Consider the following 115,343-nt stretch of genomic DNA (forward strand, 5'->3'; position numbering starts at 1 on the left):
TGTCTTGCTCCTAGCGAGTAAACCAATTTTTATTTCATTTCAGCCAATTATTGAGACGAAGGCAACTGAATTAAAGAACCTAACGGGAAAGCCGGGTTAGACAACCCGGCTTTTATCTGCGCAAACAAAGAATTTTAATAAAGCAGCCCGAGCTCGAGTAGCTGGTTCAAATTAAATGTGCGCTGTCAGCGCGACTGCAGGCGTCTAACACAGGTGACTTCCTTGTCACATGTGTATCCGTATATTAATATAGCTTAAGCATGGAATAAAATAATCTTTAGTTTTGACGTCAGTTGATCTGTACTAAAGGGTCAGGACACTATACAGCTTGATAAGCAGCAAGCTATAATAGGAAGGAAGGGGGAGAAGGAAATGTTTATTAGCCAGGATAAGATTCTTAAGAAAATTGCAAATGAGCTAGCATTAGCTCAACAGACTCGGGATGAGCAGCGGATGAAAGAGCATGTTCGAGCTATAAAGCTACTAACGGATTTAATTTTAGATGAAGAGGTGCACCGCATTGACCCTCAACCGAAAACAGCTCCTCAGCTCACCACAGCGGAACAACTTGAGTTACAGAAGATGATGGGAAGTTATGAGCAATCAAATAAGCCAAAAGATATTCAAAAGGAGTATCGTAACAATGGCTCACTTCTGGATTTTTAGGCAAATACTATTGTGATAATGATCAAGCACTCTGGAATAAGGATGCTTGATTTTTTTTGAGAACAGAAAACGTTGTTAACAAATGGGATATTTTGTAGTAAGCTAGTATAAAGTTGCAGTGCATCTCTTATAAAAAGGAAGGGTTTACGAAATGAAACATAATCAAGCTGATCATCATTCAGATCACGATGAAGTTGAATTAGTAGAGGAAGAGCTTGTTGAGCATGAGGAGACTGAGCTTGCTAGTGCGGAAAGAAGCTATGCTTCAAGATTGCTAAATAGAAAAACGCTAGTCATAATCGTTGGCATTGCCGCAGTCATACTTGTATGTGTCTCTTTGTTTAGTCCAAGTCATCCGCTCCATGGTGACTGGCGCATGGTAGAAATTAATGATGATTCTTGGTCAAGTGGTTTTTCTGTTCAAATTAATCGGCGCGGTCGAGCGACAATAAGGTATACTAGCCCTGAAGAATATATGCCAAATGGTATGATGACGTTCTCATTAATTGAGGACGAGCAATTTGCTGAGGATGGGAGTACATCGTACATAATTGAATCACTAGGAGAATTACAATTAAGTATGGATAGTGGCGAATCCGTAAGCATAACGGGAGATTTGGCTCATGAAGAACTTCGACAATACGTATACTTTATGCCATTTAATTTAGTTTTTAGAGAGATTGAAGACAATGCGGGTAATTACATGGAAATGATTATGGATAATGAAATTATTGAATTTTATAAAGAGTAACCGAGAACCAGACAATGCCCTGACATAGGTTGTCAAGGCATTGTCTGGTTATGCTAACTAAATGGATAGTCATATTCAATGGGTTCGTCGAAGGTAATGTAATCTAAGTAGATGGTAAGCAATAAGTAGCGCTTCTCTGTTTCAGGATCACTAAGAATAATGTGATCGCGTCCAGCAGCCTCAATTATCCCTTTGAAAATCTTTGCATTCCAGCGTTCATTATTGTCAAAAGTCATGTAGACAGTGGCAACCTTGCCCCGATTTAAGCGCAAAATATTTTCAACGTATGATTCTTCCAGTGGCAGCAACCCCTCTTGTTGTGGTGGTTGCGGCGCTTGAGGGGGGAATCCTTGAAAACCTGGTGGTCCCGGCTGAAATTGCCCTGCTGGTAAAGGTTGAGCGGGCATTGGTTGCATGGGTGGCATCGGTTGAAAACCTGGCATTGGCATAGGTGGATAGGGTTGAAACGGTGGCATACCAGTCATTGGCGCCTTTTGACGATGATTTTTCTCTTCGCTCATTCTGTTCTCACTCCTTATTTTTATAAACGTGGACATTCAGATGCTAATGGTGAAAAGAAGCAGTGTGATTTGTAGCGTCCTGTGTTCCATTGACCATACCATTGAGCGGGGCAGGGTCCATCTGGCCTGAAAAACCACAATGAACGCGTTGCTGGGTGAAATCTTTCACCACTAATGATGCGCCGTGCCAAAGCCTTATCGCGCTCACGAGCACGTTGGTAGAAATAGCCCTTTTGTGTCGCTTCAAAGCCTCCTGGTGATTGGTAAACCATTTGTTCGATGTTGCGAATATTAGGAAAATCTAAGCAGTCTTCAATAACACGATTTACCCCTACGTTCCCAACCATGAGCATACCAAGATCGCCATCGCCCTCTGCTTCAGCTCGCATTAATCGTGCTAATAAAGCAATATCCCTCTCGTTGTGTGCAACTACGGCCATCTAACTTCACCTCATTTCAACATCACTTTCTTTAGACATGTTTATGCATCACAGTAGGCTAATATGTTTTTTGCTGCTTATTTAGGGTAAATTAATACAGTGAGTTCGTTATTAAAGATAAAAGCTAGTATGGCAGGTCGGGGAAAAAAGTTTATCTGGTGTAGGAAAACAATTAAGGAGCGGGCGTTATTAGATAAATCTGCAGAAATGTGAACGTTTTAGTGTCATTTTGAAAAGTTTTTTTAAAAGTTTTGCTAAAGGCTTTTCAATATAACAAAAAAAGCGTATTATATATAACAGAATAGAATTTGGAGGGCGTATAAATGAGTAACTTATTTGATACTTTAAGAGGTAGATTAGCTGGAAATGCTAAGCGTATTGTATTACCTGAAGGGTCTGATGAACGTATTTTACAAGCTGCAAGCAAGCTTGCTGCTGAAGGTCTAGTTCAACCTGTATTAGTCGGAGAACGGAGTGAACTAGAACAGAAGGCTGAACAATTGAATATTACTTTAAACAAAGTAGAGATTATTAATCCGAATGGTTATCCAGAATTTGATGAAATGGTCGCTAGCTTTGTTGCGCGTCGTAAAGGGAAAGCAACGGAAGAAAAAGCACGTCAGCTATTGTTAGATGAGAACTATTTTGGCACGATGCTTGTTTATATGGGCAAAGCTGATGGTCTTGTAAGCGGAGCAGCGCATTCAACTGCGGATACAGTGCGTCCTGCTTTACAAATTATTAAAACAAAACCAGGTATTAAAAAAACCTCAGGTGTGTTTATTATGGTGCGTGAGGACGAGAAGTATGTGTTTGCCGATTGTGCAATTAATATTGCTCCAGACAGTCAAGATTTAGCTGAAATTGCGTTAGCTTCTGCTGAAACAGCAGCATTATTTGACATTGACCCACGTGTCGCAATGCTTAGCTTCTCAACTAAGGGCTCAGCAAAATCTGAGGAAACGGAAAAAGTAGCTGAAGCTGTTAAAATTGCAAAAGAATTAAAGCCAGAACTAACGTTAGATGGCGAGTTTCAATTTGATGCGGCGTTTGTTCCAAGTGTAGCTAAAGCAAAAGCTCCAGGAGCAGATATTCAAGGTGACGCTAATGTCTTTGTTTTTCCTGGTCTTGAAGCAGGAAATATTGGGTATAAGATTGCCCAACGACTTGGAAACTTTGATGCAGTTGGCCCAATTCTTCAAGGGTTAAATCAGCCGGTAAATGATTTATCAAGAGGCTGTGATACGGACGATGTATACAAGCTAGCTATTATTACAGCAGCACAAGCACTAGCATAATAGGAACGAGCACTTGGCGCTATTCAGTGAATAACGCTCCAAGTGCTTTTTTGTTGCGCTCAATCATTTGCTGACGCCTTATTTGGTAGCTTGCCAGTTCATCTTTCTGTAAAGCTGTTTTATCTAATGTAAGCTCATGGGTCGTCAAATGTCTGTTAATCTCATTAATAACATCCTCAACTGTTAACTGCACATTAAGCAAAGTAGCTAGGGCTGCCATCGTGTCTGGATCAACATTTGGATAAATAAAGCGTGTTGATTTCCCTTGAATGCCGATTTGATAGAATTCTTTAATAAGCTTAGCGCGTTGTTGTTGATCTTCTTCAATGGCTAAGTATATTTGAACGGCAATGCCGTTTCGAACGCGGCGTTGGGAAATACCTGCGAATTTCTGGCCACCAATACTTAAATCATAATCCCCTGGACAATAAGAGCCAACCACTTCAAATGCCTCAATTTGGTCAGTCCAGTTTGCGAACAATGCTCGGACAAAAGTAACCATATCGGCATAGCCTTGATGAATACTTGTCTTCTGCCCATCCCTAAGCAGTAATGAAATATTTAGTACGCCTTGGTCAGCAACAACGGCTAACCCTCCTGAGTTTCTAACTACTGGTTGGTAGCCTTGGTCTAAGAGCCACTTGGCTGCTTCAGCAAGATAAGGTAGTCGGGTATCTGCAATGCCGAGAACAACGGTATCTTGATGGCGCCATAGCCGAATTATTTCTGCTGAATGCCCAGCGTTGACCGATTCAGCAAGGGCATCGTCAATTGCGAACGATTCCCAGGCTGAGAAGTTATTCTCGGTATGGTTAAGATAGCGAAGCTTATCGCTCGTTAAAATCGTTTGCCAATTTGTCATCATCTGTCACCTTCTCTTTATGAATTACCGAATCTATTATATAATGAATGAAGATGATAAGCGAATCTTAATGATAAAGATAAAAAGTAGTTAGGAGGGAAGTAAATGGCCTATCGAGATCAACAACTCAAAGAGGAGAAGGTATTTAAAGACCCTGTTCACCGTTACATTCATGTTCGTGATCAAGTAATCTGGGATTTAATCGGAACAAGAGAGTTTCAGCGTCTGCGCAGAATTAAACAGCTCGGTACGACTTTTTTAACGTTCCATGGAGCAGAGCATAGTCGATTTAGTCATTCATTAGGCGTCTATGAAATTGTCAGGCGGATTCTGACCAATTTCCAAGGTCGAGAGCATTGGAATCCTGATCAACGGTTATTATGCTTGGCGGCAGCTTTATTACATGACTTAGGGCACGGCCCCTTTTCGCATTCTTTTGAAAAGGTGTTTAAACTGGATCATGAGGACTACACAAAGGCAATTATTTTAGGGGGGACAGAAATTAACGCTGTTTTACGTAGGGTTGAGCAAGGTTTTCCAGAAAAGGTTGCTGAAGTTATTAATAAAACCTATGAGGATAAACTTGTTGTAAGTCTAATTTCAAGTCAGATAGATGCCGACCGCATGGATTATTTGCTAAGAGATGCCTATTTTACTGGGGTTAGCTATGGGCATTTTGATATGGAACGCATTCTCCGCGTTATGCGACCGCTCGAGGATCAAATGGTTGTTAAGCAATCAGGCATGCATGCTGTTGAGGATTACATTATGAGTCGTTACCAGATGTATTGGCAGGTTTACTTCCACCCCGTCAGCAGAAGTGCCGAGGTAATCTTAACCAAAATCCTTCATCGTGTTAAAGAACTACATGAAGCAGGTTACTTATTTAAGCATGAGCCTAAGCATTTCTTATCCTTTTTCGCTGGGAAGGTAAGTCTTGTTGATTACATAAATTTAGATGAGAATATTGTCATGTATTATTTTCAGGCATGGATTAACGAAGAGGATGAGATATTGGCTGATTTGTGTGATCGTTTTACCAATCGGCGTCTGTTCCAATATGTTGAATTTAGTCCAGATCGACAAATTAAAGAATCAATAGAGCTTTATCAATTGTTTGAGCAGATTGGTTTAAACCCTGAATATTACCTAGTTGATGATTCATCCTCAGATCTTCCCTACGATTTTTACCGACCGGGTGAGGAAGGAGAACGCTTGCCAATTCATCTGCTAACGCCAAAGGGCGATTTGTTAGAGCTGTCACGAGCTTCAGATATTGTTGAATCAATTTCAGGAAAGAAAAGAACGGATCATAAACTGTACTACCCAGCTGATTTAATTGAGCGACTACCTGATCATCAGCCTGAGAAAGTAAGGATAAAAGAATTGTTAGGCATAGGATAGGAGATGACATTATGTTACGTAATCATGCGAGGTTAATGCGTTTTTTTGTTGATGCGCATGACATTATCGGGCGGAAGAAGCTGCAGAAAATGATTTATATTTTAAAGAAAATTGACGTTCCTTTTGATGAAAAATTTGCTTTTCATTTTTATGGTCCTTATTCAGAGGAGCTAACGCTTCGGGTAGAGGAGCTGTGTAATTTAGGTTTTATTGCTGAAGAAAAGCAGGACAAGGGTCATTACTTTCAATATCATTATACTGTTACAGATGCGGGCACTGCGTTTTTAGAACAGGCTCCTGATGATTTGCCAGTCTGCTATGATAAAGTTAATTTATTAAAATTACAGAGCTCAAGGTTTTTAGAACTTGTCGCAACCTTATTGTTCTTTGATGATCTAACGAAGGATGAGGCAGAGGACAAGGTAAAGCACGTTAAAGCGAGTGCCAATTTTATTAAAGAAGAGTTCATGTCTGCTTGGCGTTTCATAGCCGAATTACGTGATAAAGGAGCGAACGCTTAGAAATAGGCGCTCGCTTGTTCGTACTTAATTAAGGTCGCTTAACAGCTGTCCACCTACTGCATAGTGCTCCGGTTTCATGTCTTCGATAAAGACAACAACTTTTTCTTTGCTTGCACCTGTTGTTTCAACAACAGCGTCTGTTACCTTCTCAACCAATGCCTGTTTCTGAGCAGTTGTGCGTCCTTCTAATAATTTCACGGTAATATAGGGCATAATGATCAAACTCCTTTTTTACCAATAAGCATACCAAGTTGATTAGCTGAAAAGCAAGTATTAGATGTGCTACAATAGCAGTGCCAAGGAGGTTATTTAAATGACTGAAAAGAAACCAAGACAACAATTTACCATTATGAAGGATGACTCAACTGATGGGCATGGTGGCTACGGGGTGGGCTCAATTAGTTTAGAAAACATTTCTCCTGTCATTATCGATCCCAATGAATCGCGGGCATTTATTGATATGAGCGCGATGCATGCTCGAAGTGAAGTAGAGCGTCGTGTTAAATTTATTCCACACAAGGAACAGGTTCCCAATGGTTTATTATACTGGATTGTTTGGGTTACTGTTGAGCGTGGCGAGCAAGGGCCGTATTATCATGGGGTAGCGGCTAGTGAGATACGTGTCGATCGTCCGAATCGTATCGCCTATAAATCAATGCCTGAGCATGTTACACATATGGAGAAATCACTAAAAGGCGAGATTGTTGTGGAGCATATGGATGCTAAATCACTTCAGCTATTACGTGATTTTCTAAAAAACTTTAATTCAGAGATGTGGGAAAACGCTGATCCGGCAGTGCGCAGTGCATTAACAAGCTAACAAAAAATTAATAGCCCAAGTTAGACAATTGTCTAGCTTGGACTATAGTAATTAAGGCAGTCACAATGTTAACCAGCCAAAGTTAGCTATCAGCTAAGTAAATGCGTTATCCTACTTGGACTGTTGATCAGTTACGCTACTATACTGTCTAGGTTCAGTCCCTTCAATAAAGAACATTAATCGGCTAAGTTTACTTCGCTCTGTGCTTAAGCTTCCTGTAGTTGGATCAACATATGCAGCGACAATCCCTGGTGGTGTAATAAAGCTATGACCCTGAATTCGGTCAGGTGCTGCTTCCATTGCATCACGCCAAATCAGCTTTGCAGCATTACTTTGATGAACGGGTTTATTATCGTCATAACCCGTCCAGACACCAGTAATACGTTCGGGGTTATATCCCACCATCCAACTGTCAACGTGTGTTGAACCGCTTTTTCCGGCATAATCTCCACTCAACTGATCACTAATAGATCCGCCTGTAACCGATAAGTAGCTAGACAAATTACGATCAAACATCCCTGTCATTAATTGGTTTAGAATAAATGTTACCTGTTCATCAAGAATCTGTTCCCCTAAGGAAATTGTCCGCTCATATAGGAGATCACCCTCAACTGTTGCTACTGTTTTAACGAGATAAGGACTGACCTTATGGCCACCATTTGCAAAATGACTATAAGCAGTAACAAGCTCGCTTACACTTAACGAAGCAGTTCCTAGGGCTAGTGATGGCACAGCAGGAAGCTCGCTGGTAATACCAAGTTCCCGACTCTGTTCAATGACACGTTCGGGTGTTAGGAACAGCTGTGTCTTAATGGCATAAATATTATCACTAACCGCCAATGCTTGAGCCAACGTAACCGAATTATGTGCGTATTGATTATTAAAGTTTTGTGGCGCATATTGCGAGCCATCATTTAGATGAAATTGTGTAGGTTCGCTCTGCAATGTTGTCGCGGCGGTATAACCATTATTTAAAGCTGTGTAATAAAGGATAGGTTTAAAGGTAGAGCCAATCATTCGCTTTGCTTGAGTAGCACGATTATATGGGCTGGAAAAATAATCAACCCCACCAATTAAGGCTTGAATCGCACCTGTTGCCGGTACTGCGACGATCGCTCCAACCTGTAAGTCTCCACTATGCGTTAAAGTCGCTTGACTCAAAGCTTCCTGCTGTTCGGGAACAATCTCTGTATAGATGGCAGCACCGGCAGGAATCGGATAACCAAGCAAATTACTCGCCTCTGTGATGGCGAGATCAGCAATGTAACCAAAATGTTGATTGACAATGGGCTCACCAACAATATCAAGGACCTGTTGATGCGCTAAATAAGCCTCAGTCTCAGTTAGAAGCTCCTTTTGCTCAAGCGTTGCAATAATTCTTTCTTGTTGTTGCTTAGCTCTTGTAAAATGTTTAATTGGTGAATTTGCATTAGGGCTGTTTGGAATGGCAACAAGTAAGGCGATTTCAGCATGACTAAGCTCGGTACTTGATTTCGCAAAATAGAATTGGCTAGCAGTCTCAACTCCATATATGCCATGACCATAATAAATGGTATTTAAATAACCTTCTAAAATGGTTTCTTTATCATAAAACGTTTCAAGCCGTAACGCATAAAACGCTTCACGTCCCTTTCTGAGCCAACTTTTTTCAGCGTTTAGATATAGATTACGTGCATATTGTTGCGTAATCGTACTTGCCCCTTCAGCTAAGCTACCTGCTCTGATGTTTGTCAGCACAGCTCCACCAATTCTGCGTAAATCAAAGCCACGGTGCTGATAAAAGTTTTGATCCTCTATTGCTAGTGTTGCTTCAATCAAGTCTGGATTAATATCTGCAATTGCTTGCCAAACGCGCTGTCCATCTGAGTAGACAGAACCGAGTCGTTCACCATTTTGAGCATAGATGGTAATTGGCCGTTGATTTAATGAAGGTGGCCCTAGGAGATAGACCGTCGTATACAATGAAATAAGGATGGTAACTAAAAATAGGGCTATCCATAATCCTAGCCGTTTGCGCATTGCTCTCTACCCCTTTCTTGTTTAAATACATAACAGGACATAGCGAAAGCCCTCGATAAAAGATAATAGGAATGATTTGTTATTCAGTATCGGGTATTTTAATAAATTTAATCAAAAAGGCTTGCTTTTTCTAAAAAAAACTCTAAAATTAATGTGTTTCTAAATTGAAAAAAAGTACATGTTAAAATAAAGTTACTAAAAATGAAGCGAAGGAGACGATCGAAATGGATTTATGGTATACAGAAAAGCAAACAGATAGCTTTGGCATTACTGCTAAAGTAAAACGAACGCTTGCTACAGAACAAACTGATTTTCAAAAATTAGATATGATTGAAACGGCTGAATGGGGCAACATGCTTGTCCTTGATGGTATGGTGATGACAACGGAGAAAGATGAGTTTGTCTATCATGAAATGATTAGTCATGTCCCTTTGTTTACACATCCTAACCCAAGGCATGTTCTTGTTGTTGGTGGTGGCGATGGAGGTGTCATTCGAGAAGTATTAAAGCACCCATCTGTTGAACAAGCTGTCCTTGTTGAAATTGATGGTCGAGTTATTGAAGAATCAAAAAAATATTTACCATCAATTGCAGGTCAGTTGGATGATCCGCGTGTTGAAGTGAAGGTCGGTGACGGCTTTATGCATATTGCAGAAAGTGAGAATGCTTACGATGTTATTCTAGTAGATTCAACTGAGCCGGTTGGTCCTGCAGTCAATTTATTTACCAAAGGCTTCTATGCTGGAATCAGCAAAGCTTTAAAGGAAGATGGTATCTTCGTTGCGCAATCCGACAACCCTTGGTTTAAGGCAGAATTAATTGAACAAGTCATCAAGGATGTTAAAGAGATTTTTCCAATTACACGATTGTATACGGCTAACATTCCCACATATCCAAGTGGTTTATGGACATTTACGTTAGGTAGCAAAAAGCATGATCCATTGCAGCAACAACGCTCAGCGGAGCTAGATTCAAAATATTATACCGAAGCGATCCACAAAGCGAGCTTTGCTTTGCCTAAGTTCGTTGACGATTTAACAAAGTAAGGGGTAATGGGCATGCGATTTGATGATGCATATTCAGGGAAAGTATTTATTATGGCACAACCAGATTATCAACAGGCGCGAGCAGTTCTATATGGAATGCCAATGGATTGGACTGTTAGTTTCCGTCCGGGTTCGAGATTTGGCCCCAACCGTATTCGCGAGGCTTCAATTGGCTTGGAGGAGTACAGCCCATATTTAGACAAGCATCTTGAGGAAGTGGCCTATTTTGATGCTGGCGATATCCCGTTACCGTTTGGTAATGCGGAACGAAGCTTAGCTGAAATTAAGCAATACATCGACAAGCTCCTTGAGGATAATAAATTTCCACTTGGCCTAGGTGGCGAGCATCTGGTAACATGGCCAGTCATTCAGGCAATCTATCAAAAGTATTCAGACCTTAAAGTTATTCATATTGACGCTCATGCGGATTTACGTGAAGAGTATGAAGGTGAGGTCTTATCACATTCAACGCCGGTTAGAAAGATTTGCAACCTAATTGGGGCTGAGAATGTCTATTCCTTTGGTATTCGCTCAGGCATGCGCGAAGAATTTGCTTTTGCCAAGGAGAGTGGCATGCACATGTCACGCTATCAAGTGGCCAAGCCATTAGCTGAGTGCTTACCAAGCTTAACAGGTGCCAATGTTTATATTACGATTGATATCGATGTTCTTGACCCTGCTTATGCACCAGGGACAGGTACAGCAGAGGCTGGTGGAATTAGCTCAACGGAACTGCTTGAGGCAATTCACACATTAGCTAAGGCAGATTTAAATATTGTCGGGGCTGATTTGGTTGAAGTTGCACCAGCATATGACCCAACTGAACAAACTGCCATTGCCGCCAGTAAATTTATTCGTGAAATGCTACTTGGTTGGATTAAATAATGATTAAGTTAAAGGGCAATCATTTGGTTGTCCTTTAACTATCGTTATCAACAAGCAAATTAGTATTTTTTTTGCAAATAGACTTGAGTTTGTCGACAAACATTTCTATACTTAGACATACTGATATTTAATGAAGGATGATCTCATGCAAGTAACGAAGAATTCTGTTAAAATAACGCTACATACCGAAATTGCTGATCAAAATGATCAACAAGTGACTGATGTTAAAGCAATTGCTGACTTGTTTGAAAGAGATCAGCAAACGATTCTAACCTTTAAAGAGCAAATTGCTGATCAGCCTGATGTAAGAACAATGATTACGATTACCAATCAGCGAGTTACAATTAAACGCTCTGGTGGGGTCGAGATGAATCAACAATTTAAAGTTAATCAAACGACTGAGACTGTTTATCGCCATGCTTATGGAGCAATTCGAATTGAAACTGCTACGGAATCTGTTCAGTATACACCTTTATCAACTACAAACGTAGGGCGATTAAAAATAAACTATACAACTAAATTGGACGGTGAAGCATTAAGGAACCATAAGCTTGCACTTACGATTGAGGAGGATTTAACATGAACATTGTACAGGATATGCAGGAGTGCTTAAAGACTGAGTTGAAGAAAGCTGTCTTAGCTGCTGAGTTAGCAACAGAAGAGCAAATGCCAACGATTATTTTAGAAAAACCGAAAGATAAAGAACATGGTGATTATGCAACCAACCTTGCGATGCAACTTGCTAAAGTGGCAAAAAAAGCACCACGTCAAATTGCTGAACAGCTGGTAGAGCAGCTTGATAAAAAACGGGCGTCTATTAATAAAGTTGAGATTGCTGGTCCAGGGTTTATTAATTTCTTTATTGATAACAGCTATTTAACACGCTTAATACCAACGATTTTAACAGAGGGTAAGAATTATGGCCGCTCTAATACTGGTCAAGGTGAACGAGTACAGGTGGAGTTTGTTTCTGCCAATCCAACTGGTGATCTTCACCTAGGCCATGCTAGAGGAGCTGCTGTAGGTGACACGTTATGTCACCTGCTTGATGCAGCTGGATATAAGGTTGAACGTGAGTATTATATTAACGATGCTGGAAATCAAATCAATAATTTAGCTTTGTCTGTAGAAGCACGCTACATGCAGGCACTTGGACTGGACTTTCCAATGCCTGAGGATGGCTATAATGGCAAGGATATTATTGAGATTGGGCAACAACTGGTAGAGCAGGATCAAGATACGTGGGTAAGCAAGACAGAAGCAGAGCGTCGTACTTATTTTAAAGAGTATGGTTTGAAATTTGAGATAGATAAGTTAGCCCGTGATTTGGAAGATTTCCGAGTGAAATTTAATCACTGGTTTTCTGAAACATCGCTTTATGAAAATGACAAGATTACCCCTGCGCTTGACCTCCTTAAGGAGAAGGGGCATACTTATGAGCTGGACGGTGCCACGTGGTTTAGAACGACTGCTTTTGGTGACGATAAAGATCGTGTGTTAATTAAAAACGATGGTTCATTTACTTATTTAACACCAGACATTGCCTATCATAAGAACAAGTTAGATCGAGGCTTCAATAAACTTATTAACATTTGGGGTGCTGATCATCACGGCTATATTCCTAGAATGAAAGCCGCCATTCAAGCGATTGGTTATCAAGAAGATACGTTAGAGGTGCAAATTATTCAAATGGTTAATCTGTTTGAAAATGGTGAGAAGGTAAAAATGAGTAAGCGTACTGGTAAAGCAGTAACTCTAAGAGAGCTAATGGATGAAGTCGGAATAGATGCTATGCGCTACTTCTTTGTTATGCGTTCTAGTGATGCTCATTTGGATTTTGATATGGATTTGGCAAGATCTCAGTCAAATGACAATCCAGTTTATTATGTTCAATATGCTCATGCGCGCATTTGTACACTTCTTAAGCAAGCAAAAAGTAAGGGCTTTGACATTAACTTGGACCATCTAGCTGCTCACCTGATGACTGAAAAGGCGGAGGACCTACTTAAGCAATTGGGTGACTTCCCGCAAGTGGTTGCCGATGCTGCGGTTAATCGCACACCACACCGTCTGCCACAGTACGCGTTTGATCTTGCTGCTAAACTGCACAGCTATTACAATGCTGAGAAGGTACTTGATCAAGAGCAACCTGAGAAAACAAAAGCACGGCTCGCTCTGATGGAGGCAGTTAGAATTACAATTACAAATGCATTACAACTAATGGGTGTTACTGCACCTGACAGTATGTAGTTATACATGACAAAACCTTTCTACCAATAGTAGAGAGGTTTTTTAGTCATTCTTTTTTATGAGCGATCGCTCGTAAATGCGTGCGATCGCACTTATTTAGTTAATTTCGCACTTATTCGCTCCTGTTCGCTCTTAATGTGGAAGTTTTGCACACAAACTAAGTTTAAGTGCGATTAATAAGATTTATGTGCGAAAACTTACTTTTTATGAGCGTTTGCTCCTAAATACGTGCGAACGCACACACTTGGCCAATTTCACACTTATTTGCTTTCAATAAAGAGCCTAACTGTGAACTTAGTCCTTGCTAGAACGTATTGGTAAGCATGCACGCTAACAATTTTAGAAAATAGTAAAAAAGCAATGCAAAATGTTGCTGTATACGTTACCATAGAGGGAACTATAATTAGATACAGAAGAGGTGCTGAAGTTGCAAAAACTTGTTTTTTTTGTTGGTGTTGCCGGAACTGGTAAGACAACTGTAGCCGAAAAGATTGTTGAGCAGATTCCTGCTGCGTTTTTGGATCGTGATACAGTTGGTGGACGATTTGTTGAAAGATTTCTAGAATTACAAGGATTTGATAAGGACGATCGTGACTCGAAGTTTTACAAAGAGAACTTGCGTGATTTAGAGTATGATACAACTAAAGATATTTGTATTGAGAATTTACGAGTTGGACAAAATGTCTTTATGATATCACCATTTACTGCTGAGTTGAAAAATGAGCATTGGCTTGAAGGTGTGCTAGCAGCTGCTGGAAAGACAAAGGATCAAGTTGCTGTGAAGGTTATTGTGGTGACCTTGGATAATATTGAGCAACAGCGATTACGGATTGAGAATAGAGGGACAGTTAGAGATACGTGGAAGCTAGAGAATTGGTCAAACTACGAGACAAGGGTGCAATTCATTCCGGCTGTTAATTGGGCTATTCCTGAAGAAAATACATTAGTGTTTGATAATGCAGGCGAGCTGACAGATGACAAAGTAGCGCAATTGGTTAAGTTTATTCAGGCTTAGCTAATAACGAGCACATGTAACTGGCGTTGGTTAAGCATTGCTTTTTAAATAGCATACCCATATAATGTACAGGAGACAAATTGAAAGTAACGTTTTCGATCCTTACATATGTAAAAATAGGTTATATGTGACAGTATTTAAACCAAGGCTCTGCATAAGGTTGACAACTGGCATTATGCGTGCTTATAATTCAATTTATCTGTGTGGATAGAAAGCGATCCTCTGACAGATTAATAAAAGGTAAGCTAACGTCATATGTATGGATAATAAATTTTTTAGATAAAGGGAGTGCTCGACGGTGAGTATAGCAAACTTAAGCCGCGATGAATTGCGCGAACAATCAATGATTGAATTAGCTACGATGGTATTAGAACGAGAAAAAAAGGCAATGAATTATCTAGATATCTTTAATAAAGTTGCTGAAATAAAGGGTTTTTCTGAAGAAGAAAAAGAAGCTTTTATTGCACAGTTTTATACAGATTTAAATTTAGATGGCCGTTTTCTTACATTAGGAGCTGGACAATGGGGTATGAAGGTGTGGTATCCTGTTGAGCAAATTGATGAAGAGATTACTGCTGAACCTAAGAAAAAGAAGAAGAAAAAGAAAAAAGTAACAAAAGCAGCAGTGGAGAAGGCAATTGAAGAAGAGGATTTAACTGAGGTACCGCTTGATTTTGCAGAGGAAGATTATGACGACGAGGACATTGACTTAGGTGATGATGACATAGCAGATGATGAATTTGATGATGAAGGCTTTGATGAAGAAGACGATTTAAGTGATGATGATTACGAAGATGACGAAGATGATTACGAAGAAGATGACGAGGAATCAAAATAAAAAGACGCTTGACTTTTTCTCCAGCAATGCGTAATATTTTATTTGGGCTCTATAAGTTAATTTATATTGATGCGTCCCCCTATTTGAATAGGGGGGCGCTTTTATAATTACACAAACTATTTGCGAAAGCCAGCTTACATTTCATGTTGAGCAAACTTGCATGGAGCGAAGCATAAAAAATCTAAAAAAAGGAGCAAATTTTAATTATGACAAAGTACATTTTTGTAACAGGTGGCGTGGTGTCATCAATAGGAAAAGGAATTGCAGCAGCATCACTTGGTCGGCTGCTAAAAAATAGAGGCTTAAATGTAACGATTCAGAAATTTGATCCTTACATTAACGTTGATCCAGGAACAATGAGCCCATATCAGCATGGTGAGGTATTTGTAACGGATGACGGTGCAGAGACCGACCTAGACTTAGGGCACTATGAGCGCTTTATTGATATCAACTTATCAAAGTACTCAAATATCACAACTGGAAAAATATATTCAACTGTAATAAAGAAGGAACGTCGTGGTGATTATCTAGGTGGAACGGTTCAGGTAATTCCACATATCACAAATGAAATTAAGGAAAAAGTTTTTCAGTCAGGTGAGCAGAGTAACGCTGATGTCGTTATTACCGAAATTGGTGGGACGGTCGGAGATATTGAATCACTTCCTTTCCTAGAGGCAATTCGTCAAATTAAGAGTGACATTGGTAAAGAAAATGTTATGTATATTCATACAACACTTGTTCCTTATATTAAAGCTGCTGGAGAGCTTAAAACAAAGCCAACCCAGCACAGTGTTAAAGAATTGCGTTCATTAGGGATCCAGCCAGATGTTATTATTCTTAGATCTGAGATGTCGGTAAGTAAGGACATGAAAGAAAAAATTGCCCTTTTCTGTGATATTAAAGAACGAAATGTTATTGAATCAACAGATGCAGCGACACTGTATCACATTCCATTATCATTACAAGCACAAGAGCTTGATCAGATTACTTGTGAACATTTTGGCTTGACTTGTCCAGAGCCAGATATGACAGAATGGGAAGCACTAACCAAGCAAGTGCAAAGCCTTTCGCAGAAAAGAACAATTGGTTTAGTTGGTAAATATGTTGAACTTCCAGATGCATACATTTCTGTTGTCGAAGCTTTAAAGCATGCTGGTTATCCACATGATACTGACGTAGAGGTGAAGTGGATTAACGCCGAAGAGGTAACAAAGGACAACGTTAAGGATCACCTTGCCGATGTTGATGGGATTTTGGTCCCTGGCGGCTTCGGGGACCGTGGGATTGAAGGGAAAATAGAAGCGATAAAATTTGCGCGTGAGCAAAGAGTACCATTCTTAGGGATTTGTTTAGGTATGCAGCTTGCTACCGTTGAATTTGCTCGTCATGTGTTAGGGCTGAAAGGTGCTCATTCAGCTGAGATTGATCCTGCATCACCACATCCAATAATCGATCTCTTGCCAGAGCAAAAGGATGTTGAAGATCTTGGTGGTACGTTACGTTTAGGTATTTATCCATGTCGATTAAAACCGGGTACAAAAACAAAAGAAGCCTATAACGACGAAGATTTAGTATACGAACGCCATCGCCATCGCTATGAATTTAATAATGAATATCGTGAGGCAATGGAAGCAGAGGGCTTCGTTTTCTCTGGTACAAGCCCAGATGGTAAGCTTGTTGAGACGATTGAACTGACTGATCACCCTTGGTTTGTTGCTTCACAATTCCACCCAGAGTTTAAGTCACGTCCAACAAGACCACAGGAGTTGTTTTTAGGTTTCATTGGTGCCGTTGTAAAAGCGTAAAAAAGATCAAAAAAAGTCGATAAATCATTTTTTTTATGGTTTATCGTTTTTTTTGTTTATTCTCGCAGTATATTAGCAGGATAAATCCAATTTTATCTAGAAAGTAAACCTAAGGGCAAAAAAAGAATGATGAGGTGGAAAGATGGATAAAAATATATTAATTGTGGATGACCAAAGAGGAATTCGCTTTTTGCTTGAGGAGATTGTTAAAAGTGAAGGCTATCAAGTTAAGAGTTGTGAGAATGGTATAATTGCAATTAAAGAAATTGAGACTAAACCGCCAGATTTATTAATTATTGATTATCGGCTCCCTTTAATGAACGGCGCAAAGGTGATTGCTTTGCTTGAAGAAAAAGGTTACTATATCCCGACAATTGTAATGAGTGGATTGGTAGAAGAAATTAAACCAACCACTGATCAATACAGCTCAGTGAAAAACTATTTTTCAAAACCTTTTAATATTTTGGAAGCAAAAGAGACAATTAATTATATTTTGCGTGAATAATGCCAGCCACCTAACCATGTTAATTTGCCATTAACCATAAAGAATTTGATCATTTTGTTAAAAAAAATTACAGAAACCGCTTTCATACGACAAGTTTTGTTGCACCAAGTTGATGAAATTGGTATGCTATTAGAGTATCCAATCAACGGTTTAATTGACTGGCTATATGAGCATGTTCAAAATCCTATTTGAACCGGCTTTATACTTAAACACACTTTTTCAAATTCTTAAGGAGGAACATTTCATGCCATTAGTATCAATGACAAAAATGCTGCAAGACGCGAAAGCTGGTAGCTATGCTGTTGGACAATTCAATATTAACAACCTTGAGTACATCCAAGCAATTTTACAAGCTGCTGAGGAAGAGCAATCTCCAGTAATTCTTGGTGTATCAGAGGGTGCAGGACGCTATATGGGCGGTTACGGCGTTGTCGTAGCAATGGTTAAAGCTGTTATGGAAGCGCAAGGTACAACTATACCAGTAGCGATTCACTTAGATCATGGTTCAAGCTTCGAACAATGTGCGAAAGCAATTCACGCTGGTTTTACATCAGTTATGATAGATGCTTCACACGATCCATTCGAGGAAAACGTTGCAACAACCTCTAAAGTAGTTGAACTTGCACATTTCCACGGTGTATCAGTTGAAGCTGAATTAGGTACGGTAGGTGGACAGGAGGATGATGTTGTTGGTGATATCATTTATGCTGATCCAAAAGAGTGTCAAGAGCTTGTAACGCGTACAGGTATTGATACGTTAGCTCCAGCACTTGGTTCTGTACACGGTCCTTACAAAGGGGAGCCAAACTTAGGCTTTAAAGAAATGGAAGAGATCGGTGCTGCAACAGGTGTGCCACTTGTTCTTCATGGTGGTACTGGTATCCCGACTAAGGATATTCAAAAAGCAATTTCTTTCGGTACATCAAAAATTAATGTAAACACTGAAAATCAAATTCAACAAGCAAAAGTTGTCCGTGAAGTACTTAATGCTAATCCAGACATGATTGATCCTCGTAAATACCTAGGACCTTCACGTGATGCGATTAAAGAAACTGTTATTGGCAAAATGCGCGAATTTGGTTCTGCAAACAAAGCATAATTTTTAAGAGAAGAAAGGCTGCCACTGGTAGCCTTCTTTTTTTACCCTACAAAGTGCTACATAAATTGTCATACTACTCATCAATTTGTTATTATTTTTTAACAAAACCTGCTTCTATAGCCTTAATTCATGAAATAAAGCATAAAAGGTAGATACTAACTGCAAATCTTTGTATAATAAAGAGAGTATGGCTTAAAATGCATTTTTCTAACTGAAAAGTATAAACTATAGATAGTAGAAATGATGAGACGAATTTATAAGAAGTGGGGCTATAAAGATGCAAAAGTTATTTGTAGAAGGTGGCAAGCCTTTAAAAGGAAGTGTGCGAATTGGTGGCGCAAAGAATAGTGCAGTTGCGTTATTACCTGCAACGATCTTAGCAGATTCTGAAGTTGTGATTGAAGGCTTACCTGATATATCTGATGTAGAAACATTAAGTGCATTACTAGAAGAGATTGGTGGCAAGGTTAAGCGGAATGGTGAATCCGTACATATTAATCCTGCTCAGATGACAGCAATGCCGCTGCCGAATGGTAAAGTGAAAAAATTACGTGCTTCCTATTATTTTATGGGCGCAATGTTAGGGCGTTTTAAACGAGCCGTAATTGGCTTGCCAGGTGGGTGTCATCTTGGGCCAAGACCAATTGATCAGCATATTAAAGGCTTCGAAGCATTAGGTGCGACAGTAACAAATGAACAAGGTGCTATCTATTTACGTGCTGAAAAATTAGTAGGTGCTCGTATTTATCTAGATGTTGTAAGTGTTGGCGCTACGATCAATATAATGCTGGCAGCCGTTAAGGCTGAAGGTAAGACAGTTATTGAAAATGCAGCTAGAGAACCTGAAATTATTGATGTTGCGACGTTACTGACAAGCATGGGAGCAAATATTAAAGGTGCCGGGACAGATGTTATTCGAATCGAAGGTGTTGAAAAGCTATCTGGTTGTATGCACACGATTATTCCTGATCGAATTGAAGCAGGAACCTATACCATTATGGCAGCTGCAATAGGAGAGGATGTCCTAATTGATAATGTCATTCCTCAACACTTAGAGCCATTATTGGCCAAGTTACGCGAAATGGGTGTTGAGATTGAAGAAGGTGAGGAGCAATTAAGAATTCGCTCATCTAGCCATCTAAGTGCAGTAGATATTAAGACACTCGTTCACCCTGGTTTTCCAACTGACCTACAGCAACCATTCACTTCACTTTTAACAAAAGCAGAAGGAACAGCGATTGTAACAGATACCATTTACTCTGCGCGATTTAAGCATATTGACGAACTAAGAAGAATGAGCGCGCAAATTAAAGTAGAGGGTGCTTCAGCAATTGTCACTGGTCCAACTAAACTGCAAGGCGCGAAGGTGCGAGCTAGTGACCTACGAGCTGGTGCAGCACTTATCATTGCCGGGTTAATTGCTGATGGTATTACAGAAATAACGGGTCTAGAGCACATTGACCGAGGCTATGAGTGCTTAACTGACAAGCTATCAAACTTAGGAGCAGTGATCTGGCGAGAAGAAATGTCTGAGCAAGAAATAGAACAGTTTCAAAGCTAAGCTAACCAAATTTGGTTAGCTTTTTATATTTGCGTAATGAATTGAATAATGTAAAGTAACGGATAAACGAGCGAAGTCGTGGAAAAAGAGAGCAAAGTAGCAGTTAACCGAGCGGAGTAGCGGATAAAAATAGAGAAGATACCAGCCATTCATACTTTATCTGCTTAGCACTGTGCGAAAGGTGTTGGATTAAGTTGAGAAAAGGTAAGATATATACAATTTTCACAAAGTGGTTGAATAATTCTGTGAAAAGGAGTACGATAAAAACAACTGCAAAGTGCTTCGCTTTTCATCACTGCAATTTGACTTCTGATTTACAATAAAAAAACCCAATGGTTATAAGAATAAACTAATTAAAAAATAAGATAGGTGTGATTACTACGTGTCCGAAGTAACAATTTCACAATTGGAAGAAATGACTTTAAAAGATCTTTATTCTCAAGCAAGGGAATTTAAGGTATCTTATTACGCGAAATTAACAAAACGAGAATTGATATTTGCCATATTAAAAGCTCAAGCAGAAAAAAGCGGCTACTTATTTATGGATGGTATTTTAGAAATTATCCCATCTGAAGGATTTGGCTTCCTTAGGCCGATAAACTACTCACCAAGTGCAGAAGATATCTACATCTCAGCCTCGCAAATTCGCCGATTTGACCTTAGAAATGGGGACAAGGTTTCTGGTAAGGTAAGACCACCAAAAGAGAATGAGCGCTACTACGGCCTGTTACATGTTGATGCTGTAAACGGAGAAGACCCAGAACTGGCAAAGGAGCGCGTTCACTTTCCTGCATTAACACCTCTCTATCCAAATCGAATGATGGCTCTTGAAACAGAACCTAAGGGAACGTCTACCCGAATTATGGATTTAATTACACCGGTTGGTTTTGGTCAACGTGGTTTAATTGTGGCACCACCTAAAGCGGGTAAGACGATGCTTTTGACGGAAATTGCTAATAGTATTACTGAGAATCATCCCAATGTAAAGCTAATTATTTTACTTGTTGACGAACGACCAGAAGAGGTTACTGATATTGAGCGGTCTGTTCATCCGGATGTTGATGTCGTTAGTTCGACCTTTGATGAAGTTCCAGAGAATCATATTAAAGTTTCTGAACTTGTGTTAGAGCGGGCCATGCGCCTTGTTGAGCACAAAAAAGATGTGGTTGTGCTGATGGATAGCATTACAAGACTTGCGCGTGCCTATAATCTTGTTATCCCGCCAAGTGGTCGAACGCTTTCAGGTGGTATTGATCCAGCTGCATTCCACCGTCCTAAGCGATTCTTTGGAGCAGCGCGTAATATTGAAGAGGGTGGTAGTTTTACCATTTTAGCAACGGCCCTTGTTGAGACAGGTTCACGGATGGACGATGTTATTTACGAAGAATTTAAAGGAACGGGAAACATGGAATTACACCTAGATCGTGGGTTAGCGCAACGACGAATCTTCCCAGCCATTGATTTACTTCGCTCAAGCACGAGAAAAGAAGAATTACTATTGCCACAGGACAAGCTTGATGTCATTTGGTCGATCCGTAAAGGTATGCAGGATTCACCAGACTTTTTAGAACGATTCTTACGCAAGCTGCGCTCGACAAAATCAAACGAAGATTTTTATGGACAGCTTTCTGAAGAAATGAAACGAAAAGTCAATGGACGGAAAAATCAAGCTTAAACATGAAGTAATTTCTTATTTATAGCTCTTGCATTGTCAGAGTGACACTGTTATAATCTTTACGTGTGTAAAATGCTTCTTGGAGCAGTAATAAACTGTTGTAAGATTGCGAAAATTTAACTCTGTCTCCAAGGGATTCAGGGCAGAAGGAGATGTTACAATATGAGAGAAGGCATTCATCCAGAATACCGTAAAGTTGTATTTCTAGATACTAGCTCTGACTACAAATTTCTAACGGGCTCAACGAAATCATCTAGTGAAACAATTGAGTGGGAAGATGGAAACACTTACCCATTAATCCGTGTTGAGATTAGTTCAGACTCACATCCATTCTACACTGGTAAGCAAAAAGCTGACAAAGCTGGCGGCCGTGTGGATCGCTTTAAGAAAAAATATAACCTTAACTAAGCAATTAGTTATGAAAGACAGCCATCCCGATCGATGTTGGGGTGGCTTGTCTTAATCTAACCCTATGCAAAGAAAATCAACAGGCGAATGAGAAGATACGTGCCTGTTTTTTATTTTAAAATGAACGTTTACGTTAGCGTAATAATAAAATTTAGTTATCGTGTGACATGAGGGGGATTATACAGCATGTATGTTATGAAACAGAGCGGTTGGGTAGAACTCATCTGCGGGAGTATGTTTTCGGGAAAGTCTGAAGAGCTTATCCGCCGTGTCAGACGAGCTACATATGGTCATCTGAATGTCCGTGTCTTTAAACCAGCTATAGATGATCGTTATCATGAGGATTCGGTTGTGTCACATAATGGCAATTCAGTTCTTGCCCGACCGGTTAGCTATGCCGCAGAAATTATTGAACAAGTAACGAGCGACATTGATGTTATTGGGATAGATGAGGTGCAATTCTTTGATGAAGACATTGTTCAAATTATTGATCAGCTTGCCAATGCAGGATACCGCGTTATCGTGGCCGGACTTGACACTGATTTTCGCGGTGAGCCCTTCGGATTTATGCCACAGCTAATGGCTTTAAGTGAAACGGTTACCAAGCTCAATGCAATCTGTCCACAATGTGGTTCACCAGCAAGTCGAACCCAACGACTTATTGATGGAAACCCTGCTTCATATGATGATCCAATTATACTGGTAGGTGCAGCTGAGTCTTATGAGCCGCGCTGTCGTCATTGTCACGAAGTACCTAATAAACCCGAGCTATCATTTGATTTGCAAATTAATACTGAAAAAGCGAGAAAACACTGAGAATTGTGCAGATCCCTCAAAGGTTAGGCTCTTAGCTAACTTTTGAGGGCTGTCATTGACTCAGTGTTTTTAATTGTGTTGATGATATGTAAAAGATTTAGCCGCTTGTTAAGATCTCAACTTTCGCACACTTACATAAAGCCAACATAGCTTCACTAAGGATTAATATCGATCGCTTTATAATAAGAAAGGACGCATTCATCAAACGTGCTACTCGTCCTGTCAATCCGTAGACATAATCCTTTAGCCAGCTTAGCTGAACCTGAACATGTTGATGCGAAGGTTGAGTTAAAATCATTAACCAAGAGATTTTGCTAAACATAGTTTTGACGCGGGATTGGCACTGTTATATAATGAAAGATAGGACTGATTAAAAAGAGGTGAACCCTGTGCTTGATAAATTACAAGCGTTAGAAGCGCGCTATGAGAAATTAAATGAATTACTAAGTGATCCAGAGGTCATAAGTGATACCAATAAATTACGCGATTATTCGAAGGAACAATCAGACTTATCAGATGTCGTACAAGTTTATCGTGACTATAGAGAGATAGCTAATCAAGTAAATGATGCAAAGGAAATGTTAGCAGAGGAAAAAGATCCCGAAATGAAGGAGATGGCTCAATCAGAAATAGACGAGCTTGAGCCGCAGCTTCCTGAGCTAGAAGAAAAACTTAGAATATTATTGCTACCTAAGGACCCGAATGATGATAAAAACGTTATTATGGAGGTTCGTGGTGCCGCTGGTGGAGATGAAGCGGCTTTATTTGCGGGTGATTTATTCAGAATGTATAATCGATTTGCTGAAGCACAAGGGTGGAAGATGGATGTTATGGAATCGAACTCTACTGGTGTAGGTGGCTATAAAGAGATTATTTTTATGATAAACGGTAAAGGTGCTTATTCTAAATTAAAATATGAAAATGGTGCACACCGCGTTCAGCGAGTGCCTGAAACAGAATCGGGTGGACGTATTCATACGTCAACTGCAACTGTTGTTGCCTTGCCTGAGGCGGAAGAGGTAGAGGTGGATATTCACGAAAAGGATATTCGAGTAGATACCTTTACATCTAGTGGTCCGGGTGGTCAAAGTGTGAATACAACCATGTCAGCCGTTCGTTTAACCCATGAGCCAACTGGAATTGTTGTCTCTATGCAGGATGAAAAGTCACAGATTAAGAATAGAGAAAAAGCAATGAAAATCTTGCGTGCCCGTATTTATGATAAATATCAGCAAGAAGCACAAGCTGAATATGATCAAAACCGTAAATCAGCAGTTGGAACTGGCGATCGATCAGAACGTATTCGTACCTATAACTTTCCGCAAAATCGGGTAACTGATCATCGAATTGGTTTGACGATCCAGAAGCTTGACCAAATTCTAGAAGGTAAGCTTGATGAGATAGTTGATGCCCTTATTTTAGAGGAGCAAACCAATAAAATGGATCAGCTAGGTGAATAACATGAAACTTACCTTTCAAGAAGTCCTTCAGCGGGCTTCTCTTTTTTTAAAAGAACATAATCGAGAAGAAAAGGTAGCGGAACTACTATTAATGTACCATGCTGGCTTTACCAAGCTTGATCTAATTATGCATGAACGTGATGTCGTTACTGAATCAATCTACCAAGCATTCCATGCCGATCTGAACCAGCATGTAAAAACAGGTATTCCAATTCAGCATTTAACAGGAAAGGAATTTTTCTATGGTCGTTCCTACACAGTCAACAGCCATGTTCTTATTCCGCGTCCTGAAACAGAGGAGCTTGTGCAAGCGATACTACAAACCGCACCAACTACGCATACACCAATGCATCTGATTGATGTTGGAACTGGGAGTGGCGTGATTGCGATTACCTTAAAACTTGAGAATCCTAGCCTTGACGTAGCAGCGTGTGATATTTCTCCCGAGGCTTTAACAGTAGCAGAGCAAAATGCAGTAAACTTAGGTGCTGATGTTCAATTCTTTTCAAGTGATTTTCTTGACCGATGGGTTTATCAACGTGAGCAAGTTGAGATAATTGTAGCTAACCCACCTTATATTTCATGGGCAGATGAGCCAAGCTTATCTGATACGGTTAAGAATTTTGATCCCCAGCTTGCGCTTTTTGCTAAAGAAAACGGACTAGCAGCATATATGAAAATTGTGGAGCAAGCGAAGGTCGTTCTAAAACCAGGGGGACTACTTTTTTTTGAAATTGGTTATCAACAAGCTGATGCGGTATCAAACCTGATTAAGCAGCATTTTCCTAATAGTAAGATTGAAGTAAAACAAGACCTAAACAAAAAAGATCGCATTATAATTGCAAAATGCTAGTTTAAAAGATTCCTGTCTTGGTGATAATGTGATTATCATATAAGACAGGGAGTGATTTCCATGATTAAAGCCATTCCAGCTATTATTATTTTATTCATGACATTTACCAACCCATCAACCGAACCGATAACTGTGGATAACTATCAAGTAATTCCTGATGAGGCGATTCGGCTCCGGATTCTTGCTGAAAGTGATGAAGACGATGATCAAGTAATGAAACGCAAGGTACGTGATCAAGTTAATGCTCAGATTACCGATTGGGTTAAAGAGATTGATAATATTGAGCAAGCAAGAAATTTAATTCAGCAAAATATTGATCAAATAGAAGCTGTTGTGGCTAACACGATTAAGCAATTTGATTCTGAGTTAAGCTATCAGGTTGAATACAATAAAAATGTTTCATTTCCGGCAAAACTCTACGATACTTATGTATATCCTGCTGGTGAATATGAAGCTATCCTGATTACTCTGGGCTCAGGACAGGGCTCGAACTGGTGGTGTGTTTTATTTCCACCACTCTGCTTTTTAGATTTTTCTGCGGGTGCAACCGTTGAGGATCATAACGATGAGGAATCTGAGAATGAGGAACAACCAGTAAAGGTATCGTTTTTTTTCTTCGAGTGGTTTAAGTAATCTAGCATATTCTATACTAACCTTTCATAGATTGAGATATAGAGTGAAAGGGGCGATGGAAATGGAATTAGTCCATGTTAGTCTAATAGAGCGAAGTGAAGAGGATCAACAATTAGTAAATCTAATTGAGCAGCTTAATGATTGTGAGCATGCTTTTGTGATTAGAGATTCAGGTAAAATAGTTGGATTCTTTAATCTTCAGCCGATTGTAAAAGAGATCTACCAACTTGAGAAAATGACACTATTAATAACCAAACAACCGGAAAAAGTAATTGAGATTTTTTATCATGCCCTTGAGAAAGCTGAATGTCTAGGTGCAAAGCATGTTCAGGTCTATTCGGATCATCAACATGTTCGTGAGCTACTAGATTGGATTGGTTTTACAAAGGATAGCACGCAATTAAATACGTGGATTTATCAATGTGGATAAACTTAAAATTTATCCACATTTTTATTTTGAATGTGGACAATATCTGGTTTAAGTTGAATGAGCTTCCAAAAAGAGACTTGTCAATTTAATAAAACATGCTAAAATAGTTGAGTAGTTAAAGTGGAATATCTAAATTATGAAGATATTGAAACTGTGGGTAATATGTGAACAGATTGTTAATAACCCGTGCATAAAAGCATTCCCACTTAGAAGGGGGTACATTTACCCGTGACGCAAAAAACAAATTTTTATATATGGAATGATGATAGTGTTGCTTCATGTGCAGAATTACTGAAAGCTGGAGAAGTTGTCGCTTTTCCAACCGAGACAGTGTATGGCTTAGGTGCGGATGCCTCAAATCCTAATGCAGTTACTAAAATTTTTACTGCAAAGGGTCGTCCAGCAGATAACCCGCTAATTGTTCACGTTTCTTCTCTAGCACAGATGGAGGAGTATGTGACTGATATTCCAGCACAAGCAAGGAAGATTATCAATACCTTTATGCCAGGTCCCATTACGGTCATTCTGCCAAGTAATGGCGTTATCGCAGATAATGTCACTGCTGGACTTGCAACGGTAGGTATTCGCATTCCAGATCACCCTGTGGCTCAAGCACTGATTGAAGCAACCAATCGACCAATTGCAGCTCCTAGTGCAAATTTATCGGGAAAGCCCAGTCCGACAAGTGCAATACACGTATACCAAGACTTGCATGGGAAGATTAGTGCTATTTTAGATGGAGGCTCAACAGGAATCGGTGTGGAGTCAACTGTAGTCGATTGCACTGGAGGGGTGCCAACCATTTTAAGACCAGGTGGTATTACGCGTGAACAATTAGAGATAGCGTTAGGCATTGATATTCATGTCGCAAAACCTGATGTAGCAGAGTTACCAAGTGCACCGGGGATGAAATATAAGCATTATGAACCAGATGTACCTTTAGTTTTGATAAATGGTGATGAGCATTTTTTTCAGGAAAAAATTAATACGTATCGTAGCGAAGGACGAAAAGTCGGGATATTAATTAGTGAGCAACTTGCAAATGCGTTAGCGGCAGACCTTGTGCAGGTATGTGGTTCTAGAGACGAACTTGCAACGGTTGCAGCCCACCTGTATCAAGCATTAAGAAACTTTAAAACAGAGGATGTTGATATTATCCTTGCAGAGGTCTATCCAGAGACCGGAGTCGGTGAGGCAATTATGAACCGTTTAAGGAAAGCAGCGAGTTTTATTGAAATACAGTAACAAATAATTTGTGATTAAGCTCCCCTGCTTATGCTGATGGGGAGATTTTTTTATCTACCAGTGTTAGAACTAAATGATTAGTCGCTCCAAATGTTTTTATTTCTTGATCGAGCTGTTAAGTACAGCCACCAGTTACGCTCTGTTTTTCGCCATTCAATTCCCATACTTCCTGTTATTGGTCTAGTAAACAATTATAAAGCATAGAATGAATTAGCCTGTCCTGTTAAGGAGGAAATCGATGCTACATTCTATGCTCGCTCAATTATTCATTGCTTTTGCGCTAGGTCTAGATGCTTTTTCAGTCTGTTTAGGAATTGGCTTACAGCCAATTCGGTTGAAAAAAATTGCGGCAATTGGCTTGTGGATTGGTGGTTTTCATATTATCATGCCATTGCTGGGCTTGCTAATTGGCTCGTTTTTATTTGACTGGATTTCTGATTTTACTGAATTGATAAGTGGATTATTGCTAGTCGGACTGGGCATGCATATTATCTTTAATACATTTGCTGAAAATTATCACCAAGCAGCTCAGAAAAAACAAAGCTTCCATACATCGGCAATGTTGGTTTTGGCGTTTTCAGTAAGTTTAGATAGTCTACCAGTTGGCATTAGCCTTGGTGTCTCTGGATTTGCAACGACCTTAACGCTGCTCATATTTGGCATAGTTACAACTATTTTGACTTGGATTAGTTTACTAATTGCCAAGAAAATTCAACATAACTTTGATCGATCCTTTGATTGGATTGGGGGACTAACCCTCTGTATTATCGGACTTACTGTTATATTCTAATTGTTAATCCACAATTCATCCACAAAAAGCGCCATTGGCTTGGTCGATTCTTGCAAGTTATGTTATCATTTAGCTAAGTGATAACATGAGGAGAGAGAAGATGAACATCTTATTTGTATGTACGGGCAATACGTGCCGTAGTCCAATGGCAGAAGCTTTACTTCGAAACAAAAGTGACCATCAAGTTAAATCGGCAGGGATATCAGCGACTAAAGCCTCTCCTGCAAGTGATGGTGCTATTCATGCCCTCAAGCAAGCTAATTTACCAAGTGATCATCAATCACAGGCTATTAATCATGAATTAATTAATTGGGCAGACCTCGTTTTAACAATGACGACACAGCATAAACAAATCCTAGCTACCCACTATTCCAATGCCTATGAAAAGATTTTTACACTAAAAGAGTATACGTGTGAGAAGGTTGATGAAAAGTGGCGTCAGCTTAAGCAAGCGTATTTGAATCTTGAAGAAAAAAAAATGGTCGTGATCGAAGAGCACGGTCTTAAACAAACAGAGCAACAACGTCGCGCCTATTTCCGAGCGGAGCAGGACGAAATTGAGCGGTTAGAAAAAAGTATGCCTAATTTTGATATTTCTGATCCATATGGCATGCCGCAGACGGTTTACCAGCAAACCTTTGCCGAACTGGAGCAGGCCATTGAACTGTTAATAAAAAAGTTAGAAAATTAACAAAATAAACAGAAAGCAACTATTCTTTCATGTGAAAAATGCGTACAATAGAGTTATCAATAAGAGTTGAGGAGTGTGTGTGATGAAAGTTGTAATGGCATCAGACCATGGTGGTTATCAATTAGCAAATGAAATAGAAGCCTTTCTTCAAGATTTAGGTGCAACAGTGACGCATTTAGGTAGTAAAGGAGCCGATTCAGTTGATTACTCAGACTACGGTATCCCTGCTGCTGAGAAAGTGGCAAACGGTGAGTTTGATCGTGGTATTGTCATTTGTGGGACAGGTATTGGGATGTCCATTGCGGCTAATAAAGTAAAAGGTATTCGCTGTGCGCTTGTCCATGATGTCTATACCGCCCGTGTAACCAGAGAGCATAACAATTCAAATATGCTCGCAATGGGTGCGCGGGTAATTGGCGTTGATTTAGCGAAGGAAATTGTGAAGACATGGATTAAATCTGACTTTGAAGGTGGTCGTCATCAAAGACGGATTGAAAAAGTAGCCAACTATGAATCCCAATGATAAATTAACTGACCAGTTAGATATTCTCATAAATGAATGGTCAGAGAGTGACCTACTGAAGGAAGGTATGAGCTTTATTGTTGGTTGCTCAACTAGTGAAATAATTGGTGAGCGCATTGGTACGATGGGTAACGTGGACATAGCTTCGTTAATTTTTTCTGCCTTAATGAATTTGAAGGAGATGACAGGTATTTCCATAGTTTTTCAATGCTGTGAGCATTTAAATCGGGCCCTAGTAATGGAACGTAAGCTTGCAGCACAACAGGGTTACGATCCTGTTCATGTGGTACCGGCGAAAAATGCTGGTGGATCAATGGCTAGCTATGCTTATCAGCATCTCTCTGATCCTGTTGTCGTCGAGCACATGCGTGCAGACGCAGGTATTGATATTGGTGATACGATGATTGGCATGCACATCAAGCATGTTGCCGTGCCGTTAAGGTTGAAGCAAAACAAGTTAGGACAGGCTCGGGTTAATGCAGCCTATCATCGGCCGAAGTTAATCGGTGGGGAACGAGCACTGTATAAGTAACAAAGACAAATCTGGGCGTGGCGGCTCAGTATTTTTCTTATAAAAAAAATGAACAACAAATTAAGGGGGATGATTTGGATGGAACATGTAAAGGCAAATGACTTGGAGCTGTATCAGGCAATTGAGCTAGAGCGTGGTCGTCAAAATGACAAAATAGAATTAATTGCTTCAGAAAACTTTGTCACCAAAACGATTATGGAAGCTCAGGGCTCAGTTTTAACAAATAAATATGCAGAAGGTTACCCGGAGAAGCGTTATTATGGAGGCTGTGAATTTGTCGATATTACTGAAAATTTAGCACGTGATCGCGCCAAACAACTATTTGGTGCTGAACATGCCAATGTTCAACCACATTCAGGTGCGCAAGCAAATATGGCTGTTTATCACGCTTTTTTAGAGCCAGGCGATACAGTGCTTGGCATGAATCTATCACATGGTGGTCATTTAACCCATGGTAGCCCAGTCAATTTTAGTGGTAAGCTCTATAACTTTGAGGAGTATGGTGTCGATCAAGAAACAGAGATACTTGATTATGAAGTTGTTCGTCAAAAAGCATTACAGGTCAAACCTAAATTAATTGTTGCTGGTGCTAGTGCCTATCCGAGAACCATCGACTTTAAGAAGTTCCGTGAAATAGCCGATGAGGTTGATGCTTATTTAATGGTTGATATGGCACATATTGCCGGCTTAGTTGCTACTGGCGAGCATCCAGATCCAATCCCTTATGCTGATTTCGTCACAACAACTACGCACAAGACTTTACGTGGTCCTCGGGGCGGTATGATTCTTACCAAAGAGAAATACGCTAAGCAAATTGATAAAGCTGTTTTTCCAGGCATCCAAGGCGGTCCACTCATGCATGTCATTGCAGCAAAAGCCGCCGCATTTAAAGAAGCGCTTGAACCGAGCTTTACGGAATATGCCAAGCAAATTGTCAAGAATGCCAAGAGCTTTGCCACCGCACTTGAAGCAGAGGGGATTCGGTTAATTTCAGGTGGCACAGATAACCATTTATTGTTACTCGATGTTCGTAGCTTGAATCTAACTGGTAAAGATGCTGAGAAGGCATTAGATGATATTGGGATTACAACGAACAAAAATACGATCCCATATGATCCAGAAAGCCCATTCGTTACAAGTGGTGTGCGTGTTGGAACTGCCGCTGTTACGACACGAGGATTTAAGGAACAAGAATTAACAGAAGTCGGAAAAATTATTGCCTTTACCTTAAGAAACCATCAGGATGAGGTAAAGCTTGAGGAAGCTAAGCAGCGGGTCAAAGCATTAACAGACCGCTTTCCACTTTATAAATAATTGTCAAGGAAGAACCGTAGCAAATCACGCTAGGGTTTTTCTTTGTGACCCCTGCTGTCGCTTTTCAGCAAAAAACTACAAAAATTATCAGACAGTACTTGAAAGCAAGCGCAAAGTTCAGTACACTTTTAGAGATATATAATCTTAGTGAGGAGCGATCATAGATGGGTAATGTATTTGTATTGGATCATCCACTAATACAACACAAATTAACACATATTAGAAAAACAGAAACAGGTACAAAGGAGTTTCGTGAGCTGGTAGATGAAGTAGCTGGATTAATGGCCTACGAAATTACGCGTGACCTCCCGGTAATGGAGGTAGAGATCGAAACCCCGGTTGCGAAAACGAAATCGAACGTTCTTTCGGGAAGAAAAGTAGGAATCATCCCAATTCTAAGAGCAGGATTAGGTATGGTTGATGGCGTGCTCCGCCATATTCCCACAGCAAAGGTAGGTCACGTTGGTCTTTATCGCGACCCAGAGACGTTAAAGCCTGTTGAATATTATATAAAAATGCCTAACGACATTGAAGAGCGTGAATTAATTGTTGTTGATCCAATGCTTGCCACGGGTGGCTCCGCCGAAGATGCAATTACTTCGCTGAAAAAGCGTGGTGCAAAAAACATTAAACTTATGTGCTTAATTGCTGCACCAGAAGGTGTGGAGCAAATTAAACAAGCACATCCTGACGTTGACATTTATCTTGCCGCAATTGACGAGAAGCTAAATGAAAAAGGGTATATTGTTCCTGGTTTGGGTGATGCTGGTGATCGCCTGTACGGTACAAAATAGCATAGATAAAGGCGCTTACTAATGGGTAGGCGCTTTTTCTAAAGGGAAGGTGATAAAACATGCGTAAAATTACTGTTATGCCAATTTTTGGCACGCGTCCTGAAGCAATTAAAATGGCACCACTTGTTATTGAGTTGAAAAAACGAAAGCAGCAATTTGAAACCATCGTTGCTGTAACAGCCCAGCATCGCGAAATGCTTGACCAGGTTCTTACTATTTTCAATATTACGCCAGATTATGATTTAAATATCATGAAGAAAAATCAAACACTTGCGGATATAACCACCCGTGTTCTACAGGGACTAGAACCAATTATTAGTGAAGTTAAACCGGATATTATTCTTGTGCATGGTGATACAACGACAACATTTGCCGCATCACTTGTTGCTTACTATCATCAAATAGCAGTTGGTCATGTTGAAGCTGGTTTACGCACTTGGAACAAGCTTTCACCATTTCCAGAAGAAATCAATCGCCAATTAACAGGGGTCCTGTCTGACTTACACTTTGCTCCAACCGAGAAGTCAGCAGCGAATTTACTCGCTGAAAACAAGTCCAAGGATCGCATCTTCATAACCGGAAATACGGCAATAGATGCTCTTCAGACAACTGTTACACAAGATTATCAGCATCCAATTCTAGATCGTGTGAAAGGAAAGAGACTTGTGTTGGTAACCGCACACCGACGTGAAAATTTGGGTGAGAATATGAGTAAAATGTTTCGTGCAATTAGAAGATTAGTTGACACGCATACTAATATCCACGTTGTTTATCCTGTTCATTTAAATCCAGTTGTTCAAGAAGCTGCCCTAACAATTTTAGGTAATCATGATCGAATTGATTTAATTAAACCACTCGATGTTATGGATTTTCATAATTTTGCAGCTCAAGCCGATTTAATTCTAACTGATTCTGGTGGTGTGCAGGAGGAAGCTCCTTCCCTTGGTGTTCCCGTTCTTGTATTAAGAGATACTACGGAACGACCAGAGGGAATTGAAGCGGGAACATTAAAACTTGCAGGTACTGAGGAAGAGCAGATTTATAAATTAGCGAATCATTTATTAATTGATCAGGAAGCCTATCAACAAATGGCACACGCATCTAATCCATATGGAGACGGAAAAGCAAGCGTCCGGATTTCTGATGCTATTCACAATTATTTTAGCGAAAAACTGTCGTGAAATTACGACAGTTTTTTTGAATAGAAGAGAGATATTTCATTTGCTTAAAATGTCCTTTATGGTAAAAGCAATCAAGGCACAGAAGTAAGCCACCCTATCGCCAAAATGAAATTCACTTCCTAAAAGCTTCAAATCTCAATTCAACCAATAAAAAAAACGCCAAGTAACCTTATTAAAAAGTGCATGTTTCTTACGTGGTAATCACAAACTATCTCAAAAAGGAGTTTACAACTTTGAGAAAATTACTTATGATTACCCTGCTTTTTTTAATATTATTTCCTGCAAAAACTAATGCCACTCTTGAAAAGAGTAAAATTTTAATTGAGCTTAATACCCATGTTGCAAACTTCGAACAAGATTTGGAGCGCCACTTTCCGCATGTGAAAGTGATTGAACGTTTCACAACACTGTTAAATGCTATTGTTGTGGAGGGGACAGGGTATCAGCTGAACCGAATTTTAAGTGATAAAGCGGTCAAGGGTGCGTATCCCATTACAACCTATCAAGTCAATCCTATATATAGCGATGAGGAAATTCCTACACATGAGGTTAGTCAAATAAATCAGCTGCAACACACCGGAAAAGGGGTAAAGATTGGCGTTATTGACACTGGGATTGATTATACTCATCCTGATTTAGCAGCTAATTATTTTGGTGGCTATGATGTCATTGATTTCGATGGAGACCCGATGGAAACTCTACCAGAGCAGGGAATGCCAACCTTACACGGTACTCATGTTGCGGGTATTATTGCAGCTAATGGAGAGCACAAAGGTATTGCGCCTGACGCTGAATTGTACAGTTATCGTGCCCTTGGGCCAGGAGGAATGGGGACGACAATTCAAGTGATTGCCGCACTTGAAAAGGCTGTGGACGATGGCATGGATATTATAAATCTCTCGCTTGGTAATAGTATTAATGGACCAGATTGGCCGACAAGTATTGCTGTTAATCGCGCAATTGATAAAGGGATTTCTGTTGTCATTGCAAATGGTAACACTGGTCCTGCCCCATGGACAGTAGGCTCTCCGGCAACTGCGACCAAGGCAATCTCAGTTGGTGCTTCTACACAAACATACACACAAGCAACCATAGTCGAACCTATTCAAAATCGAACACTAGCTTACACCGCAATTCAGGGTACTCCAGCTTGGCGATTGACAAAAGACTACCCCGTTATTTATGGCGGAATTGGTTCTGATACACTTCCGAATGCGAGCGGAAAAATTGTCTTGTTTAAACGAGGGGAGCTAACTTTTTCTGAGAAAGTTGAGCAGGCACAGTTGGCTGAGGCAGAAGCGGTTATTATCTATAATGATAGTAACGAGCAAATTCAAGCAGGAGTTGAGTTTGAAGCCGAAATCCCTGCTATCCTAATATCAGAGGCGGACGGTGAATGGTTAATTAGTCAAGCAAATAAAGAAGGGTCAGTATGGCTTGATACAATGTATCAAACACACGAAAACGAGGTGGCCTCATTTAGTTCAAGAGGTCCTGTGACCGCAAGCTGGCAAATTAAGCCGGAAATTGTGGCACCAGGTGTCAATATTACCAGTACAGTTCCAGATGGCTATGCGAGTCTGCAAGGAACGAGTATGGCAGCACCTTATATAGCTGGTGCTTTAGCTGTCCTTAAAGAAGCTCAGCCGGATTGGACACCATATCAGTTAAAAGCGGCCTTGCTAACCCAAGCAAAGCCACTTGCTGGGCAACTTCCAACTGAACAGGGCATGGGCGAAGTTGATTTATTAGCAGCCATTAATACCCCTGTAATTATTGAAAATTCTCTTCTTAATCTTGGCTTAATTAGTCAGTTTAAGGAAATAAAAACGCATAAGCTAGAAGTAACAAATACGTCTAATGATCCCTTGCTTATTCAATTTGATCGTCCTAATCTTGCACAAGGAATTAAGTGGGAGCTCCCAGCAACAATAACCATACAACCAAATCAAACAGAAACCATTCCACTTACTATCACGATCCGATCAGAGCAATTAGCAGAAGGTATGCATCAGGGTTATCTATCTGTCCAAATAAATAAGCAGACCTATCAACTCCCTTACTTATTTATTAATCAAACGGCAGCCTTTCCAAAGTTAGCAGGCTTTGAACTCGATCCTGTCCTGAATGAAATAGGGAGTTATACACTCAAGCTCCAGCTTGCAGAAGAGAATGACAAAATTATGTTAGACCTATATGATCCAGTAACCTATGACTATTTAGGAACGATCTTAAATGAAGATGAAGTTGCTGCAGGCTTATATGAAGAAAGGATTGATTTAACTAATATTGAAGTAAAACCAGCGTATTTAATCAACATTATTCTAATAAAAGAGGACCGAATTGACCATATTCAGCAGCTTTTTACGCCATAAAGCGACCTATTTAGAATGAAAGCGGTTTTATTTGTGAATTTTTTTAGTCTATAGGTTTTTTTTGACTTCGAGTGTTATAATGGGATTATTCGGTTTTAAAAGCATCTGTGTAGAGTTAAGTACTTACCTAGGAATGCACCTATTTTGTGGAGGTAACGCCATGTGGGATTATCAAACTGCTGTTAAGCAACAACTTAGATGGTTGAGATATATCGTACTGGTGCTAGCAGGCTGTACACTTATTACTTTAGGACACCGAATCTGGCTCGGTTTGTTAATAGGCAGTGTGACAAGCTATACAAATTTATGGTTACTGCAAAGAAACATGAATAATATCGTCGAGGTAGCGATTGGCAATAGAAGATATGCATCAGCTGGAACAATTAGTCGAATTGGTTCAGCTCTGCTTGTCGTTGCGCTCGCAAGGTACTTCGATCAATTTATTAGTTTTTTTGCAGTAGTTATGGGGCTGATGCTTAAGTACGTTGTGATTTTGCTCGAGTCCTGTTACCGTGTCCGAACCGAAAATATTAAATAGAAAAAAGGGGTGAGAACATGGATCATGGTGCACCGATTATTGAGAATTTATGGGGGATACCTTGGTTAAGTGTAAATTTATCAACGGTTGCAATGGTGATCATATCGTGCGCTGTTACGTTTATTCTGGCAGTATTGGCCACAAGAAACCTAGAGCGTAAGCCAGCCGGTGTGCAGAACTTTATGGAATATCTGGTTGACTTCGTTAAAAGAATAATTAACGATTCAATGGACTGGCGAACCGGGAAGAAATTTCTTCCACTTGCGTTAACCCTAATTACGTTTATTTTTGTTAGTAATATTTTAGGGTTAATTACAATTGGGATATATAACGGTGATGTTTGGTGGAAATCACCAACAGCAGATGCAGGTGTAACCTTATCTTTAGCCGCATTTGTCATTATTTTATCGAATTATTACGGTGTTAAGATGCGTAGCACCAAGAAATATGCTAAGAACTTCATAAAACCAGTAGTCATTATGCTACCGTTTAAGCTAATTGAGGAATTTACCAACACGATGACGCTTGGTTTTCGACTTTACGGAAATATCTTTGCTGGAGAAATTTTGTTAGGATTACTGGCAAATATGGCTTCTGTTACTGTCATTGGCGCACTAATTCCAATGATTTTATGGCAAGGATTTAGCTTGTTTGTAGGTGCCATCCAAGCCTTTATTTTTACAACACTTTCAATGGTGTATATGTCACACAAAGTTTTAGAAGATCATTAATTAACAGGATAGATTTGAGGAGGAAAATGATATGGAAGCAATTGCAGCAGCATTAGCTGTCGGTTTGGCAGCACTTGGAGCTAGTTTTGCAAATAGTATTATTGTTAAAAGTACAATTGAGGGGATTTCTCGTCAGCCCGAGCTACGTGGTCCTCTACAGCTTGTCATGTTAATCGGGATCGCACTTGTAGAAGCTATTCCTATTCTAGCAGTAGTTGTTGCTTTTATGATTTTATAGTCAAACGAATAGGAAGGAAGTGTACGCGATGTTAAGCACATCACAATCCTTTGTTGTCGGTGCCACAGTAGGAGGCCTACATGTTGGTGATATTGTCGTCACAATAATCGGTTTCTCATTGTTATTATTTTTATTAAAGATATTTGCTTGGGGCCCGTTAATTAAAGTAATGGAAGAGCGAGAAGAATTTGTCGCAACGGAGTTAGAAACTGCTCAAGAAAAAAGTATTCAGGCAAATCGAGCAATTGAAGAAGCTGATGAGAAACTTGCCTCTGCTCGACATGAAGCTAAGAAAATAGTAGTTGAAGCAAGACGATCAGCGACGACCTTGGAAGAGAATATTGTCAATGAAGCCCGTGCGGTAGCAAAGAAAATGCGCCAGGATGCAGAGGAAGAAATTATAATTGAGCGTCAAGAAGCGGTGCAGGATATGCAAGAGCAGGTTGCTGAAATTGCTTTCCAGATTGCAATGGATATTATTAAGAAAGAAATGAGTCCAGAGGATCAAAAGCGTTTAATTCAAGAACGATTAGATCGTTTAGGAGACGAGTTAACATGAAAAACCGATTAAAGGCCCGCCGCTATGCCGAGGCTTTATATGAGGTTGCAAGTGAACGTGGGCATTGTGATCTGATTGAAGCAGAGCTAATGGTTATTAAAGAGGTTTTTTATGCGAAGTCAGAGCTTGTTAGCTTTCTGCAAAACCCACAGCAGTGGATGAATCGAGCCCGTATTATTAAATCAACCTTTACTACTTTTTCATCTGAAGTAGTCAAAACGCTACTAATAATGGTTGAGCACCATGCTGAAAAAGAGGTTGGGTCAATGGTTGATTACTATGTCACCCTATTAAATAGAGATCGTTGCATTGGCGTCGGGAAGGTTCTGACAGCTGAACCGTTGGCTGAAGAACGCCTCGAGGAAATTTCAGTGCGATTTGCGCCGAAGTTCAATTTCAAACGGCTAAAGTTAATTAACGTTATTGAACCCGATATCTTAGGTGGCTTCAAGATTATTGTCAATCAGCAAGTATATGACGCCTCGGTCCAGGGACGCTTACGCAATATGAAAAAGAACTTTGTACCATTGTACAAAAGGTGAGAAGGGGTGACGTTGTATGGAAATCAGAGCGGAAGATATAAGTGCCCTGATAAAAAAGCAAATTCAGTATTATCAAAATGACACAGAGATTTATGATCTTGGTACTGTGATTGAAACAGGTGATGGAATTGCCCAAATTTATGGGCTAAACAATGCATTATTAGGCGAACTCGTTGAATTTCTAGATGGTACAATGGGCCTCGTCCAAAGTTTAGAAGAGGATCGCGTCGGTGTCGTTATCTTAGGCTCTCACCTTTCAATCCGTGAAGGAGATGAGGTGCGCAGAACGGGACGGATTATGGAAGTCCCTGTTGGGAAGTCCCTGCTTGGTCGCGTTGTAAATCCTTTGGGACAGCCAATTGACGGCAAAGGACCAATCAAAACGCGCAAGACACGTCCAATCGAGGCACACGCACCGGGTGTAATGGAGCGTAAATCCATTCATGAACCGCTTCAAACGGGAATAAAAGCAATTGATGCTCTTGTACCAATCGGAAGAGGGCAACGTGAGCTAATAATAGGTGATCGTCAAACAGGCAAGACAACTGTCGCTGTTGATACCATCTTAAATCAAAAGAATCAAAATATGTTTTGTATTTATGTTGCAATTGGTCAGAAGGATTCAACAGTAAGAGCAACAGTAGAAACCTTTAGAAAACACGGAGCACTTGATTATACAATTGTTATTAATGCCGGAGCATCAGCGCCAGCGCCATTGCAATATTTAGCCCCTTATGCAGGTGTAGCAATGGGTGAGGAGTTTATGTTTAGTGGTGAGCATGCGTTAGTTATTTATGATGATATTTCTAAGCAAGCGGCGGCCTACCGTGAACTCTCTTTGCTTTTAAAACGACCACCTGGACGTGAAGCATTTCCTGGTGATGTTTTCTATTTGCATTCGCGTTTACTCGAGCGCGCCGCAAAGCTAAGTGATGAACTAGGCGGTGGTTCACTTACTGCTTTACCGTTTGTCGAAACACAAGCAGGTGATATTTCAGCATATATCCCAACGAATGTTATTTCAATTACAGATGGACAAATCTTTTTACAATCCGATTTGTTCTTCGCTGGGGTAAGACCTGCAATTAATCCAGGTTTGTCGGTATCACGTGTTGGTGGGTCAGCACAGACAAAAGCAATGAAGAAAGTCGCTGGGACGTTGCGCATTGACTTGGCATCCTATCGAGAGCTTGAATCGTTTGCTCAATTTGGTTCGGATTTGGATCGATCAACATTAGCTAAGCTTAATCGTGGCAAGCGAACAATTGAAGTACTTAAGCAAGGCTTACATCAGCCAATTGCCATGGAAAATCAAGTAATGATTATTTATGCACTTATTCATGGCTTCTTAGATGAGATTCCACTTGAAGATATTACGCGCTTCGAGACTGAACTGTATCCTTATTTAGAAGCTGCCTATCCAGAAGTATTAGCTGAGATTCGGCAGTCAGGCAAATTAGCGTCGTCAGCAGATATGGAAGAAGCGATTCGCACATTCACAAAACAGTTTATTGTATCTGCCTAATGCAAAAAGGGAGGCGAGCGCATGATTCCGTCACTACGAGAAATCCAAAAACGTATTGAAGCAACTGAAAAAACAAAGAAAATTACCAATGCCATGCATATGGTTGCAGCTTCAAAGCTTGGAAAGTCCGAAGCATCAAGTCAAGCATTTATTGCTTATGCTGAAAAAATAGAAGAGATGGTTCGCCATATTGTTGAAAGCTATGGCGATCACAATCACCCTATCCTTATCCCGCGTAAAGTAAGGAAGACAGCTTATTTTGTCATTACTTCTGACCGTGGACTCGCGGGACCATTTAATAGTCAAGTACTCAGACGTCTAGAAGAGATTATTCAAGAAAGACATCGTTCTAAACGGGAGTATACGATTATTACAATAGGAAGGATGGGTAGAGAATACTTTAAGAATAGAGAAATGCCTGTTTTAAGAGCTGTTACCGATTTGCCCGATCGTCCATATTTCAGTGACTTAGAGGATCTGACCTATGATACTGTGCAGTTTTATATTGATGGTGAATTTGACCGACTTGAAATGGTATACAATCATTATTTGTCAGCAATGACACAAGAGGTCAGAGTTAAGAAAATATTGCCGCTCATTAATGAGGATGACGTTGATAAGCTAAAAAAACAAACACATAGTGAGTTTTTATTTGAACCGAGTGAGGATCAAATCTTAAAAACATTACTCCCACAATACGCAGAAAGCTTGATATACGGTGCTTTTTTAGAAAGTAAGGCAAGTGAAAATGCATCGCGCATGAATGCGATGCGCAACGCAACAGATAATGCCGACAATATGATTTCAGATCTGCGCTTACAGTATAATCGTGCCAGACAAGCGCAAATTACTCAGGAACTGTCTGAAATTATTAGCGGAGCAGATGCTCAGCACGACTAACAAACGTGTCGGTATAGGAGGAATAATCGATGAATAAAGGATTTGTCACTCAAGTTATCGGGCCTGTCATCGATGTCAAATTTGATGCAGGTGAATTACCTAAAACAAATGACGCACTCGTTGTAACGGCACACCAAAATGAACAGGATGTCGATGTAACGCTAGAGGTCGCCCTACACCTTGGTGATCACAAGGTGAGGACAATTGCCATGTCAGCAACGGAAGGAATTAGACGTGGAGATGAGGTGAGGAATACTGGTGCACCCATCAGTGTGCCAGTTGGCGATCAAACATTAGGTCGAATTTTTAACGTTCTCGGCGAAGAAATCGATGGTGGTACACCGCTACCCGAAGATGTCCAACGAGAACCAATCCACCGCTTATCACCTGATTTCCGTAAGCTATCAACAGAGACAGAGATTTTAGAAACTGGCATTAAAGTCGTTGATCTGCTTGCTCCTTATATTAAAGGTGGTAAGATCGGTCTATTTGGTGGTGCCGGCGTTGGCAAAACAGTTTTGATTCAGGAATTAATTCATAATATTGCGCAAGAGCATGGTGGGATTTCTGTATTTGCTGGGGTAGGAGAGCGGACACGCGAAGGAAATGATCTCTATTTTGAGATGAAGGATTCTGGTGTTATCAAGAAGACCGCCATGGTTTTTGGCCAAATGAATGAACCACCCGGCGCCAGAATGCGCGTTGCTTTGACTGGTTTAACGATGGCTGAATATTTCCGTGATAAAAAGCGACAGGATGTCTTGCTGTTTATTGATAATATCTTTCGTTTTACTCAAGCAGGCTCGGAGGTTTCCGCCTTGCTAGGGAGAATGCCGTCAGCGGTTGGTTATCAGCCAACGCTGGCAACCGAAATGGGTCGTTTGCAGGAGCGGATTACATCAACAACTCACGGATCAGTTACTTCAATTCAGGCAATCTATGTACCTGCTGATGACTATACCGATCCGGCACCTGCTACGACTTTTACACACCTAGATGCAACAACTAGCCTAGACCGTAAACTATCTGAACAAGGTATTTATCCAGCTGTTGATCCATTAAGCTCCACTTCTCGTGCGTTGGACCCTAATGTTGTTGGTGCTGAGCATTATAAAATTGCCAGAACTGTTCAACAAACATTACAGCGCTATCGGGAATTGCAGGATATTATTGCCATTTTAGGGATGGACGAATTATCTGATCAAGATAAAATCATTGTTGCACGTGCACGACGGATTCAGTTCTTTTTATCACAAAACTTCCATGTGGCTGAACAATTTACTGGCCAAGAAGGTTCATATGTACCAGTTAAAGAAACAATTAGAGGCTTCAAAGAAATCTTAGAAGGTAAATATGACGACTTACCAGAAGATGCCTTTCGCCTAGTCGGTACTATCGATGAGGCAATCGAAAAGGCAATGCGTATGGAGGGGTAATATGGCTAACCAACTAACTGTTGAAGTGGTGACCCCTGATGGCCAAATTATTAACGATCATTTTAATATGGTTGTCGTGCATGCTGAACAAGGAGAGTTAGGAATATTACCTGGTCATACCCCTTTAATTGCTCCTTTAATTATTAGCTCTGCCCGCTTAAGGACAGCAGATGATTCAATTAAAGTAGCAATTGGCGGTGGCTTTGTCGAAGTTAATCAAGATCATGTCACGATCCTTGTCCAGTCAGCTGAGTCACCAGCCAAAATTGATGTACAAAGAGCCCGAAAAGCTAAAGAAAGAGCATTACGGCGGATAAAACAAAAACGCGATCATGTCGATTTTAGACGGGCAGAGCTAGCTCTAAAGCGAGCTATTAATCGGTTAAACATGGTGGGCGAAGAATAATATAAAGTTGTATTTTGAAAAAAGAGCATCTGGTCATACGTTTTGAGGCTATTTAGAGCCAATAGACGTACTACTAGATGCTTTTATTTTCCTAAGCTTGTATTCCCAACTTGTCTCCTCTATAATTGGTTAGTGGTACAATTATTCCGACATGTTATGACGTTATTTCCGGGGAAATAACAAAAAAGGAGGAAGAAATAATGCTACAGGATTTAGGAATTGAGGCGCTTATAAACATAGTCTCACACCTGTTTTTTATTACAGTCACATGGCAAGTGATTCGGGCTGTTCGTCTTGATGAGATCTTTAGTAAGAATCGAATTTTGGAAGCAAGAATTTTCATCCTATTTGTCACAATTATGATTGGTTCTGCTGTAAGTAACTTTGTCATCGACCTATTAACGTGGTCACAACGGTTGCTTTATTTATTTTAATGAGGGATTTCTAGTTATTAGTATAAGGATGCCGCTAATGGTCATACTGGATAGTAAAATCATTAGAGGTGACTAAAAATGACTAAGGCAATTATTCATACATCTGTCCTACTTACATTATTAAGTGTTTTATTTTCTGTCAGTCGGGAATCAACTTTACAAGAACTCATTAATTTTGCTCAAGAAAATCAATATGCTGTTGCTTCTGGGGAATGGGTGGTAAAGGAAACCTTCTCGGAAGCAATGCTTAGTGATATCCTTGCTAATATTGAGCAAGCTAATTTTATAGCAATTAATAATAAAGAGCAGTCTGAAGTCCTGCGTTTTGAAAGAAAACAGACTAATAACTTAATAGAAACGGTAACGATTTTCACAAGAGAACATAATAATGAACGTCTAGTGATATATCATTTATCAGGTGATATCAAGGAGTTAGAGCGAAAACCTGTCGACAAAAAAATTAATTCGTTCATTGGAACTATTTACACAAATGAAAAGCTTGATTATGCTTGTATTAGTCTGTCTCAAAATGGTATCATAGACACTAGGTATTTTATCACGGATTTGAAAGCTAATTTACAGATTAGAGAAATTAATAGACTTGAAGAATCGAATTTTGTAGTAATTACGGGCTATACAGAACAGTTTAAGCAATCGATACCAATTGAAAATGACAAAATGAATGTGCAAATAGCTAGTCGAACAGGTGCAAATGGTGAAACCACCTTTATAATTGGAACACCTATCCTAACGACTGAATACTAATAAAATATAGACTTTGATGTTAGAGGAGAATGAGCCTTGGAAAAAATAATAATTAAAGGTGGTAACAGATTAACTGGATCAGTAAAAGTTGAAGGGGCAAAAAATGCCGTGCTTCCAGTTATTGCTGCAACGCTCATGGCGAGTAAGGGCCAATCAAAGGTCAGTAATGTACCAACCTTAGCAGATGTATATACAATGAAAGATGTCTTAACTCATATAAATGCAAAAGTCAAAATGACTGACAATATACTTTATGTCGATGCTGTTAACCCTTTGTTAACAGAGGCGCCATTAGAATATGTAACAAAAATGCGGGCATCAGTCCTTGTCTTGGGTCCATTATTAGCAAGATACGGTCATGCAAAAGTAGCATTACCTGGCGGTTGTGCGATTGGTTCACGGCCAATTGATCTGCACTTAAAAGGGTTTGAAGCAATGGGTGCAGAGGTCCATGTCGGAAATGGCTACGTTGAGGTATACACAGATAAGCCTTTGAAAGGTGCAAAGGTTTATTTAGATATGCCTAGTGTTGGAGCGACAGAAAATATTATGATGGCGGCTGCGTTAGCAAAAGGTAAAACAATTATTGAAAATGCAGCTAAGGAACCAGAAATTGTTGATTTAGCGAACTTTTTAAATAAGATGGGTGCTAAAGTTATCGGTGCAGGCACTGAAAATATTAAAATTATTGGTGTAACTGAATTACACGGTACAGAGCACTCAATTATTCCTGATCGGATTGAGGCTGGGACTTTTATGGTGGCAGCTGCACTTACCCAAGGGAATGTGTTAATTGAAGGTGCTGAATTTGAGCACTCTCGTTCGCTTATCTCTAAAATGGAAGAGATGGGCGTCACTGTAATTGAAGAACCAAATGGCTTACGGGTAATCGGACCAGAAAAATTAGGAGCAGTTGATATTAAAACACTGCCGCATCCTGGTTTCCCTACTGACATGCAATCGCAAATGATGACGTTAATGCTTAAATCAACTGGCACAAGTGTTATTACTGAAACTGTATTTGAAAATCGCTTTATGCACGTTGAAGAGTTTCGACGAATGAATGCTAAAATGAAGATTGAAGGTCGAAGTGTGATTGTTGAAGGACCGACAAACCTTCAAGGTGCAGAGGTTCAAGCAACCGACTTAAGAGCAGGTGCTGCACTCGTGTTAGCCGGACTAATTTCAGAAGGCTATACACGTGTCACTGAGCTTAAGCACATCGATCGTGGCTACGTGAACTTAACTGGTAAGTTAAAAGCACTTGGTGCTGATATAGAACGAATTGAAGACGTTAATATTGAACTTGTTTCCGGTGATCAATTTGAACGGATCTCATCATTATAATTATTTTGCTAGCTAAGGCCAATTTCTTTTCGAAGGGGTTGGTCTTTTTATTAACTTTATTATAGAACGTACGTTCCTTGTTTGCAACCCCTTATTGGTTTGTGTAATTTTTAAAAAATTAGGAAAAGAGGAATTAATTTTATTAAAGTTGAAACTTTTCTTAGAATAATAACATTATTATGTTCTAGTATTTTAAAAAATGATGTTTGTAAATGATCATCTTATAAGTTATCATACAGAAAAACATTCAAAGTGAGGTTGTCTATGAAAAGAAATATAACAAGGAAATCTAAACAGCTCCTTCAGCTTGAAGTGCTCTTAGCTAGACTAAGTTCAAATTATCCAAAATATTACAAGATAAAAGAGCAGCATGCTCGAGAGTTAGCTGGCTATTTAGGTGAGTCATCTCTTTACTATCATTTTAACTTTTTAGAGATAACAGATGGCTATCATCTCACAAGTATCCGTATAAGGGGGAAACAATTTTATTTTCAAATTGATCATCTTATTCTTACGCAATGTGTCTGTTTTATAATTGAGGTTAAGCATAGAAAAGGGTTGGTAAAATGTAGTGAAAGGGGGCAATACATCCAAGAATACAATGGTCAACAAAAAGTATTTGAAGATCCCTACCTACAAGCCCTGATACAAAAGAAACAACTAGAATATCTACTCGCCATCCATAACTTTCCTTTACTACCAATACACCCAATTGTCGTTTTTTCCCACGATCAATCGCTACTTGACACATCCATCCAAACCCCTAACGTTGTCACCCTGCAACAATTCGCTGATTATCTTAATGAAACTTATCGCAGTTATAAACAGGTATTTATCAACAAGCACACATTAAAATCTTTAAATCAGTTGCTAATAGAATCCAATACTCAATTAACAACTAATTTACAAGAGCGCTACTTAATAAAGAAAACAGACTTGAAGCTAGGTGTTCTATGTCAATCCTGTAAGCAAAACATTTTGATGAGATGTCTAGTTGGTAACTGGGAGTGTCCCCGTTGTTTAACAAAGGATAAGCTTGCTCATAAGGATGCGTTGCGTCATTTTGCTGTCTTATATAAACCTACTATAATGAATCACGAGGCTAAATGGTGGCTAAAGCTAGATTCAGCTAATACTAGTTATCGATTACTTAAACAAACGGCAAAAAGTTATACTGGAAAAAATAAAGGACGTATCTATGACTTATCTAATTTAATAACTTAAGCATTCAGGTTTGTGGTGATAAGTATGGCGAAAGTGTTGGGGATTTATATTGATGTAAAGCTAAATAACGAGTTCTTGATTAATCAGCGCCTTGATGGGTATATCCGCGTGTTTGCGAATAAATCCGTAGCAGTAGCCGCTAAATCCGCGAGTTTGTGAATAAATCCGTAGCAGGAGTGCTAAATCCGCAAGTTTGTGAATAAATCCGTAGCAGTAGCCGCTAAATCCGCAAGTTTGTGAATAAATCCGTAGCAGTAGCCACTAAATCCGCGAGTTAGCGAATAAATCCGTAGCAGGAGTGCTAAATCCGCGAGTTAGCAAATGAATCCGTAGCTTGAGTCACTATATCCGCGAGTTGTGAATAAATCCGTAGCAGTAGCCACTAAATCCGCGAGTTTACGATTAAATCCACACCAGTTCGCTATATCCGCTAACTAGTAATCAAATCTAGCAACCATCAGTTTAAAAGACATTAATTAAATATGGAATAGCGCAAATTAATCGTGCATATCATTTATTGTTACTAACATTTTTGGATTGGGGGGCTTTATGATTCAACAGCGTTCAATATTAAAACCTATTTTAATCGTAGTAATTAGTATGGTAGTGATCACATTAGGAATCCCATCAACTATTGTTTTATTAAGCTCAGATTCACATTCCGAGGAGGAGGCACCAGCAGTATTGGCAAATGTGCAAACCGAATTACCAGAAGAAAGTATGTTAACGGTAAAAGTTGAGCGGGCAAGTTCAAATGAGATTGAAGCTGTTCCTCTTGAGCAATATGTAATTAGTGTTGTATCATCCGAAATGCCAGCTGATTTTGAATTAGAGGCTTTAAAAGCACAAGCGCTCGCAGCTAGAACCTATATTGTGCAATATATGCTTGCTACTGATGCGGCAAATGGTGAGCAGGTTATTACAGATACTGTCCAGCATCAAGTTTATCGTAATCAAGAAGAATTAAAAGAGCTGTGGGGTTCAGACTATAGCTGGAAGCTCGCCAAGATAACTGAAGCTGTGGCAGCAACAGCAGGTGAAATACTAACTTATGATAACAATCCAATTACACCAGCTTTCTTTTCAACCAGCAATGGGAAAACAGAAAACTCGGAGGATTATTGGGAGAATTCACTACCATATCTAGTGACAGTTGATAGTCATTGGGATGCTGATTCACCCAAATTTATTGATCAGAAGACTATTCAAATATCAGAAGTGGAACAGCAGCTAGGAATAAGCTTTACGAGTCCAGTGCAAAATCCGCGTATGACATATACTTCAAGTAATCGCGTTCAGACTGTAGAACTGGGTGGAAATGTATTTACTGGGAGGGAAATAAGAGAAAAACTAGATTTAAGATCAACTGATTTTACTATTGAACATAAAAATGATTATTTGATCTTCACAACTAAAGGCTTTGGTCATGGTGTTGGCATGAGTCAATATGGTGCAAATGGGATGGCTAAGGAAGGCAAAGGTTATCAGGAAATTGTGCAACACTACTATCAAGGTGTAGAGATTTCTGCTATCACTGAAGCTGCAACCACCTTAGTTGCAAAAAATTAAAGAATGGATGTATAAAACTTCCTCTTTCTGATCAGAATGGTTGCTGAGGTGATGAAAATGAAAGAGGAAAAACGCGGGTTATCATACCATTGGAAACGTCTAATTAAGAAAAAAGGCTTTTACCCAGCAGTTTATCTTGCCGTCGCTGCACTCTTATTAACAGGAGTGTTATGGTACCAAAACATGGATCGCATTGCTGAACCGGAAACTGGTCAAGGCGAAAATTTACAAGATCAATTACGTGGTGAAAACCCATATGACTTCGATGAACCATCTGACATGGTCACGAACCCAGTGGAAAATGTAAGCTTACCCGTACTATCAGAAAGTGCAACCCAAATTGTAACCAAGTTTTACGATTTCGACAAGGAACAGGCTGATCAGGAACAGGCACTCGTATTCTATGGCAACAAATTTTACCAAAGCCAAGGTATCGATATCGCAGCTACAACTAGCGAACCCCTTCCGGTTGTCGCAGCATTGAGTGGTGAGGTAGTAGAAGTAAAAGAAGACCCAGTATTAGGCTATGTTGTGCAGATCGCGCATGATCATGATCTTGTAACCTATTACTCAAGTCTAACTGCTGTAGAAGTGGAGCCAGGTCAAAAAGTTTCACAAGGTGAATTTATTGCCAATGCTGGAACAAGTGACTTTGGCAAGGATAACGGCATCCATGTTCACTTCGAAATCCGAAAAGAAGGTAAAGCTGTTAATCCAGAAGCATACCTTGAGCGACCTGTTACTGACATTGTAGTTGATCAAGCAGAACAAGTAACAGAAGATCAATCAGATGAACAAGAAAACCCAGATCCTGAGCTTGAATCTGGTCGAACAACAACACATAGTTAAATTGAAAAGACTTAGCAGAATTGCTAAGTCTTTTTCATGACTTGTAACGTTGTCGAATAAAGCGATATTTGTCGAACGAATTAGCCAATATGTGTATTGTTTTTTTACATTAATTGTGTGATAATTTAATTGTATAATTTTAGTAGGAGGAGGGAGTTGTGTCGAATCAAATTAACAAGTCAAATAGCAATCCTAATCTAACAGCTGAAGATTACTTGGATTGGCTAAACGCTAATGTTGAAAAGAAATACCATAATGAAATGCTTGCTGACTTTTTTCTTTTAACTAATGATACGTATTCACAATGTATTGGATTAGAGTTTTTATATATAAATGGTTATTACAGAGAATTGGAGATTCTTATTCTTAAAAACGAAAAATCTAAGATAAAAAGGAATCAAGAAGCTGCATACCTATATCAATTACTTTTAGCCAAGAGAAATGGAACCATTAGATATAAAGTTTTATGCGAAATCTTCGAAAATTTAAAGCCTAAAGATTTATTTTTAGCTTGTATTAGAGACTTTATATATATTGCTATTCATTTTGACTTAAATGACTATTCGGAAATTATAAATCAGTTTACCCCGTTAAAGGAAAAAGTGAAATACATAAAAAATCCAATTTTAGTAAAATTATTTAGAGTGCGAATAAATGTTTTTTTATTTCATCATCATTGGAAAAAAAACGAAATGCTTCTAGCAAGAAAATATGGTTTTACGGCATTAAACGTGATGATAGATAATTACCAAATAGCAAATCTTCATTTGAATATTAGTCTTTCTTATATTTTTGATAGTTTCGAGTTCGCCTGGTTTCACCTATTGGAAGCTAAAAAATTAGCGGAAAAACACAATTTCATTAAGTTAAATAATGTTATAGAAGTTAATAATATCCCATTTATCTATGCGCATTTTAAATTGCCAAACAAATTAGTGACATCAGACAAAAGTGAACAAGCTCATCTGGCCCTAGGTAGAGGTGAGATAGATTTAGCCAAAAAAATACTATCTAACTTGAAGGATGACTCACCTTTTACTTCTTATTATAAAGGATGGGCGTATGAGGACAAGCGGATGTTATTAAAATCCTATAATGATTTTCTTGAGGAGCAAAGTGACTATTTTTTTGCAAGACTACCCTTAGCAAAACTTAAAATTATTTAGAGTTTTTTGCAAAAAAAATGATAAGGAGGATTTTAAAATGTTAAAGAAATTTAGGTGTGTCGTTTTTTCTGTTTTAATTTCAGTTAGTATCTCCACAATTGTAGCTCCATCTCAAAATCAAGGGACTGGAGAAGGGTCAACTGCTTCTTTTTATATTAGAAACGATCCGCGTCATGGAGACATAGTCTAGCATTGTCTAAAACAATTAAATTCTTTAAAGAGGATTGTCATTCTTCGATGGCAATTCTTTTTTTTACGCTTGCTCATAAAAGAATAGTTATACTTTAACCCAATCCAATCCTCCAAATAAAACAAAAACCCCCAATGGAAGCATATTCACCACTTGTTGTTAATAAAATGATACAAACTACACAAGACGGTTCGAGGTTTTTCATTTGTACTGTTTAGAGATTTTTCGTGCTAATCGCCCTTCCCATCCTTGACCAGACAACAAGAGGAGGCAAATGATGTGCATGATTATATTAAAGAAAGAACAATCAGGATAGGGCAACACATTATTGATACCAAAAAGACGGTTCGCACGATTGCTAAAGAGTTTGGGGTATCAAAGAGTACGGTTCACAAGGATCTGACCGAGCGGTTGCCTGAATTAAATCCTGATCTTGCCATCAAAGTGAAAGAAATTCTTGAGCATCACAAAGCCATTCGACACCTTCGAGGTGGTGCTGCAACCAAACGAAAATATGAGAAATCGACAACGCATTTTTAACACATGAGTGAAATCCTTCCTATCTAATACCCTTAAATATTTCATTTTAGTGAAATTGTCAAATTAAATACAATCTAATCGAAAAATAGATTAACTTTCCTAATTAATTTGTGCTATTATATATTATTAGAGGCATTATAAGGTATTACGGAAGATATTAGATAGGGAGGATCGAAATCATGTTTTCGAGAGATATAGGAATTGATTTAGGTACAGCAAATGTTTTAATACATGTTAAAGGGAAAGGCATTGTTTTAAATGAACCCTCTGTTGTTGCTATGGATCGGACCAATGGCCGTGTTTTAGAGGTTGGTGAGGAAGCGCGTCGTATGGTCGGACGTACGCCTGGCAATATTGAAGCGATCCGTCCTTTAAAAGATGGGGTTATTGCTGATTTTGATGTGACTGAAGCGATGCTGAAGCACTTTATTAATAAAATTAATGTACGTGGGATGTTTTCAAAGCCGCGCATGTTAATTTGTTGTCCAACCAATATCACAAAAGTGGAACAAAAGGCAATCAAGGAAGCTGCTGAAAAATCAGGTGGTAAAAAAGTATACTTAGAAGAAGAGCCTAAAGTCGCTGCAATTGGAGCAGGGATGGATATTTTTCAGCCTAGTGGCAATATGGTTGTTGATATCGGTGGTGGAACAACAGATGTTGCTGTTCTATCTATGGGTGATATCGTAACGGCGCAGTCAATTAAAATGGCTGGGGACAAGTTTGACGTTGAAATTCTTAATTACGTAAAACGTGAGTATAAGCTTCTGATTGGGGAGCGGACAGCCGAAGATATTAAAGTGCATGTAGCAACTGTTTTTCCTGGTGCACGTAATGAATCTATTGATATTCGTGGTCGTGATATGGTTTCAGGACTGCCGCGAACAATTACGATTAAATCAGAGGAAATTGAGAAGGCGTTACGTGAAGCGGTTGCTGTCATTGTCCAAGCCGCTAAAAATGTTCTTGAAAGAACGCCGCCTGAGTTATCTGCTGATATTATTGATCGTGGTGTTATTTTAACTGGTGGTGGTGCGCTCTTGCATGGTATTGATCAGTTGTTGGCAGAAGAATTGAGAGTGCCTGTCTTTCTTGCGGACGAGCCAATGCATTGTGTTGCAAAAGGTACTGGAATTATGCTTGAGAATATTGATAAGATCGAAAAGCGTTCGTTTATTTAAGTGAACGGACTAAATATCTAGCTTTCGATAGCCGATAATATGTTAAAATAGGCATAACTATCGCCAAACATGAAAGGGCGTGTGATCAATTGCTAAGAGGATATTATACCGTAGCAAGTGGAATGATGACTCAACAGAGACGACAGGATACGCTTTCAAATAATATTGCGAATGCACAAACACCCGGTTATAAGCAAGATCAGGCAATGATACGGGCATTCCCAGAGTTGTTAATTAAACGTCTAAGTAAAGAAACGTTACCGACAACAAGACAGTTTACCCTGCCAACAGACCAGCAACTTGGTTCAATTAATACCGGGGTTTATGTCCAAGAAACGATTGCCGATCATCAGCAAGGTGCTATTCACGAGACTGGTATTAGCACAGACTTGGCGTTAATAAATGGTGAATTTCCAGATGAAACTGGTGGCCTTTTTTTTGGTGTTCAGAATGGAGACGGCACGATCGGTTATACAAGAAATGGTAATTTCACCGTCGATGGTGCAGGCTTCTTAACGACTAATCAAGGGCATTATGTTTTAAATCAAGCTGGTGAGCCGATATTCACCGATGGTCAAACCTTTCAAGTGAATAATGATGGTGTCATGACGTTAGCAGAGGGTCAAATCCCATTACATATTGCTTATGCTGCCAACGTTAATGAACTAGTTAAGGAAGATGGCGATCTGTTTCAAACAGATGGTGAAGCTTTGGTAGATGCTCGGACCATAGCTGGGGTGACTTATTCAATCGAGCAACGCTTCTTAGAAACATCAAATGTTGATGAGGCGCAAACGATGACGGAGATGATGCAGGCATATCGTTTATTTGAGACAAATCAACGTGTGCTGCAAATGTATGATCAAAGCATGGACATTGCCGTAAATCAAGTAGGGCGGATAAACTAAGGAGTGGTTGATCAATGAGTCGAATGAATATCCAAGCAGCGGTTACGATGGGACAGTTACAGAATAAGCTTGATCTAATTGGTCATAATATTGCCAATGTCAATACAGCGGGCTACAAGACCCGTAATGCCAATTTCAGCTCATTATTGTTTCAAAATATAGATAATTTTAGTGATGTTGAAGCGAATGCACCAGGTAGAGTGACGCCTCAAGGAATTCGACAGGGGTCAGGTGCTCGATTAGGTAGTACTGCTCACAACCTTTCATTAGGTGCTCTGCGCACAACTGATCGCCAACTTGATGTCGCACTATTAGCTGAAAATCATCTTCTTCAGGTCGAAGTTACTGAGAACGGGGTAACTGAAACACGCTATACCAGAGATGGCGCACTTTATCTTCAACCAATGCCTAATGGCCAACTTACGTTAACGACCAGTCAAGGGCAGCCAATAATTGGCCAAGCGGGTCAACCCATTCAATTGGAAGACGGCTTTGAGCGGATTGCGATTAACAATGTTGGAGAGGTTGTCACACTTCGCAATGGCACGGAAGTTGTTGAAGGTCAGCTTGCTGTTGTAGAGGCGGTTCGTCCACAATTGCTTGAAACAACAGGGCATAATTTGTTTCGCTTGTCTGACTTATCAATGACAGCTTATAATACAGAGGATGTGGTAGCTGATGTTGCCCCCTTTGCTAATCAAATTCAAAGTGGTACACTGGAACAATCAAATGTTGATTTAACAACCCAAATGACTGAACTACTTCAGGCGCAGCGTTTGTATCAAATGAATGCAAGAACGATTTCGATGCATGACCAAATGCGCGGGCTAGTTAATCAAATACGTTAAGGAGTTCTTTTTTATGCAACGATCTGAACAAGAACCGCAAGCTGAGCAGCTAACGGAAAAGGCAAAGCAGTCTCAAGACAAGCAATTACAGAAAGAGCAGAGAAAAGAAAAACGGGCGGCAAAAGCGGAAAGAAAGACGCCAATTCGGCGGATTTTCCCCATCTGGCTTAGAGTAATTGTCGTCTTCATGCTTGCTATTCTCGCGCTTATACTTGGATTAATTGTTGGGTATAGTGTCTTAGGCGATGGTGAGCCGTTGGATGTTCTGCGTTTTGAATTTTGGCAACACATTCTTGATATTATCTCAGGAGTGGAATAATGTTAATTCAGAGCAGGTTAATAAAAGATTAATCTGCTTTTTTGGTATTTAGGATGAGAGGAGAAGTAACAATGAATATTGAACAAATTAAACAGGTTATTCCGCATCGTTACCCATTTTTATTAGTAGATGACATTTTAGAAATTGATGAGGGTAAACGTGTAGTTGGAAAGAAAAATGTAACGATTAACGAGCCTTTTTTTCAAGGCCATTTTCCTGATTATCCAGTCATGCCTGGTGTGTTAATTGTCGAAGCACTTGCTCAAACTGGAGCAGTAGCCATGCTAAGTAAAGAAGAAAATAAAGGGAAAATTGGCTTTCTAGCTGGTATTGATAAATGCCGGTTCAAGCGTCAAGTAAAACCGGGTGATACACTGATGCTAGAAGTTGAAATCACGCGCTTAAAGGGACCAATTGGAAAAGGTAAAGCAAAGGCAACAGTTGATGGTGAACTGGCTTGTGAAGCAGAAATTATGTTTGCTATTCAATAGCGATTAGCTTAAGAGAATGTCTGAATAATGAGATGTTTTCTTTTTTTTGTTATTCAGCAGTTGGTAAAAGTCCAATTTGTTCAGAGGTCGCACTTTAAACATACCTTTAGGAGCATGTCTACTCGTTTACAATGATTGGGTGATAAAGAAAAGAACTACTGCTTGAAAATTCACTATATTTGCGTATAAACGTGGTGGTACTGGGCACTTTATAAGAGAGAATGGTATAAAGTGAGGTGATGACATGTTAACTAGATTGCTTCTTGCTATGATGACGCTAACGCTTCTTTTCGGTTGTATGCAAAACGAAGAAGATCAAGCGCCTGACGATCAACCAGCCGAAGAGGAAGTCCATGAAGATGTTGATGATATGGAACAGGATGTTGAAGATACATTTGAAGATGATCAAATAGAAGATGAAGAACAAGATCCTAATATGGACAATACCGATGAACCATCAGATATGGGTGAAGAGGAAGAAGAGAATAATAATTAATAAGCTAAGTTGAGCGCATTTTGTTATATTTCGCGCTCTTTTTTTTATAGGCTAACCGATGTATCTGAATTACAGACTGACGTTCTCGTAGGTTTAGTCTCATAAAACAACAAAGCAACTCTGTGAACTATCCGACGATATGTGCTTGTGTATCGTGATTTTTCTTAACTCGGCTGTTATGTAATTAACTTTTTTCATTATAGAGTATAGCAAAGAGAAAAGATGAATAGACTGTTTGTTAAGAATGCAGGTCAAAGAAGGTAAGCATGTGAATCGTGTTTTTATTAGGAAATCGTTTATTTTTATCATTATTACAGTGTTAATTAAGTTAGCTGGGGTCATTAGAGACATTGTCATTGCGAATTACTTTGGCGATTCTTACTTAGCTGACGCTTTTTTGACAGCTTTTGTTCTCGTAAATGTGTTAATCCTTTTTTTCACTAATGGGATGCGTCATCTATTTGTACCCTTGTATATGAAGGCCAGAGTAGACCATGAAGAAGATAAATTCACGGCAACAATCTTCTATGGGACAGGGGTGTTTTCAGCTTGTCTTGTGCTCGTACTTTTGGTAATTGTGCCGTTAATTATTCCAATTCTCTACCCAGTTCAAGCTGATATTATTATTAATTTGACGCAAATCTTGTTAATGGCTGTCTTATTTGTAGCAGTTAATGCAGTGTTGGAGGCGTACTTCGAATCGATTCAACGGTACTCAATTTCAGCATTTTCTCAGTTAATAGTGTTACTTATTATGATTGCTACTGTTGTTCTCTTCCACCAGCAATTGAGTGTTTATGCGCTTGCAGTTGGTTATTTACTAGGAACAATCACTTCATTCCTGCTTAAATTATATTTAGCAATAGGAGTGGTGGGCTGGCATTTTTCTATTAAACGAACACAGTCTTTCTATATTAATTATTTTCCAATCGCATTAACCGTTATGATTGGTCAAATTAATTTAGCTGTTGATCAATTATTTGCTAATCGTATTGGAGAAGGTGTTGTAACGTATTTAAGCTATGCAAAAAATCTTGTTCATTTACCGCAAGCACTTATTGCAACTGCACTTGGGACGTTAATATTCCCTGTTATTTCAAAGGCATTTGTATCGGAAGATCGTGATCAGCTTTTGAAAACAATTAATCGTGGCCAGTTACTTGTATTGACGTTACTTATTCCAGCGATTGCAGGAATGGCAACTTTAATGACAGAAATTATTCAATTGCTTTATCAACGTGGTCAGTTCACTCCGCAAGCAACACTGGCAACAACAAGAGTTGCATACTTTTACCTAGGTTCAGTATTTTTTTATAGTTTTAATACGCTGATTGTGAATGGGTTGTATGCTCTAAATAAAGCAAAGGCAATTATGAAAATTAGTCTCATTTCGGTTTGTCTCAACGTAATTTTAAATGGCATTCTTTCATATGCTTTTGGCTTTGTTGGCATACCATTGGCGTCCTCGATCGTTGGAGGACTTTATTTATTGTTAACTTATCAAAAGTTCTGTCAGGAAATTGGTAAACTGAGCTTCACAGGATCTTATAAGCAACTGATAAAAGTTGGCATAGCTAGCTTAATCATGATTATTGTCTTGGTTAGCTGTTCCAATTTGCATGTCATTCTCCAAATTATATTAGGTGTAAGTGTATACTTACTCCTTCTAGTATTGCTTAATTTAAAAGAGTGGAAGGAAGAAATCAAATGGCACAAAAAATAAATATAACGACGTTCATTTTAGGATTCCTTCTGCTACAACCTTTTATTGATTTGTTAGTTTGCGTTTCAAATATTTGGCCATCAGTCATTAGGGGGGGATTTTTGTTTGGGGTTGTTTTCTATCTCTTCTTAACAAAACAGTCCCGTATTTATTTGTGTTTTCTTTCTGTCTATATCCTCTTGCATTTAGCAGTGCTAATTGTTTTTAAAGACCCAGTTTCTATGGACTTTGAACTAAGTTATGTAATAAAAACATTATATTTTAGCGTCATCCTTCTCCTTTACCGTCAAATTGAATCCCCACAGAGACTTTATCCAATTCTAATGACCAACATGGTCGTTCTTAACGCGATTATGTTGCTGGCGACATTAACCGATAGTGGAAAACGAACTTATAATATGCTGGCAAAGCTAGGGCATACAGGTTGGTTTTTTTCAGGAAATGAGCTAAGCGTTATTTTTGCAATTGGTATTGTGATTCTCATTATAGATTGGTTTAATTGTTTAACGCGCCAACGTTATATCAGTGTATCCATTCTTATCATAATCCATAGTTATCATATGCTGATTATTGGAACGAAAGTTAGCTTATTTAGTTTACTAATTGTGTTAGCCAGTTCAATTGTTGTCATGGTTGTAAAAGGTAAGCAGCATAGCGCACTATATTTAACACTTCTACTTACAACTGTGCTATTGTTATTGCCTTTGACTCCAGCGGGTCATAACACGATGAGGCTTGTTAATAATCAACAAACGGAATTAGAAGGCGAGGTAAACCTTAATCCTTCTATTAATGAAGTATTAAGTGGTAGACGTGATTTCTTAGCAGATAACCTAGAGCAGTTTAACCAAGCACCATTGTTATTAAAACTTTTTGGTCTGGGATATGGTGGACTTTATTCAACCAGCCCTAAGCTAGTCGAGATGGATGGCTTTGACTGGTTATTCGGTTTTGGGTTAGTTGGCTTTGCTCTACTTCTTTATCCGTTAATAAAAACAGGTCTAGATATTTGTTTAAGTCTTCGAAGCTGGCGGAGCCCAGAGGTTAGTTTGTTATTACTTGCAATTAGCTTAGCTGCAGGGAGCTCACTAACCGCAGGGCATGTATTGTCCGCACCTGCCGTAAGTATTTATCTTGCCTGCTTAGTTATGCTGGTGTGGCAGTATTTCATAGGAGAGGAACTACAGGTTCTGGTAATTACCACGATGTATCCGAGTAAGAAATACCCTTCATTCGGTATTTTTATTAAGAATCAAGTGAAGCAACTTCAAGCGCAGCAAATAAAAGTGACTGTTTTATCAATAAAATCTTTAAAAATGGGTAAAACTAACGTTATCGTCAAATATATGACTTGGATGGTTAAATTCCTGATTATCCTTATCTTTACTGGTCAACGCTATCAGGTTGTGCATAGCCATTATATTTTTCCAAGTGGCTGGCTAGGGTTAATGACAAAAAAGGTCTATCGTAGTCGATTTATTGTCACGGCCCATGGTGGTGATGTCGATCGAATGCCAAGGAAGCACCCTTGGATTGCCAAGAGAAGTGAACGTATTTTAGCTGAAGCAGATGAGGTGATTGCGGTAGGTGAGGCGTTAGCTCAGGCACTACGCAAGGGTTTTAACGTTAGCACGGAAAAACTAACTATTTTGAATATGGGCGTTAATCGCGAGATATTTAAAGCGATTGATGGCCAAAAAGCAAGAAAGATACTAAATTTATCCGAGCATAAGATCATTATTCTATTTGTTGGAAACTTAATTGAAGCAAAGGGTATTGAAGATCTATTAATGGCATGTCAGCAATTAGCGACAAAATATGATCTTGAATGTCACTTAATTGGGGCAAAGAAAGAGCCTGAATTTTTAAATCAGTTAATGAAAGAGGTATCAGATGATTTTCAAGTTCATCACGCAACGAATCAAACGGCAATCGCAACTTGGTTGTCAGCAGCAGATGTATTTGTGTTACCTTCTCACCTTGAAGGCTTTGGGCTAGCAGCGCTTGAAGCGATGTCGTGTCGTACACCAGTCATTGGCACGAATGTCGGTGGCTTATCTTATTTGCTTGATGATGGAGCGGGATTAAAGGTACCGCCTTATCGACCTGATGTGTTAGCGGAGGGAATTGAACGGGTTATTTCTGATCATGGTCTAAGCGAGAAATTAATTCAAAATGGGGAAGAAAAGGCCAAGCAATTTGATCAACAGTTAATCATTGCGAAATTAATAAAACTATATAACAACAAGGAGTAGCGATCATGAAACAAAAACGTATTTTATTAATTGCTTCTATTGGAGGCCATCTCACTCAACTCTTGCAATTAGAAACGCTTTTTACCAATTACAATTATCATATTGTTACGGAGCGCTCAATTATCGCTAAACAGCTTAAAGATCGCTTCCCTGTCTCTGTCTTGCTTCAAGGCGGTCGTAACTATCCAATTAGATACTTATTTAAGTTTCTCTATAATAGCTGGAAATCGCTTGCTATTTTTCTAATAAAACGTCCAGATATTATTATTACCACTGGTGCCCACACGGCTGTGCCAATGTGTTATTTAGCAAAGCTGTTTAGAAGAAAAATAATTTTTATTGAGAGCTTTGCGAAATCAACAAGTCCAACTTTGTCAGGACGACTTGTTTACCCAATCTCAGATTTATTCATCGTCCAATGGGAGTCAATGAAGGAAGTTTATCCAAAAGCAATTTATGAGGGGTGTGTCTATTGATCTTCGTCGTTCTTGGCACACATGAATTACCATTTAATCGCTTGCTAATTGAAGTAGAAAAACTAATTGCTAATGGCCTAATTAAAGAGCAAGTTATTGTTCAAACTGGCCATACCAAGTATGCATCACCTTTAATGGATATTTATAATTTTGTCAGCTACGACCAAATGGACAAATGGTTTGAGCAAGCGAGTTATATCATTTCTCATGCAGGTACAGGCTCTGTACTGACCGGGCTGAAGAAAGGAAAAACAGTAATTGCTGTACCAAGGCTAAGTAAATTTAAGGAACACAATGATGACCATCAGCTCCAAATTGTGGATGCACTCAGTAATCAAGGGCACATTTTACCTTGCCATGATTTACATGATTTACCCCTCGCAGTTAAAATGGTTCAATCCTTTCAGCCTAAACCCTTTGAGTCTGGCAGGGACAAGCTTTGTGCGTTACTGCAAAAGTTTATTGAGCAATTTTAACAGTGTAAATATGGGAATAGAAAATTACACAGAAAATACATGAATATTTTTTTGAATTGTGCTATAGTTATTTGATGAACCTACTTTACTTTAAATTCACTGAAACTTTACCTGAACTTAACACGACTATATATATGAAGATGGGGAGAGGAAGGATTCAATTATGGAACTTGTTATTGTTGGTGTAATATGCTTTTTTTTAACAATGGCCTTAACCCCCTATGTAAAAAAATTAGCCTTTAAAATCGGCGCTACTGACCAACCAAATAAACGTAAGGTACATCAAAGAATTATGCCACGATTAGGTGGATTAGCGATTTTTATTAGCTTTATGACCGCGTTCCTAATTATTAACCCAAACAGTGCTTATTTCTGGCCAATTTTAATTGGTGCCGTTATTGTAACTGCAATGGGAATGGTTGATGATGTATATGAATTGGCTGCACGCTATAAATTTCTTGTCCAAACAGTTGCAGCACTAATTGTTGTACTTAATGGAGTTGAGATTACTTATATTAATTTACCATTTGCGAACACACTTCATTTTGGCTATTGGAGCATTCCGATAACGGTTATTTGGATCGTTGGGATTACCAATGCCATTAATTTAATTGACGGTTTAGATGGACTAGCAGCAGGTGTTTCTACTATTGCCTTAATTACAATTGCTGGCTTGGCATTATCACTTGGTGACGTATTCGTTGCCCTAGTTAGTATTTTATTGATTGGTAGTACCATGGGCTTTTTAGTATTCAACTTCCATCCGGCTAAGATTTTCATGGGTGATACCGGTGCATTATTTCTTGGTTACATGATTGGTGTTTTATCAGTCTTAGGCTTTAAGAATGCCACATTGTTCTCATTACTCGTACCAATTGCCATTCTAGGTGTACCAATTTTGGATACTTTATTTGCCATTGTCCGACGGGTTGTCCACAAGAAACCACTTTATTCACCGGATAAAATGCACCTTCACCATTGTCTATTGAACCTAGGTTTTGGTCACCGGCAAACAGTCATCTTAATCTATGCTATGAGTGCAATGTTTAGTATTGCAGGTGTTATTTTAAACCAATCAACCATGTGGGGATCGACGATTACCTTCTTTACTTTAACGATCTTAATTGAACTTGTTGTTGAAATTACTGGCATTATTAGTGTGGATTACCGGCCACTGTTAAACTTATTTAATAAACGAAAGTAACAAAGAAGCATCTTGTCGAATGTTATGAATCGACAAGATGCTTCTTCTTTTTTTGTCCATTTACTTTCGACATGCCAGTTGCAATGTAATTGACAAGTCGTTCACTAGATCGCCCATCTGAATAGCTATTCCATTGCTTAGCAAAAGCTTGAACGATAGTTAGATCAAAATGGTTTTCCTTAATAGCAGCAACGAGCCCTTCTGTGGTCTTTACAACCGGACCAGGCATATTAAGCTGGTAGTCCGACCAAAAGCCTCGTTCTTGCTCATATGCTTCTAAATCATAGCAATAAAACACCATTGGTTTATTTAATAATGAAAATTCAAACGGTATTGATGAATAGTCGGTAATCAAAAGATCAGTAATCGTCAGCAGGTCATTAATATCTTGGTCATTAGCAACATGAACAATAAAACTATCCTGCCCAAGCTCGATCTTATTTTGAACGGCTGGGTGAAGTTTAAGCATTAATAAATAGTCATTACCTAATTGCTGCTTCATTAGGGCAAGATCGAGATGAAGCTTTGCCCCAGACAATTCAGCGTCGCGAAACGTAGGGGCATATAAGAGTACCTTTTTTCCATTAATAGCTGGATAGTTTTTCGTCACGCTTAGCTTAGCTTCATTTAACTTAACCAAATCAAAGAAAAAGTCAGTGCGTGGTATACCTGTTTTAAGCATCTTCGCTTCTTCTATTCCAAAGCTCTGTTTAAAGATATTGGCCATTTGATCAGAACCGACTACGACGTGATCAAAGCGATTATAAACTGCTTTAAAGCGCTTATGAGCAGCCGCTGAACGTGTTTTAATGGTTGGGTCCTTTAAGCCAAATCGCTTAATAGCACCAGCTGCATGCCAAAGCTGGATACACTTAACTTCAGGACGAAAGCGGGTAACAGCTAGAAACCCATAATAATTGTCAACAAACACGATCTTGGATGTTGCTAAATGATAAATGGACTTAATAAAGTCGATTGCATTACCAGTGCCAAATGGAAGAACTAAAAGACGTTCATCTGTGCAAAAATCAAACTGACATTGAGCAGTTTTTAGAATAATGAGTTGGTGGTCAATTTGCTTTAAGCAGGCTTTACTGACGTAATCAACATTTAGGCCAAATGACGCAACAAAGGTTGTTTTGTTTTTTTCTGGCAGGAGCTTGCAAAATGAGAATAATAGACGAGTGGCAAGTAAATAAAGTGAGATTAGAAAGTCTCTTAACATTATAATCCTTTCTTCAAATCATTTTTTGTTTTCGTTGTTGAGATTCCATCAGTTCTTGGTAGATATCTAACCTTGCAAATTGAGGAAAGATAATCAAATTCACCTTTCCAATCATCGCCCATAACGAATGTATCTATTTTGTGGTTTACAATATCGTCTTCTTTTTGTTCCCACATACTCTCTGGAATGACTTCATCAACATACCGAATTGCTTCTAATATTTTTTTACGGTCCTCATATCTGTGGTATGAGCTCTTATGTTTAATTGTATTAAATCCATCTGTGGATAAACCTACAACTAGATAATCACCGAATGACTTTGCTCTTTTTAAGATATTTATATGTCCTATGTGTAGTAAATCAAAGGTACCATAAGTAATAATTTTTTTCATGGAGAACCTCCTAGACAAATTTATTTGTAGTGAAAATATTAAGTAGTACGTATAGTTAATCGTTAATATTATATTAATTTATAGAATATTAATCAAGTTACCTTAAAGTAACATAGAAAATTTAAGGGTGTTATAAAAACTAAGATGGAATTATAGGCTTTCCTTTTTTCTTTCGATAACTTTTCCATAATTTTGACATTTAATCACAAAGGTAGCAGTTAGAACCTCAAACTATTGACCTATTTCAACCAAGTTAGATAATTTTTTTTTATTTTTTATTAACTTTTGTCATTAAAAGATGCATAATTAGTATATATGTAAGATAAAGGTGGTGATTGGGAGCTTTTAATTATAATTATTATTTATTTTTTTGTTAATTATTTTAGGAGGTAGATATGAGAATACGTATAGTTAAAGTCTTAATTGCACTCCTCTTGTTTAATCTAGTACCACTTGATATTGTCATTTTAGCAACAAGTGATCATGAAGAAATAGATATAGATCTAGAAATGACCGAAGAATCCGATAATCCATCATTTAATGAAGAAGAGATAGGTGATTTGGAGTCTAATACTGAGAGTGAGTTTATAGAGCAAGAAGACGAGGATGAAATAGGAGACGAGGAAGAATTTATAGGCACTGATGAAGAGAGCTCAAATGCTACAGAAGAGACTTCAAAGAATGATTCATCAACCCAGTATCTGGATGAGACACGAGATTTAGAAAACAAAGAAACATCAGAGTTGCAGAGCCAAGCTCCCGAGAGTAGAACAAGCAAGCTAGGGCATATACGTAATGCTAATGTTCGTATATATGATAGTTATACAAATCTCTCTAACTATCAAACTGCTGGATCATCATTAACAAATGCAGTATATTATATAAAATTACAAGCAGATTATAATGGAGAGACTTTTTACTTGCTTAGCACTCAGCCGAGTGCTGTAAACGGTGTAGTTGGTTGGGCGAAAGCAACTGATCTTTCATCTAATGATCACGTAGGTATTAATAATCAATCAAAGAATTTCTATATAAAAGGAACAGGAAGTGCTTATAGTAAAGCATGGGGAGGCAGTAAGGATCTTGTCTTTGAAGATATGTCTGCTTTTAGTGGTCAGACCTTTTCTGTACACTTAACAGAGCGTGTTGGCAATAACACCTGGTATCGTGGGCGTTTAAATGGCGAGGTTGTTTGGTTGCATTCAAGCTACGTTAGTGATTCTTCCCCTGCACTCCGAGAAGGCTCTACAAGTAGATTGGGACATATCAGAAATTCAAATGTCAGAATTTATAGCAACTTACGAAATATGAGTAATTTTACTACTGCTAGCTCTACCTATACTAACGCGGTTTATTATATTAAACGTGCTGCAGTATTAAATTATGAAAGGTATTATTTGATTAGCACAGAGCCGAGTGCAACAAGAAGTGTAATTGGTTGGGTGAAAGCAGATGATTTATCTAGCCATCCACATGTTGGTGTTGATAAAGATTCAAAAACATTTTATGTTAATGGAGAAGGAAGTGCGTATGGAAAGGCGTGGGGAGGCCAGAGGGATATAGTCTACAGTGACTTATCTGAGTATGCTAACTACAATTTTGAGGTTCACCTTACTGAGCAGGTAGGAAACAACATCTGGTATCGCGGTCGCTTAGATGGAGAAGTTGTTTGGTTACACTCTAGTTATGTTAACGAAACTCCAGCTTTACGCCAAGGATCAACAAGTAGATTAGGTCATATTAGAAACTCAAGTGTAAGAATCTATAGTAATTTACGGAGTAAGAGTAACTATACGATTGCAGGATCCAATTACACCAATACAGTCTACTATATAAAGCGTTCAGCAGTAATGGAAAATATAAGGTACTATTTAATTAGTACAGAACCAAGTGCGACAAACGGTGTAATTGGTTGGGTAAAAGCAGATAATTTATCCAGTCACCCTCATGTTGGAGTTGATCGAGAGGATAAGATTTTTTATCTAACAGGTAGAGGACAAGCATTTACTAAAGCTTGGGGTGGAAGTAAGGATCTTGTTTATAACAATTTGGGTTCTATGACTAATCAACAATTTAGGGTTCATCTAACAGAGCGCATAGGAAACAACATCTGGTATCGTGGAAGATTAAATGGGAATGTAGTATGGATACATTCTAGCTATGTAAGTGATTCAACCACAAGATATACAAATTATTCTCGAACTTTATCACAAATTGTAGATATCCAGATGACAGTAAGGCCACAAACTGATAAGTATAGAAATTCACCTGCGTATGTCCACAGTTCTTTAGTTAACAGAAGTGGATCAAATGGTGTCATTAATGGTAATTCAGTCAGAGTTAGATCTGAACCTACAACCAATAGTCATACCTATATATCATACAATGCTGGTCAACAAGTTTCTATACTTGGACAAACAACTGGAACAACAGTAAGCGGAAGTAATGTATGGTACCAAATTTCATTAGGGCAATGGCGACTTCCGACTCGATCTGATTTAACTCAATTTTTAGATCCGAGTATACAAGATCCATTTCAATTCTTGGTACTATCTGAGCCTGCCGGGGCTAGTGCTAATGTGCTGAATCGCCATTTATCAAGTGAAGGCGTTCTTAATAATAAAGGGACTAAATTTATAGAGGCAGCTAGAGCCTATGGAGTAAACGAAGTATACCTTGTTAGCCATGCAATTTTAGAGTCTAATAATGGCAGATCAGCATTAGCTAGAGGGGTGAGAGTGGGTAGAAATAGTTCTGGTAGCCCTACTCTTGTTGATAGTTCAAATGCAAATAGTTTGACAGATATAAAGACTGTTTATAATATGTATGGAATTGGTGCATTTGATGGAGTAGCGCTTAGTCAAGGAGCTATTCGAGCATATAATGAAGGTTGGACGTCAGTTGACCTCGCTATAGTTGAAGGAGCCCAATTTGTAAGTAGTAGCTACTTTAACCGTGGTCAGGATACTTTGTATAAAATGCGTTGGAATCCTGCTAACCCGGGGTCAATGCAATACGCAACAGATATTGGTTGGGCTTCGAAACAAGTATCTCGAATGAAAGCTATTTATGATCAGATAGAAAACCCATCAATGGTATTTGATATTCCTGTGTTTAGATGATAAATTAAGCTTTGTAATTTTTGAATAATCTTCTAAGTTTCTGTTCTGCTTAATGTGGAGCAGAAACTTTTTTTGATTTTAGGTATTTTTAACAGTAATTAGTGGAATGATTTTATGAAAGAATTAATTGGTTTATACCTCCTTTTTAAAATTAGAGATGCGAAAAAAGTAAATTACAAGCAGTTATTTAAAATCAGATTATCTAAAAAGTTAAAAGAGTGTTAAATTAGTAGATTGGGTTTTCGACAATAATTTCCGACAATAATAAGAATAACATAACATTTGTTGCGCCACTTTCTCAAAAAGTGTATATTTATAGTTGTTTGCATATAATGTTTCTACTTTAAATGAAAAATATAGATTCTAAAGGAGATAAGTTATGATATACGCTGAGATACTTGCAGGTGGCAAGGGAACAAGAATGGGTAATATAAATATGCCTAAACAGTTTATAACTCTCGGAGAAATTCCAATTCTAATTCATACTATAGAAAAATTTTTACTAAATAGTAAATTTGAAAAAATAATTGTGGTATCACCAAAGGAATGGATTAATTATTCTAAAGATATTATAAAAAGGTATATTGGAGTTGATGAGCGGATTGTAGTAGTTGAAGGTGGAAAGGATCGTAATGAATCAATAATGAGCGGCATCAACTATATAGAATCAACTTTTGGTTTGAATGATGATGATATAATTGTTACACATGACTCAGTACGTCCTTTTCTTACGCATCGAATAATTGAGGAAAATATTGAAAATGCCCTAAAACATGGTGCTGTTGATACAGCAATTGAAGCTGTAGATACGATTATCCAGTCAATTGATTCCGGTGAATTTATTGATAATATTCCTGTAAGAGACACGATGTATCAAGGGCAGACACCTCAAAGCTTTAATATAAAGATTCTAAAAAAATACTATGAAGAACTAAATGAACAAGAGAAAGCAATTTTAACAGATGCTTGTAAAATATTTGCCCTTAAAGGGGAGAAGGTTAAAATTGTAAAGGGTGAGTTATTTAATATTAAAATTACAACGCCATATGATCTAAAAGTCGCCAAAGCAATTTTAGGAGAGAATGTAAAATGATTAATCAGATATATCGATTGGTATCACCACGTCAGTTTGAGGTTACGTATGAAAGGCAAGGTCTCCAGTCAGGTTTAGTTGTTGTTAGACCAGAGTATCTTTCAATATGCGCAGCAGACCAGAGATACTATACTGGCACTCGTGGTAAAGAAGCATTATCCAAAAAACTACCAATGGCTTTAATACATGAGGGCATTGGCTCGGTTGTATATGATCCGAACGATAACTTTAAACCAGGGGACCAGGTCGTTATGATTCCCAACACGCCTACGGAGAAAGATGACTTCGTTGCTGAAAATTACTTGCGATCTAGCAAATTTAGATCAAGTGGATATGATGGTTTTATGCAAGATTATGTATTTTTAGATAGTAATCGTATTGTTTTGTTAAGTGAGCAATTAAAGCCTCATGTAACAGCTTTTCTTGAATTAGTAACAATAAGTGTTCATGCTATTACTCGCTTTGATCGCCTAGCTCACAAGAGAAGAAATGTCTTTGGTGTATGGGGTGATGGAAACCTAGGCTATATTACCTCGTTACTTTTAAAAAACTTATATCCTGAAAGTAAGGTGTGCGTTTTTGGAAAAACAGAGTACAAACTAAATCATTTCTCCTTTGTAGACGAGGTCTATCAAATTGATAATATACCGGAGACATTGAAGATTGATCATGCTTTTGAATGTGTTGGCGGTAAAGGAAGCCAATATGCAATTAATCAAATTATTGACTATATTAATCCAGAAGGGTCAATTTCAATTTTAGGTGTTTCAGAAGATTTAGTTGAGTTGAATACCAGAATGATTTTGGAAAAAGGTATTACTGTTATAGGAAGTAGTAGAAGTGGTAGAGAAGATTTTGTTAAGGCTGTTAATGTACTAACTAAATATGAATCGATTCAAGAATATTTAGAGACTCTAGTAGGCTCTGTCCATGAGGTGAAAAGTATTCAGGATATTATTGATACATTTGAGGCAGACCTCACAAGCTCATGGGGTAAAACAGTTATGCATTGGAAAATCTAAAATTAATTGCTACGGGAGGAAGATATGAGTATAAAACTTATTTTTACTATAGTTTCCAACTTTTTTATAAGGATAGTCTATAATCTATCCTCTCTTTTTCCTGTAGTTGAAAATAGAGTAGTTTTTGCCTCTTCAAGATCAGATAGCCTTTCTGGCAATTTGTATTATGTTTTTAATGAGTTAGAAAGTAGAACTGAGACCTTTGAATGCATATTCTTATTAGAAAAATTTAAAAGTGGTTTCTTTAATAAGGTTTTTTATTTTCTGAGAATGTTAAAAGCGACTTTCTTTTTGGCTACCTCAGAATTTTTTTTTATAGACGACTATTATTACCCAATTTATGTTATTAAACCTAGAAATAAGGTTAAGATAATTCAGCTATGGCATGCAACTGGAGCATTTAAAAAATTTGGGTATAGTACCATTGGAAAATCATTTGGTCCCAGTGAAAAGTACTTGAATTCAGTTAAAATTCATTCTAATTATTCCTATGTGACTGTAAGCACAAAACATATTATTTCTTACTATGCAGAAGCATTTGATATGCCTGAAAACAAAATAGTTTCTATTGGAATACCCAGAATAGATTTTTTCTTCAATAGTCAGGAACATGAGGAATTAAAAAAGCGTTTCTTTAAAGAGTATTCAAACTTTAAAAACAAAAAAATAATTCTCTATGCCCCTACATATAGAGGTGGGAGCTATCGAAAGAAGAGTTTTGAATCAAAAATTGATTTTTATCAATTGAAAAAAAACTTGGGAACAGAATATATTTTTCTTGTTCATCTTCATCCCTATATTACAGAGGGATTAGCAGAAGATTTCCCTGACGACTTTGTATATGAAATAACGGAGAGGTTTAATGTAAATGAATTGATGATAATATCTGATATATTGATAACAGATTATTCATCTGTCATTTTTGAATTTAGTTTATTACATAAGCCAATTGTTTTTTATACACCAGATCTTAATAGCTACAAGAAGGAAAGAGACTTCTATTACAATTTTGAAACCTTTATACCTGGGCCTAAATTTGATGACACAGAAGCGATGTCAGCGTATATAAAGAAGGATAACTTTGATCTCGAGAAAATAAAAAAATTTAGTGACTATTTCTTTGAGAGGAAGGATAATCTAAACTCAAAACGAGTTGTAGATTACTTTATAGGTAAAGGGACAAATAAAATAAGCAGGAGTGGTTTTACAGATGATTAGGATTATGAAAAGGGCAGTAAAAAAGATTTTCTTTAGACAAGGTAATAGAAAGTTAGATAATCCAATAATTATTGATGGTGAACAATTGATTATTAGACCGGAAAATACAAATGGGAATGCAAATAATTATCAATCTGATTTGTATATACCAAAAAGAAAAGTTACAAAGCTTGAGTTTAACGGTGCACAATTATATATTAAAGGTTACTATTATCTACAAGGTATAGAGATGGACGAAGAGGATTTAGTTAAAAAAGATTTAGTTTTATTTAATAATAATACTGAAAAGTATCGCGTTACCTTGAGAGATATACCTATCTCAAGGGTAAATGCTAATTCTAATCTAGAGGAACGTTATCGTTGGTCTGGATTTGAAGGACATATTGATTTTTCTAAACTATCAAGTGGTAATAAACCTATTGAAGCCGGTGATTACACTTTCTATATTGAACTAGAAATATTAGATGTCGGAAATGGATTAATTAATAAACTTTTTTCACTGGGTAACATTGAATCCTATTTTATAAATGGATTCCATTCAACTAAAATGGATTACTTTACAGCCAATAGGGAATTAAAATATAATTTAATTGCAACTTACGATTATACTAAAAAAACCTTGAAAATAAGTGCAAATAAGCTTAAGGATATTGATCCTAGAGATTTTAATATTCAAGAAAAGGAAAGCAATGATTTCTGGTATAAAGTATTTAAGAAGAGGATTTTTAATTTAGTATATATTTTGTTTTGCGTCTTTCCAATTAAGAAGAAAAAAGTCCTATTTGCCTCTGATAGTAGAGACGAATTATCTGGTAACTTCAAATATGTTTACGAAGAGATGCTCAGACAGAACTTAGCTTTGAATATCAAATTCATTTTGCGAAGTAGTGTAGATAAAAAGAAAACAATCTCTGAACTAGTACATCTTGCATATGAGATAGCTACATCAAAATTCATTGTGTTAGACGATTTTTTTCCAATGATTTATAATTTGCGAATTCGTAAGTCTGCTGAGTTAGTTCAGCTTTGGCATGCGGTTGGTGCTTTCAAAACCTTTGGCTTTAGTCGAATTGGAATGCCCGGTGGTCCTTCACCTAAATCAAAAAATCATAGGAACTACACAAAAGTTACAGTAAGTTCTTCTAATATTATCAAGCATTATGCAGAGGGCTTTGGAGTGGATGCTGCAAAGGTACTACCTACAGGAATACCTAGAACAGATATTTTCTTTGATGAAAAATACGAGCAAGACACAATTAGCTATTTGCACAGTCAATATCCATTTCTTAAAGGGAAGAAAGTAATCACTTTTGCACCAACTTTTCGCGGGAATGGTCAACAATCTGCTTATTATGACCTTGATGCACTTAACTTTGAGAAGCTTTATCAGGAACTTTCTGATGAGTATGTTTTTATCTTTAAACTACATCCATTTGTTAAAAATGATTTGAATATACCGTACATGTATAAAGACTTCTTTTATGATTTTTCTGATTATCGTGAGATTAATGATCTTTTATTTGTTACTGATATTCTTATTACAGATTACTCTTCAGTTTGTTTTGAGTTCGCGTTATTAAATAAACCCATGTTGTTCTTTGCATATGATGTGGAAGAGTATGTGCGTACGAGAGATTTCTATTTTGATTACTTATCTTTCATCCCAGGACCACTTATTAAATCGACAAGCCAATTGATAAAAACAATTACAGAGAAAGATTTCAAAATGGAGAAAATTCCTCCATTTATTGATTTTTTCTTTGATGATGTGGACGGGAAATCATCGAAACGTGTTGTAGAAAAAATTTTCAAATAATTTTCCTTGAGGTGAGAGAGTGGTATCCGTTAGTATATATGATAATTCAAAATTTTTCTTTTTAGCATTTAAACTTGATGAAAATTTTGGTGGTCTAACAAGAGCTATGTTAGACCGTGCAAAAGTTCTTCAGCAAAACAAGCCTGATATAATATTAACAATACTAACATTTTCTTTCCACCCTGACTTTGTTGAAAATGCTAATAAAGTAAGATCTCTTTATCATTTCCCTGAAAATATAAGGATTTTGAATCTATATAATGAATTAGAATTTTCTAAAGATACTAGGAAACCTATTAATTCTTGGGATGATGATAAGAAATATGTTGTCGAAAAGGTAAAAGGAAAAATGGCTTATAGATACTTCGAAAATGGCCTTTACATTAAGTATAAAAACTTTGAGAAAAATGATAATAAGCTTAAATTAATTGACTTTTTTAATAATAACCGTCAAAGAGTAAAAAGAGAAGAGTATGATTTACAAGGCAATATAAGACGGGTTATTTATTATAGCTTAGATGTAAACCGACCTAAGCAAGAGCTTCTATATACAGAAAACGGCCATTGCTATATAAGTAAATGGTATAATAACAGCGAAGAAAAAAATGTTATTAATAGAATATATCTATTTGATGAAAATGAAGAAATAAAAGAAACTTTTAATTCAAATCTCGAACTAGAAAAATACTGGGTCGAATCTTTGTTAAAAGAAGATATTAAAACATTTATCACTGTTGATGCAAGGCAGATGGATCGACTTGCATTATCATTAGACAAAAGAGATAATATCTTCAAGTTATTTGTAAAGCACAGTATTCATGTTGAGGAGCCTTTTCGCTATGATTCTAATTTGCGGGCAGCAAACAAAGCCGTTTTTAATAACCTATCTGAGGTTGATGCAGTAATCCTTTTAACCGAATATCAAAAAAAGGACGTGGAATCTCGTTTAGGGAAAAGTCATAAGTTATTTGTAATTCCTCATTCTTATAACGGTCGTGTGGTTGATGCTCAAAATGCATCTAAAGATCTGAAAAGAGTTATATCAATTGGGCGCTATCATACAGATAAGAGACTAGACCATCTAGTAAAAGCGTTTGAAATTGTTGTTAAGCATGTTCCGGAGGCAAGGTTGGAGTTGTTTGGTTTTGGTAAGGAGAAAACTAATCTTGAGCAAGAAGTTAAAAGCCTTAACTTGCAACACAATATTAGAATAAATGATGTAACAAATAATGCCCATGTTGAATTTGCCAATTCTGCAATATCTGTACTTACAAGCAGATATGAAGGGTTTGGATTAGTAGTACTAGAGAGCTTAGTTAATGGAACGCCAGTCATTTCTTATGATATAAAATATGGGCCTTCTGATATGATTAAGAACGGCGAAAATGGTTATTTGATTAAAGATGGAGATATTAGGAGCTTAGCATACCGAATTATTAATCTACTTACCAATTCATCAACTTTACAAAAATTCAGTGAAAATGCTCGAGAAACGATTAATGCTTTTTCGAAAGCTAAATTTTTAGATGAGTGGACTAATTTGTTTTCAAAGTTGGATGAGAAGAGAGAAAGACAAAGAAAAGTACAAGATACAGATCTTGAAATTTACAGAATGTCATGGACCGATAACACAGACTTAAAACTAAAAATTAGTGGCCATGTTTATTGGGATACTTTCAATACTTCTGTTAATGCAGAATACTATTGGAGGTTCAGTAATGTCGGTTTACAGAAGCAGATTTATCATAAAGCAGAGATATTTGAGACAGAGAATAAAAAGCTAAAATTCAAGGATATAATTTCTATAAAAAAAATTATTAACCATAATATTTTTCAAGTAGGGGATTGGGTATTATCTCTAGTAGTTAACTCAAATGATAGCACGATAGAATATCAATTGAATGAAGCCAATAAAGCTGATGATTTTATTCAAACTCAAGTTGCCCATGATTTTAAAAATAATTATGTGGTTAAACCTACATTTAGAAAGCATAGCGTTAATTTTAAAATTAATCGAATTAAGCCTGAAGATTTTAATAAGGAAAGCAAGTCCCTGAAGATTGAGATAATTAAAGCAGGATGGCTTAATAAAGGTATCAGTATCTTCAATGTAGCTATTGATTGTCTAATTAATGCTAAGTTAAAAGCTACGCCAGCAAATCTTGGGTTAATACTAAGATTAAAACGAAAAACAGATGATTTTAGTATTTACGATCAAATAAAAAATGTGAAAATTTATAATAAAAGACTTGTATTTGACCATCCTATTAATATGACTGAACCTATTTTTGAACCTTTACTTAATGCTCCATACCAAGAATGGGAGGCAGCACTAATCATTCAGGATGAAGATGATCTATATGAATTTTTAATTAAGAAGGCGTTTTTTAAGCGGGATGTTACGATTGATTTTTTAGAAATTAAATCTAAAAATTACTTAATTAAACCAAGTTTTAAAGGACAACAAGAAGTGCTTACTTTTAAGTGTGAAAGAAAACACTAAATAGGAAATTTAATTTAGATTTAGGTTAATTAGAAAGGAAAAAAAATGAAAAATGTTATTTTAGTATTGAAAGAACAATACGAAAATTTTTATTTAATTAGACGTTTATCTTTCTATGAATTAAAAAGCGCTAATAACAATAATTACCTAGGCATTGCTTGGGAGTTCTTAAATCCACTGATTCAAATCTTAATATATTGGTTTGTTTTTGGATATGGTATTAGGGAAAGGGCAGATATACAAATTAGTGACGGGAGATTTGTTGCTTTCTTACCTTGGATGATAACAGGCTTTATTTTATGGCTGTTGTTTTATCAATCGACTATTTTAGGCTCAAAGTCAATCTTTGTAAGATTAAAAATGCTGTCAAAGATGAATTTTCCAATGAGCATAATCCCTAATATTGTTATGTTCTCACAATTGTATATTCATTTCTTTATGATATCATTAGCAGTAATAGTTCTTTTTATATTTGGATATGGTCTAACCATATACTTTATTCAAATTTTTTACTTTCTTTTTTCGACACTAGTATTTAGTTATGCATTTGCATTGATTACCTCAACACTTTCAACAATAATAAGAGATGTTCATATGTTTTTAAATGCATCACTAAGACTATTACTATATGTATCACCAATTCTTTGGGACTTGTCTGGTTCTGACCTTTCACCATGGATTCACCAGATTATGCGGCTAAATCCATTATTTTATTTAATTGAGGGCTATAGAGCAAGTTTCTTCGGAACAAGCTGGTATCTAATAGAGAACATGGAGTATACCATTTATTTTTGGGGATTAACAATTATTATACTTTTCATTGGTTCAAAAATTCATATAAAATTTAGAAGACATTTAGTTGATTTTCTTTAATAATAGGAAGGTAGCTATGAAAAAATCTATAGAGTTAAACAGAATATCAAAAAAATATAAACTGTATAATAGTCCTAAGGAAAGGATTCTAGATCTCATTTCTCCAAGAAGCTATGGAGAAGACTTCTGGGCCCTCAAAAATGTTAACTTTGAAGCAAATAATGGTGACGTGATTGGATTTGTGGGAATTAACGGTTCAGGAAAGTCTACCTTATCCAATATAATTGCTGGAATTGTTCCACCAACAGAAGGTGAAACCAAAATTAATGGTCAAGTATCACTAATTGCTGTAGCATCAGGGTTAAAGCCTGATCTAAGCGGTCGTGATAACATAGAACTTAAATGTTTAATGTTAGGATTTTCAAAGAAACAAATTAAAGCAATGGAGAGCGAGATTATAGAGTTTGCTGAGATTGAACAATTTATAGATCAACCAATTAAGTCATATTCCAGTGGTATGAAGTCTAGACTAGGCTTTGCTATCTCAGTAATGGTAGATCCAGACATTCTAATTATAGACGAAGCTTTATCGGTCGGTGATAAGGCTTTTGCGACTAAAAGTTTAGCAAAAATGCAAGAGTTTAAAAGTAAAGGAAAAACAATGATCTTTGTCAGCCACTCAATTGCCCAGATGAGAGAATTCTGTGATAAAATACTATGGCTAGAATTCGGCAGAGTTAAAGAGTATGGTGAAGCTAATGAGGTTTTAAATAACTATCATTCCTTTTTAAAAACCTATAAAAAACTTGATAAAAAGGAGAAAAAAGCATATAAATTGGCTAAACTTAAGGAAATAAATTAACTTACTAATGGGGAAATATATGAATGATAAACAAGTTAATATAATGGGGATTCCTTTTACGAATAAAACAAAATATGAATTGGTAAATATTCTAGAGAAAGACCTTATGGTAAGAAAAAAAAGATTTGTTGTAACAGCAAATCCTGAAATTACCTTATATGCCGTTGAGAATCCTGAATACAAAAAGGTTATTTTACAATCTGATTTTATAATAGCAGATGGGATTGGCGTCGTAATAGCATCAAAGTGGGTAAAGACTCCATTGAAAGAAAGGGTTCCCGGTTTTGAACTTATGATGCAATTAATACAAACTGCCGAGAAGAAAGGTTTGTCCTGCTATTTTTTAGGTGCTGAAAAAAAAGTAAATATTAAATTTACTGAGGTAATAAAAGAGATGCACCCAGATCTGGTGATTGCCGGATCACATGATGGCTTTTTTGATATAGAGAATAATGAAGTTATGAATTCCATTTTAGAATCAAAAGCAGACTTAATTTTTGTAGGCTTAGGGATGCCAAGACAGGAGGAATGGATTGCTTCACATATTGATAAATTCGATCAGGGTTTATTCATGGGTGTCGGGGGGAGTTTTGACGTTGTTGCAGGCGCAGTTAAGCGTGCTCCTGAATTCTGGATTAAACTGAATTTAGAATGGATGTATCGACTAATTCGACAGCCTAAACGTTGGAAAAGAATTTTAAAAGTTTTTGAATTTATGCTTAGAATGTTTATTAGTAGTTTAAGTTTAAAGAAAAGATAATGTAATTTAGAATATTATTAATAAATTTAATAGTAAAACTACCTTGAATATTTTATTGGTTTTATAGTAGCTTTCAAATGTAGATAAAAATTAAGGAGAATTTCAATGAAGAATATATTAGTAAGAGCAGGAATGTCACCATTAGATCCTTTTAATGCAGATGAAATATTAATGAATAACTCTATAGGAGGAAACGTTGGGAACCTTGTTTATCAATACAGTGTTTTCCGAACCCTAATGGCACAAGGTGTAAACGTTGAGGCCGATTACTATAGTCAAGATGCTGCTAAAGCTGAAGAATATAACGAAAAGTACGATTGTTATATTATACCATTAGCGGACGCTTTTAGAGAACCGTTTATACCCGCATTGAAAAGATATACCAATCTTATTAAAAAACTAACAATTCCTGTAATAGTAGTTGGTGTAGGTTTAAGAGCTCCCTTTGAACCAAAATTAAATGAAGGATTTCCATTTGATGAGGCTGTTAAAGACTTTGTTAATGCTGTATTGGAAAAGTCTAGCATCATAGGAGTACGTGGTCAAATTACAGCTGATTATTTAACGAGGTTAGGCTTTAGAGAGGGCATAGATCATACGGTGATTGGGTGCCCATCAATGTATACGTTTGGAAGAGAACTTAAGATTAGAGATACTAATATAACAAAAGATTCAAAAATAAGTATTAATTCGTCAAGAATGTCACCGTCGCATGTCCTTGATTTTATTACCAGAGCACAGGAAGAAATTCCGGACTATACGTTTATTCCTCAGTGGCTAAAAGAAATGGAATTAGTTTATACAGGAGCACGTGGAATAGCAAAGCCAAGTGACAATTATCCTGTGCAAATGTCAGATAGAGCTTATATGGAAGATAGAGTTAGATTTTTCTTAAATGTTCCAACTTGGATCGAGTTTCTGCAAAGTGTTGATTTAAGCTTTGGGGCACGTCTACACGGAAATATAACATCAACAATTGCAGGAACACCAAGTATTCTTATTGCCAAGGATGCAAGGATGAGAGAGCTAGCAGAATATCACCAATTAACACATATTACAAAAGACGATATAACCGCTGAGACAAAGCTATTTGATGTTATTAACGAGGTAGATTTTAAGAGCCCAGAAAAGATCCAAGGAAAGAATTTTGATCACTTTATTGATTTCTTAGAAAAAAATGGGTTAAATCACATTTATAAAAATCAGTCAGCTCAAACCTCTTTCTCAGTACCACTAGAGGAAAAGTTAAAATCAATTCGATTACAAGCTCCTTTAAAGACAATTGCTGGCTGTACCTTGGATGAAATGGTTGCTCGTTGGGAATCATATTATCCATTAGTAGATAAAAGAAATGTTAATACAAAAGAAAATTTGGAAAAAATATCTAAAGAACAAAAAGATAAAATAAGAAAGCAAGAGGGTACAATTAAAAAGCAGAAAGGTACCTTAAATAGAAAATCAGTCAAATTAGCCTTAAGAACGGCGAATCTATTCAGTACTACTAAAAAATAGTCGTAATAAAATTATTATTTTTTTAAAAAAACTTTTTTAGAAGTGGCATACCAAAAACAAAAAAAGGGGACCCATCCTAGACCAAGATTGTGGTAGTATTTTTAACCCTTTGCATTAATTAGAGTATACTTATAATAAGATCACTGTAAACTCAAAAAAGAATAGCGAATAGATTATATGTTTATAATCTATTCGCTATTCTTAGATGATTAGCTAATTCTTTAGAAATTATCCGCTTCTTCAGTATCGTTTCCTTCTGTATAACCGAATGTCGGCTCAACTAATCCAAGGTGCTCTTTAAAAACTTGTTGCTTTTCTGCTAAATCTTCCTCATCTAGTTGATAATAATAAGTTCGTGGGTTTTCTGTCCAAAGGTCATTACCAGAGAGGGCATAGGACTCAATGTCAAGCTCACCACTCATACCAAATGAAGTAAAACTCATCATTTCATTAAAGGACATGTTAGTTGTCATATTGTTCCCCACAGCTTGCATTAGGTTTTCCAAATTAAACAGTGTATTAATCGAGACAGCCCGATCAACAATCGCTCTAATAATTTCTTGCTGTCGTTTACCACGTTCAATATCATTATCTAGCTTTCGCGTACGAGCAAGTGCAAGTGCTTCCTCACCATTTAACCATTGCTGACCTGGAAGGAGGTGAATAGCATTTTTAGAATCATTTGAGTCCATTTCTTGAAGCTCATACGGAACATCAACTTGAATACCATCCAATGTATCGACAATATCAATAAAAGCATCGAAATTAACCCGAACCCAGTAATCAATCGGAACATCAAACAGATTTTCTACCGTATCAATTGTGTACTTAATACCGCCATTTGAATGGGCATGGTTAATTTTTGTATATTGTTCCATACCTGGTACATAAACGTAAGAATCACGAGGAATACTAAGCATTTTCACACTTTTTTCTTCTTTGTTAAAGGTAGCAAGAATTAACGCATCTGATAATCCTCTGACTTCACCATAACGCTCTTGGCGAGCCGCTCCTTGATCGACCCCAACAAACAGAATTGATACATCATCAACATCCGGATTAACCTGATCTTCACGAAGATCAGAACCAGAATCTCGTCCATCATCTTCATATGAATCCGTAACTAATTCTTTAGCATTCTGATATAGCATGCCAGCATATGTGACACCTGCTCCAATTATTAACAAAATAGGTATAAGAATAAGGAGGACTTTCTTTCTCTTCTTTTGTTTCTTCTTCCCGATTCTTGTCGTCTTTCTTTTATTGGTCATAAAAAATCTCCTTAATATAAATTCCAAATTTATCTCTTTAGTTTAATATAATATTACTACGAAATAAACAGAAGGTAAAATTATTTTTATATTACATCTACCTTATTAGACGTATACAGACTCAAAAAGTTACTTTAAAGTAGTGATTAGACTCAATTAGCGAGCAAAAAACTTAGCCATTTCGTCCATTTTTAACAATTAAATAAATGTAGATTAACATCGAAATAACGACAAAACCAGCAGCAAAGAGATAAATAAAGTTATAACCCAATGATGAAGCAACTGCCCCAAAGATCATTGCCCCAGCTCCCACACCAAGATCAAAGGAACCGAAAAAGGTAGCATTGGCCATCCCTCTGCGATTTGCTGGTGCGGAATTAATGGCCCATGCTTGTGTTGCCGGCTGGATACTACCAAAGCCTAATCCGTACAAAATACCTGCTAAATAGAGTGCCCATGAACCTGGTAACCAAAACAACGTTACCATCGCAAGGATTACAAGAACTGCTCCAGGCAAGAAGACAGCAATATGCCCTTTTAGATCATAGAGTTTTCCTGAGAAAGTACGAGAAAGGAGAAGGGCTAGCGCATATAGTAAGAAATAATATTCGATGCCAGTAATGCCGCGCTGCTCAGTATAGAGTGGGAGAAACGAAGCAACGCCGCCAAAAGTTGTCGTCACAAAGAATAATAATATTGATGGTTTTACAGCGCTTTTTTCAAAAACATCAAATTTAACCGTTGTCGACTTATTTGGTAAGGCCTCAACTTTTTTATAATTTATTCTAGTCGCCAAGATTAGCGATACAACACCTAGTGAGCCAATGATAAGGAAGAGCTGAAAGAAGCTTAATCGACCAACTAAGGCAAGTCCTAAGGTAGGGCCAAGCGCAAGGGCGAGATTACCTGATAGTCCAAAATAGCCCATTCCTTCGCCACGGCGGGCTTGTGGAATTAAATCAGTAGCAATTGTACCGGTAGCTGTTGTCGACAGCCCCCAGCCAACCCCCTGAACCATACGCATGACAAATAGGAGCATAATTGATGGAATAATGGCATAAGAACCAACTGAAATAACAAAAATAGCAAGACCAAGCATATAAATGAACTGCCTTCCCCTTGTTTCAAGTGCATGTCCTGCATAAGGACGGAACAACAGGGATGATAGTGTAAAAATACCGGTTATTAAGCCAATTATTTGATCCGTTCCGCCAAGCTCTTGGACAAGCAAGGGCAAAGTCGGTAACGTCATTTGAAAGCCTAAGAAAATAAAAAAGTTTGCCGAACAAACCATGGCAAAGTCCTTTGTCCAGATTTTCTCCTGAACGGGAGCTGTTTCTGTTTTTACTTGTATCGCCATGCTGACACCCCTAAACATTTTTCGTTACTCGAAATATATTATATACTAAAATGTTGTGAAAAACACTAGAGAATTCGCATAAGTGACTAGATTTACTATAATTAGATAATGTTTAATGGGATTTATATGAAAATTTTTCTCTGGGCAATGATTGTTTTGCAAAATTAACAAATCGTCAAATCCTAAAATAATCGTTAAAATAAAAGTCTGAGGAGGCGATAGTGATGAAATTTGTACTACCGTTAATGGAGACAGCACTGCACCAGCAGTTAGATGTTTTGCTAAAACGCTATTACTTAAAGGACAAGCTTTATCATCAGATGAACAAGCAATTTCGTCGAGAACAAGCTGGATTTAAGGGAGAGCAACAATTGGACTATCATTTGTCCCTTGCCAAGTTAGCTGATGCTTATAGTCTAGCGAGGGTGAGATTATAAGGGTGTCACCACTATTTTCAAATAGACCGTCTTATCCTAACGGAAACGGTCTGCTTTGTTATTGAAGTGAAAAATTTGATGGGAAGCCTATCAATAAATGATCATCAGCAACTCATTCAACGAATAAACCATGCAAATAAGTACTACCCAAGTCCGCACTTACAGGTTCAACTGCAAGTTTGCCAATTACGCACACTTATTAATGAGCCACTTGCTATCCATCCCCTCGTCGTATTCACACACCCTGATGCCAGCCTTAATTTTGAATACAATCCTGACCTAATAACGCTTCAAGCTTTATCACTCCGAATGAATGAGTTGATGGAGGAATACTCCAACTGTGAAAGTACGACTAACATTAAACAGCTGGCTTTTGATTTAAAGAGTAAGCATAGTAGAAAACATGAAAATTTGTATAATCACTATCAACTTAGTAAGAATCAATTAATTAGCGGTGTCTTTTGTATATGGTGTAGCGAAAAGAAAACCCTGATGACACGAACACATGGAACTTGGCAATGTCCTTCATGTGGCAGGCTAGATAAACTCGCTCATATAGAAGCACTTAAAGATTATGGCTATTTAATTAACAGACTAATTAATAATGAAGAGGCACGCAGCTTTCTTCGTGTCAATTCGCGTTTTACCGTAAGCCGATTACTTAATGATTTGAAACTTGAAAAAATTGGAGAGGGGAAGGGGACTAAATACGATTTAACAAAGCTTTTATAGACGAGGGTGGGTTAATTCGCACCTAAATTGGAATGATCGCCGAAGTAAGAGCGTTCACACCCAAAGCAGAATAGGGGCGAAGTCCGGCAAAATAAGAGCGAACGCACCCATTTATGTGCGTTCGCTCTTAACCAAAACCTCAGCCAATTTAATCACCCGCTGATTGCTACTCCCTCTAAAATCAAGGCTCAAGTCGCGTTCTGCTAAGATAAATGGTCCATCAACGAGAACATCACAATAGCTTAACAGTTCGACATAGTCACCACCCAATTCTAGGAGTTGCTCTAAAGTATAGCCAGTGTAGGCCCAAATATTTTTACCGTGTGCCTTCAATCTACGAGCTACCTCTGCAACTTCGCTAGCCTGAAAGAACGGATCTCCTCCAGATAAAGTCACCTCGCACAGCGGATTACTAAGTACTTCAGCAACAACCTCGTCTACTGTCATTTCACTGCCATTACGAATATTCCAGCTTTCGGGGTTATGGCACCCTTTGCAGAAGTGGGGACAGCCGGCAAAGAAAATAACCGTCCGCAGTCCTTCACCATCAACAACAGAGTCATGAAGAATATTAAGAACACGCATCTGCTTATTTCCCGTGCTTGACGCGCTGACTCTCTTCAGCACGTTTAGCAGTGTTCCATTTTTTCATATCACCAACAAGGTAACCAGTAATGCGACGGATACGCTCAATGTACGCTTCGTCATGATTGCCACATTTCGGGCAACAATCATTAATGATACCGGTATAGCCACATGGTTGACAACGATCGACAGGGTGGTTGATTGAGCCATAGCCAAAGTCGGCGGCAGCCATTGCCTTTACTAGCTTATCAAGCGCGTGAATATTTTTACTTACATCACCGTCACATTCAATATAAGAGATATGACCACCATTACATAGTTTATGAAACGCACCTTCACGATTAATTTTGTCAATTGCACGAATCGAGTAATACACAGGAATATGAAACGAGTTTGTGTAATAATCACGCTCGGTAACACCAGGGATTACACCAAATTCGGCCCGATCGCCTTTAGTAAAGCGGCCCGATAACCCCTCGGCTGGTGTTGCAATTAAAGAAAAATTCAAATCATACTGATCAGCAATCTGATCGACTCGGTCCCGCATAAATTGAACAATTTCATAGCCGAGCTTAAAGGCACGCTCTGATTCTCCATGGTGCTCACCGATTAAGGCGACAAGTGCTTCAGCCAAGCCAATAAAGCCGACACTTAACGTACCTTGTTTTAAAACGTCGCTAAGGTTATCAGTTGGTTTTAGCTGCTCGCTCCCTTTCCAAACCCCTTGCCCATATAAGAAGGAGAAGTGCTGTGCCTGCTTGTGACACTGGAAGTCAAAACGTTCAAGCAATTGTTTGACTACTAAATTGATATAGCCACTTAGTGTATAAAAAAACCCCTCTACCGTTTGCGAGACTAAAGCAATTTTCACTAAATTTATTGACGTAAAAGAAAGATTGCCGCGCTGGATGCTGTTCTCCACTCCATGACGATTAGCCATTACTCGCGTCCGACAGCCCATATAAGATACTTCCGATTCTGGCGTCCCATCGTAATGCTGAACATTGACGCTGGAATCGATAAAGCTAAAGTTAGGAAACAGGCGCTTTGCTGTTGTTTCAAGTGCGAGCTGATACAGGTCGTAGTTTGGCTCGTCAGGTTGGTAATTAATGCCTTGTTTCATTTTGAAAATCTGGATTGGGAAGATTGGCGTTTCGCCATTACCCAAGCCAGCTTTGGTAGCGAGTAATAGATTCTTAATTAGCATTCGACCTTCTACAGAGGTGTCAGTACCATAATTAACGGATACAAACGGGACTTGTCCACCACCACGTGAATGCATGGAATTACAATTATGCACGAACGCTTCACAGGCTTGAAAAACATCTCGATCAGCTTGTTTCCACGCAGCTGCTTCTAAGGCTGTTGCTTCCCATTCTACCGGTAGTTCGGTTAGTCGTCTTTTATGCTTAAGATATGTTTTATGAACATAAGGTGCTAAATCATAATCAATCATTGGGTAGCTCTGACCACCGTGCTGCATGTTTTGATTAGATTGAAAAATAATCGACGATAGCGCCATGGCACTGACAATATCAGCGGGCTCCCGCATGAAGCCGTGTCCAGTATTAAAGCCACCTCGTAAAATTGCTCCAAGCGGAATCTGTGCACAAGTTGTGGTGCCAGTCGGCATAAAATCTAAATCATGCGGATGGATAAAATTGTCGTCCATTGCTTGAACAACATCTGGACTTAAGAGCTGAGTTCGTGCAAAATGTTTAGCTGCCTCTGAACCGAATTTTGACATTTGACCCATTGGAGACTGACCATCGACATTAGCATTTTCTTGAATAAGGTCCTGATTAGAGGAAGAAACAATTTCCGCCAAAGCGGTTAGTAATTGATCTGTATGTAAGTTAGTCATTGTTGGTGTTTGCATAACGATCCACTCCTTGAACTATATATAGTCATTAAAAAAATGATTCAATACAAGATGTTGTATTGAATCATAGTTTAGCACACTATTTTTTTGCTGAACAGTTGCAGTTATTATGCAAGAACCGGCAAAAGACCAACAAGTCTAGAAGTTATCTGCTTTCACGTGATTGTGTCAATTTTGTGACGGATAACAGTCGGTTAAAACAACGGATTCATAAATTGGGTCATGAGTGCATCACCAAGTAAAGCGATGATAATAAATGAGCCAACGACTGTAAGAATAATGGCATGATACATGTCGAATTTGTGCTCAGTAGCCGACGTTTCTTTAATGGTAAACAGCGTTGCGACACTGGAAAACAATAACAGTGTAACGGCAATACTAAAGAAGATTGAGCTCAATGTAAACAGTTCGAGCAGAACAAGCGGAATGGCAATTAAAGCTAGAATAGTTGGGATCACCAGAAAGACACTAAAGCGTGCTAGGATGGCGACAAAGCTAATCGTTGCTTTGAATAGCCTGACCACAAGAAACTTAACGACTACCATTAATACGAGAATGAGCATTAATAAAAAGGTCGGTACCATAACCGCATCCCACAAGGAAGGGGTGCCAAACACATCTAAGAAGCCACGGGGCATAAAGTATGTTTGTAACGGAACCGATATTGCAAAGATAATAACCGTAATAATAGCGTTAATCATATGTGTCAGACCATCTGATGTTTGCTTGCTTGCCTCATAGGGATTCTTAATTGCTTTAGGTAAGAATGTCCAATAATCCTTTGCCACCTTCTTTACGTGCTCAACAAACGGATTAGGCTCTGAAGGCGCTTGTTGTTGCTGCTCTTGTTCGGTTTCATAAGGAACAGGTTCTTCAGTTGAAAAATCCTCTGTAATGGCTGCCTCCTCTGCATGCGGTGAAACCTGCTGACCATTCTCGTATGTAATGTCTTCTTCCTCGGGAGGGTAGTGTTTGTTTTCCATAAATCATTCACTCCTTAACAGATCATAGTTAATAGCTACCTCACTATCTGTAAATTCCCAATTGTAGAATGTATTAAACGTGTATCGTTAAAAACACTGCAAAATGCTTAAGGGAATGATCTCCAAGGGTCATTAGAACTAGCGCATTTGGTTACTCGCTATTTGTAAAAGTATCTGGACGGCCAAGATAGAAGCCCTGACCAAAGGCAACGTTAAGTTTACGAGCGGCCAAATATTCCTGTTCTGTTTCAATCCCTTCTAAGATAAGTTGCATCCCCTGACTTTCGCAAAATGAATGAAATAGCCGTAACAAGGCTTGTTTTCGTTCATGATTGTGCAACTGAGCACTAAATAAGCGATCTAATTTAATAAAATCAGCTTCAATATTTATTAAGGCATTAAAATTAGCATAGCCCTTGCCAACATCATCTAAGGCAATTGAAAAGCCAAACTGTTTGAGAAGCTTAATACGTTGGAAAAAAGTCGGACTATTAATTTGTTCGGCCTCCGAAATTTCAATGACCAGTTGCTCAGGCTCAAGCTTGGCTTGTTGAATGGTCTGCTGGATAAAGGTCAGGAAGCGATCATCTAGCAAGGTCGATGGATAGGCGTTGATGAATAGCCGCTGATCTTTTACATGCTGGGCTGCTGCAAAAACCTGAATTGCTTTTTGCATTGAGGCAGTGTCCAGGTCAAATAAGCGGTGAACCTGCTTGGCGGCCGCAAATGCACACTCTGGATTTGGATAAGCTGAGGAACGATACAGGGCCTCATAGCCAATATATTGCTGGCGAGGTAAGTATATAATAGGTTGAAAATGATGCGAAAAGCTCGTCTCATTAATGTGCTGATTAATTGTCACTTAGAACCACCTCTTAACCGCTATTTATCACCAAGTCTTTATTACTGTAAGTATAACAAAAATATAAGATAAGCCAATCATGATAAAACAATTAGAATCAATATACCCAAGTACTTTAGGGAAATAAAATGACTTTTGTCGCAATTCAAAAAAGATTATTGTAAATTATATTAAATTGACTTTTATTCTGACCAATTTAATAGTTAAGTATGTTATAATACTTTCTATGTGAAGATGTAGAAAAGAGATTTGATCAGGAGGAACACTATTCATGGAAGAAACGATTTCAATAAAAGAAATTGCGCAAGTAATCAGGAAACGAATAGGTATGATCATCGTGCTAACTTTGGGTGCAGCATTAATAAGTGGTGTGGTGACATTCTTTATGATTACCCCTATCTATCAATCCAGCTCGCAATTTTTAGTAAACCAAAATAATCCACAAAGTGATCGAGCTGTTGAGTTAAACGATATCCGCACAAATGTAGAAATAATTAATACGTATAATGAAATTATTAAAAGTAATCGTATTTTAGATCAAGTTGTTCAAGAATTAGATTTAACCATTTCTTCTGGCACTTTAAGTGGTAAGATCTCGGTCAGTAATGCGAATAATTCACAGGTTGTGACGGTAACGGCTACCGATCCTGATCCAGCAATGGCTGTGTTACTTGCTAATACTGTTGTCGAAGTTTTTCAGGACCAGATTGATGATTTAATGAATGTTGATAATGTTAATATCTTAAATGAAGCACAACTAGCAGCAAGCCCATCACCAGTTAGTCCAAACCTAACCCTTAATATTGCCATTGCGCTTGTTTTGGGTGCTATGGTTGGTGTTGGCTTAGCCTTCTTAATTGAATTTTTAGATAACACGGTTAAGACTGAGGATGACGTTGAAAAGACGCTTGGCTTACCTGTGATCGGTGTTATTTCTCATATTAGTGACCGAGAATTGACGACAGTTAAAAATCAAAATGTTACCCATGTAGCAAGAGAAAGGGGTGGTTTTAGTGGCAAGGCAGCGAAAAGGACCAGCTAATAATACGATTAGACATTTAATTACCAAGCTAAACCCGCGGTCACCTATTTCAGAGCAGTATCGGACCATTCGAACAAATTTACAGTTTGCTGCTGTTGATGAGCAGCTCAATACGATGCTCGTTACGTCTGCTGGTCCAGCAGAAGGTAAATCGTCAACAGTTGCTAACTTATCAATCGTCTTTGCTCAGCAAGGAAAACGCGTATTACTTGTAGATGCTGATATGCGGAAACCAACTGTTCATTACACATTTCGAGTAGACAATCGTCGTGGTTTAAGTAGTGTCTTAGTCGGAGAATTAGAATTAGATGAAGCGTTGACTAAATCTGATATTGAGAACCTTGATATCTTACCTTCTGGTCCAATCCCGCCCAATCCATCTGAATTACTCGGGTCAAATGCAATGCGCAAACTTCTTGAACTTGCTAAACAGCATTATGACCTAATTATATTTGATACCCCACCCGTACTAGCGGTAACTGATGCGCAGATTCTTGCTAATGAAGTAGATGGATCGTTACTCGTGGTCAGAAGTAAGCAAACCGAACAAGATGCTGCCGTTAAGGCAAAGGAATTGTTAACCCCAGCTAAATCAAAGCTACTCGGCGTTGTATTAAATGATCGAGAAGTAACGAAGAACCAATATTATTATTATGGTGAATAATGTCTGACGCACACTTCTAGAAGTGTGCGTCATTTAAATACGAGCGAACGCACTAATTTATCAACTTTCGCTCGAAATTGTTATTTTCAGCTCATAAAGTATTTTTTCGCACTTAAATACGAGCGTTCGCTCTCAATTTAGTTTAAGAGCGATCTTTAGCAATTTAGGAGCGAAATAGATTAATTAGGTGCGAACGCAGTTAATTAAGTGAACCCTATCAAATATATAATGGCTATTGATTAATCGATTGAATCCCCTTATAATTGAAACGATGAAAAAAGTATAGAGCACAAGCCTTCAAGGGGAGCTAAGTGAAGTTAGCTGAGAGTGAACACAATTGTTCTTACCCTCTGAACCTGTTAGTTAGTACTAGCGTAGGGATGGATGGCATTTTTTTTGCAATGCAAATGGATCCTCCATCAGGAAGCAGATCTTTGTGTTGCTTTTTTTATTGAAAAAAATAAAAAGGAGAGATTATTCAATGGAAACAAAGCGGACGTTATTTTTAATTGAGGTGGCCATTTTTTCTGCCTTAGCACTTGTACTTGATTTGCTCCCGTTATCGTTTAAAGTTTGGGGGCAGGGGGGATCGGTATCTTTTGCCATGATTCCAATTTTTATTGTTGCATTTCGATGGGGACTGAAAGGTGGGTTATTAGCTGGCCTACTATACAGTATTCTCCAAATGGCTATTGGAGACGCCTATATTGTTCATTGGGCACAGGCATTGCTTGATTATCCAATTGCCTTTACCGTCCTAGGTCTTGCCGGTCTCTTTGCACCGGCTGTGCAGGCTGCACTAAAGGCAGACAATATAAGTAAATTTATTATGCTTGTGAGCGCTGGTGTTTTTGTCGGCACTAGTTTCCGATTTATCGCGCATTATGCAGCAGGCATCGTCTTTTTTGCTGCTTTTAGTGGGGATATGAATCCATGGTTATATTCACTTGTCTATAATGGTTCATTCTTATTACCGTCAGCCATTATTAATATTGTAGCAGTAAGCTTCTTATTTAATAAACGACCTAAGCTTGTTGCTGTTGCTGCTTAATTTCACCTGTGAACCGCTCCGTCTACTATACGGCGTGAGCGGTTTATTTGAATTTAATGCTTTCTTTTTTTGAAATACCCGTTAGCAAACTTTTAATTAATTTAATAAAAGCCTCACCAATCTCATAGAATAGTAAATTAGCTTAGCGTTACGGTAGTTTAAACCTAATAAGTCATTAAATTGTTAAAAATACATAGACTTTTTAAAAAAGACTTTAATTTTTATAGTTAATTAGTAATGGTTCGTGTATATTTAGAAAGTCAGCTGAAAGAATAGTGTAAAGCGATTGATATTACCCAAGCAGCTGCGAATGCAGCACCTGAAATGATAAGATAATGAACAAGCTTCATTACCTAATGGACACCAAGAGTCTATTTAAATAATCGGTAGATTACTTATTGAATCACATGTTTATCATAGTTTAATTACGGGTAAATAAATAACTCACCCTTATGAAGGTGATTATGTTGACGCGTGACCCTTTTTTGTATCAAAAGTAAAAAAACTTTAGAACTATTTTCTGTAATAATTGTAATATTCTAAAAGCTTATCCCACCATTGAATTGGCATCTAATTGAGATAAATATAATTAGATAGGCTTGGTTATAAGGAATTTTACACAAGTTAAACTAGGTCTTAATCATTAAATTTAACGAGAATCTTACAGGAATTTGTCATCCCAAATCTTTCTTTTACAGAGTGAACCTGCTATAATTCTAGTATTGACTTAAAAAAAGTCGAAGAAGGAGAGGTGTTCTGCATGATCGACATTCATTGTCATATATTGCCTGGTCTGGATGATGGCGCGAAACATATGGAAGAAAGTCTTTCGATGGCCCGAGCCGCAATAAATGAAGGTATACACACTATAATTGCAACACCTCATCATAAAAATGGAAGTTACGAGAATGATCGAGAAGCTATTATTAAAGAAGTAGCTTATTTAAATGAAAGCTTAGCTTATGAAAATATCCCGTTAACAATTTTGCCAGGACAAGAAATTCGAATTCATGGCGAGATGATAAATGGTATTCAAACTGGGGAGCTTATGACTTTAAACGAATCAACACGATACGCTTTTGTTGAGCTACCTACTAATCACATTCCCCGTTATACAACACAACTACTCTTTGACCTTCAGGTTCATGATTTAATTCCTATTATTGTTCATCCTGAACGTAATACCGAATTGCTTGAACACCCGAATAGACTGTATGAATTTGTCCGTAATGGGGCATTAACGCAAGTCACCGCAGCAAGTACAATTGGTAAATTTGGAAAGAAAACCATGAAATTCTCACACGAATTAATTGAATATAATTTAACGCATTTTATTGCATCTGATGCGCATAACTTACGCTCGCGTAGCTTTATGATGGCAGCAGCTATTAACCAGCTTGAGGCGAAATTTGGTCAGCAAACAGTTTATAAACTATTAGACAATGCTGAGCTTCTAGTGGATGGCCAGACAGTTTTTGCTGAAGAGCCACAAAGAATTGAGCGTAAGAAATTCTTTGGTCTTTTCTAAATAAAGTTTATTCTAAAGAATAAGGGAGTTGTATATATAATGAAGAAAGTAAAAAAAGCGATTATTCCAGCAGCGGGCTTAGGCACACGTTTTCTGCCGGCAACGAAAGCAATGCCAAAGGAAATGTTACCAATTGTTGATAAGCCAACCATTCAATATATTGTTGAAGAGGCGGTAGCTTCAGGAATTGAGGACATTATTATTGTAACCGGTAAAGGGAAGCGGGCCATTGAGGATCACTTTGATTTTGCCCCTGAACTAGAACAAAATTTACGAGAAAAGAACAAATTAGACTTATTACATAAGGTAGAACAATCTACTAATCTAGCGGATATTCATTATATTCGTCAAAAAGAGCCTAAAGGTCTTGGCCATGCGGTCTGGTGCGCACGAAAATTTATTGGTGATGAACCATTTGCTGTTTTACTAGGAGATGACATTGTTGAAAGTGATGTTCCTTGTCTAAAGCAGATGATAAATCGCTATGAAGAGACAGAATCTTCTATTATTGGTGTGCAACAAGTGCCAGAAACAGAAACGCATCGCTATGGTGTTGTTGATCCAGAAAGTCAAAACGGAAAGCTGTACGAGGTTAATCACTTTGTCGAGAAGCCAGAGCAAGGAACGGCACCGTCTAATTTGGCGATTATGGGTCGCTATGTCTTTACCCCTGAAATATTCCGCTTCTTGGACCGGCAACAAGTTGGAGCAGGCGGTGAGATTCAGCTAACGGATGCGATACAAATGCTAAATGAAATCCAAAAGGTCTATGCGTATGACTTTGATGGCATAAGACACGACGTTGGGGAGACGTTTGGTTTTGTTAAGACGACAATTGAGTTTGCCTTGAAGAATAAAGAGATTGGTCAGGATGTTAAGGACCTTGTTATTGGGTTAGCAGAGCAATATAAAATTACTCAGTAAGATAATTGCCACCTGAGTATATTACATATTTGACAGATTAGGAGTGTAAGTTAGATGTCTTATCAAAAAAGAATGCTAATGCTCGTCTTATTAGATTCGATAATTGTGGCGGCAACGATCTACCTCGCGTCATGGATTGTCTACCCATCAATGATGAACGTATGGGCGTTAGATACCTTAATCATTAGCTCACTTGCACTGTTGGGTTTTCATCATCTGTTTGCTTATGTTTTTAAGCTTTACCATAAGGTGTGGGCATATGCAAGCATTAATGAGTTAAAGGCGATCGTACTTGCTGTTACACTATCGATTAGTTCAACGGCTATTATTCAGTTTTTTTATAATAATTTTATGCTTTATCGTCGTGCTTTATTGGTAACGTGGTTGTTGTATTTGGCCTTTATTGGCGGGTCAAGATTTGTTTGGCGGATCATTCGTGATCGCTACATTAGAAGTGATAATAAGTATAAGCGCACTTTAATTGTTGGTGCGGGCGATGCGGGGGCAATGATCGCACGAAAATTGACCCATGGTCCAAACGATACAAATCTTTTTCCCGTAGCTTTTGTTGATGACGATAAAAATAAACAGAAAATGCACATTTATAATATTCCTGTTTTAGGCACAACGAAAGATGTTGAAGCCATTGTAATAGCGGAAAAAATTGATCATATAGTCATTGCAATTCCCTCGCTAAGAAATGGTGAATTGACTGAGATTGTGGCAAGATGTAACGATACAGATGCTAAGGTGAAGATTTTACCGAAGCTTGAGGACCTTGCTTCTGGTCGAGTATCGGTAAGTACTTTACGTAACGTTGACGTTGAGGATGTACTTGGTCGTAAGCCCGTTAAGCTTGATATTCAGGCCATATCTGAATATGTTGAAAATAAAACGGTTATGGTAACCGGCGCAGGTGGCTCAATTGGATCAGAAATATGTCGCCAGCTGATGACATTTAACCCGAGTCGCATAGTATTAGTCGGTCATGGTGAATTTAGCATTTATTCAATTGATATGGAGCTGCGTAGGACTTTTTCTGAGACACAAACCGATTTTATACCGATTATTGGCGATGTTCAGGATCGAGACCGGATTTTTAATATTGTCGAAGCCTATCAACCAGAAGTTATTTACCACGCTGCTGCACACAAACATGTGCCATTAATGGAGTATAATCCGCATGAAGCAATTAAGAATAATGTCATTGGGACGAAGAATGTTGCTGAAGCGGCTGAGTATTATCAGATTAACACTTTTGTATTAGTCTCAACTGACAAAGCGGTTAACCCAACCAATGTCATGGGAGCGACAAAGCGGGTGGCTGAAATGATTGTTCAGGATTTAGCAATGCGTAGCAGTAAAACAAAATTTGTTGCCGTCAGGTTTGGTAATGTACTAGGCAGTCGTGGTTCTGTTATTCCCTTATTCAAAAAACAAATTGAACAAGGTGGTCCAGTTACCGTTACACATCCAGATATGACGCGCTATTTCATGACCATTCCAGAAGCATCAAGACTCGTTATTCAGGCCGGGACACTAGCAAAAGGCGGCGAAATCTTTGTGCTCGATATGGGTAAGCCCGTTAAAATTGTTGATTTAGCAAAAAACCTTATTAAACTATCGGGCTATTCACTAGATGAGATCCCCATTGAATATTCGGGAATTCGTCCTGGTGAGAAGATGTTTGAAGAATTATTAGGTGAAGATGAAGTCCTTCCAGGAGAAGTGTATGAGAAGATTTATGTTGGTCGAACACACGCTGTCGATACTTCTGAACTGATTAAATTAATTCACCGTTTTGATAGTTACAATAACAAAAAGTTAAAAGAAGCATTAATGGAGATCGTGTACGCAGAGTCAAAGGCTAAAACTAGTATTTCATAAAAGGGGTATTCAATCATGAGCTATCTTAAACTGAAACGAATTGTTGACACAACGTTATCTACTATCGGACTCATTTTAATGTCTCCTGTTTTTTTAATATTAATCCTGGCTATAAAGCTTGATTCAAAGGGTCCAGTCCTGTTTAAACAAAAGCGAGTTGGTAAAGATAAAGTTCATTTTAACATTCTTAAGTTTCGGACAATGCGCATTGATACCCCTAAGGATACGCCAACCCATTTACTTACTGATCCAGATCAGTACATCACAAAAATGGGCAAGTTTTTAAGAAAAACAAGCCTTGATGAACTCCCTCAGATTTTAAATATTCTTGTGGGCCAAATGGCAATCATTGGTCCCCGACCGGCATTATGGAATCAGCATGACTTAATTGCAGAACGGGATAAATACCATGCCAATGATATTCTGCCAGGGCTAACCGGCTGGGCACAAATTAACGGGCGCGATGAGTTGCCAATAGATGTAAAAGCGCGTTTAGACGGCGAGTATATTGAAAAGATTGGAATTCGTATGGATGTGAAATGCTTTTTTGGCACATTGGTAAGTGTTGTGAAGCGTGATGGGGTAGTTGAAGGTGGAACAGGAACAAGTGACCAAAAAGCAAAGGAGTCTATGTAGATGAAACATATCTTAATTACAGGTAAGAACAGTTACATCGGAAATAGCTTCACTTCTTGGTTAGCTAAATATCCTAACGATTATGAAGTTACGAGTATAGATATGCGTGATGATAAATGGAAGCAGGAGGATTTCTCAAAATATGATGTTGTTTTTCATGTGGCGGGGATTGCGCATGTGAAAGAAAAAAAGAAGAATAGGGACCTGTATTATAAAGTTAATAGAGATCTTGCTTTTGAAACTGCAAAAAAGGCAAAAGAGGATGGTGTTAAGCACTTCATTTTTTTAAGTTCAATGTCTGTGTATGGTTTAGAAACTGGTGTAATTGATAGGGATACACCTGAAGAGCCTAAAAGTCATTATGGTATTTCAAAGCTTGAAGCCGAAAAATTAATAGCACCTCTTAATTCAGACAGTTTTAAAGTATCTATTTTGAGACCTCCTATGATCTATGGAAAAGGGTGTAAGGGGAATTATCCTAAACTAGCTAAGCTAGCTAAGCTATCACCAATATTTCCTGCAGTAGAAAATAAGAGAAGTATGCTGTTTATTGATCATTTGAGTGAGTTTACAAGACTCCTAATTGAACAAAACTTAAAAGGCTTTTTTTTTCCGCAAAATAACGAGTACGTTAATACAAGCAGAATGGTTAAATCTATATCCCAAAAAAATCATAAAGATATTAAGCTAACTTCTATATTTAATCCAATAATTAGAGTTTTAAGATTTAGTGTAGTCAAAAAAATTTTTGGGGATTTGTATTATAAGATAGAAGATAATCACTTTAACTATAATTTATATAATTTCGAAAAGACCGTTGAATTAGTGGAGGATTAGCATGAAACAAGTCGTTATAATATCTAATCATCATTCTTATACATACAATTTTAGAAAAGAAATTATACAGGAATTAATTAATCAAAATTATAAAGTGCATTTAATTCTTCCATATGGTGAGAAAGTTGAGCTACTAAAAAAAATGGGGTGCAAATTTTCTGACCTTCCACTTGATAGAAGAGGAATGAATCCCATAACTGATTTTAAACTAGTATATAATTATTATAAATTACTAAAAAAAATCAAACCTGACGTCGTTTTAACATATACCGTAAAGCCCAACATTTATGGAGGAATAGCTTGTAGATTACTTAACATACCTATTATCCCAAATATAACTGGGCTTGGAACAGCAACAGGTAATAAATCAATATTGCAAGTTTTTATAATAGGGTTGTATAAGCTTGCATTTAAAAAAGCTAAATGCGTTTTCTTCCAAAATAAAGAGAATAAAGCTTTTTTTGAAAACAAAAAAATTGCAATTGGGAAGCACAAGTTGCTACCAGGATCTGGAGTGAATATTGATCATTTTAAAGCTTTGGAGTATCCCGCTAACAATGAGATTAACTTCGTGTTTATTTCTAGAATCATGAAGGAAAAGGGAATTGACTATTTTCTTGAAGCTGCAAAACGAATTAAAAGTGAAAGATCAAATGTACACTTCCACGTATGTGGATTTTGTGAAAACGATTATGAAGGGATATTACAAGAGTATGAAAGAAAAGGTATAATTACATACCACGGCATGATTTCAGATGTCAGAGAAATTTTGAGAATAACACATTGCACTGTTCATCCAACATACTATCCAGAGGGTATATCTAATGTTTTACTAGAGAGTGCGGCCTCTGCAAGACCTATAATTACAACAGACCACAGTGGCTGCAGAGAGGTAGTCGAGGATAAAGTTAGTGGTTTTTTAATTATTAAAAATGATACAGACGACTTGGTAAGTAAGATGAAAAATTTTTTAGATAAAACTAACGAGGATAGAATGAAAATGGGTCATCAAGGGCGAATAATCGCTGTAAAGAGATATGATAGAAATATTGTTGTAAATGAATATATTAAGCAGGTTACAGAAGGGGAAAATTCAGGTGGTTAAACCGATTAGAGTATTACATGTATTTGGGAGATTGGATGCTGGCGGAGCTGAAAGTAGAACTATGGATATATATAGAGAAATTAATAGGGAACACATTCAATTTGACTTTGTTATACACACTCAGGATGATTGCTTTTATTCCAATGAGATAAAAGAAATGGGTGGTAAAATATATAAATTCCCTAGATTTAAGGGCTATAATTACAAAGAATATTGTGAAATTTGGGACTCTTTTCTTAATAACCATAGATACTATAAAATTATTCATGGTCATCAAACTAGCGTAGCTTTTATTTATCTAAAAATTGCTAAAAAGAAGAATATACCAGTTCGAATAGCGCATGCTAGAAATTCAAACAAAGATAGAATTATAAAAAAAATCACTGCTAAACTTTCTCGTTTGTACGCCACAGATCTTTTTGCAGTCTCAAAATTAGCAGCGCATAGTGAATTTGGTAAAAACATTGCAGATGTAAAAATAATTCCTAATGCAATTAGCGCTGAGAAATTTAGATTTAATATGGGAAATCGAGTTAAAATCAGAGAAAAATTAGATATTGAAACAAAGACAGCATTTATACATGTTGGGAGATTCCACCCTCAGAAGAACCATCATATGTTACTAAATATTTTTAAGGAGTTACTGCAGAAAAATAGTGAAATTATGTTGTTTCTTGTCGGTGAAGGACCTTTAGAGAATGAAATGAAAGAAAAAGTTAAATTTCTAAATTTGAATGATAACGTTGTTTTTCTTGGGATTCGGGATGATGTGCCCGAACTTTTACAAGGAATGGATGCTTTAATATTCCCTTCCTTATTTGAAGGATTTCCAGGGGTGGTTTTGGAGGCGCAAGCAGCAGGTCTAAGTTGCTTTATTTCAAACACTATAACAAATGAAGTGGAACTAACTCAATTAATAAAATTTTTATCAATCAAAGCCACTCCTGAAAGTTGGGCTAATCATATTTACCGAGAAAAAATTGTAACTCATGCAAGAGAAAAGTATTGTGATATTGTCACACAAAGAGGTTTTGATATTAAAAAAGTGTCAATGTTTTACAGTGAAATTTATGAAAATGGCTACTTAAAGGGGAAGTAAGAATGGTTATTTACTGGTTAAATCTGAGTGCCGTTATTGTCTGGGCGTTCATATTAGGTAGACACCAAGGGAGTATGAAAAACAGAAAAGCATTATCTATAGTATTGTTTGTGCAACTTTTTCTGATACTTGCATTACGTTCCATTTATGTAGGTGCAGATGTCCTGAATTATATATCTAATTTTGAATATATTAATTCAGTGAATTTTATGGATTTTGACTTTAGGTTTGAATCGGGGTATGTATTATTAAATAAATTAATGGGGTTCTTTACTTTAAATCAAAATATATTTGTTGCCGTAAATGCATTTATTTCCTTACTACTATTTTTCTTTTTTATACATAAAGAATCTCGAATAGTATGGTTAAGCATTTTTCTATTTATTACACTAGGTTTCTATACCAACCTTTTCAATCTTTTTAGGCAAGCAATTGCTTTGGGCGTTGTCGTCAACTCCTATCAATTATTAAGGAAAGGTAATTTTAAACTGTATTTTTTTGTGATATTAATTGCTTCAAGTTTTCATCTGTCATCATTGATTTTTATGCCAGTATATTTCTTTAGAAATTTAAAATTTAGTCTAAAGGTAATTCTATTCTATTCTGCTACTTTGGTGTTAGTAGCTATTCTTTCTAATCAGATTAACACTATCATCCTTAGCAATTTTTCTTCAATCAACTATGTCACAGAGTCTAGGGGAGGTGCAAATTTTCTAATTATATTAGTTTTAGTTTTGATAGTTGGGCTTATTTTTAAAACATCTATTATTAAAACTGATCCAAAATCAGAAATTTTGTACCACATCCAATACTTCGCTATCCTATGTCAAGTCTTAGCATTGGATTTTGCTTTGATGACCAGAGTCACAAGGTATTTTTCGATTTTTTTAATAATCTTTATTCCTAATATAATTTCTGGAGTAAAGGATCATAAGATAATAATTTCAGGGGTATATTTTCTTTGTTGTTTAACAGCTCTATTTTATTATCTAACCCTTAGAAATGATACTAGTTCAATTGTTCCTTACCATTTTTTCTTTAATTGATAATCAGAATATATTAACTTTGATAAGGAAGGATAAAAATGAAAAAGAAAATATCACTAATAATTCCTTCTTTGCGAGGAGGAGGTTCAGAGCGCGTTACATTAAATATTGTAAGAAAACTGAGTAGAAAAAAATTTGATATACAATTAATTATATTACATAATACGGGACCGCTAGCTGATCAATTACCTAATGACATTCATGTGGTGGATTTGAAAACTAGCAGGGTTAGATATTCAATCTTTAAATTAATTAAAGAGCTCAATAAATTTCAGCCTGATGTAATATTTTCTACCTTAGGACATTTAAACTTAATGTTGCTAGGAATTAAGAAAAGATTAAAGAGTAAACCGATAATTATAGTTAGACAAAATAATGTGCCTTCTAAAAGTATCAATAAGAATAGGATAATATTTTACTTCTTATACAAATTGCTATATCCTAAATCTGATTTAGTCATATCGCAGTGTAATGAAATGAAGGAGGATATGATTAAGAGTTTTGGTTTAAAAGAAGAAAAAATAAAGGTTATATATAACCCATTAGATGTGAGCCTAATAAAGTCAAAAATGCTTGAAGGAAACCCTTACGATCATAATCTAATTAATATTGTGGTTGCTGGAAGGTTAACCTACCAAAAGGGATTCGATATAATAATTAAGGAGTTTTACCAAATTTCGAAAAACATACAGAATGTCCACCTCACAATTTTAGGAGAAGGAGAATTATATTCAGAGTTATCAAAGCTTGTTGAGTATTTTAATTTAAGAGATAAAGTTGACTTTGTCGGTTTTCAAGCAAACCCTTATCCTTATTATTATAATGCTTATTGTTACATACTTAGCTCTAGATGGGAAGGATTCCCTAATACATTACTTGAAGCATTAGCATGTGAAACTATGGTTATATCAAGTAATTGCAAAACCGGTCCGAAGGAGATCCTAGAGGACGGCTATTATGGCTACTTAGTGGATGTTAACACCAAAGGCAATATAAAGGAAGCTTTCATTGATTCTCTAGGTGTAAAAGTGGATTTCAAAAAAAACAGAGAAAAAGACTTTGATATAAAAAAAATTATAAAGGAGTATGAGGATATATTTAATAGTTCTAGAGAGGAGCTGTCAAAATGAAGATATTATTTGTAGCCCCTAGATTTCATACGAATCAGGTTCCGATAGTACAAATTTTAAAAGACAAGGGTAACGAAGTCTGTTTTTATGTACAATATATTGGTGGGAGCGAGGACCACAGTATTTTAGAACCAAATTTAATTAAAAATAATCTGATCTCAAGATTAATTATTAAAACAGTTTCAAAGAAGAATAATGAAAAATCCATGAATGATCCATTTAAGTTGGTAAGGGTATTTGGAATTCCACCACTAATTGAATACTATAAAAAAATAAAGGAAGAAGCCCCTGATTTGGTTATAGTGAGAGATAGAACCCCATTCAGTTTACTTACTTTTATAATATGCAAGTTGCTTAAAACTAAATCTATACTCTATCAGCAAATACCTAAATATTTCAAAGAGGATAAAAGTAAGGAAACGATTGGTAGGAAAATTAAAAAAATAATATATAAAGTTGTAGTTCCTAAAAAAATTATAACACCAATTCAAGGGGAGAAGAGCGAACAGAGTACTACTGATAAAAACATATATTTCAATCCATTTATTATGAAAGTCTCAAAAGAGATTGAGAGAAGACGTTACTTTAACAATTCTAAAATTAACGTTTTAGTTATAGGTAAATTCGTTTCTCGAAAAAGACATATTTTAATAATCAAAGCAATTGAATGTCTTAGAGAAAATTTTGATATTAAATTAACTATAGTTGGTGAGGTTACAACTGAAATTCATAAGCAAGAACTTGAGCGTGTGAGCGCTTATATCTCAAGTAATAATTTAACAAATACGGTACAAGTGAAAATTAATTTGCCATATGGAGAAGTCCAAAAGGAATATTTAAAGCACGACTTGTTTGTGTTGCCATCAATTAACGAGCAGTTCGGAGTATCAATTCTAGAAGCAATGGCCCATGGATTAGCTGTAATATGTAGTAATTCCGCTGGTGCGAAGGATTATATAATAGATGGGCATAATGGATTCATTTTCAAGGAGGATGATCTAAGTGACCTTAGGAATAAAATAACGAATATTATAAAAAGTAGAGACAATTTAAAACAAATGGGATTTTATAGTTTGCAGCTAGTAAGGTCAAGACATAGCCCGGAGATTTACTATGAAAATTTCATAAGAATTACTCAGGATATGGGTATTGAACAATCGGGGTGCGATTAATGAAACTTGGGATTTTTTGTTTCTTTTATAATAGAGAAAGTGAAGTAAATAATTGTGTACAGTCTCTTCTTGACGCGGCTCCAGTCAACTGTAAGATTATTTTAGTAGATGATGGTTCATCGGATGGTACAAGAAGTAGATTAAAACAATTTATTGATAGTAGGGTTGTTATATTAACGCAAAAGAACAAGGGTTTCACAAAGTCTTTAAGTGAATTAATTCCTAATATGATTCGGAAATATAGTTTTGAATATATATCAATTCATGGATCTGGTGATCTTTGCAATGAAAAAAAGTTTTTGAAGCAATTAGATTATCTTGAAGATAATAGAGAGGTAGTTGCTCTTGGAACTGGGCACGAAACTATATCTGGGTATTCAAGAAAAACGATAAGATTAGATAAAGGCTACCTTCAAGTTGAGAAGGAGTCTCTGTTGGGAGGAGTTCCTTTTACCCACGGAACTGTTATGTATAGGTCAGATTCTTTTTTAAAGGCCGGAGGATATGACGATAGATTTTTGTTTTGTCAAGACTGGGAATTATATTTTAGGTTACTGGAGATTGGCCAAATTAGGAGATTGCCAGATGTTCTCTATTCTAAGTTCATTTTTGAAGATGGCGCTTCGTTTAAGCCACGCAAAAAAGTAATGCAATTAAAATATAGAGCATTAATTAAATCTAGAGAATTATCTGATGAAGACTTTTATAATAACTTAGATAGGTTAGAAAAGAAGGATATTAAAATATTATATCCTGATAAAATTTTCTTAGGGAAATTCAAAAGATTAAGAAAAGATTTAATTCTCAAAGGGGAGTTCAATTTAGCAGCAGAGTGGTGTGAAATAATTAATGAAACTACAGGGAGGAAAGGTAAGGCATTAAAAAAATATTTACTATTCATTCATTCTATTAGGTTGCCAGGATTGGTACTACCTGCTGTTTATAAGAGGCTAAGATTATTTAAAAGGCGTTTAAAATTATAGGAGGCTATTACATGATTATCGAAAGTGCTGAAAGGAAAAATCAATATATTGTTACTGGAGGAAAAAAATTAAATGGAGAAGTTAAACTGTCTGGTGCAAAAAATGCTGCATTGCCGATGATAGTAGCTGCTTGTTTAGGCGAAGAATATACTACTCTTAGAAATGTTCCTACAAACCTTAATGATGTGAAAACTCTAGTTAATATTTTGGTGGAGCTTGGTGCAGATATTATAGTAAAAGGCGATGTTGTGGCATGTAAGAGAGGTGGTTTTCCAAATCACCTAAGAGCCCCTGAGAAATCAAGTAGTATAAGGTACTCTCTATTGTTACTGGGTTTAGCTGCTGCCTTTAGTGAAAGGCTATCTTTACCCCTACCTGGTGGCTGTAAGATTGGTGATAGAAAGTATGATCTTCATATTCACGGACTAGAGAAATTAGGTGCTAGAATTGAAGAGGAGACGGCTAGTTTATTTATTGAGTCGAACGGATTAAAAGGTAGTAATATAGAATTTTATCTGCCAACAACCTCTGGCACAGAAAATATAATTATCGCGGCAGCACTAGCAGAAGGACGAACAACTTTGCTTAATGCAAATACGCGTCCAGAAGTGATGCAGTTGGCAGAGCTACTCAATGCGATGGGAGCTGATGTAAGTTGTAAAAATAGAATTGTTGACATATGTGGTAAGAATCAAATTAAAGGTGGTATTGAAATATCTGTTATGCCTGGATGGGACGAGGCAGTAACATATGCCGTCGCTGCAGGAATTACTAATGGAGAGATTTATATCCCGGATTTTAACACTAAGTATATCAAGGAAGATGTTAGACACCTAAATATGGCAGGTGTTAGAGTTTTTGAGTGGGGGTCGTCTTTATATATATCTGGAAAAAGTAAAAAAAATCCATTTGATTTATTTACTGCTCCTTATCCCGGTATTAATTCTGATATGCAACCAATATTTGCTGCGTTAGCTCTTGTTGCAGATGGGACAAGTTCAATTGCAGATTTACGCTTTACTGACAGATTCCAATATGTTTCAGAACTAAAAAAATTCGGGGCTGATATAGTTTCTTTCGGTAATACAGCAATTATAAACGGAGGACAACATTTAAAGGGGTCTCATGTCAATGCAACAGATCTACGAGGTGGAGCTGCATGTATCTTAGCTGGTTTAATCTGCGAAGGTCAAACAACAATATCAAATGTTGAACAAATTGAAAGAGGATACGAAAACATTACAACTAAACTTACTTCTTTAGGGGCTTCAATTTATGCGCTATAAGGAAACTTTATATTATATTTGATTCAGAGGTGTAAAATGAAAAGAGATAGTATGGTTTTCCAGTTAATTTCTTCTTTAGGGACTAAATTTTTTGTGCTAATTGGAAGTTTTGTTATTTCAGTTATTATAGCTCGGATTCTGGGTCCCGAAGGAAAAGGTATAGTCACATCAATTTTTGTTATTCCGAACTTACTAGTCAGTTTGGCGGATTTAGGTGTTAGGCAGGCGACTGCTTTTTTTGTCGGTAAACGTATTTATGATGTATCGAAAATTTATTCTTCAATTCTTTTCGTTTGGGTACTAACATCATTTCTATCGATTGTTTTCACAATCATATACTATAATTTCTTTATGAGTGACCAGTATTCATGGTCTCTATTGTTGATTCCTCTCTTTTCGATACCAATTTTGCTACTAAATAAATACAACGAAGGTATGCTGCTTGGGTTTCAGCAGATAGTGTTTATTAATGCAAAGCAAATCATAAATTTTTTAACTCACTTCATATTAGTATTTATTTTGATAGTAATTTTCAACCTACGGATACAAGGTGCAGCTCTAAGTATTATGATTTCTGGATTCACTGCTGTAGCCTTTTCGACTTTGATACTAAGGAAGTTTGTAAAGTTAAAAAAACCTGAATCTAAAATTGCCTTTGAAGTGATAAAAAAAGGAATCACCTATGCCATTGCTTTGTTTATTTTAAACCTTAATTACAAAATTGATATTGTATTTCTCGAGTGGTTCGGAGGTCCAAAGGATATTGGGATTTATTCAGTTGGGGTGACATTATCTGAGTTAATTTGGCAAGTTCCTTCTGCAATGGGAATGGTCCTATTTTCAAAAAGTGCAAATAGCAAGTCTACCCAAGAGGCGACTAATAGATCAACCAGACTACTGAGATTTTCTTGGCCACCAATATTATTTTGCTCAGTTATATTATGGTATACTGCCCCGATATTCGTTAGCGTACTTTACGGTGAAGAGTTTATATATTCAGCGTCAGTTATAAGGATACTATTACCTGGTGTAGTTGCAATGGTGGTATTTAAAATTTTAAATGCTGATCTGGCTGGAAGGGGAAAACCACTATTTGCGCTTAAAGTCTATTTTTTTTCATTGTTTATTAATGTGATCTTAAACGCTATACTAATTCCTTTATTGGGGATCATCGGAGCTGCAATAGCATCGAGTATTAGTTATTCATTGGGAGCTATCATTTTTGGAAGTTTATACTTAAAAAATAACAACCTAAGTGCAAGAAAAATACTTTTTTTGAATAAAGAAGATAAAGCTATACTGGGTGATCTTCTTATGAAGATAAAAAGAAAGACTTGGAGACACAAATGATATGAAGCTTTTTAAAATAATCAATCAGGAAATTAGAACGAATAAAAAAATAAATATAACTAAAAAATTCTATATTTTACTTACCACCCCCTCCAAACAAGTAATTGTGCTATATAGATGGGCAAAGTGCTTTCATAATAACGGTCACAAAAAGATATCAACTTTACTATTAAACAAAATAATAAAAGATTTTGGAAGCTATATAAGTGTGAAAAGTCAAATTGGTATAGATGTATCCTTTAGGCATGTAAACGGTGTGGTTATAGGAGAAGGTGTGAAAATTGGGAATAGAGTTACTATCTATCAGCAAGTTACACTTGGCGGTCGGAATTTAGGCGATAGTGCGAAAGGGAACTACCCAATTGTTAATGATGGTGTAACAATTTTTGCCGGTGCGAAAATTATTGGGCCAATTACTATCGGTGAGAATTCAGTTGTAGGAGCTAATAGCGTTGTTAACAGGGATGTGCCTGCAAATACGGTTGTTGCGGGTATTCCTGCAAAGATAATTAATCGAATTAATAAAAAATGAATTCTTAGAATGAGGTGTTTGGTTGAATTACATTTTAAAAAAAACATGTTCTTTAAAGATGTATAGTACACTTCGAGTTGACTCAGTAGCAGAGATAGTGGTTTTCCCAATAAATAAGCAAGGGATCAAGGAAATATATACAAAATACTTAGATAAGACTAAAATTTTAATAGGCAAAGGATCAAATATATTACTGAGCCGTGAATATTATGGGAGTGAGTATGTTTTTGTGTGTTGCGAGTGGTTGAACCTAGTTTCAACCACAAAAAACAGGATATACTGTGAAGCAGGAGCATCTTTATCCAGTATAAGTTGGTTTGCACTTGAACAAAATTTGTGCGGTTATGAATTTCTTGAGGATATCCCCGGGAGTTTAGGTGGAGCCATAGTTATGAACGCGGGTACTTATAATGACAATATTGGACAGCTAATAGATTCCATTGAATACTACGATATTGAAAAAGGGCAAATTTTAAAAGAGGAAGCTAGTACTAATGACTTCGGAAGGAGAACTTCTAAATGGTCAGGCTCTAATTTTATAATATTATCTGCAGAACTAAAAATAAATTCTAATATGAGAGAGAATAATTATGAGGACATATTAGCCAAGATGCTAGAAATAAAAAAACAAAGGTATTTAAAGCAACCTAGAAACTATCCAAATGCAGGTAGTGTCTTTAAACGCCCTACTTTAAATGGAAAAGACTATTATGTCTGGGCACTATTTGAAGAACTTGGGTTGAGAGGTCTTAGGATTGGCGATGCCATGATTTCGGATAAACATCCGGGTTTTATAGTGAATGTCGGAGACGCAAAAGCTAAAGATATTTTAAGTTTAATTAATATAGCAAAAGAAAAGGTTAAAGAGAAATTCGATATTGATTTAGAATTAGAATGGGAAGTAATCTAAAAATTAGGGAGGGATAAAAATGTCGAACATTTTTGTCACAGGAGCATCCGGCTTTATCGGCATGCATTTATCAAAAGCTCTATTAAACCAAGGCCATAAAGTAATCGGCTACGACAACGTCAATGACTACTATGATGTACAATTAAAAAGAGATCGGTTAGCAATACTTGAACCGTATGACAACTTTACTTTTATCGAAGCTGGTCTTGAGGATCGCGACCGTCTTAATCAGGTCTTTGAAAACAATCAAATTGATGTCATTATCAATCTAGCAGCTCAAGCAGGCGTGCGTTACAGTATTGAAAACCCTCATGCCTATGTTGATTCAAATCTAGTTGGATTTGTTAATATTCTTGAGGCTGCGCGGCACCATAAAGTGAAGCACCTAATCTATGCTTCATCAAGTTCAGTTTATGGAGCTAACGCTAAAATGCCATTCTCAACGGAAGATGAAGTTAACCACCCAGTAAGCTTGTATGCAGCTACGAAAAAATCGAACGAGCTGATGGCCCATACATATAGTCATCTTTACGAAATACCAACAACAGGTTTGCGTTTCTTTACTGTTTATGGTCCTATGGGACGTCCAGACATGGCATACTTTTCGTTCACGAAAAAAATTCTTGCTGGTGAGTCAATTAAGGTTTTTAACAATGGTGAAATGATGCGTGATTTTACGTATGTCGATGATATTGTTGAAGGTATTGTGCGCTTAATTGATCAGCCACCAAAAGCAAATCCAGCATTTGATCGAGAAAACCCAAATGCCAGTGAAAGCTATGCACCATACAAAGTTTATAACATTGGTAATAATCAACCTGTTAAATTAATGGATTTTATCCAAACCCTTGAAAAACATCTGGGTGTTGAAGCAAAGAAAGAGTTCCTTCCCATGCAACCAGGGGATGTAAAAGCGACGTATGCAGATATTGATGATTTGACAGCAGCAACTGGATTTAAGCCTACAACTTCGATTGATCAAGGCTTAAAACAATTTGTTGACTGGTATAAAAGCTACTATCATAATGAATAGGAAGGTGAAATCATGAAAATCGCTGTAGCAGGAACAGGATATGTAGGCTTATCTAATGCAATCCTTTTAGCACAGAACCACCAAGTATACGCATTAGATATTATTCAAGAAAAAGTAGATTTAATAAACAATAAGAAATCACCAATCGTTGATAAAGAAATTGAGGAGTTTCTTGCTACCAAGGCTTTAAACTTGACAGCAACAACAGATCCAAAAGAGGCTTATCAAAATGCGGATTATGTCATTATCTCCACACCTACAAACTATGATCCCGATAAAAATTATTTTGACACAACGACAGTTGAGCGCGTCATTCAAGATGTACTAGCCATAAATTCTACTGCGACAATGGTCATTAAATCCACGGTGCCAGTTGGGTATACGCTAGAGGTAAGGGCTAAGTACAACACAGAAAATGTTATTTTCTCACCAGAGTTTTTACGTGAGGGAAGTGCCCTATATGATAACTTGCATCCATCACGAATTGTCGTCGGTGAGCAATCAGAACGGGCTAGAATATTTGCTGAGCTTTTAGCTGAAGGTGCAGTGAAAGAAGATATTGACACATTATTTACGGATTCAACAGAGGCAGAAGCTATTAAACTATTTGCTAATACTTACTTAGCATTACGTGTTGCTTTCTTTAATGAGTTAGATACATACGCGGAAGTGCGGGGGTTAAATTCTAAACAAATCATTGAGGGTGTTGGTCTCGACCCGCGGATCGGTAAGCATTACAACAACCCATCATTTGGCTATGGTGGCTACTGCTTACCTAAGGATACCAAGCAATTACTTGCAAACTATCAAGATGTTCCGAACAATATTATTGGCGCCATTGTTGACGCCAACCGGACAAGAAAAGACCATATTTCTGATAGCATTATTGCTAGAAATCCTGATGTTGTCGGTATTTATCGTTTAACAATGAAGACCGATTCTGATAACTTTAGACAATCCGCTATTCAAGGTGTTATGAAACGCCTTAAAGCAAAAGGGATTGAGGTTGTGGTTTATGAACCTGTTTTGCAGGAAGCAGAATTCTTCCATTCTCGCGTCATCAAGGATTTTGCTGAATTCAAGCAACTTTCAGATGTTATCGTGGCCAACCGCTTAACTGAGGATATTAAAGATGTTGCGGATAAGGTTTATACGAGGGATTTGTTTAGTAGGGATTAAGCTTCAAGCTGGTTATCGAGTATAGTAGAGAAACTCTGTGTTTAACGCATATGAATAAGTTAATTAGGCTCCAAAAATGATTAGTAAAGCAGAGGTAACCTGATTAAGGAGCCTAACTAGCTGTTACAAAAGATTACATGGCAAGAATGATAACCGTCACTAACTGTGCCAGATGGTTAATCTCACCTTATTAGAGTGACTCCATAATACGTTAATTCTAAATCCGGTTGCAGATTCCTCAGTTAGTATAATTGCCTTAATCATAAAGTGAGTGATATTTTTAATGAAAAATATCCAAGAATCCGAATAATATTAAACAAAACCCCCATTTTGTATCCTTTTTATGATAAATTAAGGTTAAGTCAATTATTGTGGGTGATTATTATTTCAAAAAAATTTATGATATTACTAACGATTCTATTCATAATGGGGATTGGCGTTATTGTTCCTTTAATAATTAGTAACCAGTCAGGTGCTCAGCCTGCTGCTACGCAACTGCAGATAAATGAATTATCGGTAGTATTTAACTATCAGATGAAGGCAGCAAGTATTAGGGATAAGAGTGTGTCAATGAACGTAATTAATAAAACGGACGAAGTAGATGATGAGCCGTTAGAGCATGATGTGGTGATGTTGGAAGAGGATAGTGATTCTGTCGAGGTAACTGTCACACTCCCTTCAAACATAAGAAATGGTAGAAGTACGAACACGACAAATAATCAGCCGCCTATTCAGGCAACTAGACGTTCAAACAATCAGTCAACCAATAAAAACACCGATCAGAAAGATGAGCAGGTAAAGGAGAAAGAAGCAACTACAGATGAAAAGGAAGAACCACCTAAAGTCGAGAAGCCTAAAAATGAAGCACCTAAGCCAACGCCCAAACCCAATCCAGATAATAAACCAGAAACAGGAGGATCGGATGAAGACGTCTCACACCATGACGATGAAGAGGACGAGAAGAAGCCAGATCCTAACGAGAATAGTGAAGCTGATGAGGACCAACCAGTGACGGATGATCCAGGTTCGAATCATAGTGACGATTAATCACTATCAGTCAGCCAGATCAGAGTTAGAGCGCCCATACCATTCATTTGGTATGGGCGCTCTTTGTCAAGGCGTGATTAACACTGCTCGAGCGCATAGCAATCTTTTCTCAACGCAATTGCACGCTCTGGGAAATCAGTAACTATAGTTTCAACACCCAGTGTTAGTAGTGTATTTATGTCTTCACGACTGTTAACTGTCCATGCTCTTATCTTCGTTACATCAATCTCTGAAGAAAGGTTTCCCTCAATAAGTAAAGACTTTTCTAGATGATAATGAGAGAATTGAAATGTCGCAGCATAATCCTCTAGTTGGGGAATATTTTGAAACAGAAGCCATGCTAATTCAGCATGGGGATCTAGGTTTCGCATCCGTACTAAAGTTGGTAAGTGAAAAGAGGAATAAACAACCTTGACTGATCTAATTAAACGGTGAACGGTCTCTAAGATTCTTTCCTCGATTCCGTTGTAACTCAGAACAGCAGTCTTCAATTCAATGTTTAAGTCAACCTTTTCAGTTTCAACGAGATGCAATACCTCTGCAAGCGTAGGCATCCGTTCTAGCTCCCATGTTGGGTGATAGTTTGAAAAGGATTGATATAAAGATGATGGTTTCAACTGCTTAAGTTCAGCTAGGGTAAAGTCTTTTACGAAACCTTCAGCCTCAAAGGTCCGATCCACACGTTCATCGTGAATAACGACAAGCTGATCATCTTTAGTAAGATGGACATCTATTTCTAATCCATCTACACCACTTTTAATCGCTTCATGGAAGCTAAGCATGGTGTTCTCAGGAAAGCTTCCTTTACTGCCGCGGTGGCCGAAAATTTTTGTCATGAGAGTGACCTCCTGTTATTTTTTAAAAAAGAAAACAAAAGGAGAAAGTGATGACTTTCTCCTTAAAGGGGGGTACCAAACTTAAAGAAGTATGGTCTATTTCCAATGCCTAAGCTTATTCGCCTCTAGCACGATTAGCTTGTTCAATAGCTGCATTAATTTGATCAACAACACTCTGGTAAGCTGTGTCAACGTCGCCACCGTTGTATACTGTTTCTAACGCTGTCTCAGTAATTCTTCTGCCCTCAGGAATCATATCCATTAATGCGCCTTGAGTGGCAAACGATGATACCGTAGACTGAAGTTGTTCGACTGTTACTTGTAATTGTGGAATTTGCTCATAGGTTTCAAGTACAATTGGTTGCTCGTATGCAGCAGGATTAATGGCGAAGTAGCCTGTGCTGGCATGCCAAGCGCCCTGAATTTCAGGTGTTTGCAAGTATTTCATAAAATCCCAAGCGGCAAGCTGCTCTTCCTCTGGCTTACCATTCATCATCCAAAGACTAGCGCCACCAATGACAACCCCTTCACGATCTTTATCTTCTGGGTAAGGTAAGAAGCCAACCCCAACCTCAAAAGGTGCACTGTCGACAACATTTCTTACATTAGCAGATGATGCGATGAACATGGCAACATCTTCAGCAAAGAAACCAGCAATCATATTGTCGCCATTTGTTCCGTAATTAGCAAAGGTATCGTCATTAATCATGCGTTCAACCCATTCAAAGACAGATTTGCCTTCTTCTTCAGTAAAGCCAACTTCAGTTGGAGTATCGGAACGCCCGTTATCGTTGTTCATAAGTAGAGCACCTTGGTTAGCAAGAAGTTGCTCATATAACCAGCCATAGGCTTGTAGGGCAAAACCTTTCATCTCTGGGTTACTCTCAGTAATTTGTTTACTTGCTGCTTCAACCTCTTGATAAGTAGCAGGGGGCGTATCAGCATCTAAACCTGCCGCATCAAATGCGTCTTTGTTGTAATACATGACTGGTGTAGACGAATTAAATGGCATGGAGTAGAACGTGTCGTCTAATTGATAGTAGTTAATAATGTTTTCTTCAAGTTGGCTCATATCGTAGCCTTCTGCATCAACAAATGTTTGAATTGGCTCAATACCGCCACTGTTAATCATTGACTTTGTCCCAATTTCAAAAACTTGCATCATCGTTGGTGCACTGTCTGTACCGGCGATTGTGTTGAATTTAGTAAGGGCTTCATCATAAGTTCCTTGGTAATCAGCAGTTACAACGACAGCGTCCTGGGAAGCATTATATTGATCGACAATTTGGTCGAGTGCCTCTTGTAACGCACCACCCATCGCATGCCAGAATACCACTTCAACTGGTTCATTAGGTTCAGATTCCACCTCTTCAGGAGTGCTTTCTTCAGCTGCAGCTTCTTCTGATGTTTCCGGTGAATCATTAGTTTGACAACCAACAAGTAAGATAAATAATCCAAATAAAATTACCGCTATTTTCTTCATCAATTAGTACCTCTATTATTTTTTTTATGAAAAATCAAGTATTAACTTGAGTGTTTTACTTTAGAGCACCTTCTGTTAAGCCTTGTTGCAACCTTTTTTGTCCGAGAAACAGGATCATTAATGTGGGAATGACGACAATGATCGCACCAGCCATAATAACGCCCCATTCATTTAACTGCTCCTGTGATTGCAATTGTCTAAGTCCGATTTGAACGGTTCTAAAGCGGTCATCAGTTGTTGTTAACAGCGGCCATAGGTACATGTTCCATGATGTTAAAAAACCATATACGCCTAGTGTAAGTAAGCTTGTTTTTGCAACAGGCAGGACGACAGTAAGGAAAAACTTTAAATCACCTATTCCAGCAATTTGGCTTGCTTCCTTCAATTCTTTAGGGATTTGCTTAAAGTTTTGTCTTAGTAAAAATGTGCCAAACGCCATTGCGAAGAATGGGAGCGCCAAGCCTTGGTAGCTATTCAACCAATTTAAATCTCTAATGGTATGAAAGTTTGGAATGACCGAAGCCTCAAACGGAACCATCATCGTTGCAATAAATAGAAAGAAAATAAGATCTCTCCCTTTGAATTCAATAAAAACAAAGGCATATGCTGCCAAACTAGAAATAATTAGCTGCCCAGTCATAATGAGAAGAGACATAACCAAGCTATTGAGTAAGTAGCGAACTAATGGAAATCTTTGAAACACTGCTACATAATTCTCAAGTGAGAAGCTGGTCGGTATCATATTGCCCATCATAATTTCTTGGCCTGACATGAAGCTCATCATAAAGGTAATGAGCAAAGGTGCAAACATGATTAGAGCAGCTAAAACGAGTAACGTGTATAAAATAATTTTCGTCCTGAGTGGTATGGTCATTGATAATGTACCTTCCTTTCCCCGAGCTTAAATTGGATCAACGTGAGGATAAGGATTATAAAAAACAGGATCATCGCTTGAGCACTTGCTGTCCCAAATTGATAATTCATAAAAGCATCTTGATAGATGGAATAAACAATTAAGTTTGTTTCGTTCTGTGGTCCACCGCGCGTTAACATATCAATTTGGCCAAAGGTTTGGAAGGCATTAATGAATGACACTGTAATGACAAAAAATAATGTCGGCGAGAGCATCGGTAACGTTATTCGTCGTAATTTATAAAAATATCCTGCCCCATCAATATTTGCACTTTCATATAAATATTGATCAATTGATTGCAAGCCACCTAATAAAATCAAAAAGGTAAATCCACTATTCATCCAAATCGTTGCGATCGACACTGAAAAAAGGGCCCAGTCAGGGTTTGTTAACCAGCCAATTGCATCAGCACCCAATAGTTTTAACAACTGATTTAACCAGCCAATTGATGGATGAAAGAGAAATAGCCAAAACACAGAAGCAGCGGCAGTAGAGATGCCCATTGTTGAAGCATACATGGTTCGGAATAATCCGACACCCTTTAACTTTTCATTTGCGATAATGGCTAGGAATAAGCTAACGAGTATTGTTCCTGGCACGGTATAAAGCACAAATAGTAAAGTCGATTGTAGGCTTTTTAGAAAAATAGGCGAGTTAAAGATATTCATATAGTTCTCTAGTCCAACGAATACTGTTGTCTGGCCACTGCTATTTGTTAGGAAAAAGCTTAAATAGAGTGTTCTACCTAATGGATAAAATAAAAATACCGAGAACAAGATAATTGATGGCAAGAGAAACAACATTCCCTTACTAAAGCTAGCCATCCGTTGTAATTTTAGAGCTTTCAGGAGCCCTTTGTGCTCATGCTCTTGATAAGGTAGTGCAACTTGTTTCATAGTGCGACCACCTTTAAGTCTTGACTCGCGGTTGCAGTTTGCATAATTTGACCTGATTGGCTGTCAAAGAAGCTGATGTGGTCAAGGTTTATCTTTAATGGAATGCGCTCACCAGCATTGATTAGCCACTGTCCTAACCACTTGGCGGTCCAAAGCTGGCTCCCGACTTCAAAGGTTAGTAGTGTTTCATTGCCTAGTTGTTCAACATTGACAACGTCTAAATGAAGATTGGCTTCTTCTTGAGTGGCATAAACAAGATGTTCTGCACGAATACCAATGGTAATGCCTGACCGCTTAATAATTTTTGGTATATCTTGATTGGTAATAGATAGCTTAATTGTATCCTCAATAATTAGCTGGTTCTGGTTAATAACAGCAAGACCAAGATTCATTCTTGGCGATCCAATAAAGGATGCTACAAATAGATTCGCAGGCTGGTTGTAAAGGTCAATTGGCTTACCAATTTGCTGGATTTCACCCTCATTCAATACCATAATGCGGTCACCCATTGTCATTGCTTCAACTTGGTCATGTGTAACATAAATCATTGTAAGACCAAGTTTCTTTTGTAAACGACGAATTTCAGTGCGCATATGTGCGCGTAACTTGGCGTCTAAATTCGATAATGGTTCATCCATCAAGCAAAGCGGTTCTTGACTTATAACAGAGCGCGCTAATGCGACACGTTGCCGTTGCCCACCAGATAGCTGTTTTGGCTTCCGTTTAAGTAAATCGCCTAGTCCCATCATTGACACTGCTTCTTGAAGTCGTTTTTGCTGCTCTTGCTTATTTACTTTCTTGGCTGACAGTCCGAACAATATATTTTGTTCAACAGTTAAATGAGGATACAGGGCATAATTCTGAAATACCATTGATAGGTGGCGCTCTTTAGGAGGGAGGTGATTAACCAAGCGACCTTGAATTTTCAACTCTCCTCCTGATAAGGACTCAAGGCCAGCGATCATGCGTAACAGGGTGCTTTTACCTGAGCCAGAAGGTCCTACAAGTACAAAGAACTCGCCTTCCTCAATTTGTAAATCAATTGAATGCAGTACTTGGACATTTTTGTCATAGCTTTTTGACACTTGCTTAAGCTCAACGAGATGCATCATTAAAACCTCCTTTGTTTAGATCTGCTAAAGCTAATCACAATTTAGCACATTAAAAATTGAAAATGTGCCAATTTACTGAAACGTTACACTTATCTTACACATTCTCAATGATAGATTAATAAATTGGAGAGAATTTTATAAAGAGTTTACAAGGCACCTTGAATGCCTTATGCCTAAATTTATAAAAATAAATATGCTGGGTTTTAAGAGAAGGATTGTACAATAAAATCTAAAACAAAAAACAACAACCCGTCTATTCGACAAAAGTTGTTGTTTTTTTATGCAATATTCTAATTCAGCTTACTCCAAATACCTTTTTAGAAATTTAAAAGTGCTTTGATGAAAGCCTACACTTATAGGTTAGTATAAAAGCACAGAGAGTTGCTATCCTTACAACATTCCCTGTGCTTTAAATACCATATTGGTTATAATAAGCTGACTAATATTATGTAATTAACCCTAAAACAAATCCCCAATCAGGTTGTTGATCAGTGGCTCAATCATTGCTTCACCCATGAGAGCAAAGATTATAAATAGCATAACAAAAACGATAACGACGGAATAAAAATTGTCAATACGTTTCTTCGTTGGCGTTGCTTCAGCTAAAGCCACAATAGTAGCTGTAATAGACAAGCTCAAAAGCATGACCGCTAATAACACGCTATAGGCACTTAATTCATGTAAGCCTAGGATAATGGCGATATTAGCTAGGGCTGTTAATAGCATCGGAATAACCATTAATGTAGCAAAGGTAGTTGTTACTTTTAAAAACGAGTATGGTGCCTGTGCAAGTTTCATCGTAAGGAAGACCACACCTATAATGATAGCCATACTAATTAATAAGATTAGGAATGGTTTAAAGGTTAAATTCCAGAATGAAGGGCTAAAGAAACCGTTGTATAGGACTTGGTTTAGCACATACGGAAATAACGCAGTTAGAAAGGCAAAAAGAATTAAAGTTATTAGACCATTGGCTACGTCACCTTGTGAATCTGTTGTTTGTTTACTTGAATCAAAAGGTCTTTTAATAGCGGGCACGAGGAACCTCCAATAGGCTTTACTCATGCCTTTGCTCTTCTCCACAAAAGCACTGGGCGCTGTAGGTGTTGCTTCCACTGCATGTTCTTCATGCGCCTGTGTGGTTGCCGCCTCTTCAGAAATCTTGGTACCACAGCTTGTACAGAAAAGTGAATCAGCTTCTAATGTTGCTTGACAATTTGGACAGTTCATTGCTACGACTCCTTTTTATAAATTCTTGGTGGCTAGTCTATTAAAACTATGACTACCTGACTATTATAGTCGAATCATGTCAAAATTTCTAGATAATATACTATTTTAACTTGAAAGTTTCTTTAAAATACTTTCATTTCTGGTTTTTAACATCTATAATTAAGAAATAAGATCTATTGTTCTTATATTTGACTAGTGAAAAAATCCTAGACACATAGTAAAATAAGCGTGTTTAACAGAGTTTGTTTCTTGTATCAGAATTTATAATAAATTATCGTTACTATAATTATTTTCATGCTATATTTTTTATTTGCTTCGTTAAACTTTGTATCTTTTCACTTGCTTTACAAGTCTATCTGCTCATTGCGAATTTTGGCGAATAGTGATGAACAAAGGAGTTTTTTATATGAGAAAGTCAGAATATATTGGATGAGACTATGTAGTTAAAAAGGATTAGAAAGGTTAACTTTATCTTGTCAAGGAACGCCTTAACTAACAAGATAATAGCAGCGACGAGCATGTGCATTTAGCTTACATAACGTTTTATGTTTATGGTTTGAAACAAGACAGCATAGCAACAGGCTGATTAAGATGATTGCTGTTTTGCTTTATATAAAAAG

The 115,343-nt window shown here is 37.5% G+C and carries 113 protein-coding genes and 1 riboswitch (1 of these 114 only partly in view); of the genes, 94 read left to right on the forward strand and 19 right to left on the reverse strand.

The genetic code is table 11. The features are described from left to right. From BM000_RS08385 to BM000_RS08395, 3 genes are all read left to right on the forward strand, one after another. Positions 1-100, forward strand: partial view of an acyltransferase family protein gene (locus BM000_RS08385; RefSeq protein WP_091496833.1) — the 3' portion only. Its footprint begins 896 nt before the window's first position; only the last 100 of its 996 coding nucleotides appear in the window; the start codon falls outside the window, past its left edge; its stop codon occupies positions 98-100. 272 nt (positions 101-372) lie between these two features. After that, positions 373-666: a YwdI family protein gene (locus tag BM000_RS08390; protein ID WP_091496835.1), complete on the forward strand. Its 294-nt coding sequence runs from the start codon at positions 373-375 to the stop codon at positions 664-666. 151 nt (positions 667-817) lie between these two features. Beyond that, complete coding sequence (locus BM000_RS08395) at positions 818-1,417, forward strand: hypothetical protein (protein ID WP_091496836.1); 600 nt, start codon at positions 818-820, stop codon at positions 1,415-1,417. Positions 1,418-1,470: 53 nt separating this feature from the next. Here the strand turns inward: BM000_RS08395 and gerQ are convergent, their stop codons facing one another. Further along, positions 1,471-1,938, reverse strand: a complete 468-nt coding sequence (gerQ, locus tag BM000_RS08400; RefSeq protein ID WP_245751614.1) for a spore coat protein GerQ — start codon at positions 1,936-1,938, stop codon at positions 1,471-1,473. Positions 1,939-1,958: 20 nt separating this feature from the next. Beyond that, entirely contained in the window at positions 1,959-2,378 is a 420-nt protein-coding gene (locus tag BM000_RS08405) for a cell wall hydrolase (protein WP_091496838.1), read from the reverse strand. A 323-nt stretch (positions 2,379-2,701) separates the two neighbouring features. Here BM000_RS08405 and pta point away from each other — a divergent pair, with 323 nt between their 5' ends. After that, positions 2,702-3,676, forward strand: coding sequence for a phosphate acetyltransferase (gene pta, locus BM000_RS08410; RefSeq protein ID WP_091496840.1), 975 nt, complete (start codon positions 2,702-2,704; stop codon positions 3,674-3,676). A gap of 19 nt (positions 3,677-3,695) precedes the next feature. On the opposite strand, the gene BM000_RS08415 is transcribed toward pta, so the two are convergent. Further along, positions 3,696-4,541, reverse strand: a complete 846-nt coding sequence (locus BM000_RS08415) for a lipoate--protein ligase family protein (RefSeq protein WP_245751615.1) — start codon at positions 4,539-4,541, stop codon at positions 3,696-3,698. A gap of 102 nt (positions 4,542-4,643) precedes the next feature. Here BM000_RS08415 and BM000_RS08420 point away from each other — a divergent pair, with 102 nt between their 5' ends. Together BM000_RS08420 and BM000_RS08425 are read left to right on the forward strand one after the other, a co-directional pair. After that, a complete protein-coding gene (locus tag BM000_RS08420) occupies positions 4,644-5,942 on the forward strand; it encodes an HD domain-containing protein (RefSeq protein ID WP_091496842.1) in 1,299 nt (432 codons plus the stop codon). Between the two features lie 11 nt (positions 5,943-5,953). Then, on the forward strand, positions 5,954-6,463 hold the full coding sequence (locus BM000_RS08425; RefSeq protein WP_091496846.1) for a YwgA family protein: 510 nt from the start codon (positions 5,954-5,956) through the stop codon (positions 6,461-6,463). Positions 6,464-6,487: 24 nt separating this feature from the next. On the opposite strand, the gene BM000_RS08430 is transcribed toward BM000_RS08425, so the two are convergent. Then, positions 6,488-6,676: a 2-hydroxymuconate tautomerase gene (locus BM000_RS08430; RefSeq protein ID WP_091496848.1), complete on the reverse strand. Its 189-nt coding sequence runs from the start codon at positions 6,674-6,676 to the stop codon at positions 6,488-6,490. Positions 6,677-6,776: 100 nt separating this feature from the next. On the opposite strand from BM000_RS08430, the gene BM000_RS08435 reads away from it, so the two are divergent. Next, the gene (locus tag BM000_RS08435) at positions 6,777-7,283 is read left to right on the forward strand and encodes a YwhD family protein (RefSeq protein ID WP_091496850.1); all 507 of its coding nucleotides are present in this window, start codon (positions 6,777-6,779) and stop codon (positions 7,281-7,283) included. Between the two features lie 111 nt (positions 7,284-7,394). Here BM000_RS08435 and BM000_RS08440 read toward each other — a convergent pair whose 3' ends face one another. Then, positions 7,395-9,302, reverse strand: a complete 1,908-nt coding sequence (locus BM000_RS08440; RefSeq protein ID WP_091496852.1) for a transglycosylase domain-containing protein — start codon at positions 9,300-9,302, stop codon at positions 7,395-7,397. A gap of 224 nt (positions 9,303-9,526) precedes the next feature. On the opposite strand from BM000_RS08440, the gene speE reads away from it, so the two are divergent. The 54 genes from speE to BM000_RS08710 all read left to right on the forward strand — a co-directional run bounded on the left by speE (position 9,527) and on the right by BM000_RS08710 (position 61,362). Beyond that, positions 9,527-10,348, forward strand: a complete 822-nt coding sequence (speE, locus tag BM000_RS08445) for a polyamine aminopropyltransferase (protein WP_091496854.1) — start codon at positions 9,527-9,529, stop codon at positions 10,346-10,348. A 12-nt stretch (positions 10,349-10,360) separates the two neighbouring features. Next, positions 10,361-11,233 (forward strand): agmatinase, encoded by an 873-nt coding sequence (gene speB / locus BM000_RS08450; RefSeq protein ID WP_091496856.1) that lies wholly within the window; start codon positions 10,361-10,363, stop codon positions 11,231-11,233. A gap of 145 nt (positions 11,234-11,378) precedes the next feature. Beyond that, positions 11,379-11,816: a YwiB family protein gene (locus BM000_RS08455; protein ID WP_177178257.1), complete on the forward strand. Its 438-nt coding sequence runs from the start codon at positions 11,379-11,381 to the stop codon at positions 11,814-11,816. Continuing rightward, on the forward strand, positions 11,813-13,483 hold the full coding sequence (gene argS / locus BM000_RS08460; protein ID WP_091496860.1) for an arginine--tRNA ligase: 1,671 nt from the start codon (positions 11,813-11,815) through the stop codon (positions 13,481-13,483). The genes BM000_RS08455 and argS overlap by 4 nt, the downstream gene beginning before the upstream one ends. A 427-nt stretch (positions 13,484-13,910) precedes the next feature. Then, positions 13,911-14,498, forward strand: coding sequence for a P-loop nucleotide/nucleoside kinase family protein (locus BM000_RS08465; RefSeq protein WP_091496862.1), 588 nt, complete (start codon positions 13,911-13,913; stop codon positions 14,496-14,498). A 298-nt stretch (positions 14,499-14,796) separates the two neighbouring features. Then, complete coding sequence (gene rpoE / locus BM000_RS08470) at positions 14,797-15,336, forward strand: DNA-directed RNA polymerase subunit delta (protein WP_091496864.1); 540 nt, start codon at positions 14,797-14,799, stop codon at positions 15,334-15,336. A 206-nt stretch (positions 15,337-15,542) separates the two neighbouring features. Next, positions 15,543-17,141, forward strand: coding sequence for a CTP synthase (locus BM000_RS08475; protein ID WP_091496866.1), 1,599 nt, complete (start codon positions 15,543-15,545; stop codon positions 17,139-17,141). 142 nt (positions 17,142-17,283) lie between these two features. Then, on the forward strand, positions 17,284-17,646 hold the full coding sequence (locus tag BM000_RS08480) for a response regulator (RefSeq protein WP_091496868.1): 363 nt from the start codon (positions 17,284-17,286) through the stop codon (positions 17,644-17,646). Between the two features lie 244 nt (positions 17,647-17,890). Next, a complete protein-coding gene (locus BM000_RS08485) occupies positions 17,891-18,745 on the forward strand; it encodes a class II fructose-bisphosphate aldolase (RefSeq protein ID WP_091496870.1) in 855 nt (284 codons plus the stop codon). Positions 18,746-19,022: 277 nt separating this feature from the next. Next, entirely contained in the window at positions 19,023-20,306 is a 1,284-nt protein-coding gene (locus tag BM000_RS08490) for a UDP-N-acetylglucosamine 1-carboxyvinyltransferase (RefSeq protein ID WP_091496872.1), read from the forward strand. 382 nt (positions 20,307-20,688) lie between these two features. After that, positions 20,689-21,981 carry a transcription termination factor Rho gene (gene rho / locus BM000_RS08495; RefSeq protein ID WP_091496874.1) on the forward strand — a complete coding sequence of 431 codons (1,293 nt, stop codon included), beginning with the start codon at positions 20,689-20,691 and terminating at the stop codon, positions 21,979-21,981. Between the two features lie 162 nt (positions 21,982-22,143). Further along, positions 22,144-22,389, forward strand: a complete 246-nt coding sequence (locus BM000_RS08500; protein ID WP_091496876.1) for a type B 50S ribosomal protein L31 — start codon at positions 22,144-22,146, stop codon at positions 22,387-22,389. A 186-nt stretch (positions 22,390-22,575) separates the two neighbouring features. Next, positions 22,576-23,205 carry a thymidine kinase gene (locus BM000_RS08505; protein WP_091496878.1) on the forward strand — a complete coding sequence of 210 codons (630 nt, stop codon included), beginning with the start codon at positions 22,576-22,578 and terminating at the stop codon, positions 23,203-23,205. 389 nt (positions 23,206-23,594) lie between these two features. Next, positions 23,595-24,665, forward strand: a complete 1,071-nt coding sequence (gene prfA, locus BM000_RS08510) for a peptide chain release factor 1 (RefSeq protein WP_091496880.1) — start codon at positions 23,595-23,597, stop codon at positions 24,663-24,665. 1 nt (position 24,666) lies between these two features. Further along, positions 24,667-25,518 (forward strand): peptide chain release factor N(5)-glutamine methyltransferase, encoded by an 852-nt coding sequence (gene prmC, locus BM000_RS08515; protein WP_091496882.1) that lies wholly within the window; start codon positions 24,667-24,669, stop codon positions 25,516-25,518. Between the two features lie 60 nt (positions 25,519-25,578). Continuing rightward, entirely contained in the window at positions 25,579-26,151 is a 573-nt protein-coding gene (gene spoIIR / locus BM000_RS08520) for a stage II sporulation protein R (RefSeq protein WP_091496883.1), read from the forward strand. 61 nt (positions 26,152-26,212) lie between these two features. Continuing rightward, positions 26,213-26,581, forward strand: a complete 369-nt coding sequence (locus BM000_RS08525) for a ribonuclease H family protein (RefSeq protein WP_091496885.1) — start codon at positions 26,213-26,215, stop codon at positions 26,579-26,581. Between the two features lie 228 nt (positions 26,582-26,809). Further along, complete coding sequence (locus BM000_RS08530) at positions 26,810-27,826, forward strand: L-threonylcarbamoyladenylate synthase (RefSeq protein WP_091496887.1); 1,017 nt, start codon at positions 26,810-26,812, stop codon at positions 27,824-27,826. Between the two features lie 238 nt (positions 27,827-28,064). Beyond that, positions 28,065-28,616 carry a manganese efflux pump MntP gene (locus BM000_RS08535; protein ID WP_091496889.1) on the forward strand — a complete coding sequence of 184 codons (552 nt, stop codon included), beginning with the start codon at positions 28,065-28,067 and terminating at the stop codon, positions 28,614-28,616. Between the two features lie 100 nt (positions 28,617-28,716). Beyond that, positions 28,717-29,307 (forward strand): low molecular weight protein arginine phosphatase, encoded by a 591-nt coding sequence (locus BM000_RS08540; protein WP_091496891.1) that lies wholly within the window; start codon positions 28,717-28,719, stop codon positions 29,305-29,307. Positions 29,308-29,389: 82 nt separating this feature from the next. Beyond that, positions 29,390-29,830: a ribose 5-phosphate isomerase B gene (rpiB, locus tag BM000_RS08545; protein ID WP_091496893.1), complete on the forward strand. Its 441-nt coding sequence runs from the start codon at positions 29,390-29,392 to the stop codon at positions 29,828-29,830. Beyond that, a complete protein-coding gene (locus tag BM000_RS08550) occupies positions 29,817-30,362 on the forward strand; it encodes a TIGR01440 family protein (RefSeq protein WP_091496895.1) in 546 nt (181 codons plus the stop codon). Before rpiB ends, BM000_RS08550 begins: the two co-directional genes overlap by 14 nt. A 78-nt stretch (positions 30,363-30,440) precedes the next feature. Beyond that, positions 30,441-31,676: a serine hydroxymethyltransferase gene (locus tag BM000_RS08555; protein ID WP_091496897.1), complete on the forward strand. Its 1,236-nt coding sequence runs from the start codon at positions 30,441-30,443 to the stop codon at positions 31,674-31,676. A gap of 164 nt (positions 31,677-31,840) precedes the next feature. After that, complete coding sequence (gene upp, locus BM000_RS08560) at positions 31,841-32,470, forward strand: uracil phosphoribosyltransferase (RefSeq protein ID WP_091496898.1); 630 nt, start codon at positions 31,841-31,843, stop codon at positions 32,468-32,470. 59 nt (positions 32,471-32,529) lie between these two features. Beyond that, positions 32,530-33,651 (forward strand): non-hydrolyzing UDP-N-acetylglucosamine 2-epimerase, encoded by a 1,122-nt coding sequence (wecB, locus tag BM000_RS08565; RefSeq protein ID WP_091496899.1) that lies wholly within the window; start codon positions 32,530-32,532, stop codon positions 33,649-33,651. 233 nt (positions 33,652-33,884) lie between these two features. After that, positions 33,885-36,026: a S8 family serine peptidase gene (locus BM000_RS08570; protein ID WP_245751616.1), complete on the forward strand. Its 2,142-nt coding sequence runs from the start codon at positions 33,885-33,887 to the stop codon at positions 36,024-36,026. A gap of 160 nt (positions 36,027-36,186) precedes the next feature. Next, a complete protein-coding gene (locus tag BM000_RS08575) occupies positions 36,187-36,564 on the forward strand; it encodes an ATP synthase subunit I (RefSeq protein WP_091496900.1) in 378 nt (125 codons plus the stop codon). 17 nt (positions 36,565-36,581) lie between these two features. Then, a complete protein-coding gene (atpB, locus tag BM000_RS08580) occupies positions 36,582-37,295 on the forward strand; it encodes a F0F1 ATP synthase subunit A (protein ID WP_091496901.1) in 714 nt (237 codons plus the stop codon). Between the two features lie 31 nt (positions 37,296-37,326). Then, entirely contained in the window at positions 37,327-37,533 is a 207-nt protein-coding gene (atpE, locus tag BM000_RS08585) for a F0F1 ATP synthase subunit C (protein WP_091496903.1), read from the forward strand. Positions 37,534-37,561: 28 nt separating this feature from the next. After that, positions 37,562-38,092, forward strand: coding sequence for a F0F1 ATP synthase subunit B (gene atpF / locus BM000_RS08590; RefSeq protein WP_091496905.1), 531 nt, complete (start codon positions 37,562-37,564; stop codon positions 38,090-38,092). Beyond that, on the forward strand, positions 38,089-38,634 hold the full coding sequence (gene atpH, locus BM000_RS08595; protein ID WP_091496907.1) for an ATP synthase F1 subunit delta: 546 nt from the start codon (positions 38,089-38,091) through the stop codon (positions 38,632-38,634). Before atpF ends, atpH begins: the two co-directional genes overlap by 4 nt. 16 nt (positions 38,635-38,650) lie before the next feature. Continuing rightward, positions 38,651-40,159, forward strand: a complete 1,509-nt coding sequence (atpA, locus tag BM000_RS08600; protein ID WP_091496909.1) for a F0F1 ATP synthase subunit alpha — start codon at positions 38,651-38,653, stop codon at positions 40,157-40,159. A gap of 24 nt (positions 40,160-40,183) precedes the next feature. Beyond that, positions 40,184-41,059 carry an ATP synthase F1 subunit gamma gene (atpG, locus tag BM000_RS08605; protein WP_091497159.1) on the forward strand — a complete coding sequence of 292 codons (876 nt, stop codon included), beginning with the start codon at positions 40,184-40,186 and terminating at the stop codon, positions 41,057-41,059. A gap of 29 nt (positions 41,060-41,088) precedes the next feature. Then, a complete protein-coding gene (gene atpD / locus BM000_RS08610; protein WP_091496911.1) occupies positions 41,089-42,495 on the forward strand; it encodes a F0F1 ATP synthase subunit beta in 1,407 nt (468 codons plus the stop codon). A gap of 1 nt (position 42,496) precedes the next feature. Further along, positions 42,497-42,901: a F0F1 ATP synthase subunit epsilon gene (locus BM000_RS08615; RefSeq protein WP_091496913.1), complete on the forward strand. Its 405-nt coding sequence runs from the start codon at positions 42,497-42,499 to the stop codon at positions 42,899-42,901. 200 nt (positions 42,902-43,101) lie between these two features. Further along, positions 43,102-43,335: a DUF1146 family protein gene (locus BM000_RS08620; protein WP_091496915.1), complete on the forward strand. Its 234-nt coding sequence runs from the start codon at positions 43,102-43,104 to the stop codon at positions 43,333-43,335. A gap of 78 nt (positions 43,336-43,413) precedes the next feature. After that, positions 43,414-44,100 carry a YwmB family TATA-box binding protein gene (locus tag BM000_RS08625; protein WP_091496917.1) on the forward strand — a complete coding sequence of 229 codons (687 nt, stop codon included), beginning with the start codon at positions 43,414-43,416 and terminating at the stop codon, positions 44,098-44,100. Between the two features lie 36 nt (positions 44,101-44,136). Then, a complete protein-coding gene (murA, locus tag BM000_RS08630; RefSeq protein WP_091496919.1) occupies positions 44,137-45,447 on the forward strand; it encodes a UDP-N-acetylglucosamine 1-carboxyvinyltransferase in 1,311 nt (436 codons plus the stop codon). Between the two features lie 264 nt (positions 45,448-45,711). Beyond that, entirely contained in the window at positions 45,712-46,671 is a 960-nt protein-coding gene (locus tag BM000_RS08635) for a nuclease-related domain-containing protein (RefSeq protein WP_091496923.1), read from the forward strand. A 549-nt stretch (positions 46,672-47,220) separates the two neighbouring features. Next, positions 47,221-48,240, forward strand: a complete 1,020-nt coding sequence (gene spoIID / locus BM000_RS08640) for a stage II sporulation protein D (RefSeq protein ID WP_091496925.1) — start codon at positions 47,221-47,223, stop codon at positions 48,238-48,240. A 57-nt stretch (positions 48,241-48,297) separates the two neighbouring features. Next, positions 48,298-49,089 (forward strand): stage II sporulation protein SpoIIQ, encoded by a 792-nt coding sequence (gene spoIIQ / locus BM000_RS08645; protein ID WP_091496927.1) that lies wholly within the window; start codon positions 48,298-48,300, stop codon positions 49,087-49,089. A 158-nt stretch (positions 49,090-49,247) separates the two neighbouring features. Further along, complete coding sequence (locus BM000_RS08650; RefSeq protein ID WP_091496929.1) at positions 49,248-50,255, forward strand: AimR family lysis-lysogeny pheromone receptor; 1,008 nt, start codon at positions 49,248-49,250, stop codon at positions 50,253-50,255. A 469-nt stretch (positions 50,256-50,724) separates the two neighbouring features. Further along, complete coding sequence (gene spoIIID, locus BM000_RS08655; protein WP_091496931.1) at positions 50,725-50,985, forward strand: sporulation transcriptional regulator SpoIIID; 261 nt, start codon at positions 50,725-50,727, stop codon at positions 50,983-50,985. A gap of 179 nt (positions 50,986-51,164) precedes the next feature. After that, positions 51,165-52,166 carry a rod shape-determining protein gene (mreB, locus tag BM000_RS08660; RefSeq protein WP_091496933.1) on the forward strand — a complete coding sequence of 334 codons (1,002 nt, stop codon included), beginning with the start codon at positions 51,165-51,167 and terminating at the stop codon, positions 52,164-52,166. Between the two features lie 89 nt (positions 52,167-52,255). After that, complete coding sequence (locus BM000_RS08665; RefSeq protein WP_091496935.1) at positions 52,256-53,074, forward strand: flagellar hook-basal body protein; 819 nt, start codon at positions 52,256-52,258, stop codon at positions 53,072-53,074. Positions 53,075-53,088: 14 nt separating this feature from the next. After that, positions 53,089-53,922, forward strand: a complete 834-nt coding sequence (locus BM000_RS08670; RefSeq protein ID WP_091496938.1) for a flagellar hook-basal body protein — start codon at positions 53,089-53,091, stop codon at positions 53,920-53,922. Positions 53,923-53,935: 13 nt separating this feature from the next. Next, positions 53,936-54,241, forward strand: coding sequence for a DNA-directed RNA polymerase subunit beta (locus BM000_RS08675; protein ID WP_091496940.1), 306 nt, complete (start codon positions 53,936-53,938; stop codon positions 54,239-54,241). A gap of 71 nt (positions 54,242-54,312) precedes the next feature. Further along, the gene (gene fabZ / locus BM000_RS08680; RefSeq protein ID WP_091496942.1) at positions 54,313-54,732 is read left to right on the forward strand and encodes a 3-hydroxyacyl-ACP dehydratase FabZ; all 420 of its coding nucleotides are present in this window, start codon (positions 54,313-54,315) and stop codon (positions 54,730-54,732) included. 244 nt (positions 54,733-54,976) lie between these two features. Next, positions 54,977-55,228, forward strand: a complete 252-nt coding sequence (locus BM000_RS08685) for a hypothetical protein (RefSeq protein WP_091496945.1) — start codon at positions 54,977-54,979, stop codon at positions 55,226-55,228. Between the two features lie 268 nt (positions 55,229-55,496). Further along, positions 55,497-56,951, forward strand: a complete 1,455-nt coding sequence (murJ, locus tag BM000_RS08690; RefSeq protein WP_177178258.1) for a murein biosynthesis integral membrane protein MurJ — start codon at positions 55,497-55,499, stop codon at positions 56,949-56,951. Beyond that, on the forward strand, positions 56,936-59,206 hold the full coding sequence (locus BM000_RS08695; RefSeq protein ID WP_091496949.1) for an O-antigen ligase family protein: 2,271 nt from the start codon (positions 56,936-56,938) through the stop codon (positions 59,204-59,206). The genes murJ and BM000_RS08695 overlap by 16 nt, the downstream gene beginning before the upstream one ends. A 5-nt stretch (positions 59,207-59,211) precedes the next feature. Next, the gene (gene pssD, locus BM000_RS08700) at positions 59,212-59,682 is read left to right on the forward strand and encodes a PssD/Cps14F family polysaccharide biosynthesis glycosyltransferase (protein WP_091496951.1); all 471 of its coding nucleotides are present in this window, start codon (positions 59,212-59,214) and stop codon (positions 59,680-59,682) included. Then, positions 59,679-60,158 carry a PssE/Cps14G family polysaccharide biosynthesis glycosyltransferase gene (gene pssE, locus BM000_RS08705; protein WP_091496953.1) on the forward strand — a complete coding sequence of 160 codons (480 nt, stop codon included), beginning with the start codon at positions 59,679-59,681 and terminating at the stop codon, positions 60,156-60,158. Before pssD ends, pssE begins: the two co-directional genes overlap by 4 nt. Before the next feature lie 163 nt (positions 60,159-60,321). Next, entirely contained in the window at positions 60,322-61,362 is a 1,041-nt protein-coding gene (locus BM000_RS08710) for a glycosyltransferase family 4 protein (RefSeq protein WP_091496955.1), read from the forward strand. 22 nt (positions 61,363-61,384) lie between these two features. On the opposite strand, the gene BM000_RS08715 is transcribed toward BM000_RS08710, so the two are convergent. Together BM000_RS08715 and tagD are read right to left on the reverse strand one after the other, a co-directional pair. After that, positions 61,385-62,587 carry a CDP-glycerol glycerophosphotransferase family protein gene (locus BM000_RS08715; protein WP_091496957.1) on the reverse strand — a complete coding sequence of 401 codons (1,203 nt, stop codon included), beginning with the start codon at positions 62,585-62,587 and terminating at the stop codon, positions 61,385-61,387. Continuing rightward, positions 62,587-62,979, reverse strand: a complete 393-nt coding sequence (gene tagD, locus BM000_RS08720; protein ID WP_091496959.1) for a glycerol-3-phosphate cytidylyltransferase — start codon at positions 62,977-62,979, stop codon at positions 62,587-62,589. The genes BM000_RS08715 and tagD overlap by 1 nt, the downstream gene beginning before the upstream one ends. A 395-nt stretch (positions 62,980-63,374) precedes the next feature. On the opposite strand from tagD, the gene BM000_RS08725 reads away from it, so the two are divergent. From BM000_RS08725 to BM000_RS08770, 10 genes are all read left to right on the forward strand, one after another. Continuing rightward, the gene (locus BM000_RS08725; protein ID WP_091496961.1) at positions 63,375-66,101 is read left to right on the forward strand and encodes an N-acetylglucosaminidase; all 2,727 of its coding nucleotides are present in this window, start codon (positions 63,375-63,377) and stop codon (positions 66,099-66,101) included. Positions 66,102-66,480: 379 nt separating this feature from the next. Continuing rightward, positions 66,481-67,194, forward strand: a complete 714-nt coding sequence (locus tag BM000_RS08730; protein ID WP_091496964.1) for an IspD/TarI family cytidylyltransferase — start codon at positions 66,481-66,483, stop codon at positions 67,192-67,194. Next, positions 67,191-68,216, forward strand: coding sequence for a ribitol-5-phosphate dehydrogenase (locus BM000_RS08735; protein ID WP_091496966.1), 1,026 nt, complete (start codon positions 67,191-67,193; stop codon positions 68,214-68,216). Before BM000_RS08730 ends, BM000_RS08735 begins: the two co-directional genes overlap by 4 nt. Before the next feature lie 24 nt (positions 68,217-68,240). After that, positions 68,241-69,434, forward strand: a complete 1,194-nt coding sequence (locus BM000_RS08740) for a CDP-glycerol glycerophosphotransferase family protein (protein WP_091496968.1) — start codon at positions 68,241-68,243, stop codon at positions 69,432-69,434. Then, a complete protein-coding gene (locus tag BM000_RS08745) occupies positions 69,427-71,250 on the forward strand; it encodes a CDP-glycerol glycerophosphotransferase family protein (protein ID WP_091496970.1) in 1,824 nt (607 codons plus the stop codon). Before BM000_RS08740 ends, BM000_RS08745 begins: the two co-directional genes overlap by 8 nt. A 19-nt stretch (positions 71,251-71,269) precedes the next feature. Then, positions 71,270-73,753: a glycosyltransferase gene (locus BM000_RS08750; RefSeq protein ID WP_091496972.1), complete on the forward strand. Its 2,484-nt coding sequence runs from the start codon at positions 71,270-71,272 to the stop codon at positions 73,751-73,753. A 45-nt stretch (positions 73,754-73,798) separates the two neighbouring features. Then, on the forward strand, positions 73,799-74,626 hold the full coding sequence (locus tag BM000_RS08755; protein WP_091496975.1) for an ABC transporter permease: 828 nt from the start codon (positions 73,799-73,801) through the stop codon (positions 74,624-74,626). Between the two features lie 16 nt (positions 74,627-74,642). Further along, on the forward strand, positions 74,643-75,428 hold the full coding sequence (gene tagH / locus BM000_RS08760) for a teichoic acids export ABC transporter ATP-binding subunit TagH (protein ID WP_091497162.1): 786 nt from the start codon (positions 74,643-74,645) through the stop codon (positions 75,426-75,428). 19 nt (positions 75,429-75,447) lie between these two features. After that, positions 75,448-76,188 carry a WecB/TagA/CpsF family glycosyltransferase gene (locus BM000_RS08765; RefSeq protein WP_091496977.1) on the forward strand — a complete coding sequence of 247 codons (741 nt, stop codon included), beginning with the start codon at positions 75,448-75,450 and terminating at the stop codon, positions 76,186-76,188. A 105-nt stretch (positions 76,189-76,293) separates the two neighbouring features. Beyond that, positions 76,294-77,700 carry a polysaccharide pyruvyl transferase family protein gene (locus BM000_RS08770; RefSeq protein ID WP_091496979.1) on the forward strand — a complete coding sequence of 469 codons (1,407 nt, stop codon included), beginning with the start codon at positions 76,294-76,296 and terminating at the stop codon, positions 77,698-77,700. 221 nt (positions 77,701-77,921) lie between these two features. On the opposite strand, the gene BM000_RS08775 is transcribed toward BM000_RS08770, so the two are convergent. Next, positions 77,922-78,971 carry an LCP family protein gene (locus BM000_RS08775; protein WP_091496981.1) on the reverse strand — a complete coding sequence of 350 codons (1,050 nt, stop codon included), beginning with the start codon at positions 78,969-78,971 and terminating at the stop codon, positions 77,922-77,924. Positions 78,972-79,143: 172 nt separating this feature from the next. Further along, positions 79,144-80,331, reverse strand: coding sequence for an MFS transporter (locus BM000_RS08780; RefSeq protein WP_091496983.1), 1,188 nt, complete (start codon positions 80,329-80,331; stop codon positions 79,144-79,146). Positions 80,332-80,555: 224 nt separating this feature from the next. Here BM000_RS08780 and BM000_RS08785 point away from each other — a divergent pair, with 224 nt between their 5' ends. Both BM000_RS08785 and BM000_RS08790 read left to right on the forward strand, forming a co-directional pair. Further along, positions 80,556-80,768, forward strand: coding sequence for a hypothetical protein (locus BM000_RS08785; RefSeq protein ID WP_091496986.1), 213 nt, complete (start codon positions 80,556-80,558; stop codon positions 80,766-80,768). Between the two features lie 21 nt (positions 80,769-80,789). Then, positions 80,790-81,500: a nuclease-related domain-containing protein gene (locus BM000_RS08790; protein ID WP_091496989.1), complete on the forward strand. Its 711-nt coding sequence runs from the start codon at positions 80,790-80,792 to the stop codon at positions 81,498-81,500. A gap of 111 nt (positions 81,501-81,611) precedes the next feature. Here BM000_RS08790 and nrdG read toward each other — a convergent pair whose 3' ends face one another. From nrdG to BM000_RS08810, 4 genes are all read right to left on the reverse strand, one after another. Continuing rightward, positions 81,612-82,085, reverse strand: a complete 474-nt coding sequence (nrdG, locus tag BM000_RS08795; protein ID WP_091496991.1) for an anaerobic ribonucleoside-triphosphate reductase activating protein — start codon at positions 82,083-82,085, stop codon at positions 81,612-81,614. A gap of 4 nt (positions 82,086-82,089) precedes the next feature. After that, positions 82,090-83,964, reverse strand: a complete 1,875-nt coding sequence (locus tag BM000_RS08800) for an anaerobic ribonucleoside triphosphate reductase (protein WP_091496993.1) — start codon at positions 83,962-83,964, stop codon at positions 82,090-82,092. 197 nt (positions 83,965-84,161) lie between these two features. Beyond that, positions 84,162-84,950, reverse strand: a complete 789-nt coding sequence (locus BM000_RS08805) for a DUF6574 domain-containing protein (protein WP_091496995.1) — start codon at positions 84,948-84,950, stop codon at positions 84,162-84,164. Positions 84,951-85,101: 151 nt separating this feature from the next. Beyond that, positions 85,102-85,812: an EAL domain-containing protein gene (locus BM000_RS08810; protein ID WP_091496997.1), complete on the reverse strand. Its 711-nt coding sequence runs from the start codon at positions 85,810-85,812 to the stop codon at positions 85,102-85,104. A 271-nt stretch (positions 85,813-86,083) separates the two neighbouring features. Here BM000_RS08810 and BM000_RS08815 point away from each other — a divergent pair, with 271 nt between their 5' ends. The 21 genes from BM000_RS08815 to BM000_RS08915 all read left to right on the forward strand — a co-directional run bounded on the left by BM000_RS08815 (position 86,084) and on the right by BM000_RS08915 (position 108,253). After that, positions 86,084-86,854 carry a YveK family protein gene (locus tag BM000_RS08815; protein ID WP_091496999.1) on the forward strand — a complete coding sequence of 257 codons (771 nt, stop codon included), beginning with the start codon at positions 86,084-86,086 and terminating at the stop codon, positions 86,852-86,854. Then, positions 86,826-87,518: a CpsD/CapB family tyrosine-protein kinase gene (locus BM000_RS08820; RefSeq protein ID WP_091497001.1), complete on the forward strand. Its 693-nt coding sequence runs from the start codon at positions 86,826-86,828 to the stop codon at positions 87,516-87,518. Before BM000_RS08815 ends, BM000_RS08820 begins: the two co-directional genes overlap by 29 nt. 290 nt (positions 87,519-87,808) lie before the next feature. Then, positions 87,809-87,916, forward strand: a riboswitch (TPP riboswitch). An 83-nt stretch (positions 87,917-87,999) separates the two neighbouring features. Beyond that, positions 88,000-88,569 (forward strand): energy-coupled thiamine transporter ThiT, encoded by a 570-nt coding sequence (gene thiT / locus BM000_RS08825; protein WP_091497003.1) that lies wholly within the window; start codon positions 88,000-88,002, stop codon positions 88,567-88,569. Positions 88,570-89,329: 760 nt separating this feature from the next. Continuing rightward, on the forward strand, positions 89,330-90,097 hold the full coding sequence (locus BM000_RS08830) for a tyrosine-protein phosphatase (RefSeq protein ID WP_091497005.1): 768 nt from the start codon (positions 89,330-89,332) through the stop codon (positions 90,095-90,097). 39 nt (positions 90,098-90,136) lie between these two features. Further along, positions 90,137-91,021, forward strand: a complete 885-nt coding sequence (gene galU, locus BM000_RS08835; protein WP_091497007.1) for a UTP--glucose-1-phosphate uridylyltransferase GalU — start codon at positions 90,137-90,139, stop codon at positions 91,019-91,021. A gap of 54 nt (positions 91,022-91,075) precedes the next feature. Beyond that, positions 91,076-92,908: a polysaccharide biosynthesis protein gene (locus BM000_RS08840; RefSeq protein ID WP_091497009.1), complete on the forward strand. Its 1,833-nt coding sequence runs from the start codon at positions 91,076-91,078 to the stop codon at positions 92,906-92,908. Positions 92,909-92,923: 15 nt separating this feature from the next. Continuing rightward, on the forward strand, positions 92,924-93,544 hold the full coding sequence (locus tag BM000_RS08845; RefSeq protein ID WP_091497010.1) for a sugar transferase: 621 nt from the start codon (positions 92,924-92,926) through the stop codon (positions 93,542-93,544). Then, entirely contained in the window at positions 93,545-94,381 is an 837-nt protein-coding gene (locus tag BM000_RS08850) for an NAD-dependent epimerase/dehydratase family protein (protein ID WP_091497012.1), read from the forward strand. Position 94,382: 1 nt separating this feature from the next. Beyond that, positions 94,383-95,486 (forward strand): glycosyltransferase family 4 protein, encoded by a 1,104-nt coding sequence (locus BM000_RS08855; RefSeq protein WP_091497014.1) that lies wholly within the window; start codon positions 94,383-94,385, stop codon positions 95,484-95,486. Beyond that, positions 95,479-96,585 (forward strand): glycosyltransferase family 1 protein, encoded by a 1,107-nt coding sequence (locus tag BM000_RS08860; RefSeq protein ID WP_177178259.1) that lies wholly within the window; start codon positions 95,479-95,481, stop codon positions 96,583-96,585. Before BM000_RS08855 ends, BM000_RS08860 begins: the two co-directional genes overlap by 8 nt. A 2-nt stretch (positions 96,586-96,587) precedes the next feature. Continuing rightward, entirely contained in the window at positions 96,588-97,631 is a 1,044-nt protein-coding gene (locus tag BM000_RS08865; protein ID WP_091497018.1) for an EpsG family protein, read from the forward strand. 38 nt (positions 97,632-97,669) lie between these two features. Next, positions 97,670-98,761 carry a glycosyltransferase gene (locus tag BM000_RS08870; protein WP_091497020.1) on the forward strand — a complete coding sequence of 364 codons (1,092 nt, stop codon included), beginning with the start codon at positions 97,670-97,672 and terminating at the stop codon, positions 98,759-98,761. Then, complete coding sequence (locus BM000_RS08875; protein WP_091497022.1) at positions 98,758-99,933, forward strand: glycosyltransferase family 4 protein; 1,176 nt, start codon at positions 98,758-98,760, stop codon at positions 99,931-99,933. Before BM000_RS08870 ends, BM000_RS08875 begins: the two co-directional genes overlap by 4 nt. Continuing rightward, the gene (locus tag BM000_RS08880; protein ID WP_091497024.1) at positions 99,933-100,916 is read left to right on the forward strand and encodes a glycosyltransferase family 2 protein; all 984 of its coding nucleotides are present in this window, start codon (positions 99,933-99,935) and stop codon (positions 100,914-100,916) included. Before BM000_RS08875 ends, BM000_RS08880 begins: the two co-directional genes overlap by 1 nt. Before the next feature lie 11 nt (positions 100,917-100,927). Beyond that, positions 100,928-102,202: a UDP-N-acetylglucosamine 1-carboxyvinyltransferase gene (locus tag BM000_RS08885; RefSeq protein WP_091497026.1), complete on the forward strand. Its 1,275-nt coding sequence runs from the start codon at positions 100,928-100,930 to the stop codon at positions 102,200-102,202. 36 nt (positions 102,203-102,238) lie between these two features. Continuing rightward, positions 102,239-103,552: a flippase gene (locus BM000_RS08890; protein WP_091497028.1), complete on the forward strand. Its 1,314-nt coding sequence runs from the start codon at positions 102,239-102,241 to the stop codon at positions 103,550-103,552. A 1-nt stretch (position 103,553) separates the two neighbouring features. Next, positions 103,554-104,084, forward strand: coding sequence for a serine O-acetyltransferase (locus tag BM000_RS08895; protein ID WP_091497030.1), 531 nt, complete (start codon positions 103,554-103,556; stop codon positions 104,082-104,084). A gap of 22 nt (positions 104,085-104,106) precedes the next feature. Continuing rightward, on the forward strand, positions 104,107-104,994 hold the full coding sequence (murB, locus tag BM000_RS08900) for a UDP-N-acetylmuramate dehydrogenase (protein ID WP_091497032.1): 888 nt from the start codon (positions 104,107-104,109) through the stop codon (positions 104,992-104,994). 19 nt (positions 104,995-105,013) lie between these two features. Beyond that, positions 105,014-106,027, forward strand: coding sequence for an NAD-dependent epimerase (locus tag BM000_RS08905; protein WP_091497034.1), 1,014 nt, complete (start codon positions 105,014-105,016; stop codon positions 106,025-106,027). A 12-nt stretch (positions 106,028-106,039) separates the two neighbouring features. Then, complete coding sequence (locus tag BM000_RS08910) at positions 106,040-107,206, forward strand: nucleotide sugar dehydrogenase (protein ID WP_091497037.1); 1,167 nt, start codon at positions 106,040-106,042, stop codon at positions 107,204-107,206. 369 nt (positions 107,207-107,575) lie between these two features. Continuing rightward, positions 107,576-108,253 carry a hypothetical protein gene (locus BM000_RS08915; RefSeq protein ID WP_091497038.1) on the forward strand — a complete coding sequence of 226 codons (678 nt, stop codon included), beginning with the start codon at positions 107,576-107,578 and terminating at the stop codon, positions 108,251-108,253. A gap of 77 nt (positions 108,254-108,330) precedes the next feature. Here the strand turns inward: BM000_RS08915 and BM000_RS08920 are convergent, their stop codons facing one another. From BM000_RS08920 to BM000_RS08945, 6 genes are all read right to left on the reverse strand, one after another. Then, positions 108,331-109,089, reverse strand: a complete 759-nt coding sequence (locus BM000_RS08920; protein ID WP_091497040.1) for a glycerophosphodiester phosphodiesterase — start codon at positions 109,087-109,089, stop codon at positions 108,331-108,333. A 115-nt stretch (positions 109,090-109,204) separates the two neighbouring features. After that, complete coding sequence (locus tag BM000_RS08925; protein ID WP_091497042.1) at positions 109,205-110,572, reverse strand: ABC transporter substrate-binding protein; 1,368 nt, start codon at positions 110,570-110,572, stop codon at positions 109,205-109,207. A 55-nt stretch (positions 110,573-110,627) separates the two neighbouring features. Further along, complete coding sequence (locus BM000_RS08930) at positions 110,628-111,446, reverse strand: carbohydrate ABC transporter permease (protein WP_091497044.1); 819 nt, start codon at positions 111,444-111,446, stop codon at positions 110,628-110,630. After that, entirely contained in the window at positions 111,443-112,309 is an 867-nt protein-coding gene (locus BM000_RS08935; RefSeq protein ID WP_245751621.1) for a carbohydrate ABC transporter permease, read from the reverse strand. Before BM000_RS08935 ends, BM000_RS08930 begins: the two co-directional genes overlap by 4 nt. Before the next feature lie 68 nt (positions 112,310-112,377). Further along, entirely contained in the window at positions 112,378-113,490 is a 1,113-nt protein-coding gene (locus BM000_RS08940) for an ABC transporter ATP-binding protein (RefSeq protein ID WP_091497047.1), read from the reverse strand. Positions 113,491-113,952: 462 nt separating this feature from the next. After that, positions 113,953-114,723, reverse strand: coding sequence for a DUF6574 domain-containing protein (locus BM000_RS08945; protein WP_091497049.1), 771 nt, complete (start codon positions 114,721-114,723; stop codon positions 113,953-113,955). Positions 114,724-115,343 lie beyond the last annotated feature (620 nt).

Origin of the sequence: Amphibacillus marinus, assembly GCF_900110345.1 — a bacterium.
Lineage (GTDB): Bacteria > Bacillota > Bacilli > Bacillales > Amphibacillaceae > Amphibacillus_D > Amphibacillus_D marinus.

Excerpts from the sequence above, each read along its gene's own strand:
- BM000_RS08390 (WP_091496835.1), top strand. The coding sequence starts at position 373 with ATGTTTATTAGCCAGGATAAGATTCTTAAGAAAATTGCAAATGAGCTA.
- BM000_RS08395 (WP_091496836.1), top strand. The coding sequence starts at position 818 with ATGAAACATAATCAAGCTGATCATCATTCAGATCACGATGAAGTTGAA.
- gerQ (WP_245751614.1), bottom strand. The coding sequence starts at position 1,938 with ATGAGCGAAGAGAAAAATCATCGTCAAAAGGCGCCAATGACTGGTATG.
- BM000_RS08405 (WP_091496838.1), bottom strand. The coding sequence starts at position 2,378 with ATGGCCGTAGTTGCACACAACGAGAGGGATATTGCTTTATTAGCACGA.
- pta (WP_091496840.1), top strand. The coding sequence starts at position 2,702 with ATGAGTAACTTATTTGATACTTTAAGAGGTAGATTAGCTGGAAATGCT.
- BM000_RS08415 (WP_245751615.1), bottom strand. The coding sequence starts at position 4,541 with ATGATGACAAATTGGCAAACGATTTTAACGAGCGATAAGCTTCGCTAT.
- BM000_RS08420 (WP_091496842.1), top strand. The coding sequence starts at position 4,644 with ATGGCCTATCGAGATCAACAACTCAAAGAGGAGAAGGTATTTAAAGAC.
- BM000_RS08425 (WP_091496846.1), top strand. The coding sequence starts at position 5,954 with ATGTTACGTAATCATGCGAGGTTAATGCGTTTTTTTGTTGATGCGCAT.
- BM000_RS08430 (WP_091496848.1), bottom strand. The coding sequence starts at position 6,676 with ATGCCCTATATTACCGTGAAATTATTAGAAGGACGCACAACTGCTCAG.
- BM000_RS08435 (WP_091496850.1), top strand. The coding sequence starts at position 6,777 with ATGACTGAAAAGAAACCAAGACAACAATTTACCATTATGAAGGATGAC.
- BM000_RS08440 (WP_091496852.1), bottom strand. The coding sequence starts at position 9,302 with ATGCGCAAACGGCTAGGATTATGGATAGCCCTATTTTTAGTTACCATC.
- speE (WP_091496854.1), top strand. The coding sequence starts at position 9,527 with ATGGATTTATGGTATACAGAAAAGCAAACAGATAGCTTTGGCATTACT.
- speB (WP_091496856.1), top strand. The coding sequence starts at position 10,361 with ATGCGATTTGATGATGCATATTCAGGGAAAGTATTTATTATGGCACAA.
- BM000_RS08455 (WP_177178257.1), top strand. The coding sequence starts at position 11,379 with ATGCAAGTAACGAAGAATTCTGTTAAAATAACGCTACATACCGAAATT.
- argS (WP_091496860.1), top strand. The coding sequence starts at position 11,813 with ATGAACATTGTACAGGATATGCAGGAGTGCTTAAAGACTGAGTTGAAG.
- BM000_RS08475 (WP_091496866.1), top strand. The coding sequence starts at position 15,543 with ATGACAAAGTACATTTTTGTAACAGGTGGCGTGGTGTCATCAATAGGA.
- BM000_RS08480 (WP_091496868.1), top strand. The coding sequence starts at position 17,284 with ATGGATAAAAATATATTAATTGTGGATGACCAAAGAGGAATTCGCTTT.
- BM000_RS08485 (WP_091496870.1), top strand. The coding sequence starts at position 17,891 with ATGCCATTAGTATCAATGACAAAAATGCTGCAAGACGCGAAAGCTGGT.
- BM000_RS08490 (WP_091496872.1), top strand. The coding sequence starts at position 19,023 with ATGCAAAAGTTATTTGTAGAAGGTGGCAAGCCTTTAAAAGGAAGTGTG.
- BM000_RS08500 (WP_091496876.1), top strand. The coding sequence starts at position 22,144 with ATGAGAGAAGGCATTCATCCAGAATACCGTAAAGTTGTATTTCTAGAT.
- BM000_RS08505 (WP_091496878.1), top strand. The coding sequence starts at position 22,576 with ATGTATGTTATGAAACAGAGCGGTTGGGTAGAACTCATCTGCGGGAGT.
- prmC (WP_091496882.1), top strand. The coding sequence starts at position 24,667 with ATGAAACTTACCTTTCAAGAAGTCCTTCAGCGGGCTTCTCTTTTTTTA.
- spoIIR (WP_091496883.1), top strand. The coding sequence starts at position 25,579 with ATGATTAAAGCCATTCCAGCTATTATTATTTTATTCATGACATTTACC.
- BM000_RS08525 (WP_091496885.1), top strand. The coding sequence starts at position 26,213 with ATGGAATTAGTCCATGTTAGTCTAATAGAGCGAAGTGAAGAGGATCAA.
- BM000_RS08535 (WP_091496889.1), top strand. The coding sequence starts at position 28,065 with ATGCTACATTCTATGCTCGCTCAATTATTCATTGCTTTTGCGCTAGGT.
- BM000_RS08540 (WP_091496891.1), top strand. The coding sequence starts at position 28,717 with ATGAACATCTTATTTGTATGTACGGGCAATACGTGCCGTAGTCCAATG.
- rpiB (WP_091496893.1), top strand. The coding sequence starts at position 29,390 with ATGAAAGTTGTAATGGCATCAGACCATGGTGGTTATCAATTAGCAAAT.
- BM000_RS08550 (WP_091496895.1), top strand. The coding sequence starts at position 29,817 with ATGAATCCCAATGATAAATTAACTGACCAGTTAGATATTCTCATAAAT.
- BM000_RS08555 (WP_091496897.1), top strand. The coding sequence starts at position 30,441 with ATGGAACATGTAAAGGCAAATGACTTGGAGCTGTATCAGGCAATTGAG.
- upp (WP_091496898.1), top strand. The coding sequence starts at position 31,841 with ATGGGTAATGTATTTGTATTGGATCATCCACTAATACAACACAAATTA.
- wecB (WP_091496899.1), top strand. The coding sequence starts at position 32,530 with ATGCGTAAAATTACTGTTATGCCAATTTTTGGCACGCGTCCTGAAGCA.
- BM000_RS08575 (WP_091496900.1), top strand. The coding sequence starts at position 36,187 with ATGTGGGATTATCAAACTGCTGTTAAGCAACAACTTAGATGGTTGAGA.
- atpB (WP_091496901.1), top strand. The coding sequence starts at position 36,582 with ATGGATCATGGTGCACCGATTATTGAGAATTTATGGGGGATACCTTGG.
- atpE (WP_091496903.1), top strand. The coding sequence starts at position 37,327 with ATGGAAGCAATTGCAGCAGCATTAGCTGTCGGTTTGGCAGCACTTGGA.
- atpF (WP_091496905.1), top strand. The coding sequence starts at position 37,562 with ATGTTAAGCACATCACAATCCTTTGTTGTCGGTGCCACAGTAGGAGGC.
- atpH (WP_091496907.1), top strand. The coding sequence starts at position 38,089 with ATGAAAAACCGATTAAAGGCCCGCCGCTATGCCGAGGCTTTATATGAG.
- atpA (WP_091496909.1), top strand. The coding sequence starts at position 38,651 with ATGGAAATCAGAGCGGAAGATATAAGTGCCCTGATAAAAAAGCAAATT.
- atpD (WP_091496911.1), top strand. The coding sequence starts at position 41,089 with ATGAATAAAGGATTTGTCACTCAAGTTATCGGGCCTGTCATCGATGTC.
- BM000_RS08615 (WP_091496913.1), top strand. The coding sequence starts at position 42,497 with ATGGCTAACCAACTAACTGTTGAAGTGGTGACCCCTGATGGCCAAATT.
- BM000_RS08620 (WP_091496915.1), top strand. The coding sequence starts at position 43,102 with ATGCTACAGGATTTAGGAATTGAGGCGCTTATAAACATAGTCTCACAC.
- BM000_RS08625 (WP_091496917.1), top strand. The coding sequence starts at position 43,414 with ATGACTAAGGCAATTATTCATACATCTGTCCTACTTACATTATTAAGT.
- BM000_RS08635 (WP_091496923.1), top strand. The coding sequence starts at position 45,712 with ATGAAAAGAAATATAACAAGGAAATCTAAACAGCTCCTTCAGCTTGAA.
- spoIID (WP_091496925.1), top strand. The coding sequence starts at position 47,221 with ATGATTCAACAGCGTTCAATATTAAAACCTATTTTAATCGTAGTAATT.
- spoIIQ (WP_091496927.1), top strand. The coding sequence starts at position 48,298 with ATGAAAGAGGAAAAACGCGGGTTATCATACCATTGGAAACGTCTAATT.
- mreB (WP_091496933.1), top strand. The coding sequence starts at position 51,165 with ATGTTTTCGAGAGATATAGGAATTGATTTAGGTACAGCAAATGTTTTA.
- BM000_RS08670 (WP_091496938.1), top strand. The coding sequence starts at position 53,089 with ATGAGTCGAATGAATATCCAAGCAGCGGTTACGATGGGACAGTTACAG.
- BM000_RS08675 (WP_091496940.1), top strand. The coding sequence starts at position 53,936 with ATGCAACGATCTGAACAAGAACCGCAAGCTGAGCAGCTAACGGAAAAG.
- fabZ (WP_091496942.1), top strand. The coding sequence starts at position 54,313 with ATGAATATTGAACAAATTAAACAGGTTATTCCGCATCGTTACCCATTT.
- BM000_RS08685 (WP_091496945.1), top strand. The coding sequence starts at position 54,977 with ATGTTAACTAGATTGCTTCTTGCTATGATGACGCTAACGCTTCTTTTC.
- BM000_RS08695 (WP_091496949.1), top strand. The coding sequence starts at position 56,936 with ATGGCACAAAAAATAAATATAACGACGTTCATTTTAGGATTCCTTCTG.
- pssD (WP_091496951.1), top strand. The coding sequence starts at position 59,212 with ATGAAACAAAAACGTATTTTATTAATTGCTTCTATTGGAGGCCATCTC.
- BM000_RS08710 (WP_091496955.1), top strand. The coding sequence starts at position 60,322 with ATGGAACTTGTTATTGTTGGTGTAATATGCTTTTTTTTAACAATGGCC.
- BM000_RS08715 (WP_091496957.1), bottom strand. The coding sequence starts at position 62,587 with ATGTTAAGAGACTTTCTAATCTCACTTTATTTACTTGCCACTCGTCTA.
- tagD (WP_091496959.1), bottom strand. The coding sequence starts at position 62,979 with ATGAAAAAAATTATTACTTATGGTACCTTTGATTTACTACACATAGGA.
- BM000_RS08725 (WP_091496961.1), top strand. The coding sequence starts at position 63,375 with ATGAGAATACGTATAGTTAAAGTCTTAATTGCACTCCTCTTGTTTAAT.
- BM000_RS08730 (WP_091496964.1), top strand. The coding sequence starts at position 66,481 with ATGATATACGCTGAGATACTTGCAGGTGGCAAGGGAACAAGAATGGGT.
- BM000_RS08735 (WP_091496966.1), top strand. The coding sequence starts at position 67,191 with ATGATTAATCAGATATATCGATTGGTATCACCACGTCAGTTTGAGGTT.
- BM000_RS08740 (WP_091496968.1), top strand. The coding sequence starts at position 68,241 with ATGAGTATAAAACTTATTTTTACTATAGTTTCCAACTTTTTTATAAGG.
- BM000_RS08745 (WP_091496970.1), top strand. The coding sequence starts at position 69,427 with ATGATTAGGATTATGAAAAGGGCAGTAAAAAAGATTTTCTTTAGACAA.
- BM000_RS08755 (WP_091496975.1), top strand. The coding sequence starts at position 73,799 with ATGAAAAATGTTATTTTAGTATTGAAAGAACAATACGAAAATTTTTAT.
- tagH (WP_091497162.1), top strand. The coding sequence starts at position 74,643 with ATGAAAAAATCTATAGAGTTAAACAGAATATCAAAAAAATATAAACTG.
- BM000_RS08765 (WP_091496977.1), top strand. The coding sequence starts at position 75,448 with ATGAATGATAAACAAGTTAATATAATGGGGATTCCTTTTACGAATAAA.
- BM000_RS08770 (WP_091496979.1), top strand. The coding sequence starts at position 76,294 with ATGAAGAATATATTAGTAAGAGCAGGAATGTCACCATTAGATCCTTTT.
- BM000_RS08775 (WP_091496981.1), bottom strand. The coding sequence starts at position 78,971 with ATGACCAATAAAAGAAAGACGACAAGAATCGGGAAGAAGAAACAAAAG.
- BM000_RS08780 (WP_091496983.1), bottom strand. The coding sequence starts at position 80,331 with ATGGCGATACAAGTAAAAACAGAAACAGCTCCCGTTCAGGAGAAAATC.
- BM000_RS08785 (WP_091496986.1), top strand. The coding sequence starts at position 80,556 with ATGAAATTTGTACTACCGTTAATGGAGACAGCACTGCACCAGCAGTTA.
- nrdG (WP_091496991.1), bottom strand. The coding sequence starts at position 82,085 with ATGCGTGTTCTTAATATTCTTCATGACTCTGTTGTTGATGGTGAAGGA.
- BM000_RS08800 (WP_091496993.1), bottom strand. The coding sequence starts at position 83,964 with ATGCAAACACCAACAATGACTAACTTACATACAGATCAATTACTAACC.
- BM000_RS08805 (WP_091496995.1), bottom strand. The coding sequence starts at position 84,950 with ATGGAAAACAAACACTACCCTCCCGAGGAAGAAGACATTACATACGAG.
- BM000_RS08815 (WP_091496999.1), top strand. The coding sequence starts at position 86,084 with ATGGAAGAAACGATTTCAATAAAAGAAATTGCGCAAGTAATCAGGAAA.
- thiT (WP_091497003.1), top strand. The coding sequence starts at position 88,000 with ATGGAAACAAAGCGGACGTTATTTTTAATTGAGGTGGCCATTTTTTCT.
- BM000_RS08830 (WP_091497005.1), top strand. The coding sequence starts at position 89,330 with ATGATCGACATTCATTGTCATATATTGCCTGGTCTGGATGATGGCGCG.
- galU (WP_091497007.1), top strand. The coding sequence starts at position 90,137 with ATGAAGAAAGTAAAAAAAGCGATTATTCCAGCAGCGGGCTTAGGCACA.
- BM000_RS08840 (WP_091497009.1), top strand. The coding sequence starts at position 91,076 with ATGTCTTATCAAAAAAGAATGCTAATGCTCGTCTTATTAGATTCGATA.
- BM000_RS08845 (WP_091497010.1), top strand. The coding sequence starts at position 92,924 with ATGAGCTATCTTAAACTGAAACGAATTGTTGACACAACGTTATCTACT.
- BM000_RS08850 (WP_091497012.1), top strand. The coding sequence starts at position 93,545 with ATGAAACATATCTTAATTACAGGTAAGAACAGTTACATCGGAAATAGC.
- BM000_RS08855 (WP_091497014.1), top strand. The coding sequence starts at position 94,383 with ATGAAACAAGTCGTTATAATATCTAATCATCATTCTTATACATACAAT.
- BM000_RS08865 (WP_091497018.1), top strand. The coding sequence starts at position 96,588 with ATGGTTATTTACTGGTTAAATCTGAGTGCCGTTATTGTCTGGGCGTTC.
- BM000_RS08870 (WP_091497020.1), top strand. The coding sequence starts at position 97,670 with ATGAAAAAGAAAATATCACTAATAATTCCTTCTTTGCGAGGAGGAGGT.
- BM000_RS08875 (WP_091497022.1), top strand. The coding sequence starts at position 98,758 with ATGAAGATATTATTTGTAGCCCCTAGATTTCATACGAATCAGGTTCCG.
- BM000_RS08880 (WP_091497024.1), top strand. The coding sequence starts at position 99,933 with ATGAAACTTGGGATTTTTTGTTTCTTTTATAATAGAGAAAGTGAAGTA.
- BM000_RS08885 (WP_091497026.1), top strand. The coding sequence starts at position 100,928 with ATGATTATCGAAAGTGCTGAAAGGAAAAATCAATATATTGTTACTGGA.
- BM000_RS08890 (WP_091497028.1), top strand. The coding sequence starts at position 102,239 with ATGAAAAGAGATAGTATGGTTTTCCAGTTAATTTCTTCTTTAGGGACT.
- BM000_RS08895 (WP_091497030.1), top strand. The coding sequence starts at position 103,554 with ATGAAGCTTTTTAAAATAATCAATCAGGAAATTAGAACGAATAAAAAA.
- BM000_RS08905 (WP_091497034.1), top strand. The coding sequence starts at position 105,014 with ATGTCGAACATTTTTGTCACAGGAGCATCCGGCTTTATCGGCATGCAT.
- BM000_RS08910 (WP_091497037.1), top strand. The coding sequence starts at position 106,040 with ATGAAAATCGCTGTAGCAGGAACAGGATATGTAGGCTTATCTAATGCA.
- BM000_RS08920 (WP_091497040.1), bottom strand. The coding sequence starts at position 109,089 with ATGACAAAAATTTTCGGCCACCGCGGCAGTAAAGGAAGCTTTCCTGAG.
- BM000_RS08925 (WP_091497042.1), bottom strand. The coding sequence starts at position 110,572 with ATGAAGAAAATAGCGGTAATTTTATTTGGATTATTTATCTTACTTGTT.
- BM000_RS08930 (WP_091497044.1), bottom strand. The coding sequence starts at position 111,446 with ATGACCATACCACTCAGGACGAAAATTATTTTATACACGTTACTCGTT.
- BM000_RS08935 (WP_245751621.1), bottom strand. The coding sequence starts at position 112,309 with ATGGCTAGCTTTAGTAAGGGAATGTTGTTTCTCTTGCCATCAATTATC.
- BM000_RS08940 (WP_091497047.1), bottom strand. The coding sequence starts at position 113,490 with ATGCATCTCGTTGAGCTTAAGCAAGTGTCAAAAAGCTATGACAAAAAT.
- BM000_RS08945 (WP_091497049.1), bottom strand. The coding sequence starts at position 114,723 with ATGAACTGTCCAAATTGTCAAGCAACATTAGAAGCTGATTCACTTTTC.